Annotated in this window: 96 protein-coding genes, 3 pseudogenes and 1 riboswitch (1 of these 100 only partly in view); of the genes and pseudogenes, 42 read left to right on the forward strand and 57 right to left on the reverse strand. The window is 72.8% G+C overall.

The window, feature by feature from the left end:
• Together ACH4E8_RS27840 and ACH4E8_RS27845 are read right to left on the reverse strand one after the other, a co-directional pair.
• Positions 1-164 carry the 5' portion of a hypothetical protein gene (locus tag ACH4E8_RS27840; protein WP_398453130.1) on the reverse strand. 121 nt of this gene lie to the left of the window's left edge, so 164 of the gene's 285 nt are visible here — the first part of the coding sequence; the start codon lies at positions 162-164; the stop codon falls past the left edge of the window.
• A gap of 59 nt (positions 165-223) precedes the next feature.
• A complete protein-coding gene (locus ACH4E8_RS27845) occupies positions 224-1273 on the reverse strand; it encodes a LacI family DNA-binding transcriptional regulator (RefSeq protein ID WP_398453132.1) in 1050 nt (349 codons plus the stop codon).
• 479 nt (positions 1274-1752) lie between these two features.
• Here ACH4E8_RS27845 and egtA point away from each other — a divergent pair, with 479 nt between their 5' ends.
• Genes egtA through egtD form a run of 4 tightly spaced genes read left to right on the forward strand, consistent with a single transcriptional unit; the run spans position 1753 to position 6117 of the window.
• Positions 1753-3057: an ergothioneine biosynthesis glutamate--cysteine ligase EgtA gene (gene egtA, locus ACH4E8_RS27850; RefSeq protein WP_398453135.1), complete on the forward strand. Its 1305-nt coding sequence runs from the start codon at positions 1753-1755 to the stop codon at positions 3055-3057.
• The gene (egtB, locus tag ACH4E8_RS27855; protein WP_398453138.1) at positions 3054-4400 is read left to right on the forward strand and encodes an ergothioneine biosynthesis protein EgtB; all 1347 of its coding nucleotides are present in this window, start codon (positions 3054-3056) and stop codon (positions 4398-4400) included. Before egtA ends, egtB begins: the two co-directional genes overlap by 4 nt.
• Positions 4400-5155 (forward strand): ergothioneine biosynthesis protein EgtC, encoded by a 756-nt coding sequence (gene egtC / locus ACH4E8_RS27860; protein ID WP_398453140.1) that lies wholly within the window; start codon positions 4400-4402, stop codon positions 5153-5155. Before egtB ends, egtC begins: the two co-directional genes overlap by 1 nt.
• A complete protein-coding gene (gene egtD / locus ACH4E8_RS27865) occupies positions 5152-6117 on the forward strand; it encodes an L-histidine N(alpha)-methyltransferase (protein WP_398453142.1) in 966 nt (321 codons plus the stop codon). The genes egtC and egtD overlap by 4 nt, the downstream gene beginning before the upstream one ends.
• A 147-nt stretch (positions 6118-6264) precedes the next feature.
• Here egtD and ACH4E8_RS27870 read toward each other — a convergent pair whose 3' ends face one another.
• A complete protein-coding gene (locus ACH4E8_RS27870) occupies positions 6265-7524 on the reverse strand; it encodes an extracellular solute-binding protein (protein ID WP_398453145.1) in 1260 nt (419 codons plus the stop codon).
• Between the two features lie 194 nt (positions 7525-7718).
• On the opposite strand from ACH4E8_RS27870, the gene ACH4E8_RS27875 reads away from it, so the two are divergent.
• The gene (locus ACH4E8_RS27875) at positions 7719-7934 is read left to right on the forward strand and encodes a dodecin (RefSeq protein WP_398453148.1); all 216 of its coding nucleotides are present in this window, start codon (positions 7719-7721) and stop codon (positions 7932-7934) included.
• Between the two features lie 181 nt (positions 7935-8115).
• Positions 8116-10461 (forward strand): ATP-binding cassette domain-containing protein, encoded by a 2346-nt coding sequence (locus tag ACH4E8_RS27880; protein ID WP_398453151.1) that lies wholly within the window; start codon positions 8116-8118, stop codon positions 10459-10461.
• A gap of 268 nt (positions 10462-10729) precedes the next feature.
• Here ACH4E8_RS27880 and ACH4E8_RS27885 read toward each other — a convergent pair whose 3' ends face one another.
• Genes ACH4E8_RS27885 through ACH4E8_RS27895 form a run of 3 tightly spaced genes read right to left on the reverse strand, consistent with a single transcriptional unit; the run spans position 10730 to position 14128 of the window.
• Positions 10730-11470: a succinate dehydrogenase/fumarate reductase iron-sulfur subunit gene (locus ACH4E8_RS27885; RefSeq protein WP_398453153.1), complete on the reverse strand. Its 741-nt coding sequence runs from the start codon at positions 11468-11470 to the stop codon at positions 10730-10732.
• Positions 11467-13413, reverse strand: coding sequence for a fumarate reductase/succinate dehydrogenase flavoprotein subunit (locus tag ACH4E8_RS27890; protein ID WP_398453155.1), 1947 nt, complete (start codon positions 13411-13413; stop codon positions 11467-11469). Before ACH4E8_RS27890 ends, ACH4E8_RS27885 begins: the two co-directional genes overlap by 4 nt.
• A 1-nt stretch (position 13414) precedes the next feature.
• Entirely contained in the window at positions 13415-14128 is a 714-nt protein-coding gene (locus ACH4E8_RS27895; RefSeq protein ID WP_398453158.1) for a succinate dehydrogenase cytochrome b subunit, read from the reverse strand.
• A 96-nt stretch (positions 14129-14224) separates the two neighbouring features.
• On the opposite strand from ACH4E8_RS27895, the gene ACH4E8_RS27900 reads away from it, so the two are divergent.
• Positions 14225-15127 carry a LysR family transcriptional regulator gene (locus ACH4E8_RS27900; protein ID WP_398453161.1) on the forward strand — a complete coding sequence of 301 codons (903 nt, stop codon included), beginning with the start codon at positions 14225-14227 and terminating at the stop codon, positions 15125-15127.
• A gap of 69 nt (positions 15128-15196) precedes the next feature.
• On the opposite strand, the gene ACH4E8_RS27905 is transcribed toward ACH4E8_RS27900, so the two are convergent.
• The 3 genes from ACH4E8_RS27905 to ACH4E8_RS27915 form a co-directional block, all read right to left on the reverse strand.
• Positions 15197-17365 (reverse strand): putative bifunctional diguanylate cyclase/phosphodiesterase, encoded by a 2169-nt coding sequence (locus ACH4E8_RS27905; RefSeq protein WP_398453163.1) that lies wholly within the window; start codon positions 17363-17365, stop codon positions 15197-15199.
• Positions 17365-18177 (reverse strand): SAM-dependent methyltransferase, encoded by an 813-nt coding sequence (locus ACH4E8_RS27910; protein ID WP_398453165.1) that lies wholly within the window; start codon positions 18175-18177, stop codon positions 17365-17367. Before ACH4E8_RS27910 ends, ACH4E8_RS27905 begins: the two co-directional genes overlap by 1 nt.
• 204 nt (positions 18178-18381) lie before the next feature.
• Complete coding sequence (locus ACH4E8_RS27915) at positions 18382-19335, reverse strand: SCO0930 family lipoprotein (RefSeq protein WP_398453168.1); 954 nt, start codon at positions 19333-19335, stop codon at positions 18382-18384.
• A 334-nt stretch (positions 19336-19669) separates the two neighbouring features.
• Between ACH4E8_RS27915 and ACH4E8_RS27920 the strand changes: the two genes are divergently transcribed.
• Positions 19670-20230: a hypothetical protein gene (locus ACH4E8_RS27920; protein WP_398453170.1), complete on the forward strand. Its 561-nt coding sequence runs from the start codon at positions 19670-19672 to the stop codon at positions 20228-20230.
• Between the two features lie 94 nt (positions 20231-20324).
• On the opposite strand, the gene ACH4E8_RS27925 is transcribed toward ACH4E8_RS27920, so the two are convergent.
• Positions 20325-20975, reverse strand: coding sequence for a hypothetical protein (locus ACH4E8_RS27925; RefSeq protein WP_398453172.1), 651 nt, complete (start codon positions 20973-20975; stop codon positions 20325-20327).
• Between the two features lie 369 nt (positions 20976-21344).
• Here ACH4E8_RS27925 and ACH4E8_RS27930 point away from each other — a divergent pair, with 369 nt between their 5' ends.
• Entirely contained in the window at positions 21345-22001 is a 657-nt protein-coding gene (locus ACH4E8_RS27930; RefSeq protein ID WP_398453175.1) for a class F sortase, read from the forward strand.
• A 369-nt stretch (positions 22002-22370) separates the two neighbouring features.
• Here ACH4E8_RS27930 and ACH4E8_RS27935 read toward each other — a convergent pair whose 3' ends face one another.
• Positions 22371-23222: a polysaccharide deacetylase family protein gene (locus ACH4E8_RS27935; RefSeq protein ID WP_398453178.1), complete on the reverse strand. Its 852-nt coding sequence runs from the start codon at positions 23220-23222 to the stop codon at positions 22371-22373.
• Positions 23223-23415: 193 nt separating this feature from the next.
• Here ACH4E8_RS27935 and ACH4E8_RS27940 point away from each other — a divergent pair, with 193 nt between their 5' ends.
• Positions 23416-23913, forward strand: coding sequence for a universal stress protein (locus ACH4E8_RS27940; RefSeq protein WP_398453181.1), 498 nt, complete (start codon positions 23416-23418; stop codon positions 23911-23913).
• Positions 23914-23939: 26 nt separating this feature from the next.
• Here ACH4E8_RS27940 and ACH4E8_RS27945 read toward each other — a convergent pair whose 3' ends face one another.
• Positions 23940-25172, reverse strand: coding sequence for a CapA family protein (locus ACH4E8_RS27945; RefSeq protein WP_398453183.1), 1233 nt, complete (start codon positions 25170-25172; stop codon positions 23940-23942).
• Positions 25173-25590: 418 nt separating this feature from the next.
• Between ACH4E8_RS27945 and ACH4E8_RS27950 the strand changes: the two genes are divergently transcribed.
• Together ACH4E8_RS27950 and ACH4E8_RS27955 are read left to right on the forward strand one after the other, a co-directional pair.
• Positions 25591-26142, forward strand: a complete 552-nt coding sequence (locus ACH4E8_RS27950; protein WP_398453186.1) for a sigma-70 family RNA polymerase sigma factor — start codon at positions 25591-25593, stop codon at positions 26140-26142.
• Between the two features lie 246 nt (positions 26143-26388).
• Positions 26389-26910: a hypothetical protein gene (locus ACH4E8_RS27955; protein WP_398453189.1), complete on the forward strand. Its 522-nt coding sequence runs from the start codon at positions 26389-26391 to the stop codon at positions 26908-26910.
• A gap of 90 nt (positions 26911-27000) precedes the next feature.
• On the opposite strand, the gene ACH4E8_RS27960 is transcribed toward ACH4E8_RS27955, so the two are convergent.
• The 5 genes from ACH4E8_RS27960 to ACH4E8_RS27980 all read right to left on the reverse strand — a co-directional run bounded on the left by ACH4E8_RS27960 (position 27001) and on the right by ACH4E8_RS27980 (position 31826).
• Positions 27001-28218: a sensor histidine kinase gene (locus tag ACH4E8_RS27960; RefSeq protein WP_398453192.1), complete on the reverse strand. Its 1218-nt coding sequence runs from the start codon at positions 28216-28218 to the stop codon at positions 27001-27003.
• The gene (locus tag ACH4E8_RS27965) at positions 28215-29993 is read right to left on the reverse strand and encodes a cation acetate symporter (protein WP_398453195.1); all 1779 of its coding nucleotides are present in this window, start codon (positions 29991-29993) and stop codon (positions 28215-28217) included. Before ACH4E8_RS27965 ends, ACH4E8_RS27960 begins: the two co-directional genes overlap by 4 nt.
• A gap of 88 nt (positions 29994-30081) precedes the next feature.
• Positions 30082-30462, reverse strand: a complete 381-nt coding sequence (locus tag ACH4E8_RS27970; protein WP_398453197.1) for a hypothetical protein — start codon at positions 30460-30462, stop codon at positions 30082-30084.
• Positions 30463-30586: 124 nt separating this feature from the next.
• Positions 30587-30865 (reverse strand): hypothetical protein, encoded by a 279-nt coding sequence (locus ACH4E8_RS27975; protein ID WP_398453200.1) that lies wholly within the window; start codon positions 30863-30865, stop codon positions 30587-30589.
• Between the two features lie 160 nt (positions 30866-31025).
• Positions 31026-31826 (reverse strand): LytR/AlgR family response regulator transcription factor, encoded by an 801-nt coding sequence (locus tag ACH4E8_RS27980; protein ID WP_398453202.1) that lies wholly within the window; start codon positions 31824-31826, stop codon positions 31026-31028.
• A 412-nt stretch (positions 31827-32238) separates the two neighbouring features.
• On the opposite strand from ACH4E8_RS27980, the gene ACH4E8_RS27985 reads away from it, so the two are divergent.
• The gene (locus tag ACH4E8_RS27985) at positions 32239-32946 is read left to right on the forward strand and encodes a zf-HC2 domain-containing protein (RefSeq protein WP_398453204.1); all 708 of its coding nucleotides are present in this window, start codon (positions 32239-32241) and stop codon (positions 32944-32946) included.
• A gap of 32 nt (positions 32947-32978) precedes the next feature.
• Here ACH4E8_RS27985 and ACH4E8_RS27990 read toward each other — a convergent pair whose 3' ends face one another.
• The 4 genes from ACH4E8_RS27990 to ACH4E8_RS28005 all read right to left on the reverse strand — a co-directional run bounded on the left by ACH4E8_RS27990 (position 32979) and on the right by ACH4E8_RS28005 (position 38972).
• Positions 32979-33839, reverse strand: a complete 861-nt coding sequence (locus tag ACH4E8_RS27990) for an Fpg/Nei family DNA glycosylase (RefSeq protein ID WP_398453206.1) — start codon at positions 33837-33839, stop codon at positions 32979-32981.
• 240 nt (positions 33840-34079) lie between these two features.
• Positions 34080-35459, reverse strand: a complete 1380-nt coding sequence (locus ACH4E8_RS27995; protein ID WP_398453208.1) for a wax ester/triacylglycerol synthase family O-acyltransferase — start codon at positions 35457-35459, stop codon at positions 34080-34082.
• A 180-nt stretch (positions 35460-35639) separates the two neighbouring features.
• Positions 35640-37706, reverse strand: coding sequence for a SpoIIE family protein phosphatase (locus ACH4E8_RS28000; RefSeq protein WP_398453210.1), 2067 nt, complete (start codon positions 37704-37706; stop codon positions 35640-35642).
• 69 nt (positions 37707-37775) lie between these two features.
• Positions 37776-38972, reverse strand: coding sequence for a DUF6777 domain-containing protein (locus ACH4E8_RS28005; protein ID WP_398453212.1), 1197 nt, complete (start codon positions 38970-38972; stop codon positions 37776-37778).
• A 250-nt stretch (positions 38973-39222) separates the two neighbouring features.
• Between ACH4E8_RS28005 and ACH4E8_RS28010 the strand changes: the two genes are divergently transcribed.
• Together ACH4E8_RS28010 and ACH4E8_RS28015 are read left to right on the forward strand one after the other, a co-directional pair.
• Positions 39223-39771, forward strand: a complete 549-nt coding sequence (locus ACH4E8_RS28010; protein ID WP_398453467.1) for a DUF1990 family protein — start codon at positions 39223-39225, stop codon at positions 39769-39771.
• Positions 39755-41164, forward strand: coding sequence for a lipase maturation factor family protein (locus ACH4E8_RS28015; protein ID WP_398453214.1), 1410 nt, complete (start codon positions 39755-39757; stop codon positions 41162-41164). The genes ACH4E8_RS28010 and ACH4E8_RS28015 overlap by 17 nt, the downstream gene beginning before the upstream one ends.
• A gap of 45 nt (positions 41165-41209) precedes the next feature.
• Here the strand turns inward: ACH4E8_RS28015 and ACH4E8_RS28020 are convergent, their stop codons facing one another.
• Together ACH4E8_RS28020 and ACH4E8_RS28025 are read right to left on the reverse strand one after the other, a co-directional pair.
• Entirely contained in the window at positions 41210-41383 is a 174-nt protein-coding gene (locus ACH4E8_RS28020) for a hypothetical protein (RefSeq protein ID WP_398453217.1), read from the reverse strand.
• A 342-nt stretch (positions 41384-41725) separates the two neighbouring features.
• Positions 41726-42421 (reverse strand): IucA/IucC family C-terminal-domain containing protein, encoded by a 696-nt coding sequence (locus tag ACH4E8_RS28025; protein WP_398453219.1) that lies wholly within the window; start codon positions 42419-42421, stop codon positions 41726-41728.
• Between the two features lie 232 nt (positions 42422-42653).
• On the opposite strand from ACH4E8_RS28025, the gene ACH4E8_RS28030 reads away from it, so the two are divergent.
• The gene (locus ACH4E8_RS28030; protein ID WP_398453222.1) at positions 42654-43955 is read left to right on the forward strand and encodes a DMT family transporter; all 1302 of its coding nucleotides are present in this window, start codon (positions 42654-42656) and stop codon (positions 43953-43955) included.
• Here ACH4E8_RS28030 and ACH4E8_RS28035 read toward each other — a convergent pair.
• Positions 43857-45233 (reverse strand): transglycosylase family protein, encoded by a 1377-nt coding sequence (locus ACH4E8_RS28035; RefSeq protein WP_398453225.1) that lies wholly within the window; start codon positions 45231-45233, stop codon positions 43857-43859. The two genes, ACH4E8_RS28030 and ACH4E8_RS28035, sit on opposite strands and share 99 nt — an antisense overlap.
• A gap of 327 nt (positions 45234-45560) precedes the next feature.
• Here ACH4E8_RS28035 and gndA point away from each other — a divergent pair, with 327 nt between their 5' ends.
• Complete coding sequence (gndA, locus tag ACH4E8_RS28040; protein ID WP_398453227.1) at positions 45561-47009, forward strand: NADP-dependent phosphogluconate dehydrogenase; 1449 nt, start codon at positions 45561-45563, stop codon at positions 47007-47009.
• 311 nt (positions 47010-47320) lie between these two features.
• On the opposite strand, the pseudogene ACH4E8_RS28045 reads toward gndA, so the two are convergent.
• The 3 genes and pseudogenes from ACH4E8_RS28045 to ACH4E8_RS28055 all read right to left on the reverse strand — a co-directional run.
• Positions 47321-47677: pseudogene (locus ACH4E8_RS28045) on the reverse strand (GNAT family N-acetyltransferase); the annotation flags it as partial.
• A gap of 58 nt (positions 47678-47735) precedes the next feature.
• On the reverse strand, positions 47736-48155 hold the full coding sequence (gene panD, locus ACH4E8_RS28050; RefSeq protein WP_398453230.1) for an aspartate 1-decarboxylase: 420 nt from the start codon (positions 48153-48155) through the stop codon (positions 47736-47738).
• Positions 48156-48375: 220 nt separating this feature from the next.
• Complete coding sequence (locus ACH4E8_RS28055; RefSeq protein WP_398453232.1) at positions 48376-49014, reverse strand: HD domain-containing protein; 639 nt, start codon at positions 49012-49014, stop codon at positions 48376-48378.
• A gap of 196 nt (positions 49015-49210) precedes the next feature.
• Here ACH4E8_RS28055 and ACH4E8_RS28060 point away from each other — a divergent pair, with 196 nt between their 5' ends.
• Positions 49211-49582: a recombinase family protein gene (locus ACH4E8_RS28060; protein WP_398453235.1), complete on the forward strand. Its 372-nt coding sequence runs from the start codon at positions 49211-49213 to the stop codon at positions 49580-49582.
• Here the strand turns inward: ACH4E8_RS28060 and ACH4E8_RS28065 are convergent.
• From ACH4E8_RS28065 to ACH4E8_RS28100, 8 genes and pseudogenes are all read right to left on the reverse strand, one after another.
• Positions 49507-50520, reverse strand: coding sequence for a hypothetical protein (locus ACH4E8_RS28065; protein ID WP_398453238.1), 1014 nt, complete (start codon positions 50518-50520; stop codon positions 49507-49509). The genes ACH4E8_RS28060 and ACH4E8_RS28065 overlap by 76 nt on opposite strands.
• Positions 50521-50651: 131 nt before the next feature.
• Positions 50652-51044: a DUF4262 domain-containing protein gene (locus ACH4E8_RS28070; RefSeq protein ID WP_398453470.1), complete on the reverse strand. Its 393-nt coding sequence runs from the start codon at positions 51042-51044 to the stop codon at positions 50652-50654.
• Between the two features lie 12 nt (positions 51045-51056).
• On the reverse strand, positions 51057-51326 hold the full coding sequence (locus ACH4E8_RS28075) for a hypothetical protein (protein ID WP_398453240.1): 270 nt from the start codon (positions 51324-51326) through the stop codon (positions 51057-51059).
• A 556-nt stretch (positions 51327-51882) separates the two neighbouring features.
• Positions 51883-52194 (reverse strand): hypothetical protein, encoded by a 312-nt coding sequence (locus ACH4E8_RS28080; RefSeq protein WP_398453243.1) that lies wholly within the window; start codon positions 52192-52194, stop codon positions 51883-51885.
• 435 nt (positions 52195-52629) lie between these two features.
• On the reverse strand, positions 52630-53094 hold the full coding sequence (locus tag ACH4E8_RS28085) for a hypothetical protein (protein ID WP_398453246.1): 465 nt from the start codon (positions 53092-53094) through the stop codon (positions 52630-52632).
• A gap of 84 nt (positions 53095-53178) precedes the next feature.
• Positions 53179-53355 (reverse strand): annotated as a pseudogene (locus ACH4E8_RS28090) (hypothetical protein); the annotation flags it as partial.
• Between the two features lie 24 nt (positions 53356-53379).
• Positions 53380-54120: a response regulator gene (locus ACH4E8_RS28095; RefSeq protein WP_398453248.1), complete on the reverse strand. Its 741-nt coding sequence runs from the start codon at positions 54118-54120 to the stop codon at positions 53380-53382.
• Entirely contained in the window at positions 54117-55307 is a 1191-nt protein-coding gene (locus ACH4E8_RS28100) for a sensor histidine kinase (RefSeq protein WP_398453251.1), read from the reverse strand. Before ACH4E8_RS28100 ends, ACH4E8_RS28095 begins: the two co-directional genes overlap by 4 nt.
• Positions 55308-55568: 261 nt before the next feature.
• Between ACH4E8_RS28100 and ACH4E8_RS28105 the strand changes: the two genes are divergently transcribed.
• Positions 55569-57824: an MMPL family transporter gene (locus ACH4E8_RS28105; protein WP_398453254.1), complete on the forward strand. Its 2256-nt coding sequence runs from the start codon at positions 55569-55571 to the stop codon at positions 57822-57824.
• A 92-nt stretch (positions 57825-57916) separates the two neighbouring features.
• Here ACH4E8_RS28105 and ACH4E8_RS28110 read toward each other — a convergent pair whose 3' ends face one another.
• Positions 57917-60433, reverse strand: a complete 2517-nt coding sequence (locus ACH4E8_RS28110; RefSeq protein WP_398453257.1) for an SdrD B-like domain-containing protein — start codon at positions 60431-60433, stop codon at positions 57917-57919.
• Positions 60434-60680: 247 nt separating this feature from the next.
• On the opposite strand from ACH4E8_RS28110, the gene ACH4E8_RS28115 reads away from it, so the two are divergent.
• The gene (locus ACH4E8_RS28115; RefSeq protein ID WP_398453473.1) at positions 60681-61376 is read left to right on the forward strand and encodes a hypothetical protein; all 696 of its coding nucleotides are present in this window, start codon (positions 60681-60683) and stop codon (positions 61374-61376) included.
• Between the two features lie 131 nt (positions 61377-61507).
• Here the strand turns inward: ACH4E8_RS28115 and ACH4E8_RS28120 are convergent, their stop codons facing one another.
• A complete protein-coding gene (locus ACH4E8_RS28120) occupies positions 61508-62362 on the reverse strand; it encodes a hypothetical protein (protein WP_398453260.1) in 855 nt (284 codons plus the stop codon).
• A gap of 13 nt (positions 62363-62375) precedes the next feature.
• On the reverse strand, positions 62376-63149 hold the full coding sequence (locus tag ACH4E8_RS28125; RefSeq protein WP_398453262.1) for a hypothetical protein: 774 nt from the start codon (positions 63147-63149) through the stop codon (positions 62376-62378).
• Between the two features lie 218 nt (positions 63150-63367).
• On the opposite strand from ACH4E8_RS28125, the pseudogene ACH4E8_RS28130 reads away from it, so the two are divergent.
• Positions 63368-63709 (forward strand): annotated as a pseudogene (locus ACH4E8_RS28130) (IS5/IS1182 family transposase); the annotation flags it as partial.
• Between the two features lie 40 nt (positions 63710-63749).
• On the opposite strand, the gene ACH4E8_RS28135 reads toward ACH4E8_RS28130, so the two are convergent.
• Positions 63750-65108 carry a right-handed parallel beta-helix repeat-containing protein gene (locus ACH4E8_RS28135; RefSeq protein ID WP_398453265.1) on the reverse strand — a complete coding sequence of 453 codons (1359 nt, stop codon included), beginning with the start codon at positions 65106-65108 and terminating at the stop codon, positions 63750-63752.
• A gap of 88 nt (positions 65109-65196) precedes the next feature.
• Between ACH4E8_RS28135 and ACH4E8_RS28140 the strand changes: the two genes are divergently transcribed.
• The 10 genes from ACH4E8_RS28140 (at position 65197) to ACH4E8_RS28185 (ending at position 77481) form a co-directional block, all read left to right on the forward strand.
• On the forward strand, positions 65197-66351 hold the full coding sequence (locus ACH4E8_RS28140) for a Dyp-type peroxidase (protein ID WP_398453268.1): 1155 nt from the start codon (positions 65197-65199) through the stop codon (positions 66349-66351).
• 289 nt (positions 66352-66640) lie between these two features.
• Positions 66641-67330 (forward strand): type 1 glutamine amidotransferase domain-containing protein, encoded by a 690-nt coding sequence (locus ACH4E8_RS28145; protein WP_398453271.1) that lies wholly within the window; start codon positions 66641-66643, stop codon positions 67328-67330.
• A gap of 613 nt (positions 67331-67943) precedes the next feature.
• Positions 67944-70223, forward strand: coding sequence for an MMPL family transporter (locus tag ACH4E8_RS28150; RefSeq protein ID WP_398453273.1), 2280 nt, complete (start codon positions 67944-67946; stop codon positions 70221-70223).
• A gap of 326 nt (positions 70224-70549) precedes the next feature.
• A complete protein-coding gene (locus tag ACH4E8_RS28155; protein WP_398453276.1) occupies positions 70550-71677 on the forward strand; it encodes an acyl-CoA dehydrogenase in 1128 nt (375 codons plus the stop codon).
• Positions 71678-71718: 41 nt separating this feature from the next.
• Positions 71719-72768, forward strand: coding sequence for an SDR family oxidoreductase (locus ACH4E8_RS28160; RefSeq protein ID WP_398453279.1), 1050 nt, complete (start codon positions 71719-71721; stop codon positions 72766-72768).
• Positions 72765-74054, forward strand: a complete 1290-nt coding sequence (locus ACH4E8_RS28165; protein WP_398453282.1) for an aspartate aminotransferase family protein — start codon at positions 72765-72767, stop codon at positions 74052-74054. Before ACH4E8_RS28160 ends, ACH4E8_RS28165 begins: the two co-directional genes overlap by 4 nt.
• Position 74055: 1 nt before the next feature.
• Complete coding sequence (locus ACH4E8_RS28170; RefSeq protein WP_398453284.1) at positions 74056-74538, forward strand: type II toxin-antitoxin system RatA family toxin; 483 nt, start codon at positions 74056-74058, stop codon at positions 74536-74538.
• Between the two features lie 117 nt (positions 74539-74655).
• Entirely contained in the window at positions 74656-75498 is an 843-nt protein-coding gene (locus ACH4E8_RS28175) for an SDR family NAD(P)-dependent oxidoreductase (protein WP_398453287.1), read from the forward strand.
• Positions 75495-76190 (forward strand): sterol desaturase family protein, encoded by a 696-nt coding sequence (locus ACH4E8_RS28180; RefSeq protein WP_398453289.1) that lies wholly within the window; start codon positions 75495-75497, stop codon positions 76188-76190. Before ACH4E8_RS28175 ends, ACH4E8_RS28180 begins: the two co-directional genes overlap by 4 nt.
• Positions 76191-76257: 67 nt before the next feature.
• Positions 76258-77481, forward strand: coding sequence for a nitric oxide synthase oxygenase (locus ACH4E8_RS28185; protein ID WP_398453292.1), 1224 nt, complete (start codon positions 76258-76260; stop codon positions 77479-77481).
• Between the two features lie 8 nt (positions 77482-77489).
• Here ACH4E8_RS28185 and ACH4E8_RS28190 read toward each other — a convergent pair whose 3' ends face one another.
• Positions 77490-77933, reverse strand: coding sequence for an SRPBCC family protein (locus ACH4E8_RS28190; protein ID WP_398453295.1), 444 nt, complete (start codon positions 77931-77933; stop codon positions 77490-77492).
• A 195-nt stretch (positions 77934-78128) separates the two neighbouring features.
• Between ACH4E8_RS28190 and ACH4E8_RS28195 the strand changes: the two genes are divergently transcribed.
• On the forward strand, positions 78129-78833 hold the full coding sequence (locus ACH4E8_RS28195; RefSeq protein ID WP_398453298.1) for a response regulator transcription factor: 705 nt from the start codon (positions 78129-78131) through the stop codon (positions 78831-78833).
• Between the two features lie 9 nt (positions 78834-78842).
• Positions 78843-80243, forward strand: coding sequence for a sensor histidine kinase (locus ACH4E8_RS28200; protein ID WP_398453301.1), 1401 nt, complete (start codon positions 78843-78845; stop codon positions 80241-80243).
• Here the strand turns inward: ACH4E8_RS28200 and ACH4E8_RS28205 are convergent.
• The 9 genes from ACH4E8_RS28205 to ACH4E8_RS28245 form a co-directional block, all read right to left on the reverse strand.
• Positions 80240-81937 (reverse strand): hydrogenase maturation protein, encoded by a 1698-nt coding sequence (locus ACH4E8_RS28205; RefSeq protein WP_398453303.1) that lies wholly within the window; start codon positions 81935-81937, stop codon positions 80240-80242. The two genes, ACH4E8_RS28200 and ACH4E8_RS28205, sit on opposite strands and share 4 nt — an antisense overlap.
• Positions 81938-82470: 533 nt before the next feature.
• The gene (locus ACH4E8_RS28210; RefSeq protein ID WP_398453306.1) at positions 82471-82680 is read right to left on the reverse strand and encodes an MbtH family protein; all 210 of its coding nucleotides are present in this window, start codon (positions 82678-82680) and stop codon (positions 82471-82473) included.
• Between the two features lie 223 nt (positions 82681-82903).
• Positions 82904-83488, reverse strand: a complete 585-nt coding sequence (locus ACH4E8_RS28215; protein WP_398453309.1) for a tellurite resistance TerB family protein — start codon at positions 83486-83488, stop codon at positions 82904-82906.
• Positions 83489-83600: 112 nt separating this feature from the next.
• Positions 83601-86492: a hypothetical protein gene (locus tag ACH4E8_RS28220; RefSeq protein ID WP_398453312.1), complete on the reverse strand. Its 2892-nt coding sequence runs from the start codon at positions 86490-86492 to the stop codon at positions 83601-83603.
• Positions 86489-87610, reverse strand: coding sequence for an AAA family ATPase (locus tag ACH4E8_RS28225; protein ID WP_398453315.1), 1122 nt, complete (start codon positions 87608-87610; stop codon positions 86489-86491). Before ACH4E8_RS28225 ends, ACH4E8_RS28220 begins: the two co-directional genes overlap by 4 nt.
• 103 nt (positions 87611-87713) lie before the next feature.
• Positions 87714-89225 carry a VWA domain-containing protein gene (locus tag ACH4E8_RS28230; RefSeq protein ID WP_398453318.1) on the reverse strand — a complete coding sequence of 504 codons (1512 nt, stop codon included), beginning with the start codon at positions 89223-89225 and terminating at the stop codon, positions 87714-87716.
• Positions 89222-90661 carry a hypothetical protein gene (locus tag ACH4E8_RS28235; RefSeq protein WP_398453321.1) on the reverse strand — a complete coding sequence of 480 codons (1440 nt, stop codon included), beginning with the start codon at positions 90659-90661 and terminating at the stop codon, positions 89222-89224. Before ACH4E8_RS28235 ends, ACH4E8_RS28230 begins: the two co-directional genes overlap by 4 nt.
• Positions 90631-91131 carry a hypothetical protein gene (locus ACH4E8_RS28240; protein ID WP_398453324.1) on the reverse strand — a complete coding sequence of 167 codons (501 nt, stop codon included), beginning with the start codon at positions 91129-91131 and terminating at the stop codon, positions 90631-90633. The genes ACH4E8_RS28235 and ACH4E8_RS28240 overlap by 31 nt, the downstream gene beginning before the upstream one ends.
• Before the next feature lie 463 nt (positions 91132-91594).
• A complete protein-coding gene (locus tag ACH4E8_RS28245; RefSeq protein WP_398453327.1) occupies positions 91595-92230 on the reverse strand; it encodes an HAD family hydrolase in 636 nt (211 codons plus the stop codon).
• A 327-nt stretch (positions 92231-92557) separates the two neighbouring features.
• Between ACH4E8_RS28245 and ACH4E8_RS28250 the strand changes: the two genes are divergently transcribed.
• Positions 92558-93826, forward strand: a complete 1269-nt coding sequence (locus tag ACH4E8_RS28250; RefSeq protein WP_398453330.1) for a ricin-type beta-trefoil lectin domain protein — start codon at positions 92558-92560, stop codon at positions 93824-93826.
• Positions 93827-93880: 54 nt separating this feature from the next.
• On the opposite strand, the gene ACH4E8_RS28255 is transcribed toward ACH4E8_RS28250, so the two are convergent.
• Positions 93881-94666: a crotonase/enoyl-CoA hydratase family protein gene (locus tag ACH4E8_RS28255; RefSeq protein WP_398453333.1), complete on the reverse strand. Its 786-nt coding sequence runs from the start codon at positions 94664-94666 to the stop codon at positions 93881-93883.
• Positions 94663-96195, reverse strand: coding sequence for an AMP-binding protein (locus tag ACH4E8_RS28260; RefSeq protein WP_398453336.1), 1533 nt, complete (start codon positions 96193-96195; stop codon positions 94663-94665). Before ACH4E8_RS28260 ends, ACH4E8_RS28255 begins: the two co-directional genes overlap by 4 nt.
• An 86-nt stretch (positions 96196-96281) precedes the next feature.
• Between ACH4E8_RS28260 and ACH4E8_RS28265 the strand changes: the two genes are divergently transcribed.
• On the forward strand, positions 96282-96899 hold the full coding sequence (locus tag ACH4E8_RS28265) for a TetR/AcrR family transcriptional regulator (protein ID WP_398453339.1): 618 nt from the start codon (positions 96282-96284) through the stop codon (positions 96897-96899).
• A 36-nt stretch (positions 96900-96935) separates the two neighbouring features.
• On the opposite strand, the gene ACH4E8_RS28270 is transcribed toward ACH4E8_RS28265, so the two are convergent.
• Positions 96936-97121, reverse strand: a complete 186-nt coding sequence (locus ACH4E8_RS28270; protein ID WP_398453342.1) for a hypothetical protein — start codon at positions 97119-97121, stop codon at positions 96936-96938.
• Positions 97122-97306: 185 nt separating this feature from the next.
• Positions 97307-98806 (reverse strand): bifunctional transcriptional activator/DNA repair enzyme AdaA, encoded by a 1500-nt coding sequence (locus ACH4E8_RS28275; RefSeq protein WP_398453344.1) that lies wholly within the window; start codon positions 98804-98806, stop codon positions 97307-97309.
• A 630-nt stretch (positions 98807-99436) separates the two neighbouring features.
• On the opposite strand from ACH4E8_RS28275, the gene ACH4E8_RS28280 reads away from it, so the two are divergent.
• The 4 genes from ACH4E8_RS28280 to ACH4E8_RS28295 all read left to right on the forward strand — a co-directional run bounded on the left by ACH4E8_RS28280 (position 99437) and on the right by ACH4E8_RS28295 (position 103863).
• Positions 99437-100432, forward strand: a complete 996-nt coding sequence (locus tag ACH4E8_RS28280) for a hypothetical protein (RefSeq protein WP_398453347.1) — start codon at positions 99437-99439, stop codon at positions 100430-100432.
• 159 nt (positions 100433-100591) lie between these two features.
• Positions 100592-102016, forward strand: coding sequence for an amino acid permease (locus ACH4E8_RS28285; protein ID WP_398453475.1), 1425 nt, complete (start codon positions 100592-100594; stop codon positions 102014-102016).
• A 165-nt stretch (positions 102017-102181) separates the two neighbouring features.
• A complete protein-coding gene (locus ACH4E8_RS28290) occupies positions 102182-102412 on the forward strand; it encodes a hypothetical protein (protein WP_398453350.1) in 231 nt (76 codons plus the stop codon).
• Between the two features lie 203 nt (positions 102413-102615).
• Positions 102616-103863, forward strand: coding sequence for a hypothetical protein (locus tag ACH4E8_RS28295; protein ID WP_398453353.1), 1248 nt, complete (start codon positions 102616-102618; stop codon positions 103861-103863).
• Between the two features lie 76 nt (positions 103864-103939).
• Here ACH4E8_RS28295 and ACH4E8_RS28300 read toward each other — a convergent pair whose 3' ends face one another.
• The 3 genes from ACH4E8_RS28300 to ACH4E8_RS28310 form a co-directional block, all read right to left on the reverse strand.
• Positions 103940-104281 carry a hypothetical protein gene (locus ACH4E8_RS28300; RefSeq protein ID WP_398453356.1) on the reverse strand — a complete coding sequence of 114 codons (342 nt, stop codon included), beginning with the start codon at positions 104279-104281 and terminating at the stop codon, positions 103940-103942.
• Positions 104282-104382: 101 nt separating this feature from the next.
• Positions 104383-105408, reverse strand: coding sequence for a zinc-binding alcohol dehydrogenase family protein (locus ACH4E8_RS28305; RefSeq protein WP_398453359.1), 1026 nt, complete (start codon positions 105406-105408; stop codon positions 104383-104385).
• 176 nt (positions 105409-105584) lie between these two features.
• Positions 105585-106178: a TetR/AcrR family transcriptional regulator gene (locus ACH4E8_RS28310; protein WP_398453362.1), complete on the reverse strand. Its 594-nt coding sequence runs from the start codon at positions 106176-106178 to the stop codon at positions 105585-105587.
• 78 nt (positions 106179-106256) lie between these two features.
• Between ACH4E8_RS28310 and ACH4E8_RS28315 the strand changes: the two genes are divergently transcribed.
• Positions 106257-107093, forward strand: coding sequence for a class I SAM-dependent methyltransferase (locus ACH4E8_RS28315; RefSeq protein ID WP_398453364.1), 837 nt, complete (start codon positions 106257-106259; stop codon positions 107091-107093).
• A 180-nt stretch (positions 107094-107273) separates the two neighbouring features.
• Positions 107274-108509 carry a cytochrome P450 gene (locus tag ACH4E8_RS28320; RefSeq protein WP_398453367.1) on the forward strand — a complete coding sequence of 412 codons (1236 nt, stop codon included), beginning with the start codon at positions 107274-107276 and terminating at the stop codon, positions 108507-108509.
• A 55-nt stretch (positions 108510-108564) separates the two neighbouring features.
• On the opposite strand, the gene ACH4E8_RS28325 is transcribed toward ACH4E8_RS28320, so the two are convergent.
• Complete coding sequence (locus tag ACH4E8_RS28325; RefSeq protein ID WP_398453370.1) at positions 108565-110019, reverse strand: glyceraldehyde-3-phosphate dehydrogenase; 1455 nt, start codon at positions 110017-110019, stop codon at positions 108565-108567.
• A 228-nt stretch (positions 110020-110247) separates the two neighbouring features.
• Here ACH4E8_RS28325 and ACH4E8_RS28330 point away from each other — a divergent pair, with 228 nt between their 5' ends.
• The gene (locus ACH4E8_RS28330; RefSeq protein WP_398453373.1) at positions 110248-112584 is read left to right on the forward strand and encodes an ATP-binding cassette domain-containing protein; all 2337 of its coding nucleotides are present in this window, start codon (positions 110248-110250) and stop codon (positions 112582-112584) included.
• 457 nt (positions 112585-113041) lie between these two features.
• Positions 113042-113193, forward strand: a riboswitch (cobalamin riboswitch).
• Positions 113194-113330: the final 137 nt, after the last annotated feature.

Consider the following 113330-nt stretch of genomic DNA (forward strand, 5'->3'; position numbering starts at 1 on the left):
TCGTAGCGGGGGTAGCCGGAGGCGCCCCACTCGCCCGTCGCCTCGACGACGGCGGAGCGGATCACGTCCTGTGTCGTCGGTGCGTCCTCGTGGCCCACCACGTGCTCGGGCAGGACCAGGATCTCAAAGCGCTGCGGATGTGCCCTCCGCGATTGTGTGCTCATATGAGCGACGCTAGAGGTGGTCGGGCCGCTCCGCACGCCCACCCGCCCCGGCCCGTGGTTCAGCTCGACTCCCGGTGCACCGCCCGCACCCCCATCAGGTCGTACGCCTCCGTCACGTCGGCCACCTCCGCCAGGTCGACCACGTCGTGCGGCGCCCGCACCACGCGGTCGACGAGTTCGGCCAGCCGGCGCCCGGTGACCAGGTCGATGTGGACGGTGCTCAGCCGGGGCCGCTGGAGCCGTCCGAGCAGCAGGTCGTCGGCGCCGATGACCGCCGTTTCGGTCGGTATGGCGATGCCCTCGTCCTTCAGTGCCCGCATCAGCAGCACCGCGTAGTCGTCGTTGTAGGTGAAGACGGCGTCGAGGCCGAGTCCGCGCCAGCGCGCGGCGAGTTCGGCCGCGGGCTCCTCCGCGTACGTCAGCGGCAGCGCTTCGATGCGCGCGCCGGCGGTCGCGGCGGCCCGGCGCGCCCCTTCCATCCGCAGTTCGGCGCTGGGCCCGAGGCCGGGCTCCTGCGGCACGACGACCCCGATGGCCCGTCGGCCCCGCTCCACCAGGTGCGCGACGGCGCGCACCCCCACCTCGGTCTGGTCCATGACGAGGCAGTGGGCGCCCAGCACGGGGCGCGACCCCAGCGTGATCACTGCCTTGGCCCCGGAGCGTTTGAGCACGTCGACGCCGTGCGGGGTCAGACCGGCCTCGCCGAGCGAGACGACCGCGACGGGCCGCAGCTCCGCCCAGGCCCGCGCCGCCTCGTCGCCGTCGAGGCCGAGGCTGCCGTACTGCACCACGGTGTAGTCGAGTCGGCGCAGCGCCCACTGGAGTTCGGCGAGGAACTGTTCGTAGAGGGGTCCGGCCGGGAAGGACGCCGTGGGCAGCAGCACCATGCGGGTGTGGCCGGCCCGCAGGCTGCGGGCCGCCGCATGGGGGACGTACCCCAACTCCTCCGCGGCCTCCCGCACGCGTCGGCGGGTCGGTTCGCTGATGCGGACCGAGGCCGTGTTGTTGAGGACGTACGAGACGGTGGCCCGGGAAACCCCCGCTAACCGGGCGACGTCGGCACTGGTGGGAACGGAACGCTCCGCGGATTGTTTGGGTGTCTGACTCATCGCCCCAGGCATCTTTCCAGACCGGTCCCGGGTGCCGACGCCCGGATGGCCAGATTCGACGCTCCACCAACTGCCTTGCGGGCAGCGGTCGTTCCCGCTTCGAGACGCTACGTGGACGCTGCGCCAGAGGTGGCGTGCGCAAGGCCCGACGGCGATCTTGCGGGTGGGCCCAGGTGCGCGGGCGGAGCGGGCCCCAGTGCCGGGGGCCGCCGGCCGTCCGGGGTGAGTTGGTCGTGGGTTTCAACGACTTTCCGGGACTGCCCGTCGCTCCCCCGGCGCCGTGCTCGCCCCCGGATCCGCCAACGCTGACCTGCGGCGACACGGCCCCGGGCGGTGGGGCGCGCATCGGGGGCCCGGGGCGGGCGGAGCCGCAACCTCTGCCGGCGGCTGCTCCGGCGCCCTTGTGCGCCGGCGCGAACGTGGCCTTAGGTTGGCAGGGTGCCTGCGAAAGCGGGGCGCCTTCGAACGAGGAGTCGAGCATGCGACCTCCCGACACCGGCGACCTGAGCCGGCCACTGGCGGAAGCGGAAGCGCGGGACCTCCTCCGCGGCATCTGCTTCAAGACCGGCCCGCCCAAGGCCGTGGGCGTGGAACTGGAATGGCTCGTCCAAGAACAGCACGACCCCCGCCGCCGCGTTCCCGTCGAGCGGCTGACGGCGGCCCACGACCGGGTCCGCGCCCTGCCGCTGGCCTCGGCCCTCACCTTCGAACCCGGCGGGCAACTGGAGCTCAGCTCGGCGCCCGCCGCCTCCCTGACGGAGTGCATCGACTCCGTCGCGGCCGATCTGGCCGCTGTACGCGCCGCACTGGGCCCGGACGGACTCGTCCTCGCCGGCATCGGCATCGACCCCTGGCACCCGCCGCGCAGGCTGCTGCGAGAACCCCGCTATGACGCCATGGAGGCGTACCTCGACCGCACCGGGGCCTCGGGGCGTTCCATGATGTGCTCCTCCGCCTCGATCCAGGTGTGCTTGGACGCGGGCGAGGAGGAGCCCGGGCCGCTCGGCCACGGCCGGCGCTGGCAGCTTGCGCACCTGCTGGGCGCCGTCCTGACGGCCGCGTTCGCCAATTCGCCCCTGCGGGAGGGCCGGAACACCGGCTGGTGCTCCACCCGGCAGGCGATCTGGGCGGAGTTGGACGCCGTGCGCCCCCTCGCACCGCCCCTGCACCGGGAGCCCCGGGCCGCCTGGAGCGATCACGTGCTGGACGCCCCGGTGATGGTGGTGCGCACCCCGAACGGCCCCTGGGAGCTGCCGCAGCACCTGTCGTTCCGCCAGTGGATACGCACCGGCGCACCGCACCCGCCGACCCGGCAGGACCTCGACTACCACCTGACCACCCTGTTCCCACCCGTACGGCCGCGCGGCCACCTCGAACTGCGGATGATCGACGCCCAACCGGGTGAGGACGGCTGGATCGTGCCGCTCGCGGTCACCGCGGCCCTCTTCGACGACCCGGAGGCGGCGGAGACGGTCTACCGGGCGGTGAAGCCGCTGGCGGAGCGGGCGGGGCCGGGGCCGGCGCCGCGCAATCCGCTGTGGCTGGAGGCAGCGCGCAGCGGACTTGCGGACCCGGAGCTCCGCGCGGTGGCGTCGGTCTGCTTCCGGGCGGCGCTGGAGGCGCTGCCGAGGAGGGGTGCGTCGGCCGCGGTGTGCGAGTTGGTCGCCGCCTTCGCCGAGCGGCACGTCCACCGCGGTCGATGTCCCGCCGACGACCTGCGGTTGCCCGCCCCGCAGACCCTCACGGCCCGTGCCACGCCCCATCGGAAGGAGTCCGGCTCATGACGACCGACCGCACGACGCACCGAAGCGCCGACCCCGCTCCGGGGGCCGAGCCCGACGAGCTGCGCCGAAGGGCCCTGGACGCCCTGGTGCGGGCCCGCAGCCGCACGGCGCTGCTCACCGACGCCGTGGACGACGACGACCTCGTCGCCCAGCACTCCCCTCTGATGTCACCGCTGGTCTGGGACCTGGCGCACATCGGCAACCAGGAAGAGCAGTGGCTGTTGCGCACCGTCGGCAAGCGCGAGGCGCTGCGGCCGGACATCGACTCCGTGTACGACGCCTTCGAGCATCCGCGGGCCGCCCGGCCCTCGCTGCCGCTGCTGCCGCCCGCCGAGGCCCGCGGATACGCCGCCGACGTGCGCGACCGGGTGTTGGACGTCCTGGCCGCGACCCCGCTGGAGGGCGCGGGTCGACTCGCCGAAGCGTCCTTCGCCTTCGGGATGATCGCCCAGCACGAGCAGCAGCACGACGAGACCATGCTCATCACCCACCAGTTGCGCACGGGCCCGGCGGCGCTGACCGCGCCCGCGCCGCCCGCGCGCGACGCCGACGCCCTGCCGTCACAGGTCCTGGTCCCCGGCGGGCCGTTCACCATGGGCACCTCCACCGAGCCGTGGGCGCTGGACAACGAGCGGCCCGCACACCAGCGCGTCGTCGCCCCCTTCCACCTGGACGTGACCCCGGTGACCTGCGGCGCCTACCTCGCCTTCGTCGAGGACGGCGGCTACCGCTCCCCCCGCTGGTGGGCGCCCGAGGGCTACGAGCAGATCCAGCGCCACCACATCGCGGCGCCGCTGTTCTGGCGGCGCGAGGGCGGGCAGTGGCTGCGCCGCAGGTTCGGCGTGCTGGAGCCGGTGCCGCTGGACGAGCCGGTGCTGCACGTCAGCTGGTACGAGGCGGACGCGTACGCCCGCTGGGCCGGGCGGCGGCTGCCGACCGAGGCCGAGTGGGAGAAGGCGGCGCGGCACGACCCGGCGACGGGCCGCTCGCGCCGCTTCCCCTGGGGCGACGCCGACCCGACGCCCGACCGCGCCAACCTGGGGCAGCGGCACCTGCGGCCGGCCCCCGCCGGCGCGTACCCCGCCGGTGCGTCACCGCTGGGCGTGCGGCAGCTCGTCGGTGACGTGTGGGAGTGGACGGCGAGCGACTTCCTGCCGCACCCCGGGTTCGCCGCGTTCCCCTACCGGGAGTACTCGGAGGTGTTCTTCGGGCCGGCGCACAAGGTGCTGCGCGGCGGGTCCTTCGCGGTGGACGCGGTGGCCTGCCGGGGCACCTTCCGCAACTGGGACCTGCCGGTGCGCCGGCAGATCTTCGCCGGCTTCCGCACCGCCCGGGACGCCTGATGTGCCGCCACGTCGCCCACCTCGGGCCGCCGCTGGCGCTGCGCGACGTGCTGACCGTGCCGCCGCACTCGCTGCTGCGCCAGTCGTGGGCGCCGCGCCACCAGCGGCACGGCACGGTGAACGCCGACGGGTTCGGCGTCGGCTGGTACGCCGACGGGGACCCGACGCCCGCGCGCTACCGGCGCCCGGGCCCCGTCTGGGCCGACCTCTCCTTCGCCGACCTGGTGCGGGTGGTGCGCAGCGGGACGTTCCTGGCCGCGGTCCGGGACGCCACCGAGCCGGGCGCGGACGGTGAGGCGGCCGCGGCGCCCTTCACCGCGGGTCCGTGGCTGTTCAGCCACAACGGCGCGGTGCCGGGCTGGCCGCGGTCGCTGGCCCCGCTGGCGGCGACGCTGCCCGCCGTGGAACTGCTCGACCTCCAGGCGCGCTGCGACGCGGCCCTGCTGTGGGCGCTGGTGCTGCGGCGGCTGCGCGACGGCGACCCGCCCGGCGAGGCGCTGGCGGAGACCGTACGGGCCGTCGCGGAGGCGGCGCCCGGCTCCCGGCTGAACTTCCTGCTGACCGACGGCCGGTCGATCGCCGCGACGGCCTGGGGCGACACGCTGTGGTACCTGACCGGACCGGACGGGCGCACCACCGTGGCCTCGGAGCCGTACGACGACGATCCGCGCTGGCGCGAGGCGCCCGACCGCACCCTGCTGACGGCGACCCGCACCGACGTCCTCCTGACCCCCCTCAAGGAGCCCTGCACGTGAGTCCGTTCGAGCTGACCCGCACCCTTCCCGAGGACGCCACCGGTGCCGCCCTGCGCGCCGACGTGCTCCACGGTCTGACCGCCACGCCCAAGACGCTGCCGCCGAAGTGGTTCTACGACGCACGCGGCAGCGAGCTGTTCGAGGAGATCACCCGGCTGCCGGAGTACTACCCGACCCGCGCCGAGCGGGAGATCCTGCGCGACCGGGCGGCCGACGTCGCCGCGGCCACCGGGGCGCGCACCCTGGTGGAGCTGGGCTCCGGCTCGTCGGACAAGACGCGCCACCTGCTGGACGCCCTCACCGGGCTGCACAGCTACGTGCCCGTCGACGTGAGCGAGAGCGCCCTGCGGGGCGCGGCCGACGCGCTTCTCGCGGAGCGGCCCCGTCTCCACGTGCACGCGCTGGTGGCCGACTTCACCGCACGGTTGGCGCTGCCGAAGACGCCCGGGCCGAGGGTGGTGGCGTTCCTCGGCGGCACGATCGGCAATCTGCTGCCGGCGGAGCGCGCCGTCTTCCTGCGCGCTGTGCGGGCCATGCTCGACCCAGGTGACGCGTTCGTGCTCGGGACGGACCTGGTCAAGGACGAGTCCGTGTTGGTGCGGGCGTACGACGACGCGGCGGGGGTGACGGCCGAGTTCAACAAGAACGTGCTGGCGGTGCTCGCCCGTGAGCTGGGGGCGGACGTCGACCCGGCCGACTTCGACCACGTGGCGCTGTGGGACCGGCGCGCGGAGTGGATCGAAATGCGGCTGCGGGCCCGCTCCGCGCTCACGGTGAAGATCCCCGAGCTGGGTCTCGCGGTGCCGTTCGAGGAGGGCGAGGAGTTGCGTACGGAGGTGTCGGCGAAGTTCCGTCGGGAGGGGGTGCGGGCGGAGTTGGCGGCAGCCGGGTTGACGTTGGCGCACTGGTGGACCGATGCGGAGGGCCGGTTCGCGCTCTCCCTGGCGACGGTCGCCGGCTGACGGCGCGACGACGGCGCGCCGCGCGCCCATCGCGGTGTGATGGGTCGGTGCCCCGGGGCCGGGGCGAGGAAGTGCCGCAGACGGCCGTGGAGGAGAGCCGGCAGCTCGCCCCGGCCGCCGCGGGCGCGCGGGGCGTGCCGCCGGAGGTCACTGCCTCCTGAGCGCGGTGGTGATGGCCTCGGACGCCTTCTGGGCGCTGTCCTTGATGTCGTCGCCCCCCTGGAGGGCGGCGGTCATGTACGGCTTGATCGGGTTGTCCAGTTCGACGTTGGCCCAGCGCGGCGAGTTCGGGGTGGCCTTGCTGCCCATCGCGGAGGCGCCCTTGGCCATGGCCTCGTTGCTCTCTCCGCTGACGACGCTGGACAGCGTCTTCTTGTTGGGCACGTAGTTCATCGTGCGGGCGAGGTCGATCTGCCACTTCTCGCTGGCGAGCGCCTTGACGATGTCCACGGCGGCGCCGCGGGACGCGGCCTTGCGCGGGATGATCAGCTCGGAGCCACCGGTGAAGACCGCGCCGGGCTTGTCGGCGGACTTGCCCGGGATCGGGAAGTAGCCGAGCTTGTCCTTCATCGCGGGGTTGGCCTTGAGGATCCGGGAGGTGGCTCCGGGGGTGTCGATGAACTGGGCGACGTTCCCCTTGGCGAAGACCTCGGCCTGAGGCGGGGTGCGCTCGTCCGCGTCCTTGGGGCCCTGGCCGTGGGCCTGGAGGTCCTTGTAGAACTTCATTCCGCGCATGGCGGGCTCGCTCGCGAGGGCCCCCTCCCAGGCGCCGGAGCGCTCGACGGCGAGTTCGCCGCCCTCCTCCCATATGAAGCCGGCGAGGACGTACCAGTCCTGGCCGGGGAGGTAGATGCCCTGGTTGCCGCGGCCGTTCAGCTTCTCGGTGGTCTTCAGCCAGTCCTTCTGCGTCGTCGGCAGCTTGGTGATGCCGGCGGCCTTGAAGTGGTCCTTGTTGTAGATGACCACGCGGTTGGCCGCGTACCAGGGGATGCCGTACTGGGCGCCGTTGATGTTGCCGGGGTCGGCGAGGCCGGGCAGCCAGTCCTCACGGCCGAGGTCGCGGGTGGCCTCGACGGTGAGGTCGGTGAGGGCTTCCGACTCCGCGTACTGGGCGACGTGGGTGTTGCCGACCTCGATGACGTCGGGGGTGTCCTGCCCGTCGAGCGCCGTCTTGATCTTCTTCCCGATGCCGCTCCACTCCTGGAAGGTGAACTTCAGGTCCACGGAGGGGTGGTCCTTCTCGAACTGCTTCGTGAAGCGCTCCAGGAACTCGTCGGAGGCGCTGTCCTTCATCAGCCAGATCTTCACCGTCGTCTTGTCGGACTCGGTGCCGGGGAGTATCCCGCAGCCGGCGAGCGCGAAGAGGCACACCAGTGCGATGGAGGTGGGGACAGGACGGCTTCTCACAACGTTCACCTTATGGCATGAATATGTGAACCCGATGGGGGGTATCGCGCTCCAGGGGCACGCGGGCTTGGCTGGATTTTGGTATGGACCAAGGAGGGGGTCAACCCTCTGATTGACCCTCATACCCGGACACCTCACTCATGGCCGGTTCCTGGTGCGCGGTGGGGTGAGCCTAGCGAGAGGAGCCCGCCCCCATGTCGAATCACACGTATCGGGTCACGGAAATCGTCGGAACCTCGCCCGAGGGCGTCGATCAGGCCATCCGTAACGGCATCAACCGCGCGAATCAGACAGTGCGCGGCCTGGATTGGTTCGAGGTGACCCAGGTGCGCGGCCACCTCACCGACGGACGGATCGACCACTACCAGGTGGGGTTGAAGGTGGGTTTCCGTTTGGAAGACGGCAGTTGAACCCTTCCTCCGCCCGGTCCGGACGGCAGGCGGCTGAGCAGCGGAAATCAGCCGCCGTACCATCCGGATGATCACTCCGGTTGTGAAAACTTCCACGTCAGGGAGGTCGTGACGCCGGTCCACCGCCAGGTGCGACCGGCGCCCCGCCCTGCATGACGCTCCCGACTTAGAATCAGCCACCGTGCACAGCTCTCATGACCCCTTCGTCCGCGTTCGTGGCGCCCGTGAGCACAATCTGCGCAGCGTCGACGTGGACGTGCCCCGTGACGCCCTCGTCGTCTTCAGCGGGGTGTCGGGGTCCGGCAAGTCCTCGCTCGCCTTCGGGACGCTCTACGCGGAGGCGCAGCGCCGCTACTTCGAGTCCGTCGCCCCCTACGCCCGGCGGCTGATCCACCAGGTCGGCGCGCCCCGGGTCGCCGAGATCACGGGGCTGCCGCCGGCGGTCTCGCTGGAGCAGCGCCGCTCCTCCCCCTCGTCGCGCTCCTCCGTCGGCACGGTGACGACGCTGTCGAACTCGCTGCGGATGCTGTACTCGCGGGCCGGCGACTACCCGCCCGGAGCACCGCGCCTGGACTCGGACGCCTTCTCGCCGAACACGGCCGCCGGTGCCTGCCCGCAGTGCCAGGGCCTCGGCCTGGTCCACGAGACCGACGAGGAACTGCTGGTGCCCGACCCCTCGCTCTCCATCCGCGAGGGCGCCATCGCCGCCTGGCCTGGCGCCTGGCAGGGCAAGAACCTGCGGGACGTCCTGGACGCGCTCGGGTACGACGTGGACCGGCCGTGGCACGAACTGCCGCGGGCCGAGCGCGAGTGGATCCTGTTCACCGACGAACGGCCGGTCGTCACGGTGCACCCGGTGCGTGATGCGGGCCGCATCCAGCGCCCGTACCAGGGCACGTACCAAAGCGCCCGCCGGTACGTGCTGCACACCTTCGCCGACACCCGGAGCCAGGCCCTGCGCGCCAAGGCGGAGCGGTTCCTGCGGGCCGCGCCGTGCGCGGCGTGCGGGGGTGCCCGGCTGCGGCCCGAGTCGCTGGCGGTCACCTTCGCCGGCCGGACGATCGCCGAGTCGGCGGCCCTGCCGCTGACGGCGCTGGCGCAGGTGCTGTCGCGCAGCGACGGCGAAGGCGCCGCGCGGGCGCTCACCGAGGACCTGCTGGCGCGGATCGTCCCGATCGCCGAACTCGGCCTGGGCTACCTCAGCCTGGACCGCACCGCGCCCTCGCTCTCAAACGGCGAGTTGCAGCGGCTGCGGCTCGCCACCCAGCTCCGCTCGGGCCTGTTCGGGGTGGTGTACGTGCTGGACGAGCCGTCCGCCGGACTCCACCCGGCCGACACCGAGGCCCTGCTGACCGTTCTGGACCGGCTGAAGACGGCGGGGAACTCGGTGTTCGTGGTGGAACACCACCTGGACGTGGTGCGCAGTGCGGACTGGTTGGTGGACGTGGGGCCGGCCGCCGGTGAGCACGGCGGGCGGGTGCTGCACAGCGGTCCGGTGGCGGGGCTCGCGCAGGTCGCCGAGTCCGTCACCCGGCGCTTCCTCTTCGACCGCCCGGCCCCGGCCCCGCGGACGGTGCGCGAGCCGTCGGGGTGGCTGGAGGTCGGCCCGGTGACCCGCCACAACCTCCGTCACGTGCGGGTGCGGATCCCCCGCGGGGCCCTGACGGCGGTCACCGGGGTGTCCGGGTCGGGCAAGTCCACCTTGGTGGGGGCGATCGCCGACGGGACGAGGGACGCGGGGCGGCTGGTGACCGTCGACCAGAAGCCGATCGGCCGCACGCCGCGGTCCAACCTCGCCACCTACACGGGCCTGTTCGACGTCGTCCGCAAGCTCTTCGCGGCCACCGACGCGGCACGCGCCCGCGGCTACCGGGCGGGCCGGTTCTCCTTCAACGTGGCGGGCGGCCGGTGCGAGCGCTGCCAGGGCGAAGGGCTCGTCTCCGTGGAACTGCTGTTCCTGCCCACCACGTACGCGCCGTGCCCGGAGTGCGGCGGCGCCCGCTACGAGCCGCGGACTCTGGAGGTCCGCTACCGGGGCGCGCACATCGCCGCCGTGCTGGACCTGACGGTCGAGGCGGCGGCGGAGTTCTTCGCCGACGTGCCGGCCGCCGCGCGCAGCCTCGGCGCACTGCTGGACGTGGGCCTCGGCTATCTGCGGCTGGGGCAGCCGGCGACGGAGCTGTCCGGCGGCGAGGCGCAGCGCATCAAGCTGGCGAACGAGTTGCAGCGGACGCGCCGCGAGCACACCCTCTACGTGCTGGACGAGCCGACGACCGGGCTGCACCCCGCCGATGTGGAGGTGCTGATGCGCCAGGTGAACGGGCTGGTCGACGCGGGCCACTCCGTGGTGGTCGTCGAACACGACATGGACGTGGTGGCGGACGCGGACTGGGTGGTGGACCTGGGGCCGGGGGGCGGAGAGGAGGGCGGCCGGGTGGTCGCCGAAGGAACGCCGACCCAAGTGGCCTCGACGCCCCTGAGCCGTACCGCGCCCTACTTGACCCGAGCCCTCGCCCCACGCGCCTAGGCCGTGTCCGCGACGTCCCTGTGCCTTTGGACGTAGCCGCCGTTCCCCTGCGGGAGCGTTGGTCTCCACCGGCCGGTGGTGGGCTCGTCGCGCAGTTCCCCGCGCCCCTGAACACCTCGTCCTCAGCCTTCAGACAAAGCGACGGGGCAGCGACAGAGGGGCGCGGGGAACTGCGCGACAAGCCACAGACGGGCCGCAGACGCGACACCACCGCCCGCCGCACGGCGAACCCGCGGTGCCGCCGGAAGGGCCGGACGGGACGGAACGCCTAGGCCCGTCGGGTGGCCCTCAGCCACTCCTTGTTCATCGCGGCGATCGACGGCAGCGGGATGCCCTTGGGGCAGGCGGTGGCGCACTCCCCGGTGAGGGTGCAGCCGCCGAAGCCCTCGTCGTCCATCGCGGCCACCATGTCCAGCACCCGGCTCTCCCGCTCGGGTGCGCCCTGCGGCAGCACGTTGAGGTGGTTGACCTTCGCGGAGGTGAAGAGCATCGCCGAACCGTTGGGGCAGGCGGCGACGCAGGCGCCGCAGCCGATGCACTCGGCGTGCTCGAAGGCGAAGTCGGCGTCCGCCTTGGGGACCGGGGTGGCGTGCGCCTCGGGCGCGGAGCCGGTGGGGGCGGAGACGTAGCCGCCGGCCTGGATGATCCGGTCGAAGGCGGTGCGGTCCACCACCAGGTCCTTGACCACCGGGAAGGCGGCGGCCCGCCAGGGCTCGACGTCGATGGTGTCGCCGTCCGCGAAGGACCGCATGTGCAACTGGCAGGTGGTGGTGCGTTCGGGTCCGTGCGCGTCGCCGTTGATGACCAGGCTGCACGCGCCGCAGATGCCCTCGCGGCAGTCGTGGTCGAAGGCCACGGGGTCCTCGCCGCGCAGGATCAGGTCCTCGTTGAGGGTGTCCAGCATCTCCAGGAACGACATGTCCGGGGAGACGCCGTCCACCTCGTAGGTGGCCATGGCGCCGGGTGCGTCGGCGCGGGACTGGCGCCAGACGCGGAGGGTGAGCCTCATGTGTAGCTCCGCTGGGTGGGGTGGACGTACTCGAAGGCCAGGGGTTCCTTGTGCAGCACCGGAGCGCGCCGGTCCGCGGGGAACTCCCAGGCGGCGGCGTAGCTGAACTCCTCGTCCCTGCGGGCCGCCTCGCCGTCGGGCGTCTGGGACTCCTCGCGGAAGTGGCCGCCGCAGGACTCGGCGCGGTGCAGTGCGTCGAGGCACATCAACTCGGCGAGTTCGAGGTAGTCGACGACGCGGTTCGCCTTCTCCAGGGACTGGTTGAACTCGTCGCCGCTGCCGGGGACCTTGATGCGCCGCCAGAACTCCTCGCGGATCTGCGGAATGCGCTCCAGCGCCTTGCGCAGCCCCTCCTCCGTGCGGGACATCCCGCAGAACTCCCACATCAACTCGCCGACCTCGCGGTGGAAGGAGTCGGGGGTGCGGTCGCCGTCCACGGAGAGCAGCAGGTTGATCCGGTCCTCGGTCTCCGCGAGGACGTCCGCGACGTCGGGGTGCGTATCGCCGGGCCGGTCGTCGAGCGGGGTGCGGGCCAGGTAGTCGTTGATGGTGGACGGCAGGACGAAGTAGCCGTCGGCGAGGCCCTGCATCAGGGCGGAGGCGCCGAGGCGGTTGGCGCCGTGGTCGGAGAAGTTGGCCTCGCCGATGGCGAAGAGGCCGGGGACGGTGGTCTGGAGGTCGTAGTCGACCCACAGTCCGCCCATCGTGTAGTGCACGGCGGGGTAGATCCGCATCGGCACCTCGTACGGGTTCTCCGCGGTGATCCGCTCGTACATGTCGAAGAGGTTGCCGTACTTCTCCTCGACCTCGGCGCGGCCCATGCGGCGGATCGCGTCCGCGAAGTCCAGGTACACGCCCTGGCCGCCCGGGCCGACTCCCCTGCCCTCGTCGCAGACGTTCTTGGCGGCGCGGGAGGCGATGTCCCTGGGCACCAGGTTGCCGAAGGAGGGGTAGATGCGCTCCAGGTAGTAGTCCCGCTCGTGCTCGGGGATCTCGTTCGCCGGCCGGGTGTCGCCCTTGGCCTTGGGGACCCAGATCCGGCCGTCGTTGCGCAGGGACTCGCTCATCAGCGTCAGCTTCGACTGGTGGTCGCCGGTGCGCGGGATGCAGGTGGGGTGGATCTGGGTGAAGCAGGGGTTCGCGAAGTACGCGCCCCGGCGGTGCGCCCGCCAGATCGCGGTCGCGTTGGAGTTCATGGCGTTCGTCGACAGGTAGAAGACGTTGCCGTAGCCGCCGGTCGCCAGCACCACCGCGTCGGCGAAGTGGGTGGAGATCTCGCCGGTGACCAGGGACCGGGCCACGATGCCGCGGGCGCGGCCGTCGACGACGAGGAGGTCCAGCATCTCGGTGCGGGCGTGCAGGTTGACGGTGCCCGCGGCGATCTGCCGGGACAGCGCCTGGTAGGCGCCGAGGAGGAGTTGCTGCCCCGTCTGGCCGCGCGCGTAGAAGGTGCGGGAGACCTGGACGCCGCCGAAGGAGCGGGTGTCGAGGAGACCGCCGTACTCGCGGGCGAAGGGGACGCCCTGGGCGACGCACTGGTCGATGATCTCCACGGAGATCTGGGCCAGCCGGTGCACGTTCGACTCCCGGGCGCGGAAGTCGCCGCCCTTGACGGTGTCGTAGAAGAGTCGGTGGATGGAGTCGCCGTCGTTGCGGTAGTTCTTGGCGGCGTTGATGCCGCCCTGGGCGGCGATGGAGTGGGCCCGGCGCGGGGAGTCCTGGTAGCAGAACTGCTCGACGTGGTAGCCCTGTTCGCCGAGGGTGGCGCCGGCCGCGCCGCCGGCGAGCCCGGTGCCCACCACGATGACGGTGTGCTTGCGTCGGTTGGCCGGGTTGACCAGCTTCGCTTCGAAGCGGCGGCGGTCCCAGCGCTCGGCCACCGGGCCGTCGGGCGCCTTGGTGTCGTTGATCGGCGCGCCGACCTCATACTCGGGGTAACTCATGTCAGCTCACCAATCCGGTCATGACGGCGACGGGTACGGCGAGGAAGCCCGCGGTCAGCACCAGCGCGAGGCCGTTGGCGACGGCCTTCAGCGCGCGGTCGCGCCGGGCGTTGCCCGCGCCGAGGGTCTGGGCGGCGCTCCAGAAGCCGTGCCTGATGTGCAGGCCGACCGCGAGCATCGCGGTGACGTAGATGACGTTGCCGTACCAGGTGGAGAAGGTGGCCACCACGTTCTCGTAGGGGCGCCCGTGCTGCGCGTTCTCGTTCACCGTCAGCGTGGTCAGGTCCAGGATGTGCCAGACGATGAACAGCGCGATGATGATCCCGCCCCAGCGCATGGTGCGGGTGGCGTAGCTGGCGCGCCGCCGCCTGTGCACGTAGGCGGTGGGGCGCGCCTTGATGTCGCGGCGGCTGAGTTGGTACGCGCAGACGGCGTGCGCCACCACGGCGGCGAGCAGCAGGATCCGCACGCCCCACAGGGCCCACCCCTCGTGCAGGACGGGGGCGCCCATGACCCGCAGCCAGCGGCCGTACGCATTGAACTCGTCCGGGCCGAAGAAGACCTTGAGGTTGCCCACCACGTGCGCGACGAGGTAGCCCAGCATGATCAGGCCGCTGACGGCCATGACGATCTTCTTGCCGAGCGTCGATCCCCAGAAGGTGCGCGGGGGGCGGGTGGGCGACGGTTTCGCTGCCGTACGCGTTGCCAGAGCCATGTCAGGAACCGTAGGCCCGCGCCCCACTAGTGGTCCAAGACATGATCCGGCTGCTGTCGATAGCCAATGCCTATGTGGCGGCCGTAGGCTGGTGCCATGCAGTTGCAGCAGCTCCGCTACTTCGTCGCCGTCGCCGAGGCCCGGCACTTCACCCACGCCGCCGAGCTGGTGCACGTCTCCCAGCCCTCGCTCTCCCAGCAGATCCGGGCGCTGGAGAAGGAGCTGGGGGCGGAGCTGTTCAGCCGGGCGCGGGGGAACATCGCGCTGACCGAGGCGGGCGAGGCCCTGTTGCCGCTGGCCCGGCGGATCCTCGCCGACGCGGACACCGCGCGCCACGAGGTCCAGGAGCTGGTGCAGCTCCGGCGCGGGCGGGTGCGGCTGGGGGCCACTCCGAGTCTGTGCACCGGGCTGCTCCCCGACGTGCTGCGGGCCTTCCACGACCGGCACCCGGGCATTCAGCTATTGATCGACGAGGGCGGCTCGCACGACCTGGTGCGCCGGCTGGCCCGGGGGGCGCTGGACCTGGCGTTGGTCGTGCTGCCGCTGCCGCCGGCGTCTCCGGCCCTGACCACGGTGGAGCTGCTGCGGGAGGACCTGGTCGTCGTCTCGTCGGCGGTGTCCCCGGCGCCGCGGGACCCGGTGCGGATCTCCGATCTGCGCGATCAGCCGCTGGTGATGTTCCGGCACGGGTACGACCTGCGGGAGCTGACCGTCGCGGCGTGCCGGGCGGAGGGGTTCGAGCCGGCGTTCACGGTCGAGGGCGGGGAGATGGACGCGGTCCTCGGGTTCGTCCGGGCGGGGCTCGGTCTCGCGGTGGTGCCCCGGATGGTCGCCGATCGCTCGGGCCCGGACCTGCGGGTCACCCCGATCGCCCGGCCGGGGCTGCGGCGGACGATCGCGCTCGCGCACCGCAGCGACGTGGCGCCGCCGCGGGCCGCCCGCGAGTTGCAGAAGGTGCTGCTGACGATGACCGCGTCGGACGGCGGCACGGAAGACTGACGCCTGCGCCCGGTGGCGCAGAGCGCGATGCGGCCCGCGGACCCGTCGGGCGGGTCCGCGGGCCGGCGGTCACACCGCGTCCGCCAGGGACAGCGCGTGCAGTTGGTCGGGCGGGCCGGGGCGGGCGTAGTACCAGCCCTGCGCGGTGTCGCAGCCCAGCTCCCGCAGTTGGTCCGCCTGGACGCCCGTCTCCACGCCCTCGACGGTGACCGCCAGCTCCAGGCTGTGTGCCAGCGAGACGATCCCCCCGACGATCTTGAGGTCCACGGGGTCGACCGGCGCGTGTTGCATGCCCTTGGTGAAGGAGCGGTCCAGCTTGAGGATGCTCACCGGCAGCCGTCTGAGGTTCGCCAGGTTGGAGTAGCCGGTGCCGAAGTCGTCGAGGGCGATGTCCACCCCCAACTCGGCGAGTTGCCGCAGCGGCCGCAACAGCCCCTCGTCGGCTCCTATCAACGCGGACTCGGTGACCTCCAGGCACAGCGCGCCGGGTGCGAGTCCGGCGCCCTCCAGCACTGCGACGGTGTCCTTGACCAGGCCGGGGTGTTGGAGCTGGGTGGGCGAGAGGTTCACGTTGATCCGCACCGGACCGCCGTCGACCTGGTGCTCCTGCCAGTAGCAGGCTTGGCGCACCGCCTCCTGGAGCACCCACCGCCCCAGCGGCACGATCAGCCCGGTGTGTTCGGCGAGCGGGATGAACTGGTCGGGGCCGAGGACCCCGTGCTGGGGGTGGGACCAGCGCACCAGGGCCTCCGCGCCGTGCACCCGGCCGTCGCCCATGTGCACCAGCGGCTGGTACTCGATGAAGAACTCCCCGCGCTCCAGGGCGGCGGGCAGCGCGGTCGTCAGCCCGTGCCGGGTGATCGCGCTCGCCTCCAACTCGGGGTCGGCGAACTCGTAGCGGTTGCCGCCCTGCGCCTTGGCCCGGTACATCGTGATGTCGGCGCTGCGCAGCACCTCCGCCGTGGTGCGCTCGCCGGAGCAGCCCTCGACGATGCCGATGGAGCCGCGCACGGTGAACTCGCGCCCGTCGACGAGGATCGGCGCACCGAGGGCGCCGAGGATCCGGGAGGCGAGCTCCCGCGCCTCGCACTCGGACTCCGCTCCGGTGGTCAGCGCCACGAACTCGTCGCCGCCGAGGCGGGCCACCATCTCGCCCGGTGCGGTGGCACAGCTCTGGAGCCGGTCGGCGACTTCGACCAGGAGGCGGTCGCCGGTGGCGTGGCCGAGGCTGTCGTTGATCGCCTTGAAGCCGTCGAGGTCGAGGTAGCACAGGCCGAAGCGGGTGGCGCTGCTGCCGGCGAGCGCCTTCTCCAGGCGTTCGAAGAAGAGCGTGCGGTTCGGCAGCCCGGTGAGGGCGTCGTGCGTGGCCTCGTACCGCAGGCGCAGGTTGAGCAGCCGGCGTTCGGTGGTGTCCTCCAGCAGCGCGAGCAGGTACTGGGGGCGCCCTTCCGGGTCCCGGAGGAGGGACATCGTCAAGTTGGTCCACAGCACGGTGCCGTCGGTGCGGAAGAAGGGCTTCTCGACCCGGAAGTGCTCGCGTTCGCCGCGCTTGAGCTCCCGGTAGAGCTGACCGACGTGCGGCCGGTCCTCGGGGTGCGTCCACTCAGTGATCTTCTTGGCCCGCACGTGGTGCTCCAGGCCGCCGAACATCCGCGTCAGCGTCTCGTTCACCTCGACGAGGGTGCCGTCGAGGTCGGCGATCCCGATGCCGATGGCGGCGCCTTCGAAGACGGCCCGCAACCGGGTCTCGGTGGCGTGCAGCGCGTGCAGGGCGTCGGTGCGGGCCGCCAGGGAGGAGCTGGCGACGGCCTCCTGCTCGGCGAGTGTGCGATCGCGCAGCCCTTGGGAGAAGCCGGCGGCGACCGCGTGTTGCAGCCGGGTGCAGCGGGTGCGGCCGTCCTCGACGGGCAGCTCCTCGGCGCCCGCGTCGCCGCAGTACAGCACCAGGTAGGCGTCGATCACGCCGAGCGTTCGGGTGAGCGCCTCGGGGTCGGTGCAGTGGGCCTCGATCAGCGCCGCTCCCACGTCCTGGGCCGGGCCCGGGTCGAAGGGCCGGGCGTGCAACAGCGTGCACAGCCGCCTGGCCAGCGGCAGCAGGTGTTCTTCGACCTCGGCTCGGGTCAGCGAGGTCGCCGTCACGGGAAAGACGGCACGGCTCCAAATGGTCGCGAAACGGCGAAGTCTGTCTTCAAGACCGTCCGGGTCCGCCGTGGGACCCGTCGCCTGCGACGGCGCCATCACGCCTTGCGTCCCACCCCTGCGAAGCCTGAGTAGGCAAATGGGTCCTCCTGCTCGGCAGGGGCGTCCGGCCGCCAGTGCGGCTTGGCCACCAGTCCGGGCTCGACCATCTCGTACCCCTCGAAGAACCGAGCAATTTGCTCTTGTGAACGCATCGTCATTGGATTGCGGATGTCACGGTAGACGCTGACGGCACGTGCCGTCTGCTCCTGCGGCACCGGCACTCCGTCGTACGCGGCATGGGTGATCACGATCAAACTCCCCGGCGCGAGCGCGTTCTTCAGTTCCGCCACCGCCCCGTACGGATCGTCCTGATCCTCGACGAAGTGGAGTACGGAGACCAGCACGAGCGCCACCGGGCTGGCCAGGTCCAGCACTTCGGCGAGTTCCGGGCTCTCCAGGATCTGTCGCGGCTTGCGCAGGTCAGCAAAGAGGGCCGCGGCGCGGGGGTCCTCCGCGAGGCGGGTGCGCGTCTGGGCGACGACGACCGGATCGTGGTCGACGCAGACCACCCGGCACTCGGGGGCAGCCGCCCGGGCGACCTCGTGGACGCTGCCGAAGCCGGGCATTCCGCAGCCCACGTCGAGCAGTTGCGTGACGCCCTCGCCGACCGCCCAGGTGACCGCGCGGCGCATGAAGGCCCGGTTGGCCTGGACGATCTTCGGCACCCCGGGCAGGTGGCGCAGCACCCTGCGGGCCGCCCTGCGGTCGGCGTCGAAGTTGTGCGAACCGCCCAGGTAGAAGTCTTGCATCCGGGACACGCTCGGCACCGAGATGTCGATGCCGGGCGGGGCCCAGGCGGGACGCTCCATCGATGACTCCAACGACGTCAACCACGCCCCCCACAGGCGCGGTCCGACCATGTGCATGGCCAGTGTTCGAGCCGAGGCTACTGATCGGCCGCCAATTGAGCGAGTCCAAACGGGAATTCGCGGGCCGTTCTTCATCACACTGCAAGGGGCGGCGGCCGGCCCGCGGCCGGGCGGAGCGCGCGCGGCGGGCCGGCCGCACGGCCGCTACCGGGGCGTCTTGGCCAGCTTTCCCTGCGGCGTCACGGCGAACCAGGCCCCGCCCACGCCCTGTCCGTAGACGTCCCCCGGCTTGGCGTCGCCGGCGAATGTGTAAAGCGGCCAGCAGTCGATGGTCTGCTGCTTGACGCCGTCGGGGCGGTCGAAGGTGACGTACCCCTTCCGGGTGATCCCCCGGATGTCGCGCTCGTCGACGGGGGCGACGACCGGCCATCTCTGAAGGCACTCGCCGGTGCAGGCCGACTTCATGGGCCAGGCCGAGTCCTTGGTGAAGCGGTAGACCGTCATGCCGTCCTGGTCGACGACGACGTCGCCGAGCTCGGGGTCCTTGCGGGTGGACAGCCCCGGTACGCCGGCGGGGCGGGCGCCGCCCTCGTCGTCGCTGCTGACGGGCAGGGCTGCGGCCTTCCTGCCGTCCGGGGCCGCGGCGAACCAGGTGCCGCCCGCCCCCTGTCCCTTGGTCTCCCCCGCCTTGGCGTCCTCGGCGTGGCGGTACATCGGCCAGCCGCCGATGGTGAGCTGCTCGGTCCCGTCGGGGCGGGTGACCGCGCCGAGGAGCGAGGCGTCGGTCCCCGGCGCCGCCGTCGCCCCGCCCGCGGGCACCGGGGGCCACGCCTTCGCGCAGTCGGCGTCGCATTTCGAGGCGGGCGGGGCAGCGCTGTCCTCGTCGAACCGGTACAGCGTGAACCCGGCGCCGTCGGTGACGAACCGGCCGAGTTGCGGGCTGATTCGGACGGCGAGCCGGCCGGCCGGCTCGGCGGCGTCCCGAGCCTTCGCGCCGCCCGACCCGTGGTCGTCGTTGCCGCCGCTGCCGGGTGGCGCAGCGCTCGCCGCACCGACCGGCCGACCGTCGTCCTCGCCGCCCGCCCCGCCGCAGGCCGTCGTCAGCACCAACACGGCCGCCGCGGTCAGCGCGAGCGAGGCGTTCCGCCAGGTGTTCATGTCCACTCCCGAAGTCCGTCAGGTTCCGGACGGCGCCCGGCCGCGCCGTTCGTGGCCCTAGGTACGGCCCCGGCACGGGCGTCCGTTCAAAACGACCTTCCGAGGGGCCCGGAGACACGACCGGGAGCACGGCCGGTGCGAGCGGACGCCCCCGGGCGCGGGCGGCGCCACGCCGGTGCCGTCGCCCGCCCGGCCCACACCGATGACCCGTTCGCACGGCAGCGATCGCGACCGGTGGGGCCGGCTCCTAGCGTTTCGGACATCGAGGGGCATCACCCGCCTTCTGTGGACAAGAGGTTCCGCGCCTGCTCCTCGGGGACCCGGAGGAATGACCATGCGCGTGATACCCGTCGCAGCCGCCGCCCTCGTGGGGGCGGCGGCGCTCGCCCTGCCCGTTCCCGCCGCTGTCGCCGGCGGGGGCGACCCGGCAGTGCGGTTCACCGTCGCGCCGTCGACCGCCGCCCCCGGCGGTCGCGTCGCGCTGTCCGCGAGCGGGTGCGCGTCCGCCGCCACGGCCACGTCCGGGCTCTTCGACACCGTGACGATCCAGCCCGGCACGTCGGCCACGGCCACCGTGGACCCGGACGCCCGTCGGGGCGCCCAGTACGCGGTGCAGTTCACTTGCGGCACCCAGCGCGGAACGGTCAACCTGACGATCGCCGGGGCCACCGCGACCCCCACCACCAGCTCCACCTCCCTGCCCGTCGCCCCGGCCACCCCCGCGGCGACGCCGAGCGCCACCGCGACGACGCCCCAGGGCGTGCGCGGGGGTCTGGGCGGCAGCATCGGCGGCGCGGGGCCGAAGGAGGTCGCGATCGGCGCCGGAATGGTGCTGGTCGCGGCGGCGGGCACCGGTTGGGCCGTACGCCGACGGGCCCGCCCGCACGGACACTGACCGCGCGACGGCCGGCCCCGGACGTCACTCGCCCCGAGCGCCGTACGGGCGCTCGGGGCGATGGCGGTTGCGTCGACCGGGAGGTTCGATGCGGTCAGGCCCGTCCGCCGGCGGCGCCGCGGCGACGGGTCAGGGCGAAGGCGCCGCCGCCCAGCGCGACGGCCACGAGCCCGCCGCCGACGGTCATTTCGGCGGTGGTGGGAGCCACCGTGCCGCCGAGGCCGCCGTGTGCTCCGCGCCCGCGGAGCACGGTGAACTCGGCCGTCTCGACGCGGTTGCTGCCGTGGCAGCGGACCGCGAGGTTGTAGTCCCCGGGGGCCGTGTTGTCGCGGACCCGGGCGAAGGCGACCAGCTCGCCGCGTTCCCGACCGTCCCGGTTGTCCCGGGCCTCGCGGTTGTCCCCGCCCTTGTTGTCCCCGCCGTCCCGGTTCTCCCCGCCGCGGTTGTCGCGGTTGTCCCTGGCCTCCCTGTTGTCGCGACCGTCCCGGCCGTCGCGGCTCTCCCGACCGTCGCGGTTCTCCAGGCGGGCCGTGGGAAAGGCGTTCGACGTCACCGTCCCGCCGCGGTTGCAGCCGTTGACGGAGATCGTCAGGGTGCCGCCCTCGTGGACGGCGCGCGGGTGGACGGAGATGTTGAACGGCCCCAGATCCTGGTTGTCGCCGCCGCCGGCCGCGGCCATCGGGGCCGCGACCCCGATGGTCGCGCACGCGACCGCGGCCACGGCGAGAGCGCGTGAAGCACGCATCGTGAACCTCCATCGGAAGACGCCCGGAGCGGCGCTCCGGGTAAGTCGACGAGTACGCCTTCCATGACGAACCCTCACCAGGCTCGCCATCCGCCGCATGTCGGCGCTCGGCCGGCCCGGTGAGCCGACACGCCCACGTCACGCCCAATGGAATCCACGGAGCCGCAGGTCACGAACCGTCACGGCGATCCGGAAGTTTTATCGGACCGATGGCACGGATGGGTCACCCCGAGTGGCGGCCGCCACCCGTTCGCCCCTTCCTCCTCGCCAAGATCGCCGCCCTCCCCTAACGTGCCGTTGAAAATCAATAAAAGTGACATGTCATAAGAAAAGCCCGAAGTGCGGCGAAGGACATGAAGGGGAGTGCCCATGGGCGCGGAGTACCACGACCCGGAGTCGAGACGGCGACGCTCGCCCTGGGGAGTGTTGGCGCTGGTGATGCTCACCGGCATCGCGCTGATGAAGAACGGCGTCGACATGGCCCTCGGCCCACCGCAGCCCGCGGCCGCCGCAGCCCTCGGCCGTTCGCAGGGGGAGACCTTCACCCCCGTGACCGCGGTCGAGACGCTGGAGCACGCGCCCGCGGACCGGATCCGGATCCCTTCGCTGGACATCGACGCCCCGCTCATGAACGTCGGCCTCGACCCCGACGGCTGGATCGAGGCCCCGCCCGCCGAGGACCCCGACATCGCCGGCTGGTACCAGAACGGGATCGCCCCCGGCCAGCGCGGCACCGCCGTGATCGTCGGCCACGTCGACAACGCCACCGGCCCCGCTGTCTTCTACGGCCTCGGCTCGGTGAAGACCGGCCGGCGCATCGAGGTGCCCCGGCTCGACGGCAGCACGGCGGTGTTCGAGGTGTACGGCGTGGAGGTGTACGACAAGGAGGAGTTCCCCGGCTCGCAGGTGTACGGGGACACCGGCTACCCCGAACTGCGCGTGATCACCTGCGGCGGCGCGTACTCGCGCGAGCGCGGCTACGACGCGAACGTGGTGGTCTTCGCCCGCCTGGTCTCCTCCCGCTGACGCGGCCGCAAGCCGCGCCCCCTACGCCTCCGGACGGAGCCGCCGTTGCCCTGCGGGAGCATCGGTCTCCGCGGCCGGTGGTGGGTTGTTCGCGCAGTTCCTCGCTCCCTTTTTCGCTACCCCCGTCATTTGCCCGCTGGCTGAGGGCAGGGTCTTTAGGGGCGCGGGGAACTGCGCGATCAACCCACCACCGGGCCGCGGTCGCCATCACCGCGCACCACGACGGCGCCAAGGCGCACCCGCCCCGCACCCGCACCCGCACCCGCACCCGCACCCGCCGAGGCAACCGCACCCGCCCCGCACCCGCCGAGGCAACCGCACCGCAAGGCCGCGCCGGGGCACGCCGGGCACGCCCGGGCACACGGAGGGTCAGCGCTGGGGGACCGTGATGCGGTACCCGGCGTCCAGGAGCTTGGGCAAGTAGTTCCGCAGCGCCGACACGCTCTGCGAGCGGTCGCCGCCCGCGTCGTGCGAGAGCACCACGACGCCCGGCCCCGCCCCGTCCAGCACCCGGCTCACGATCGTGCCCGCGCCCGGCTCGGTCCAGTCGAGGGTGTCCACCGTCCACCCCAGGGGCTCCATGCCCAACTCCGCGCCGACCTGGAACGAGAGCCGGTTCCAGGCGCCGAAGGGCGCCCGGTACCACAGCGGCGGATGCCCCAGCACGCCCTCGACGGCATCGCTGGTGCGCCCCATCTCGCTCCGGATCCGCGCCGCCGACAGCGAGGGCATCAAGGGGTGCGACCAGGTGTGGTTGCCGATGACGTGCCCGTCTTCGGACATCTGCCGCAGCAGGTCCCGCTGTTGGGCGACCATCTCGCCGCAGACGAAGAACATCGCGGGCACGCCGTACCGGCGCAGCGTGGTCAAGATGTCCGGGGTGTAGTTCGGATCGGGCCCGTCGTCGAAGGTCAGGAACATGCTGCGGCCCTCGGCGGGCAGGCTGAGGAACGGGTGCTCACGCACCGGCGGCCGCGTCCGGCGCGCCCGCTGCGGCACGGTGGTCATCGGCTGGAGCCGGTAGGCGGAGGCCCGGACCCGGTGCACCGACGTGCCCGGGGCCCCCGCGGCGGGCGCCCCGGCCCCGACCGGGCCCGCCTTGGGCGCCGCGGCCTGCTCCCCGGTCCCTTCGGTGACGAGGAGGCCGGCCGTGGCGAGCGCGCCGAGGCCCGCGGCGATGCGGAGCACGGAGCGGCGCTCCGGCGTCTGATCCTTCTTCATGACCAACTGCTCGCACGAGTGCGCGGTCGGTTCGCACACCAACACGCCACCGCACGGGATTGCACCCGATGAGAGCAGTCGAACAAAGCTCGGTGGAACGCCTCATCGACCGCTCGGGTCCCGCTCCGAACGCGCCCGCGCCACGGCCGGGCCACCGGGCCGTCCTCCCGTACGACGGCATAGCCTCGGCGGTGTGACTGAGCCCGAGCCTCCGCAGCCCTCGCGCTCCCCCGCCCCGGGGAGCCCCTCCCGCTTCGAGCGCGGCACCGACGGTCCGAAGGTGATCCTCGCCGGCGTCGACGGCTCCGACGCGTCCTTGCGCGCGGCGGCCTACGCCAGCGGTCTGGCCCGTCGGCAGAACGCGCTGCTCGCCATCGTGTACGTGCAGCCGGTGGCGGCGGCCGGCGCGGCGCTCGGGGCACCGGTCGTGGACGTCACCGAGGAGATCGCGGAGGGCCTGGTCGCCGAGATCCGGGCGGCCACGGAACGCCTCCGGGGCATCTGGGACGTGCGCTGGGAGTTCCACACCTTCCGCGGGGATCCCTACGGCGGGCTGACGCGGGCCGCGGAGGAGTTGACCGCGGACGCCGTGGTCGTCGGCCTCTCCGAGTCAGCGGGACACCGGTTCATCGGTTCGGTGGCGGTACGCCTGGTGAAGGCGGGCCGTTGGCCGGTGACGGTGGTGCCCTGATCCGCCGTCCGGCACGAAGCCGTCGGTCAGCGGGCGATGACGAGGCCGTCCCGGTCCGCGCCCCTGCTGAGGACGGCTTCGCTGATCGCGTCCTGGATCGACCGGTGGTCCTCGCGCTCCGGATCCTCGGCGAGGGCGGCCGGGAGGTTGACGACCCGGCCGGCCGAGGTGTCGTACCACTGGGGGACGTACTCGGCCTTGGTGACGGCCCACCGCTCCCCCGGCCGGGCGGGCGGGGCGAAGGTGAAGCGGCCGATGGAGCCCTGGTTGCCGCGGTGGTCGCGGGCGCCGGTGTAGTCGAACATGGGGCCGGCGATCTGGTCCCCCATGCCGTAGATCACCCAGGTGCCGTTCACCTTCTCGTACGCCTGGGGGACGTGGGCGTGGGTGCCGAGGATCAGGTCGACGTCGGGACGGCCCTCGGTGGTGGACGCGGTCAGGCTGCGGGCCAGGGCGATTTGCTGCTCGTCCGGTTCCGTCTGCCACTCGGTGCCCCAGTGCAGGCTGAGGACGACCACGTCCGCGCCGGCGCGCCGCGCCGCGCGGGCATCGGCGACGATCTTCGCCTCGTCGATCAGCTGCACGGCCCAGGGCTGCCCTTCGGGGGACTCGTTGCCGTTGGTGCCGTACGTGTAGGCGAGGTGGGCGACCTTGGCTCCGCCGGCCTTCAGCCACCCGGGGGTGGCCGCCTCCTGCGCGGTGCGGGCCGATCCGTGGTGGGCGAGCCCGGCGGTGTCCATGGCGTCCAGGGTGCGCCGGATGCCGTCGGCTCCGTCGTCGAGGGAGTGGTTGGAGGCGGTGGAGCAGGCGTCGTAGCCGGTGGCGGCGAGGCCGCGGGCGACTTCGGGCGGCGAGGTGAAGGCGGGGTAGCCGCGGTAGTCGCCGTCCGCGCCGTACACGGTCTCCATGTGGCAGATCGCCAGGTCCGCGGTGGACACCACCGGACGCACGGCGGCGAGCATCGGTCTGAAGTCGTGGTCGCCGCTCGATGCGTCCGTGGAGTCGTCGGCGGCCCGGGCGATGACGGAGTCGTGCGGCAGCACGTCGCCGCTGGCGGCGAGTGTGAAGCTGCGCGTGCGCTCGGCGCCGTCGTTCCCGGTGGATGACCGGGCGGCGCCCGGGGCGGCCCCGCGGCCCCGCTCCTCGCCGGGCGCACCGCAGGCCGCGGCGGTGGCCGCGGTCAGGAGGAGGGCGGCGATGGCGACCGTGCGACGTCGTGTGCGCGGTGTGGTGCGCTCTCCCGTTGGACCGACTCTCATGGGACCGACTCCCGGTGCGACGAGCGAAGGAAACAGACAAAAGCCAATCAATATGACTATATGACTGCACAGGGCGCCCGAACGGGAGTCAAGCGTCACGGCCCGACCGGTCACTCAATCGGAGTTGCGCAATCCGGTTTTCGGCCGTTCATCGATCCGCTTCCCCGGCCGTCCGGATCCGGCCGCCCGTTCACCGCACCACTCGCCGCGGCAAGCGACCGCTCACCGACGGCGGCGCATGGCCTCCTGTCCCTCGCCGTGCGGATGGGTTCGGATACGCCACAACCCCGAAAGCACGACCTCGGGGACCCCCGAACCGCACCCCCGCGCCACGACCCGGTGCGCCCCCGGCGGCCGACCGCGAACCGGACGCCCCACCGACCTCGACCGACAGCGAGCACGCGAAAGGGTGTTGGCCATGACGACGGCGACCGTGACCGCTTCCTCGACCGCCGACGAGGGGACCATCGTCGATCTGCACCGCCAGCACGGACCGGCGTTGCTCAGCTTCCTCCAGGGCCTGACCTACGGCGACCAGCAGCGGGCCGAGGACCTGCTCCAGGAGACGCTGGTACGGGCCTGGCAGCACCCCGAGGCGTTCGACGGCCCCTACGAGTCCATGCGCCCGTGGCTGTTCACCGTGGGGCGCCGGCTGGCGATCGACGCCCGCCGCTCCCGGCTCGCCCGCCCCACCGAGATCGGCGACGGCGTGCTCGCCACCACCCCGGACCCCAGCGACGCCACCGAGACCGCCGTGGCGCAACTCGACGTGCGCGCCGCCGTCGGCACCCTCAGCGACGACCACCGCGCGGTCCTCGACCGGCTCTACTTCCAGGGACTCAGCGTCAGCGAAGCCGCCGAGTCCCTGGGGATCCCCCCGGGCACGGTCAAGTCGCGTACGCACTATGCGCTGCGCGCACTCGGCCGCTGTCTACCCGGCTATGCGCGCTCCGGACGCGCTGCGGCCTGACCCTGGCGGCCGGCACCGCGCCACCGGTTCCGGCCGTGCGCTCGCGCCCCGCCCCTCCCCACCTCCCGCTCCGGCCCGCGGGCACCCTGCGCACCGCTGGCACCGCCTCTCCCCGGGGCCACGGGCCGGGAGCCCAAAGTGCGGAACGTCACGGTGAAGTTGAGTAAAGACCCGCCCCCAGCCGTGCTACTCGGAGGAGGCTCGTCTCCGAGTCAAGAGAAGGACGCCCGGAAGAAGGTGGGAAGGGTGCAGCCCGAACGTACGAACGGCACCAGCGGAGAAGCGCTGGCGATCCCGATGGCGTGGCTATGCGCCGAGTACATCGCGGACGAGGTGTTGCGCACCGGCGACCTCGTCGACGCCGGCACGCTGGAGTACCGCGCCGGTCGCCAGACGCTGGCGCTGACGGTGTACCTCTGCGACGGCGCCGACGAGGTGGCCGGGGTGCAGGCGGTGGCGCGGATCGAGGAGTGGCTGAACCTCACCTCGTACGACCACCCCTGGGCCGCCTGGGTCGACGAGCAGTTGGCGGCCCGCGAGGAACGCGCGCGCGAGGCAGGCCGGCCGGCGGGGCCCGACCTCGCCCTGGCCCGGGAGTCCTGGCGCTGGCTGCGGCAGACCGAACTGTTCGCCACCGACCTCGGCGAGGAGCCGCCCCGGCCCGCCACGGACGCGCCACGGCGGACCGTGGACGAGGACGCCCGGTCGTGGACCCCGGCCTGGCAGCTCGGGCTGCCGCTCAGCCATCTGGCGATCCACCTGTTCTGACCGACCGCTCCCCCACGCTCCGCACGCGCTTCCCGCGCTCCCGCGCGCACGGGTGGTCCGCCTGCCGGACCCGGTGCCGCCGGCGTGCGGTCACACCGCCCTGCGGCCGGGCGACGAGTGCACCCCGGCCCGGTACTTGGGCACCCGGACCGTGATCTTCATCCCGGCGCCGACCCCGGTCTCGATGACCAGCCCGTGGTCGTCCCCGTACACCTGGCGCAGCCGCTCGTCCACGTTGGACAGCCCGATGCCGGACGACCCGGTGCGCTCCCCCGCCAGGATGCGGCGCAGTTCGTCCGGGTCCATGCCGACGCCGTCGTCCTCGATGGTCACCACCGCCTCCGCGCCGGCGTCCTGCGCCGCGATCGTGATCCGCCGCTCGCCCGTGGAGTCCTCCAGGCCGTGCTTGACCGCGTTCTCCACCAGCGGCTGGAGGCAGAGGAAGGGCAGCGCCACCGGCAGCACCTCCGGTGCGACTTGGAGGGTGACCTTCAACCGGCGGCCGAAGCGCGCCCCGGCCAGGGCGAGGTACTGCTCGATGGAGCGCAGTTCGTCGGCGAGGGTAGTGAACTCGCCGTGCCGTCGGAAGGAGTAGCGGGTGAAGTCCGCGAACTCCAGCAGCAGTTCCCGGGCCCGCTCGGGGTCGGTCCGGACGAACGAGGCGATCGCCGCGAGCGAGTTGAAAATGAAGTGCGGTGAGATCTGGGCGCGCAGGGCCCGGATCTCGGCCTCGATCAATCGGGTGCGGGAGCGGTCCAGCTCCGCCAGTTCCAGCTGTACGGACACCCAGCGCGCCACCTCGGTCGCCGCCCGCACCAGGACGGCCGACTCCCGGGAGCCGTACGCCACCAGCGCACCGAGCACCCCCTGGTCGCCGGTGAGCGGGGCGATCACGGCCCACCGCAGCGGGCACTCCAGGTCCTCGCAGCGGGTCTCGATGCTCTGGCTTCGGCCCGAGTCCAGCACCGCGCCGACGCGGGCCATCACCCGCTGTTCGTGGTGGTCGCCGCCCGGTCCGTCCCAGGCGAGCACCTTCTCCCGGTCGGTCAGGCACAGCGCCTCCGTGCCGAGCAGGGAGCGCAGTCGGCGGGCGGCCTTGCGCGCGGTGTCCTCGGTGAGTCCGGCCCGCAGCGGGGGCGCGGCGAGGGAGGCGGTGTGCAGGGTGTGGAAGGTGGCACGTTCCACGGGGGTGCCGAGGTCGAGGTCGGCGGTGGGGCGCCGGCGGGCGGTCAGCCGGCCCAGTGCGACGCCCGCGACCAGGAGGACGGCCCCGGCGGCGGCCAGCGCCGCCAATCCCGTACCGGTCATCGCTCGTCTCCCTTTGCTCCGGCGGGGCCGTCGGGTCGGTACGGCGCTTCGGGGTGCGGCTGGGACCGGCCGTCGGCCAGGTCCTCCGGCAGGTGCAGCCGGGCGAGGATCGCGGTCGTGTTCGCGGGCACGTGGCGGGCGGTGGCCAGCGACACCAGCACCATGGTGAGGAAGCCCAACGGCACGGACCAGACGGCGGGCCACGCCATCAGGGTGTGGGCCCAGCCTTCGGGCGGGAGCCCGGCGCGGGTGGCCATCACGGCGGTGAGCGCCGAGCCGCCGCCGACCACCAGGCCGGCCGCGGCGCCCGGCGGGGTGAGCCGACGCCACCAGATGCCGAGGACGAGCAGCGGGCAGAACGAGGACGCAGAGACGGCGAAGGCCAGCCCGACGGCGTCGGCGACGGGCACGTTGGTGGCCACCACGCTCACCGCCAGCGGCACGGCCATCGCGAGCACGGTGGCGAGCCGGAAGTAGCGCACGCCCCGGGAGGGCAGCACGTCCTGCGAGATCACCCCGGCGACGGACATCGTCAGCCCGGAGGCGGTGGACAGGAAGGCGGCGAAGGCCCCGCCGGCGAGCAGCGCGCCGAGCAGGTCCCCGGCGACCCCGCCGACGACCCGTTCCGGCAGGACGAGCACGGCGGCGTCCGCCTGCCCGGTGAGGGCGAGTTCGGGCGCGTAGATCCGGCCGAGCGCGCCGTACACGGGCGGCAGGAGGTAGAAGGCGCCGATGAGTCCGAGGACGACGAGGGTGGTGCGGCGGGCGGCGCGCCCGTCGGGGCTGGTGTAGAAGCGGACGGCGACGTGCGGCAGGCCCATGGTGCCCAGGAAGGTGGCGAGGATCAGTCCGTAGGTGGCGTACAGGTGGTAGCCGTCCCGGCCGCCGGACAGGGGTTGGGACCAACTCGCCGGGTCGGACCCGGTGGTGGTCCGCTCGGGGACCTCCGCGCCGGCGGGCAGGGTCAGGCTCGTCCCCGCGGCGACCTTGTGCGCGCCCTCGTCCAGGGTGACGCTCCGATCGGCGTACGCGGTGCCGTCGACGGTGCCGTCGACCGTGAGGAGCAGGGGCTCGTCCAGTTCGATCCGTACGGTGTCGGCGACCTTGACGGTGGTGTGCTCGCGCAGCACGGCGGGGGCGTCGAAGCGGGCACGGGGCGCGTCCGCCGATGCCCACGCCCCGATCAGGAACAGCGCGGGCACGAGCAGCGCGGTCAGTTTCAGCCAGTACTGGAACGCCTGGACGAAGGTGATGCTCCGCATGCCGCCGGCCGCGACGGCGCCGGTGACGACGACGGCGACCACCACCCCGCCGACCCAGCCGGGGGCGCCGGTGAGGATCTCCAGCGTGAGTCCGGCGCCCTGGAGTTGCGGCAGCAGGTAGAGCCAGCCGATGCCGACGACGAAGAGCGTGGCCAGCCGGCGCACCGCGGTGGACTCCAGCCGGGCTTCGGCGAAGTCGGAGAGGGTGTACGCGCCGGAGCGCCGCAGCGGGGCGGCGACCAGGACCAGCAGCACCAGGTAACCCGCGGTGTAGCCGACCGGGTACCAGAGCATGTCCGGGCCCTGGAGGAGGACGAGGCCCGCGATGCCGAGGAAGGACGCGGCGGAGAGGTACTCGCCGCTGATGGCGGCGGCGTTCAGGCGCGGGCCGACGGTGCGGGAGGCGACGTAGAAGTCCGAGGTGGTGCGGGAGATGCGCAGCCCCAGCCCGCCGATGAGGAGGGTGGCGAGGACGACGACGGTCACGGCCGTCACCGCGTACGTCTGGTTCACCGGGCCCCGTCCGGCCGGTGGGTCAGGGGCCCGTGGAGCGCGCGGGGTATGGCGGGGTCGGCGGGGGCCGGCGGGCGCGCGGTCACGGTCAGCGGCCCTCCACGAGCCGGGTGAAGTCCTGTTCGTTGCGCTCGGCCCGGCGCACGTACCAGCGGGCGGTCAGCCACATCACCGGGTGCACGGCGACGCCGAGCGCGGCCCACACGAAGGGCTGCGGGGACAGCGCGTGGCCGTCGAAGGCGGCCGGCAGCGCGAAGAGCAGCGGCAGGGTGCCGACGAGCAGGACGAGGGTGCCCAGGGCGTAGAGCGCGGAGCGCAGTTGGCTGCGCACCAGGGAGCGGACGTACGTGGCGCCGAGGGTGGTCTGTTCGGTGATCTCGGACCAGGCGGGCGCGTGCCCGGGCGGGCGGCGGGTGCCCCGGGGCACTCCGGTGACCACCTCGCGGCGGGGCCGCTGCTCTGCAGACATCGTCGTCCGCTCTCTCGCGTCGTCGGTGAGCCGCCACGGGCTCGGTCGGTCGTGGGGCCACGGAGTCTACGCAGCAGGGATTACCGACGGTAGACGTCGATGCGGGCGGTGGGCCGGGCGGGCTTCACCGGCGCTGGCACGGGCCCGTTTCGTTCAGGTCCCGCAGCGCGATCTCCAACTCGACGTAGGACTCCTCGGCCCTGCGGAAGGCGACTTCGAGCGCGGCCTCGGCGCGCGGACCGACGTATCCGCGGGCCGATTCCTGGACCCCGTACAGCACGTCGGCCCAGCGCCCGGCCGCGCTCTTGACGGCGGTGAGCAGGGCGTGGACCTCTTGGGCGCTGACGGCCGGGGCGTCCGGCAGGCCCCGCAACTCCTTCAGCAGTGCTTCGATGTCGGACATCAGACCCCTTCGCTCTGCGATCAAGGCTAGGCGGGGTCGGGGCGCGCGGCGGTTCTCCGGGCGCCTTCGCTCGGTGGGAGGGGGCGGCGGATCGCCGGGCGGGTGTTCCGGACGACGAACGGTCGACGGCGGCCGGCGAACGGTTGCCCCTGGTGGCGGGTCAGCCGTGGGCCCTGCGCACCAGCAACTCCCTGAGTTGGCGGGCGTGGCGGCGGCTGACGGCCAACTCGGCCGAGCCGACCCGCACGGTGGTCGCGCCGCCGTCCAGGCGCAGTTCGTCGATCCGGTCCAGCGCGACGAGGTGGCTGCGGTGGATGCGGACGAAGCCGCGCGAGGCCCAGCGCTCCTCCAGGGTGGACAGCGGGATGCGGACCAAGTGGCTGCCTTCGGCGGTGTGCAGCCGGGCGTAGTCGCCCTGGGCTTCGACGTGGGCGATGGAGTCGATGGGGATGAAGCGGGTGACGCCGCCGAGTTCGACGGGGATCTGGCCGGCGCTGCTCTGGACGGGGCCGGGTGCGGGTGCCGCGGCGGGGCCCTGCGGCAGGTCGGCCGTGCGCGGTTCGCGGGCGGTGACGGCCTGGTCCCGCACCCGTCGGACGGCTTCCGCCAACCGCTCCCGGCGCACCGGCTTGAGGACGTAGTCCACCGCCTTCAGGTCGAACGCCTGGACGGCGAAGCCCTCGTGGGCGGTGACGAACACGATCAGCGGCGGGCGGGCGAAGCGGGCGAGCAGCTTGGCCACGTCCAGCCCGGTGAGCCCGGCCATGTGGATGTCGAGGAAGACGACGTCGATGCCGTCGTCGCCGTCGGGTCCGGCGTCCAGGGCGCGGGTGATGCGGCGCAGGGCGTCGGTGGCGTCGGTGGCTCCTTCGGCACGGGTGATCCGCGGATCGGAGCGCAGCAGGTAGAGCAGTTCCGCCAGGGCGGGTTCCTCGTCGTCGACGGCCAGTGCGCGCAGCATGGTGCGGAGTGTAGGCGGGGCGGCACCGCCCGGCCACGGCGCGGAAGCGTCTGTCGTGCGTTGCGTCGGGACATGACCGCCGTCATTCTGCGGGAGCGTCGGGTCGCCACCGGCCGTCCGCGCCACGCCACGGACGGCCCGCAGACGCAACGACGACAGCCCGTCGCACGGCGGAACCGCGCGCTGCCGAGGCAGGAGGGCCCCACGGGACTCCGCGGCCCCGGTCGCCCGGGAGCGGGGCGGTGCGGGCGGCGCCGGGTGAAGGAATCGCGGAAGTAGGGGGGCTTCCGTGTCGACTTGAGCGCTTTCGGTTTCCCGTGCGTATACATCCATGCCACGCGGGGCGGGACGCGGTGGCGCACCCGGCGATGTGCGACGCCGGAGTTTCCGTGTGCACCCTGCCCTGAGAGGAATGGAAGACGTCGTGATCACCCCGCAGCGGCACGAGGACGTGGCGGCCTACGCGCTGGGCGTCCTGGAACCCGCGGACGCCCACCGTTTCGAGGACCATCTCGCGAGGTGCGGGCGCTGTCGGGTCCAGCTGTCCGGGTTCGCCGCGACGGCCGGGGCGCTGCGCGAGCTCGCGGCGCTCGGCCCGGCCGGCGTCGACACCGCCCTGCCGCCGCCGTTGCCGCGCCCACTGGTCGAGGAGGTCAGGCGGGCGCGGCGGCGGGCCCGCCTGCGCCGGCGCAAGGTCGTGGTGGCGGTGCTCGCGTTGGCGTTCGCGGTGCTCGTGGGGACGTACTCGGCCCGCCCGCCGGGGAAGCCGGCCGCGGCTCCGCGCAGCGCGGCCGGGGAGCGGCTCACGGCCGTCGACGCCGGCACCGGCGTCATGGCGTGGGCGGCGGTGAGCGACCGCGACTGGGGTACGGAGGTGGAGTTACGGCTCGCCGGACTGCGCGGGCCGGTGGCGTGCCGGCTGGTCGCGGTGGGCCGCGACGGCGTCGTGCACCCCGTGCTGAGCTGGCGGGTGCCGCCGCAGGGGTTCGGCACGGGGTCGCCGGGCGGCGGCCCCGCGCTGGAGGTCCAGGGCGGTACGAACGTCCCGTCCTGGGAGATCGACCGCTGGGAGGTCCGGGACGACGGCACGGGACGTCTGCTGGTGACCTTGCACCACTGACGGCGGACGTACGGGACGGGCGCGGGCACCGGCTACTTCAGCAGGCGGGACATCCGGCGGTCGGCGAGGGGCTTGCCGCCGGTCTGGCAGGTCGGGCAGTACTGGAGCGACGAGTCGCTGAAGGACACCTCGCGGATGGTGTCCCCGCACACCGGGCACGGCTGCCCGGTCCGTCCGTGCACCCGCAGCCCGCTCTTCTTCTCGGCCTTCAGCCGCCCGGCCGCCACTCCGCGCGAGCGCTCCAGCGCCTCGCCGAGGGTGGTGCGCAGGGCCTCGTACAGCGCGGTGACCTCTTCCTCGTCGAGGTTCTGCACCGGTTTGAACGGTGACATCTTCGCCGCGTGCAGGATCTCGTCGCTGTACGCGTTGCCGATGCCGGCGATCAGCCCCTGGTCGCGCAGGGCGCCCTTGATCTGGCGGCGCTCGTCGGCGAGCAGCGCCGCGAAGGCGTCCCGGTCGAAGTCCGCGGCCAGCGGGTCGGGGCCGAGCCGGGCGACCCCGGGGACCTGCGCCACGTCCCGTACGAGGTGGACGGCGAGCCTCTTCGTGGTGCCCGCCTCGGTGAGGTCGAAGCCGGCGCCGGAGGCGAGGACGGTGCGCAGGGCGAGCGGCCCCTTGCCCGGGCGCGGCGGCGCGGCCGGGAACTCGTCGCTCCAGCGCAGCCATCCCGCGCGGGCCAGGTGGATCACCAGGTGCAGTCCGCCCGCGGTGATGTCCAGCCACTTGCCGTGCCGCTGCACTGCGGTGACGGTGGCGCCCTCGACGGCGCTCAGCGGTGGGTCGTAGGTCTTGAGGACGCTGATGTTCAGCGGCAGGACGCGGGCGATCTCCTGTCCCGTCAGATGGGTGTCGAGGAACTCTCTCAGGGATTCCACTTCGGGCAGCTCCGGCATGCGTCCAGGGTGCCGCAGCGGGCGGGAAGCCGCAGTTTCACGGGGTGTGCAGCCGGTACACGCGCTGCGCGGCCTGGGCGAAGATCTCGTTCCGTTCCGCTGTGCTGAGGTGTTCGTTCGGGGTGCGGGCGGCGGCCGGCACACCGGCCGGTCCGAGCCGGACACCAGCCGCCCGGGCCCGAGGGCGTCGAGCGCGGTGTCGGCGAAGGGGGGCGGCCGGAATCCTGGGCTTCTCGGCCATCACCCCGATGTCTCATGGCCTCCGTCGATCGTGGCCAACTCCGCCAACTCGGTCCGTACGCCCACCGCGATCCGGTCCACGTCGGGCACGGCCTTGCCGTCGACCACCAGCCCCACGTGGACCTGTCCGCCGTACTGGGTGAGCGCCACCGCCAGCGACTGGCCGCGCGCCAGGGGCGCCATCGGGTAGAGCGAGTGCAGCGGGCAGCCGCCGAGGGAGAGTTCCGTACGGGGCAGCGGCACGCTGGTCACCAGCAGGTCGAAGAGCATCCGCGCGGCGCCGCCCGCCAGCGGCGCGCCGACGCGGTGTGCCACCGGGGGCAGTTGGTCGGCGATGACCGCGAGCGCCCCGGCGCCGCGCAGCGGCCCGGCCTCCTTGTTGCGATCCATCGCGGTGCGCACGGCGGCGAGCCGACGACCGGGGTCGGGTTCCCCGACGGGCAGGTCGAGGAGGTACCCCGAGAGCTTGTTGCCGGGGCCGAGCGGGGCGCCCGGCCGTCGCCGGGAGACGGGGACCAGGGCGCGCGGCCCGTCCGCGGGCGGGCTCTCGCCGCGCTCGACGAGCCAGCGGCGCAGTCCACCGGCGACCGCGGCGAGCAGTACGTCGTTGGTGGTGCCGCCGACCGCCTTGCGCACCAGTCGCACCTCCTCCAGGTCGAGGGCGGCCGTGCCGAGCCGTCGGGTGCCGCTGGCGGCGGCCGACAGCCAGGGCAGCCCCCGCGGGTCGAGCCGGCTGGCGCGGACCAGGGAGGCCCCGACGCCGACGGCGAGGTGCAGGTCGTCGATGCGGTCGCGGGCGGTGCCGACCAGCCGGCCGGGGTCGCGCAGCCACGACCGTTCGGGCGGCTGCACCGGGCTCCGCAGCCGCGCCCGGGCCCGCGCCCGCACTCCCCGCGGGTCCGCGACCTCGTCGAAGATGCCGGAGCCGATGGCCACCGCGCGCATCCCGTCCGCGAGCGCGTGGTGCAGCTTGACGAGGACGGCGAAGGCGCCGCCGGCGGCGCCGGTGATCAGATACATCTCCCAGGGCGGCAGGCCGCGCTCCAAGGGGCGTTCCATCAGCCCGCCGGCGAGCGCGGTGGCACCGGCCGTGAAGTCCTCGGCGGGCAGCCGGATCCGGTGCAGGTGCCGGGTGACGTCGAAGTCCTTGTCGACGGACCAGGCCGCCCCGCCCAGCGGCAGCAGGACGTCGTGCACCCTTCTGCGCAGCCGTCGCATCGCGCTGGTGCGGCGCGCGAGCAGTTCGAGGAGGTCGTCGTCGGTGGGCGGTGCGTCGTCGGCGGGGGCGAAGAGGGCGAGGGCGCCGAGGTGCATCGGGTGGCCGACGGACTCCATGCGCCAGAACGCCAGGTCGAGGGGGGCGAGGGGCTCGCTGTTCACGGTGTCCTCACGTCTGTGCCTCCGGTCCTCTGGTTCCTCTCACTACAGCCAAATCTCCCGAGCAGTGACGTTCAAGTGCGATCGTTTCACCGAGAGTTAACACAGTTGCCGGACACGCCTCGCTGTCACGGACCCGTTACGTCCGGCCGTCGACACCGCACGCGTCCGCGGCTGGACGGGTCAACGGTCCGGTACGGCGAACTCGCACCAGACGCTCTTGCCGCTGCCGCGCGGGTCCACGCCCCAGGCGTCCGTCAGCCGGTCCACCAGCAGCAGGCCCCGGCCCGACACGCCGGACTCCCCCGCGTCCCGGCGCCGCGGCAGCGCGCTGGAGAGGTCCTCCACCTCCACCCGCAGCCGGCGCTGCGGCCCGGACAGGACCCGCACGGTGACGCTGGCTCCGCCGTCGGTGTGCAGCAGGGCGTTGGTGGTCAGCTCGTCCGCGACCAGCTCGATCTCGTCGGCGCGCGCCCGGCCGCCCCACGCCTCGACCGCCGAGCGCACCATCCGACGGGCCGAGCGCAGCGCGTCGGGGTCGTTCTGGCCGACGTACTGCTGGAGCCGGCCGCCGGACTGCGGGGTCAACGCGCCGCGTCGGCGCAGCAACAGGAGGGCGACGTCGTCGTCACCGCCGCGTTCGTCGACGACCTCGCACAGGTGGTCGGCGAGTTCCTGGATGTCGCGGGGTCCGTTGCGCACCAGTGCGGTCAGCTGCTGCATGCCGTCGTCGAGGTCGGTGCCGGGGAGCTCCACCAGCCCGTCGGTGTACAGCAGCAGGGCCTGCCCCGGGTCCAGTTCGACGGTCGTGACGGGGTACTCCAGACGGCCGAACTCCGCCGACAGCCCGAGCGGCATCCCGCCGTCCACCGGGATGCGACGGCAACTGCCGTCGGTGTCCCGCAGCAACGGGTCCACGTGCCCGGCGCGGACCACCTGGACCACTCCGCTGGACAGGTCAGCCTCCGCGTACAGGCAGGTGGCGAAGCGGTCGGTGTCCAGTTCGTGCAGGAAGGCCGACGCGCGGGCCATCACGGTCGCGGGCGAGTGGCCCTCGGCGGCGTAGGCGCGCAGCACGATGCGGAGCTGTCCCATCACCGCGGCCGCGTCGGTGTCGTGGCCCTGCACGTCCCCGATGACGGCGCCGACGCGGCCGCCCGGCAGCGGGATGACGTCGTACCAGTCGCCGCCGATGTCCCGGCCGATGCGCGCCGACCGGTAGCGGACGGCGATCTGCGCACCGGGCACGTCCGGGATGCGGCGCGGCAGCATCGCCTGTTGGAGCCCTTCGGCGAGGTCGTGCTCCTGGTCGTAGAGCACGGCCCGCTGCACGCTCTGCGCGATGGTGCTGCCGAGCGCGATGAGCACGTTGCGCTCGGCGGAGGTGAAGCCGCTGCGGTCGTTGTAGAGCAGGCCGAAGGCGCCGATGGGGCGGCCCTGGGCGATCAGCGGCAGATAGGCGGCGGCTTCGATGCCCAGGTCCTCGATGTGCGGCCACAGGACGGGGTAGGAGCCGGAGAAGTCCCGCGGCCCCTCGATGAAGCGGGGCGCCAGGGTGCGGATGACCTCGCTCATGGGGTACTGCTCGTCCACCCTGGTGAAGCGGGTGCCGGGCACGAAGGCTTCCTCGGGCCCCTCGGCGACCAGGTGGATCCGGCCGCCGGGCTCCAGCAGGCCCATGACCAGGCTGGTCGCGCCGAAGATCTCCAGGCCGTGGACGTCCTTGAGGACGTCGATGACGTCCTGGACGGTACGGGCGTGGGCCAGCGCCGCCGTGGTGGCCTCGACCACGCTGGTCTGCCAGCGTCGCTCGTTGTCGGCCGCGAAGCGCGCCGTGGCGTCCGCGAGTTCGACCGTGGCGTCCCGGACGATGCCGATGACGCGCACCGGGCGGCCCTCGGCGTCGCGGCGCACGCAGCCCTGGGAGTGGGTCCAGCGCAGGCTGCCGTCCCGACGGCGGATGCGGAAGTAGGCGCCGTAGTTCTCGCTGCCGTTCTTCAGCGCCTGGGTCACCAGCGCGTCGAGCCGCGCCGCGTCTTCGGACGGCATCCGGGCCATCAGGCTGGTGCGCCGGCCGTCGTACTCCTCCGGCGGCAGGTCGAGCACGTGGTGCGCGGGCCCGTCCAGGTGCATCAGACCGCTCGCCAGGTCCCAGTCGAAGCTGCCCATCCGGTTCAGGGTGAGGCTCGTGTCCGGGCTGGCCGGCCAGTCGTCGGGTAGCGTCGGCGCCCCCGCTGCCCGATCAACCATGCGGCCACTCTGCCATCATTTGTCGGATTCTTCGACTGGTTGTGGGAGCGCCGGGGGCCTTCCGGGGTCTCAGGCCGCGACGACCCCGTCCGCGCCGGTCGACCCGCCGGGGCCGCCCCGACCGGGGCCCTGGAAGAGGACGCCCTCGTCAGATGGGATGTCCAGACCGTCGATCGCAGAGTCGATCAGGTCGAGGCCGAAGGGGTCCAGGGCGTCCGTGGAGCTGCCCGAGCCGACGGAGTCCGGGGCGTCGAAGGGGTCGAGCGGGTCCACCGCGTCGCCGAGGGCGTCGGCGTCATCGGGCCGCGCCCCGGTGGCGTCCGGGGCGGGCGGCACCAGCGCACCGCCCGGATCCGACTCCTCGGCCTGCGGCTCCGGGTTCGGCTCGGAGGGGTACGCGTAGATGTCGTCGGGCGCGACGGGCGGCACCACGTCGGGGCGACGGTCGTCCTCGCCGTCCGTGCCGGTGCGCCGGTCGATCCAGGTGTCCTGGGAGACGTCGACGATCACCAGGCTGTCCAGGTCCTGGGTGGTGGGCTTGACGACCACGACCCGGTCCAGTCGGTAGCCGTGCCAGGGGGTGCCCTTCTGGATCACCCCGCCCTTGACCGCCACCGGCGGGGCGAGCGGGGTGCCGGATGCGCAGCGCACCCGTGGTGCACCGCGCCGGTCCACCAGCACGGCGGTGCCGGCCTGGAGCACCGTCTGCCGGGCGGCCGTCGCCTTGCCGTCCCTGAAGCCGCGGCTGGTGACCCGGGTGTCGGCGCGCAGCACCACGGGGGTCAGGTCCCGCAGGAAGCGGGGGACGTCCCGCTGTGCGACGTCGGCGCCGTCCGCGAAGGCACGGGCCTTCTTGCCGTCCGCCCGCAGCAGCGTGATCTGCTGCTGCACGTCGCAACTGCCGACCGCTTCGGTGCCGCCGTACAGGCCCGGAGTGGCGCCGGACAGGACGCGCAGGGTCTGGCCGCGGGTGGGCCTCTCGCTGCCGATGGCCGCCGGCACGACGGGCTCGGGCACCGGTGCGGCCAGCGCGCGGGCCGTCGTCGCCGTGTACGGATCGGGACCGGGCTCCGTCGCGGGCTGGAGGAAGACCTCCTCGTCCTTCTCCGGCGTCGACCCGCCGTCCCCGCCGCAGCCGGACACGAGGAGCCCGAGGGACCCGACGGCGAGGAGCGCGGCGGCCGACGACCACCGGCGGCCGGCGGCCCGCTGCTCGCGGCCCGTCGGGTGGCGACGGGCGGTCCACCGACGACGAATGGGACCCACGAACATCTCCCGCCTCTTCACGCGCTGTAGCCCACCTGGCTTCGACCTGCTCCCCACGGTGTGCCGGACACCGCACCACCCGCGACTTGAACGCGTTCAAGTCGCCGCTTAGGCTCGGCCGTCAGAGGGAGGACCTCGAACGCACCCGGGGGTGGCAGTGGACTCGTCCGCGCTGGTCAACCTGGTCGTACGGCTGCGCGCCCGAGTGTCGCGCGGCCGTCGGCGCACACCGTCCGTCAGGCCCGCGCCCATTCGGCGCACGCTGAGCTACCCCCAGGTCGGGGCCACCCGGCTGGGGCCGCTGCCGGACGGCTACCACCATCTGCACCACACCACCCGCATCGGCCGGGGCCGGACGACGTACGACAGCGCCGCCGACGCCGTCATGACCTGGCGGATGCACCGCAACTCCGGCGTCCGGCTGCACGCTCCGGCCCCGCGCGCCGAGCCGGGCGTACGGGTCGCGGTGACGATCGGCCTCGGACCGGTCCGGCTCACCGCGCCCTGCGAGGTCGTCTGGACCGTGCACGACCGTCGACGCACCGGCTTCGGTTACGGCACGCTCACCGGCCACCCCGAGTGCGGCGAGGAGTCCTTCGTCGTCGACATCCGCGACGACGGATCGGTCTGGTTCACCGTGCTGGCCTTCAGCCGACCGGCCCGCTGGTACACCCGGCTCGCCGGCCCCCTGGTGCCGCCCTTCCAACGTGCGTACGCCCGCCGGCTCGGTCGCACGGTGCGGCGGCTGACGACTGCGCCCGCCGCGTTCGATACTGGACGTGATGGAGTGGTTCGGTGAGGACGCCTACTGGCTGAGCCGGCTGGTCTTCCAGCGGGCCCTGGCCGCCGTCTACGTGGTGGCGTTCCTCAGCGCCGCCCTCCAGTTCCGGGCGCTGATCGGCGAGAAGGGCATGCTGCCCGTCCCCGCCCTGCTGCGCCGGGTCCCCTTCCGGCACGCGCCGAGCGTCTTCCACCTGCACTACTCCGACCGGTTCTTCGCCGGCTGCGCCTGGGCGGGCGCCGCGGGGGCGGCGGCCCTGGTGGCCGGCGCCGCGGACGGTCTTCCGCTCGCGGTCGCCATGGCCTGGTGGGCGGCGCTGTGGGTGCTGTACCTGTCGATCGTCAACGTGGGACAGACCTGGTACGGCTTCGGCTGGGAGTCCCTGCTCCTGGAGACCGGGTTCCTCGCGGTCTTCCTCGGCAACGACCGGACCGCTCCCCCGGTCCTCGTGCTCGTCCTGTTGCGCTGGGTGCTGTTCCGGGTGGAGTTCGGGGCCGGGCTGATCAAGCTGCGCGGCGACCGTTGTTGGCGCGATCTGACCTGTCTGTACTACCACCACGAGACCCAGCCGATGCCGAATCCGCTGAGTTGGTTCTTCCACCGACTGCCGCGGCCGCTGCACCGGGTGGAGGTGGCCGCCAACCACGTGGCCCAACTCGTGGTGCCGTTCGCGCTCTTCGCGCCGCAGCCGATCGCCACCGTCGCGGCGGCCCTGATCATCTGCACCCAACTGTGGCTGGTGCTGTCGGGCAACTTCGCCTGGCTGAACTGGTTGACGATCGTCCTCGCGCTCTCCGCCGTCGACGGCTCCCTCCTCGCCGCGCCGCCCGAACTGCCCGCGCCGCCGCTGTGGTACGCCGCCCTGGTCGTCGCCGTCACCGCCCTGGTACTGGTCCGCAGCTACCGCCCGGCCCGCAACCTGCTCTCCCGGGAGCAGCGCATGAACACCTCGTACGACCCCTGCCACCTGGTCAACTCCTACGGCGCGTTCGGCACGGTGGGCCGGGTGCGGCGGGAGGTCGTGGTGGAGGGCACGGACGAGCCAGTGGTCCACCCTGGCACGGTGTGGAAGGAGTACGGGTTCAAGGGCAAGCCGACCGATCCGCGCCGGATGCCGCGCCAGTTCGCCCCGTACCACCTGCGGTTGGACTGGCTGATGTGGTTCGCCGCGCTCTCCCCCGGGTACGCCGGTTCCTGGTTCGGCGCGTTCGTCGAGCGGCTGCTCGACGGCGACCGGGACACCCTGCGGCTGCTGCGGCACAACCCCTTCCCCGACGCACCCCCCACCTACGTGCGGGCCAGGATCTGGCGCTACCGCTACACGACGTGGCGGGAGTTGCGGACCACGGGGGCCTGGTGGCACCGGGACCAGGAGCGGGAGTACTTCCCGCCGACCCGGCTACGGCGCTGACAAGGCCGTGCCCCCTGCCGCGGGGGCGGGGGGCACGGCCTTCGCTCAGTCGATGCCGGGCAGGATGTGCGGCTCGGCGAGGTCGTCCTCGTAGCCGGCGAGCCGGATGGGCGCCGAGCGGGCCCACACCTCCAGGCTGCCGAGTTCCTTGGAGCCCGCACTCCGCTCCCGGGTCCGTTCCGGAGGGGGCTGCTCCTGCTGCTTCAGATCTGGTGTCACCGCGCACTCCTCTGTGTCGCGTAACTGGGACAGGGCGATTCGGTCGCGGTGGCGCCGGCTTTCGGGCGGGACCGCGGCCTGGTTGCAGACCTGTCCCAGGACGGCCAAGAGGCTTTCGTGGATCCTCTTGGTGGCGCCCGTACGTCTCAGCGTAACCACATGAGCGCGCGTCTGCTCGATGGGGCCGGTAAACATATGATTTCAGGCCGCATGCATCAGAGCGGACGTTCATGAGCCCGTGACCCCACTGTCACACGAGGACGCACCGGCCCACCACTTGGCGGGCGCGCCCGCCGACCCCGACCGCGCCGGCCGTGCCGCGGGGTCAGCCGCGCCGCGGGGTCAGCTGCGGGCCGCCGCCGTCGGGGGCGCGTCGAAGGTGCAGTCGCCGCAGAGCCCGCCGCCGGCGCGGTAGTAGAGACAGCAACTGGTGCGCCGCATCGCGGGCCCGCGGACGGTGGTGGCGAGGTCGGGGTGGTCGAAGAGGCCGGCCGCCAACGTCCGGGCCCTCTCCACGACCTCCGGACGCCGCTGAGCACGCGCCCAGGCGTCGAGTTCGCGCACGGCACCGGCGAGCGCCGAGCCCGCGTTGCCCCACAGCAGCCGGGGGGAGATCCGAGTGTCCCGGCGCAGCGCCGTCGACAGCGGTAGGAGATGACCGACCTGCACGACGTCGCGGATCGCGGCGACGGAGGCGGGCCGGCTGTGCACCTCCGTGAGCACGAGGTCGTCGGGGGACGAGCGGTCCGGGGTCCAGTACAGCCGCTCGGGGTCCAGCACGGGGACCAGGCCGTGCAGGGCGGCCGACCCGAGGGCGAGGGACCACAGCCGGGCGGCGAGCCCGAGGTGGGCGATGGAGGCGGCGACGCGCCGCTCCCGCGCGCCGAGCCGGGTGGCCACGAGGTCCACACGCAGGGTGAGCGGGGCCACGTTGCCGCCGTAGACGCCGGCGAGTGCGGTCCCGTCGTTCGGCTCGCCGGTGCGGAGCGCGAAGAAGCCGCCCACCGTCGCCACTTCGTGCAGCTGCTCCGGACGCATTCCGCAGCTCACCCCCCTGGTCATTATCAGATCCATTCACAGGTCTCATTGATCGTCAAGGCCGCCCGGAGCGTCCCGTTCCGCGTCGCCGCGGTTCTTTCTCCACCCGGGCTGACCTGCGACGGAGGCCGGTGTACCTCCTGAGTCCCATGGCCGTACTCCGTCGGCAGTACGACCAAGTGCCTGCTCAAGGACGACGACGGGAGGACATTTTGGAGAGATCGTAGAGAGTATGAGTCCCCTTGCGCTGGCGGTGCTGCTCTCCCTGGTCTCCGCGGTCGCCTATGCGGCCGGGGCGATCGTGCAGGAGCAGGTCGCCGCATCCACCGCCGCCCGGCCCTACGCTCCGCTGCATCACGCCGGGTGGTGGGGGGCCGTCGCCTTGAACGGCACCGGTGCGCTGTTGCACGTCGTCGCCCTGGCGTACGGGCCGCTGAGCGTGGTGCAGCCGCTGGGCGCGCTGACGATCGTGTTCGCACTGCCGATGGCCGCGATGCTCGTGGGGCGGCGGGCCGGGGCGACCGCGTGGCGCGGTGCGCTGCTCGCCACGATCGGCCTCGCCGGTCTGATGTCGCTCAGCGGCAACGCGGCCTCCGGGTCGCTGGGGTCGGGTGAGCGGGGGGTGCTCGCGGCGGTGACCTTCGGCGTCGTCGCGCTGGTCTTCCTGGTGGCGCAGACCATCCACCGGCCGGTGCTGCGCAGCGTGCTGTTGGCGACCTGTGCGGGCGTGGCGTTCGGCATCGCCTCGGTGTTCACCAAGACGGTGGCGGTGGACTGGGAGTGGTCGGCGCCGCTCGCCCAGTGGGCCAGCCTGCTCGTCGTGGCGGTGCTGGCGATCGGCGGGCTGTTGCTCTCGCAGGCGTCGTACCGGGGCGCTGGGCTCGCCGCGCCGCTGGCGACGGTGACGGTGGTGAATCCGGTGGTCGCGGCGGCCGTCGGCGTGACGATGTTCGGGGAGACGTTCCGCTACGGGTACGCCGGCACGCTGCTGGCCCTGGTCTTCGGCGCGATGGCGGCGGGCGGTCTGGTCCTGCTGACCGTCGAGCGGATGAGCGCTGCGGGCAAGGACGTCGAAGCGGTCCGCCCCGAGGCGGAGGCAGGGGCCGCGGAGGTTGCGGACGCGCCGACGGCGCCGGCGCAGCGGGACGCGGCAGGGGACGGCGGCGAGGCCGTGGACGGCGCGAGCACCGCTCAGGACGCGCACCGCCCGGACCGTGCCGACGCTGCCGACCGGCAGGTGAGCGGCGCGGCGCTCGTCGAGGGCCGGGCCCCGTCCGGCGCCCGCGCGGTGACCCCCGCCGGCCTGAGGATCGCGGAGCAGCGGAGGTCCGGATTTCGCACGTGCCGCAGCGGGCGGCCGAAGAACCGCAGCTCTGTGGAGCGCCGCCCGGCACCCGCGCCGGCCCCGGACCTCGCCGCGTCCGCGGCGCAGCGCTCAGAGCGAGACGCCGCCCGACCTGAGGTAGGCCACGGGGTCGACGTCGGCCCCGTATCCCGGTCCCGTGCGGACTTCGAAGTGAAGATGGGGCCCTGAGCTGTTGCCGGTGGAGCCCGAGCGGCCGATGCGCTGACCGCTGGCCACCTGCTGGCCCGAGCGCACGGTCAGCGCCGACAGGTGCGCGTACTGGCTGTACTTGCCGTCGGTGTGCCGGATGACGACCTGGTAGCCGTAGGACCCGGCCCACCCGGCCGAGATGACGCGGCCGGGCGCGACGGACTTCACCGAGGTGCCGGTGGGGACGGGGAAGTCGACGCCCGTGTGGTAGCCGCTGGACCAGGCGGTGCCGGCCTTGCGGTAGGGGGTGCCGGTGGCGGCGTCCACGGGAGCGCTCATGCCCGCCCGCTGGGTGGGGCGATCGGCGGATCTGTTGGTGGACGCGGCGGGCTCGGTACGGGGCTCGGCAGCGCGCACCGGCGCGGTCTTCGGCTTCTCCGCCTTCTTCTCGGCCTTCTCCGGCTTCGGCGCGGCCTTCGGCTTCTCGGTCTTCTTCTCGACCTTCTTCTGCGGCTTGCTCTCCGGCTTGGTCGCCGGGGCGACCTTGGGCTTGGGGTCCTGCTGCCCGGGCGCCGTCGCCTTCCCCTGGGTCTTCGGGGCCGCCATCCGGATGACCAACCGCTGACCGGGGATGATCAGGTCCGGGTCGGATCCGACGGTGGCCCGGTTCATCTCGTACAGCCGCGGCCAACCGCCCTGTATGTCCTTCTGCACCGCGATCCGGGACAGCGAGTCCCCCCGGGCCACCGTGTAGCCCTCGCGCTGGGTGGGCACGGTCGTCGGGGTCGCCTTCGGTGGCGTCGTCGGCTTCCGCAGCTGGCTCCCCTGCTGGGAGGCCGTCCGCTGGCCGCCGCCGGACGCCGTCGCCTTGCGCTCGCCCTGCGCCGCGGCCCCCTGCGTCGACGGCCGGCCGTCGGGCGCGATGTCCGGCGCGTCGCCCCCGCGCGTCAGCCCGGAGCGCACCGAGCAGGACGGCCAGGCCCCTGGGCCCTGCCCCTTGAGGACCCGCTCGGCTATCGCGATCTGCTGGTCCTTGCTGGCCAGGTCGGCGCGCGGCGCGTACTCCCGGCCGCCGTAGGCGTCCCAGGTGGACTGGGTGAACTGGAGTCCGCCGTAGTAGCCGTTACCGGTGTTGATCTTCCAGTTGTTCGTGGACTCGCAGGCGGCGACCTTCTCCCAGACGTCGACCGAGGCCGCTTGGGCGGTGCCCGCGCCGATCAGCGGCAGCGCCATTCCCGCTCCACCGGCGGTCAGGGTGAGCGAGGCACGGTTGATGCGGCTCGGCTGTTGCCGGCGGTGCCGACCGGTTGCGGCCATGGAGGTCTCCCCCTACGTACAGGCAGAACGACAAATAACAGGAAGGTCACATACCAAGCGGTCAACTTAAGTGCTGTGCACTGACGATGACAAGGGCTCACCCCCCGCGCAGGGGGCGCAGCGGGGGCGGAAGGCCCCCGGGGCACCGTCGCCGCGGATCGCGCCATCGGGACGAAAATCGCCGGGGCCGGGGAAATTTTCCCTGCCAGCCCGGGATTGATGATCGGTGAACGGCCGGGGCGCCGAGGCGGCGGACGCGCGTGCGGTCCGGACCCGACGCAGACGCACCGTACGACGACGCATACGACGGACACATCAGGAGCAGTGATGGACGCAGATGCCACGGCACAGATCGGTGTCACCGGACTCGCGGTGATGGGCCGCAACCTCGCCCGCAACTTCGCCCGCAACGGCCTCACGGTCGCGGTGCACAACCGGACGGCGGCCAGGACGCGGGCGCTGGTGGACGAGTTCGGCGACGAGGGCGCCTTCGTCCCCGCCGAGTCGGCGCAGGACTTCGTCGCCGCGCTGGAGCGTCCGCGGCGGCTGGTCATCATGGTGAAGGCGGGCGAGGCGACCGACGCGGTCATCGAGGAGTTCGCGCCGCTGCTGGAGGAGGGCGACGTCATCATCGACGGCGGCAACGCGCACTTCGCCGACACCCGCCGCCGGGAGAAGGAGCTGCGCGAGCGCGGCATCCACTTCGTCGGGGTGGGGATCTCCGGCGGCGAGGAGGGGGCCTTGCACGGCCCGAGCATCATGCCGGGCGGCTCGGCCGAGTCGTACGCCTCCCTGGGGCCGTTGCTGGAGAGGATCGCGGCGAAGGCGCCCGACGGCACGCCGACCGTCGCGCACATCGGCCCCGACGGCGCCGGCCACTTCGTGAAGATGGTGCACAACGGCATCGAGTACGCGGACATGCAGCTCATCGCCGAGGCGTACGACCTGCTGCGCACCGTCGCCGGCTACTCCCCCGCGAAGATCGCGGAGACGTTCCGCTCGTGGAACACCGGCCGGCTGGACTCGTATCTGATCGAGATCACCGCGGAGGTGCTGGCGCACGTGGACGCCGCGACGGGCGCGCCGTTCGTCGACGTCGTCGCGGACCGGGCGGAGCAGAAGGGCACCGGCCGCTGGACCGTGCAGATCGCGCTGGACCTCGGCGTGCCGGTGTCCGGCATCGCGGAGGCCGTCTTCGCCCGCTCGCTGTCGGGCCACACGGAGCTGCGCGACGCCTCGCGGGCGCTGCCGGGCCCCGAGCCGAAGCCGTTGGACGAGGCCGGGGCCGCCCGGTTCGCCGAGCGGGTGGAGCAGGCGCTGTACGCGTCGAAGATCGTCTCGTACACGCAGGGCTTCCACCAGATCCAGGCGGGCAGCGAGGCGTACGGCTGGGACGTCGACCCCGGCTCGGTGGCCTCGATCTGGCGGGCCGGCTGCATCATCCGCGCGGCCTTCCTCGACCGCATCCGCGCGGCCTACGACGCCCGCCCCGACCTGCCGAGCCTGCTGTCGGACGAGCAGTTCGCGCGGGAGATCGGGCAGGCCCAGGACGACTGGCGCGAGGTGGTGGCGACGGCGGCCCGCCAGGGCGTGCCGACGCCGGGCTTCGCGGCGGCGCTGGCGTACTACGACGCGCTGCGGGCGCCGCGGCTGCCGGCCGCGCTCACCCAGGGCCAGCGCGACTTCTTCGGTGCGCACACCTACCGACGCACGGACCGCGAGGGCTCGTTCCACACCCTGTGGGGCGGGGACCGCTCCGAGGTGTCCACCGGCTGACGGCGGGGTCCGTCAGGCCGGTCCCGGCGCCGGCTGGGGCTCCGGCTGCGGCTCGGGCGAGGGGTTCGGGTCGGGGCCCGGCTGGGGAATCGGGTCCGGGGGCACCGGCGGCGGCTGCGGCGTCGGTACGGGCCCGGGCAGCGGTCCGGGCGGCCCCGGGGCCGGGATCGGTGAGGGCGGTACGGGCGGCTGGGTCATGCCGGTCCTCCACGGTCGCCGTCGAATGTGTGGCGCATACCCCCGTACCGGAAGCGTACCCACCGGTCCGGGGGCGCGGCACGGCCGGGAACGCCGATCGTGCCGACCGCGGGTCACCACCGCTCGGGGCGCTCCCGCAGTTGCGCTTCGGCCGTGGCCACCAGTTCCGCCGGGGCGACCGGGGCCTGCTCGGGGTGGCGCTTGGCCCATGCGGCGGCGTACGGGCACAGCGGCACCACCGGCACGCCCTCGCGGGCCGCCATCGCGTAGAACTCGCCGACCAGCGCCCCGGCGATGCCACGGCCCTCGTACTGCGGTTCGACGACGGTGTGCACGGCGACGAGCGCCGCCGGCTCCCCGTCCAGCACGAAGTACGCGATGCGGCCGGCGACGGTCCCGGCGTCGTACGCCTCCAGCAGCCCTCGGCCCCGGTCGTCCCGCAGGTCGCGCTTCCGCTCGTCGGCCATGGCCGCCTCCTCTTGGTGCCGCTGTGGTGCTGCGCCCCGCGGTGCGGGGCGGACGGAACGATCAGACCACGACGGCGTGCGGGCTGCGCTCGGTGCGGCTTCCCGGCACGGGAGCCGAGGCGTCCGTGCCCGTCGCCACGATGCGGTTGTCGGCGTCGACGTGCACCACCGCCGGCACCAGCGAGCGGGCCTCGGCGTCGGCCACCTGGGCGTAGCTGATCAGAATGACGAGGTCACCGGGGTGGACGAGGTGGGCGGCGGCGCCGTTGATGCCGATGACACCGGAGCCGCGCTCACCCTCGATGACGTAGGTCTCCAGCCGCGCCCCATTGGTGATGTCCACGATGTGGACGAGCTCACCGGGCAACAGGTCGGCCGCTTCCATCAGATCGGCGTCGACGGTGACCGACCCCACGTAGTGCAGGTCGGCCTGGGTCACCGTGGCGCGGTGGATCTTGGACTTGAACATGGTGCGCAGCATGGAAATGCTCCTGAATAGAGGCTCCCTGCCTGCGTCTTTGCAGGTCAAGTGCGTTCCCTACCATACAACGACCCTCCTGGAGCGGGCAGCTACCCCCAGGCCCTTCAGGACTCACGCTGACCACGTGCTGGCCGAGATCGGCTGTGCCAGCAACTGCCGGCCCACAGTTATGGGGCGAGCGGGCGATGACCCGCCCCCCGCCCCGGTAGCGGCACGGGCCTCACTCGGGCCAGTCGGAGCCCTGGATGACCTCCACGAAGTCACCGCGTTCGAAGCCGGGGACGAAGTGCGCGAGGACGTCCGCCTTGACGTTGCCGAAGGTGGTCTGCGGGCGGTCCTTGATGCCGTCGGTGAAGGCCGCGAGGATCTGCTTCTTGAAGTCCGGGCGCGGATGCGCCGCGACGACGGCCGCGCGCTGCGCGTCGGAGACGGCGTCGTAGCCGATGCCCAGGACGTCCAGTTCGACCCCGCGGGTGACGAGGGCGACCTCGGGCGCCATGTGGAGGGGGATCTCCGGGGTGGTGTGCAGGGCGATCGCCGTCCAGACCCGGTCGGCCCGCTCCCCCGTGATGCCGTGCCGTTCGAGGAAGCGGCGGGCCTCGTCGGCACCGTCGATCTCGAAGCGTTGGTCCGTGCGGCGGAAGCGCTCGGTCAGCCCGAGGTCGTGGAACATCGCGCCCACGTACAGCAACTCGGGTTCGAACGACAGCCCCTGCTCCCGACCCCGGAGCGCCCCGAAGAGGAACACCCGCCGGGAGTGGTCGTACAACAGCGGCGGGGCGGCGTCCCGCACCAGCTCGGTCGCTTCCCGCGCCAGAGCACTGTCCGGGATCCGTACGCCCGCGATGGTCTCGCCCATGGTCAGTACACCCTTCCGTGACGTCCGTTGCTCAACACGCCGGCGCCCTGCGCGCCTCCTCGCGTGTTCGCTGACGACCACCACCTTCGCGCGCGCCTCGGCCTGCCGCCATGCCCATGAGGTCAGTCGGCCCACCGACTCCCCGCCGAGGCGGTGTTCGTCCGACGCCGGACGAGGCGGCGGCTCGTACGCCCGGGTGAGCGTCGACGTCCCTGCGCAGCCCTGCGTCCTCGGCCGCGAAGCCGCCGAACTCACCGCGCTCGCCGACCACCTCACCGCCCACGGCCTCATCCTGGAGGTGCTCGCCGGCCCCCTGCCCGGCACCTACGACCCCACCGGCCCGGGGAAGCTGCTGCTCGCGTTCTTCGCCACGATGGCTGAGACCGAGCGCGAGAACATCCGCGAGTCCACGCTCGAAGGGCTCGACACCGCGGCCCGCAAGGGCAGGCACGGCGGTCGGCCGCGCCGGGGCCGGAGGTCCGGAGGGCATCGTCACGGAGTGCGTCGCTTGAGGAAGGAGGCGACACCGTGGGCGAGCAGGAATCCGGCGATCATGGACACGGCGTAGGTCAGGGTCATCAGCGCGGGGGGCTGCTTGGCGGGGTCGTCCTGGGGGATCAGTCCGGCGAACGACATCCAGGCGCCCCAGCAGCCGACGGCTCCCGAGCCCGCCCAGGCGGCGGCGAGCGGCACCTTCACCGGAAGTCGGGCGAATGTCGCGGCGCGGGGCGCGAAGACGAGGAGCAGCAGCCCTGCGGCGGCGATGGTCGCGGTGGCGGCGCTGAGGGACTCAAGCGCGGCGAAGGAGCCAGTGCGTTCGTCGATCCGCTGCTGCGGCAGTCCGGTCGTGGAGCCCGCGGCCCACATCAGGTGCACCGTGATGGGCACCAGCGCCAGCAGGGCGCCCGCGACGGAGGCCGTGCGCGCCGCACGGCCGCAGGTGTCGCGCGGCAGGTCGCCCATGCGTCCCTGCCAGACATGGCCCCAGCGCTCCCGCGCGTACCGCACGAAGAGGATGCCCAGGGTGAGGCCCTGGACGATGAAGCCGCCGTAGACGATGCCGTAGACCCAGTCGTCGAGGAAGGGGTCGCCGTTCGACGTCGACTTCTCCTCCGGCCCCGTGAAGAGGCCGACCGTCAGTTGGAGCGGGAAGCCCGCCATGATCGGTGTCAGCAGCCCGGTCGCCACCCACATGGGAAACACGAGCAGCGGGGCGGGCACGCGGTGGCCCCTGGTCCGGGTGAGCACCAGGGCGAGCACGATGACGGCCGCGTCCATCAGCACGGTGACCGCGTTGACGCCGATCAGCAGTGCCCGTTTGTCCTCGTCGAGGAGCGAACTGCCGCTCGGGATCCCGATACGACTGCCCGCGATCCAGGCGACCTTGAGCGCGAGATACGGGAAGCAGGAAGCGATGGCGACGGCCCGCAGCACCCGCGACGCCCGGCCGGGACCAGGGAGCCGAGCGGGGACGGGAGGGGAGACGGAGCGGGAGATCTGGGTCATGTCCTCAGACTGGCGACCACGCACTCTCGACACATCCTGCGCTGTTCCTACTTGTCTCCGCCGTGCGGCGGAGACGACTCATCCCTCGGTCGTCAGCTCGACTGCCCCATCGTGGACGATCTGGAGCCCCGCTAGGAGGGGTTGCTGTTTCCATCGATCACGGGTGTTGCGGTGTGCTGTCGGTCGACGTGGACATCGAGTCGGTGAACGTGAGGGTCCAGTCTTCGGCGGCGGGGCACAGTTGCCGGGGTTTCGGGGGGTGGTCGCCCCGGGTGCACAGCTCCTGCCTGAGGTTTCCCGTCGATGGGCCGGTCGATCGCCCGCCCGAAGAACGTCCGATACCAGCGGAGAGCGGCATCCCTCAGCGCAACCGGGTAGCCCTCGATGATGCCGTGGTGCTCCTGGTCGGCGGCAGGCAGTGTTCCTGCCGGGGCCTTGTCACCGAGTGAGTTGAGCAGCGTGTGCATCGTGCGGATGCCCGGGCCGAGCATGGCCGGCTCGGGCGACCCATGCGTGTGCCACAGCCCGACGGTGCTTCACTGGGCGCGCCGTCCAACACGGAGGGCGCTCAGGCAACGGCGTCGTGCTCGATCGCCCCTTCGCGTGCGGATCCGCTCGGCGACGGCGTCGAGCAAGGACTCACGGACGTCGCGCCCGAGTCTGCGGTACGGCGACAACGAGCGAAGGTGAGCGGCAAAGCCGTCCCCGGTGAACCACTGAACGGTTGGATCCCAGCGCACGTTCGTCGGGCCGAACAATTCTCCGGGATCGTCGGCCAGGCCCCATCCCTCGTCGGTGGTGCGCACGTCGTCCTCCAGGGGTGGATGACCCCGGTCGGGGTTCCCGGGGCGGATTAGCTCATGGAGTTCGGCGGTCTCGGCGTACACCTCCGGTTCTCCCGGTCGCCGGACAACGACGTTGCCGAGCAGCGCCGTCCAGCCGGGTGTTACGGCGCTCGGTCAGGGTGCGTACCGCCTCGGTGTCGAACGCGTCCGGGGTGAGCCGTTCGGCGATGAGGTCGAGGAGCTGGTCGACGGTCGCCGTGGCCTTGGCCGCCGGGTCGGTCGAGCGCCACTTGACCGGTCGCCGCGACTCGCACTCGGCAGCATGGACGGGGTAGTCGGCGCAGGAGGTGTGGATGAGGCCGAGCGCCCGGTGGGATGGAATCGTTGCGGCCGGCTGGCACAGTGCGCTGTCCAGGGCAGGCGAGGGCGGTGGTGGCGCTTTCGAACCCCGGCGCGACGCCCACGTGTTCGCTGCGTCCCCCGGTGAACTGTCCCGTCGGCGGGCCGGGGCGCTTGGGTGCGTTCAACGCCCGCTCGGGTAGAGCCTGTTGGGAAGTCAGCCGTGGTCGTGAAATGGTCACGCGTTTTCGATGTCCCGGAGGGAGGACGCCTCGCCGCACGCGGTGCAGTAGTGGGTGGCTACGGTGCCGGTCGCGGCAGCACGGTCCACGGCGGCCCGCGCCCTCCGCGCGTTTCGGTTCTCGCTTCGGACGATGGCGATCGTGCCGACGAAGAGGAGCACCGCGGCGACGGCCCCGACCGGCGCGAGCCAGGGCCAGCCCCGTTCTTCGGAGTAGTGCAGGCCCGCAGCCCCGGCAATGAACGCGATCAGGGTTCCCTCCGCGAAGTGCGCGCACCCATTGGTCTCGGTCGCGCCGGCGACCGCCACGATGCCTTCCGCTCCGCACCGGGGACACACCACTGGCCCGTTCGCTGTCCCGCCGCCCCTATTCGTCATGGCCCCCATCATGACGCCCCCCTGCGTGTCCACGCCAACCGGCTCGAGGACCGGGCCAGGTCCGGATCGAGCCGTCAGGAGTCCCCTCGGAAGTGAGTTCCGATGAACCTGGACGAAGGAGTGGGAACCGCTCGCCGCGTATCCCTGCCAGGCGCGGATGCCGCTCACCCGCCGCGCGTAGCACCGCATGGTCGAGGACGACGCCGATGCCACGGTGCCGGACGCTCCCGAGGGCAAGTGCCGTTCGGATGTGACTCCGCCTGGTAGCGACCTCTGGCTCATCCACTCCGGGGTCACCGTCCGTGACCTGGCCGACCGGTCGGAGACACCGAGAGCCGACTGGGACTGGCCCAGTCGGTCATGCGGCTACCTCCCCAAGGTGACGAGGGCGTAGTCGAAGTAGATCGGGTCGCCTTCCTCGTCCGACGGGTAGTCGAAGCTGCTCTCGTTGGAGAGGATCACCTTCAGATCCGGCAGGGTGTCGACGCCGTCGTCGTTCTGCTCCACCCGGTGGCCGCGCTCTTCCAGCCCTTCCAGCAGTCGTTCGCTCGGGGTGCGGAAGATGTCGAGTCCGTCGAGGGTGACGCGCACGTCCGCGGCCTCGTTCCGGAAACGGTAGACGTGGATGTCGGTCAGCGCGCCCTTGGTGAAGCCGAGGGTGATGTCCGAATCGGAAGCGGCGTGTTCGCAGACGACCTGGCCCGGGGCGTCGCCGTGGTCCGCGTCCGACGGGACGAAGCCCAGCTCCCGCGCGGCCCCGACCGCATCGTCGGCCGTCATGCCGAGCCGGATGGTGGCGACTCCTACCTCCGGCAGGAGCGTCAGTTCCATCACCGTTCCCTCCGAGTCTTTGTTGCTTGTCGTCGCCTACTCTGCCGCATTCCGCATGCATTCGTCGCAGCGGCCGGACGCCCCTCAGGGCTGATCGTCGCCGGGGCACGCGAGAGCACCGTCACCGCAGCAAAGGTCGTTGTACCGGGTCACGGTCACCGCACCGGTGGAGTCCGTGAAACGGGTGACACGAGCCTGTGCGTCGTACGAGAACCGCGAGGACAGTGCCCCGTCAGGGCCGGTCGTCTCCACGACCCGGCCCGCGCCGTCGTGGACGTACCCGCGTCACTCGCGCTCGCCCGCTCTGACCAGTCCCGCCTCGTACGCGGCGATCACCGCCTGCGCCCGGTCGCGGACCTGGAGCTTCGCGAAGAGCGCGGTGATGTGGTTCTTCACCGTCGACGGGCTGATGAACATCGCCTCCGCGATCGCGGCGTTGTCCAGGCCGGTGGCGATCAGGCGCCAGGTCTCCCGCTCGCGGGGCGTCAGCTCGACCAGGATGCCCGCCGGGCCGACCGTGGTGGCGGGCCGCTCCGGGCGCTGCGGGGCCGTCACGTAGGAGGAGATGAGGCGGGTCAGCAGGCGTGGGGCGACCACTGCCTCGCCGGTGTGCACCACGCGCAGCGCCGTGACGAGTTCCTCGGGCGAGATGTCCTTGGGCAGGAAGCCGCAGGCGCCGGCGCGCAGGGCGGCGACCACGTGCTCGTCCATGTCGAAGGTGCTCAGCGCGAGCACCCGGCAGTCGGGCACCTCCTGGGTGAGCCGTGCCGTGGCGGCGATGCCGTCCAGGACCGGCATGCGGATGTCCATGACGACGACGTCGGGCCGTAGCCGCCGGGCGAGTTCCACCGCCTGTGCGCCGTCTGCGGCCTCGCCGACGACCTCGACGGAGGGTTCGGGCCCGAGCATGAGCACCAGCCCGCGGCGTACGAGGAGTTGGTCGTCGGCGATCAGCACCCGGATGGTGGCGGGGTCCGCCGGGTCCGTCGCTGTCGCCCCGCTCGCTCCGTCCGTCGTCCCGCTCACCACAGTGCTCCCTCTTCCTCCGGCAGCGGCAGGCGTGCCGTGACCTGATAGCCCGGTCCGTCGCGGCGGCCCGCCTCCACGGTGCCGCCGTGCAGTGCGACGCGTTCGCGCATGCCGATCAGCCCGTATCCGGAGCTGGGCACGGACACGAAACCGTCGGCCGTCCCTTCCCCGTCGTCCAGGACGTCCACCCTCGTCTCCTGGTCACCGTACGTGAGGACCACACGCGCGTGAGCGCCGCTTCCCGCGTACTTGCGGGTGTTCGTCAGCGCCTCCTGCACCACCCGGAACACCGTCAGACCGGTGCTGGTCGGCAGCGGCCGGGGCTCTCCCCGTACCTCGAACTCCGTGGGCAGGCCGGCCGCGCACGACTCGGCGACGATCCGCTCCAGGTCCGCGATGCCCGGCTGCGGCGCGGTCGTCTCCTCCGGTGCCTCGTCGTCGGCCCGCAGGACGTCGAGCAGCTGCCGCATCTCGTGCAGTGCCGTGCGCCCCAGACCCTCCAGGGTGACGAGGGCGTCCCGCGCCACCTCCGGGCTCCGGTCGAGGTTGGCGCGGGCGCCGCCCGCCATCAGCAGCATCGTCGTGACGTGGTGGGCGACGATGTCGTGCATCTCGCGGGCGATGCGACGGCGCTCGTCGGCCACGGCCCGCTCGGCGAGCAGCCTGCGGTGGGCTTCGACCTCCTGCTGCCAGCGGTTCATCACGAGTCCGGCGGCGACCACGAACAGCACGGCCGCGCAGTTCCCCACCAGTTTCAGGACCAAGGACTGGGACCAGGGAGCCCCCGCCACCAGCGGCATCGCCACACACACCAGGGCCGCCGGGACGAAGACGGCGACGCGGCGGGCGCGCACGACGGAGTAGAGGGCGACGACCACGGCCGCGTTCAGGCCCTGGCCCACCGGCCAGCTCAGCAGGACGGTGAGGGTGACGGTCAGGACGGCGGCGAGCGTGAGCAGCGGGGCCCGCCGCCGGGCGAGGAGCGCCAGGGCCGACACCGTCGTCAGCAGACAGCCGGCCACGGGGACGAAGCCCTGGACGTCCTGGCTGGTGAGGGTGAAGCCGATCAGGTCGAGGGCCGCAGCGCCGACCGCGACGAGAGCGTCGTTGCGGGTCCAGGGCATGGCCTCGCCGAGGGCCGGTCTGGCGCGCTTCCCGGTGGGCGCGGCCTGGGTCGTGGGCATCGTGTTCCTTCCTCGGTCACCGGGGCTCTCCCGCCTCGGTCACCTCACCGCCCATTCTCTCCGGGTTCCGACCCGGGTCGTGGGGCCTGAGGACGATCCCGGACCAGGAGCAGGGTCCCAGCCGGGGGTCCGGCGGCCCCGCGCTCCCAGCCTCCATCTCGTTCCCGGCTCGGACGATCCGGCGCGTTCCCGCTGGTGTGCTGGCAGCAGCAGGCCGGAAGCCCCGGCGAAGCATCCACTCCACTTTGCCGGAGGCAGTCCGTGATCCGTGCCCTGACCGGGTTCTCCACCCGCCATCCCTGGAAGGTCATCGCCCTGTGGTCGGTGATCGGCATCTTCCTCGCCGTGCTCGCCGGAGCGCTGATGCCCCGCGCGAGTCAGGCGCAGAGCGGCGACTTCCTGCCGAAGAGCTACGACTCGGCCGCCGCGCTGCGGATCGCCGAGGAGGAGTTCGGCGTGGCGTCCGACGCCAGCACGGTCACCATCCTGGTCGCACGGCCCGACGGCAAGCCCCTGACCGGCGCCGACCAGAAGCGCATCGCGTCCGTCGCCGAGGAGCTCGGCAGCCGCCGCGTGGCGATGCCGTCCCCGCAGGACACGTCGACGAAGTCGGACGACCAGATCCCGTTCCTCGCCGAGGACTACTCGCAGACCCCCGAGGTCAGCGTGGGCATGACCGCCCCGGACCGCACCTTCGAGCTGCTGTCCGCACGCCTTGAGGGCAACGCCGTCGACCCCGGCATGCACAGCCTGTTCCGGGCCTTCCGCGAGCAGGTCGTGGACGCCTTCGCCGACGTGGACCTGCGGACCGGGTTCACCGGCGGCCTCGCCGACCAAGTCGACACCCGCGACGCCGAGGAGCCCACCCAGCGCATCGTCGGCCTGCTGATGCTGGGCCTGATCGTGCTGATCAACGTGTTGGTGTTCCGCAGCGTGGCCGCCGCGTTCATCCCGCTGCTCGCGGTCGTCATCGTGGGCGGCGCGGCGACCGGCGTCGTCGTCGGCGGCGCCCTGCTCACCGGCATCATGCTGGACGCCTCGACGCCCAGCATGATCAACGTCGTCCTGATCGGCATCGGGATCGACTACTTCCTGTTCCTGCTGTTCCGCTTCCGCGAGCTGCTGCAGGAACGGCCCGACGCGTCCCCGCGCGCCGTCGCGGCCGAGGTCGGCGCCCGCGTCGGCACCGCCGTCACCTCCGCCGCCCTCACCATCGTGGCGGCCTTCGCCACCCTGGGCGTCGCGACCTTCGGGCAGTTCCGGGTGCTCGGGCCCGCCGTGGCCGTCTCCGTACTCGTCATGCTCCTGGCCAGCCTCACGCTGATGCCCGCCCTGCTCGCGGCCACCGGCCGTGGCATGTTCTGGCCGTCCCGGGCCCTGAAGCGCGCGCCTCGCCCCGGACTCGCCGGGAAGACCGGTGACCTCGTGGCCCGCAGGCCGCTGATCTCCCTCCTCGCCGGTACCGTCCTGCTCGGCGCGCTCGCCGTGGGCATGACCGGCATCCGCATGGACTTCGCGCAGGGAGGCACCCACCACGAGACCCAGGCGGCCGCCACCGCCGCGGAGATCGCCCGTGCCCTCCCGGCCGGCGTCTCCGACCCCGCCACGGTCTACGTCACGGCCCCCGGTGGGCAGCGCCTCAGCGCCGGTGACCTGGGCGCGCTACCCGGCGAGCTGGCCCGTGTCGAGGGCGTCGGCCAGGTGGGCGAACCCGTCTTCAACGAGCAGCGCGACGCTGTGCGCGTCGATCTGTACCTGACGCACGACTCCCAGACGCAAGCCGCTCGCGACCTGGTCTCGGGGCCGGTGCGGGACACCGTCGCGGCCCACACCCCGAAGGACCTCGAAGCCCATGTCGGCGGTACGGCGGCGATCTTCGCCGACATCTCCACCGCCGTCGACAAGGACCTGAAGACCGTCTTCCCGGTGGCCGCCGCCCTGATCGCCCTGATCCTGCTGGTGCTGCTGCGCAGCGTGCTCGCGCCGGTCGTCCTGCTGCTGTCGGTGGGCCTGTGCTTCGCCGCGACGCTCGGCTCCGCCGCCCTCGTCTTCCAGCACGCGCTCGGCGAGCCCGGCGTCAACTTCGTCCTGCCGCTCGTGCTGTTCCTCTTCGTCATCGCCATCGGCACCGACTACAACATCCTGATCAGCGACCGCATCCGTGAGGAGATGGAGGGCCGGCGCCCGGCCCGTGCCGCAGTCGCCCGCGCCGTGCGCCACACCGCACCGGCCATCGCCACCGCGGGCATCGTCCTCGCCGCGTCCTTCGGCAGCCTCGCGGTCGGCTCGAACGCCGCCACCCAGCAGATCGGCTTCGCCACGGGGCTCGGGATCCTGCTGTCCGCGTTCGTCCTCTCGATCGTGCTCGTCCCGGCTGCGGCGGCGCTGCTCGGCCGCCTCATCTGGTGGCCGGTGCGCCCCGGTGGGCGCCGCGGCCGCGGCAAGCACGCGGAGCCGGCCTCGCCCGTGCGCCCCGCAGCCGACCACCGGCCGGATTCCTTCACGCACACCGGTTGACCACCACCCGAATCGGGCCGGCGAGGTCGCTGCCGGTCCCGGTCGTGCCGATGGGCCGGTGCATCGCACCGGCCCATCGGGGTCTTCGGACGTCAGCGGTGCCTGGCGCGCCGCTTACGACTGATCAGGACGGCTGCCGCGCCCGCACCGAGCAGCACGGCGACGAGGGCGATCGCCTGGCCCAGGCCGGACGTGCCGGTGTTGGCCAGTCCGCCCGGCTTCCGGCCGCCGTCCGGTCCCGGAGCGTTGGGGGCCGGGGTCGTCGGCGGCATCGACGTCGGAGCGGACGTCGGAGTCGGAGCGGGCGACGGGGACGCCGTCGGCGTGGGCCTCGGCGACGGCTCCTTCGGGACGTACACGCCGGCGTCGATCGTGTGGTCGACCCCTCCCGGCTTGGCCGGTGCGGTGACCGGTGCGTACCCGTTGCACAGCCGGCCGCTGGTCGGTGGGGTCACGTTGGAGTCGTGCACCCGGTCGTCACCGGTCCGCGGCAGGGTGAACCGCAGGTCGGTGGCGGCCGGCTGGCCCGGGACCTTGCTGGTGTCCGCCGTGCACACGTCGAACTGCACGGTGTACTTCGCGCCCGGCGTCAACTCGTACTCCGCGCCGACCCCGCCGAAGTAGTACTCGCCCGCCGCATCGGTCGTGGTCGTGGCGACCTTCTTGCCCGCGGCGTCCAGGAGGTTGATGGTCGCGTCCGGCAGCAGTACGTGCCCCGGGTCCTGGACGCCGTTGCGGTCGCCGTCGAACCACACCACGTTGCCGATCTGGATCGGTGCGTTCGCCGCGGCGTACGCGATGTCGCCGAGGCCACCGGCCTTGCCGAAGCCGTTCTGGTTGGGGCCGACGAACTCGTACGCGTTCTTGACCGGGTCGTTGCCGGGGCCGAGGCCGGTGGCGACGTCGTAATAGCCGGTCCCGCTGGTGATGACGCGGCCGGTCGGGTCCATCTGCGTGCTGACGACCCACTGCTGCTGCGGGATGTAGGCGACGGACCCCAGGGCGGACTCCTGGTGCGGCCCGGGCTGGGTCGCGGAGCCGCCGTTCGGGAAGAAGTCGCCCGGGAAGTACTCGACGACGCCCGGGGGTTGGACCCCGTCGACGGTCGGATCCGTGGCGTGGTCGGGGCAGCTTCCGGTGCCCTCCCACTCGTAGCCGCCGGTGGGCTTGGCGCAGGCCATGTTGATGTCGCCGCCGGACATGCCGTGCTGCGGGGTGTCCTTGCCCGGCCGCGGGTCCAGTCCGCCCCAGCTCACCACGTCCATGAAGCGGTCGCGGAAGCCGAGGACCAGCGAGCCGTCGCGGGTGAAGGCCATGCTGGCGAGCGCCGGCTGCGGGTTGATCATCGCGGTGCCCACCTGGAGGGTGTCCCAGTCGGCCAGGTCGGTGTTCCACGGGTTCCAGTGGTTGACCTGGTCGCGGCCGGAGTTGCCGGTGAGCACGCTCCCGCGTTCGGCGGTCAGCGGCTGGGACAGCACGGTGGTGAACTGCCCGCGGTCGTAGGTGGCGACGACGGCCTTCAAGTCCGCGCGCTTTTGCGTGCTCTCCGCGCTGCACACCCCGCCGACGTAGAGGCTGTCGTCGTGGGCGGCCACGCTGAACGGACGCCAGTCCCCGGCCGACGCGCAGCCCGGGTCGGGGATCGACACGGTCGCCTTGGGCGCCGAGGCGGTGGGTCCGGTCGCGTCGAAGCTGACCAGGCTCCGGGTGCGCAGGTTCACGGCGTACAGCGTCGAGCCGTCCTCCGACAGGGCCAGGCCGCCGATGCTCTCCTTGCCCGGTGCGTCGGTGAACCCGGCGTCCTTGATCAGGTTGGCGGTGTCGTGCGGGGTCTCGGCGGCGCCCGGCACCTTCGCGAACAGCTTCGTTGCGCCTCCGTCGGCCGGCACGGTGTAGATCGCGTCGCCGCCGGACGGCCCGTACTCGGTGTAGCGGCGGGCGAACGCCGACTGGAAGAGCTGCTTGCGGTGCCTGTCGTAGGCCAGTCCGAAGGTGGTGCCCACCTGGTCCTGGGTGTTGAGCACCTCCGGACACGCCTGCGGGGTGGGGCAGTTCCCGCGGGCGCCCGTCCCGAACGCCACCAGCGCCCGGGTGTCCGTCCCGCCGGCACCGCTCTGGATCGGTACGAAGTAGCGGGAGTCGGGCAGGGCGTAGTCGGCCGGGTTCCAGACCCCGGTGGTCACCGAGGCGTCCTTGCCGTCCGAGACGTCGACGAACGTCGTGAAGCTGTCGAAGTGGTTCGGCGCGGTCGAGGCGGGTGCCGCCCGTAGGTAGTCGCTGTAGGGCGCCGGGACGGTGACGTCGACCCGGTACCGGCCGCCGGCCAGCTCGCTCGACGGCGACACGACGACCTTGCCGGTGACGTCGGTGACCCGGGTGACGCGATGGCCGGCCGGGTCGCTGACGGTGACCTTCATGCCCCGTTGCGGCACGTCCATGGTCGAGTTGATCACGCCGGTGCCGAAGAAGTCCCGCAGCACCTCGACGGTCAGGGTGCCGTCGGAGGCCGTGGCGCCGGCCTGCCCGGCCCCGGTGACCACCGCACCTATGCCGCTCCCCACCAGTAACAGGCCGGACAGTCCCACCCGCACCAGTCCACGTAATGGCATGGCACTCCCTTGCATCGCCCTGCGCCAGCGCCGATCTCGGCAAATTCCAGCGGGAGCCTACTAGCTGACGGCACATCATGTCCGCGATGTGCGGACTTTGCCGGCACCTCGGGGAGACCTGTTACAGTCGCGCCGCGTGCGGAGCATCAGAACACGCAGCATCGACGTCAAGCGGGGCGCGCCGGGACGCGGAGCGGGTCGTCGCCGGTGGCCGAAGGTCCGGTGGCTGGCGGCCGCCGCCATCGGCATCGCCGCCGCCGCGGCCGCCGCCTTCGCCCTCCTCGGCGACGGCGACGGCCCCGCCACCCCGCGAGCGTTGACCTCGGACGAGGTGAATCGACTGGCCGTCTCCCGGTTCCTCAACTACCAGGCGGGCGGCCGGGCGGTGACGATCACCGTGCCGAGCGCCGACGGCGGGCTGGTCATCACCGGCTCCGTCGACTACCGCACCCACAACGGTTACGGAGTGGTGCGCGGGACCGGCCGCGACGCCTCCAGCTCCGGGCTGATCCAGTGGACGGGCACCACCGTCCTCGTGCGCCCCATGGCGCAACCTCCGACGGTCGCACCGAAGTCGCCGCCCGCGTCCGGTTGGCACCGTCGCCCGTTGCAAGCGTCCGGAATGTCGCTGGACAGCTCGCTGGCCATCGCGCTCCACCTCGGCAACGACCGGCCGGACAACGCGGCACTGCTGCCGCAGAACGGCGCGGCGTGGGTCGGGCGGGACCGGGTGCGGGGCCGTCAGACGGACGTCATGAACGGGCCGGACGCCGGCACCGTAGCCAGTGCGTCACCGACGGTGCGCTACTGGATCGGCGCGGACGGCACCATGTACCGGGTCCAGGCCGGGATCGCCTCCGCGCCGCAGCCGGTGGTCGTCGACTTCGACACCCATGCGTACGTCCCGGTCCAACCGGCAAGCGCGGGCACACCGGCACCGTAGGGCGGGCCGTCTTCCCCGTCGTCCTCGACGTCCTCGACGTCCGCGAGCGCATCGGCCCCCTGCGGCGGACGGTACTGCGCCACGGACCGCCCAGGAGGACGTGCGGGAAGGGCGTGCGCGGGATACGGCTCCTATTCGTTGAAGAAGTGGTCTGCCGCGGTGATGGCGGCGGCGGGGCCGCCGACCTGGGTCCAGGACATGGGCGTCCCGTCGTAACGGTAGACGGCGCCCCTGTCAGGGGTGAGGCCGTACACGGTGTCAGCGGCGACAGCGAAGGCATCACCGGGGCCACCGATGAGCTCCCAATCGAACGGGGTCCCAAGGTAGTGATACAGATCGCCGTTGGGCGAGTTGGCGACGAGACCCCAGGGCCCCGCGCAGAGACGAATCGCAGGGCCGCCGACCTGAGTCCACGACATGGGCGTCCCGTCATAACGGTAAACACGAGCTTCGTCGGGGGTCAGCCCATAAACACTCTCGGCAGTGACGGCGAAAGCCGCGCCGGGGAGACCGATGGCTTCCCAGTTGAACGGACTTCCAAGGTAATGGAACAGGTCACCCGTGTTGGGGTCAGTGGCGACAAGACCCCAACTTCCGCCGAAGATCTGCCCTGCAGCAGTTCCGACCTGAGTCCACGACATGGGCGTCCCGTCATAACGGTAAACGCGCGCGCCGTCCGGCGTGAGTCCATAAACACTCTCGGCCGTCACCGTGAACGACGCACCCGGATTACCGATGTGGAACCATCGCTGCGCGAGGTCCAGGTTGTAGTTCCTGAAGGGCCAGTCCCACTTCCACAGCTCTCCGTTGGACACCGTGCAGACGACGCCGTACTCCCCGCCGTAGAGATTGACGAACGGGGTGTTGTTCGGGCCGCCTCCGTTCCCGCTGGTGTCCTGCCACGTGTCGTCCGGGCCGTCGTGCCAATATGCCCGACCTCGGTCGGGGGTCAAGGCGCAGATGCCGGTGACGGTTTCCCCTGTCATGGCTCTCCTCCTTTCAGATGGTCCCGAGATCACCGGCGTTGAAGACGCGTCCTGCCGCGGTGATGGCGGCGGCGGGGCCGCCGACCTGGGTCCAGGACATGGGCGTCCCGTCGTAACGGTAGACGGCGCCCCTGTCAGGGGTGAGGCCGTACACGGTGTCAGCGGCGACAGCGAAGGCATCACCGGGGCCACCGATGAGCTCCCAATCGAACGGGGTCCCGAGATAGTGATACAGATCGCCATTGGGCGAGTTGGCGACGAGACCCCAGGGCCCCGCGCAGAGACGAATCGCAGGGCCGCCGACCTGAGTCCACGACATGGGCGTCCCGTCATAACGGTAAACACGAGCTTCGTCGGGGGTCAGCCCATAAACACTCTCGGCAGTGACGGCGAAAGCCGCGCCGGGGAGACCGATGGCTTCCCAGTTGAACGGACTTCCAAGGTAATGGAACAGGTCACCCGTGTTGGGGTCAGTGGCGACAAGACCCCAAGTTCCGCCGAAGATCTGCCCTGCAGCAGTGCCGACCTGAGTCCACGACATGGGCGTCCCGTCATAACGGTAAACACGCGCGCCGTCCGGCGTGAGTCCATAAACACTCTCGGCGGTCACCGTGAACGACGCACCCGGATTACCGATGTGGTCCCACGAGGGAAGTACGCCCAGAGGCGTGTGCGCCACACTCCGTAGGAAATACAGCTGACCGTCGGGTGGCACGGTGGCCACCAGGCCGAAGACGCCGCCGAACAGGTCGAACAAGGGGTCGTTGCCGATTCTGCTCCAGGACATGGGTGGTCCGTCGTACCGGTAGGCGGCACCTCTGTCCGGTGTCAACGCACAGGCGGTCATGGGGTCGGCTAGCGGTAGGCCCATCGCTCACCACTCCTTACAGGGCGTTCCTTTCCTGGAAGGGAGGCGAACCGGCCTGGCCGCCTCCTGGGGACACGGCACTCGCAACGCGGGGCTCATCCGTTGTTTCCACGCTACTCGCGTGGGGCTCCTCACGCATGGTCGAACGCTCGGACGACGCCCGGGCCGTCCGGGGGTCAGGTCGTGACGAGCGCGCCGACCGCAGCGTCCAGCAGGCCGAGGGCTCCAGCGCCGACGGCCATTGCTGCCCGCTGGCCTTCGTCGCCACACCTGGCCGGTCCGGTGACGCACCCGCGTCCACTCACGTCAGGGCCGCCGTCCGGGCCGCCGGGCCCCGCGGCAGACCCAGGAACCGACCCGCCGTCGCGCTGGCCGACAAGCCCTACTCGTCCCGTGCGCTCCGCGAGCACCTGTGCAAGCACGAGATCCAGGCGGTGATCCCGCAACCAGCGGACCAGACCCACCGCAAACGCCTCGGCAGAAATGCGGCCGAGGCCCGTCACCCGCGAGGTGCATCGCCTACGAGATCTGGACCCGGGCACCGGTGGCGAGCAGGGACGGCGGCGGCAGCACGACGTCCGCGAGGTCCGGGAGGGCCGGAGCGTCCGGCACTGCGGTGGGCCCGACGTTGGCGGCCTGCGGGAACTCCGGCTGGGGGCCGGGCGCGGCCACGTCGGTGAACGGAATGCCCGCCGGCGCCGTCTGGCTCCGCCAACTGCCGGAGGGCGTGGGCGACGTGGCGGGAGCCGTACACGACGCGGTGTCCGCGATGCCTGCCGGTACGGTCGTCCGGAGCACGTTCCCCCGTAGGCAATTGCCCTGTCCACGGGTGGCGGTGGGGAAGGTCCAGCCGACGTCGACGCCGTTGGCGGTGAAGGTGTTCCCCTCGATCCGGTTGCGGTCCGCCGTCAGGTCGGCGGTCGCGGTGATCATGAGCCCGACGTTGGCGTTGCCGGTGATCCGGTTGCGGACGAACCGGTTCTCGCTGCCGCCGTCGACGCCGACGCCGATGCCCCAGCCGCCGTCGGCCTGGACGGGGGTCAGCTTCTGCTGGTTGTCCGCGATCAGGTTGCCGGCGATGACGGTGTCGCGCTGCGGGAGCAGCTTCTCCTGGTGGTCGGAGTTGGTGGTCAGCCCGACGCGGTTGCCGACGAAGCGGTTGCCGACCACGTACAGCTCGCCGCTGGCGTTGGTGTTCTCGTAACCGACCGCGTTGAGTTCGGAGACGTTGTTGCGCACCACGATCCGGCACGGCTTGCACTGGCCGACGTAGATCCCCGAGTCCGCCCCGCCCGATGCGTAGGAGTGCTCGATGACGCCGTTCTGGGCGGAGAACGCGTAGATGCCGTAGAGGCCGTTGCGGGTCGCGGTGACGTGCGAGACGCGGAACGACTTCAGGAGGCGGACGGGTTCGTCGCCGGTGTCGTACCCGCCGCTCCCCGGCAGCCCGGCGACCGCCGCCGCGGAGCCGGTGACCAGGACCCCGTTCTGGGTGTTCTTCTGCACGGTCAGGTTCTCCACGGCCACCCCGGGCGCCGTGACGACGACTCCGTTCGGCCGCTGCAACTGCCCGTCGACGACGACCTCGCCCCGGGACTCGCCCCGCAGCGTGATCCGAGCCGTGTCGATCTTCACCGACTCGCGGTACACGCCGGGCGCGACCAGCACCAGATCACCGGGGCGGGCCAGGGACACCGCGTCCGAGATCGTCGGGGCGTCGCCGGGCACCCGGATCGTCACCTGGGCGCCGGCCGGCCGGCGGCCCCGGTCCGAGCCCCCGTCGTCACCGCCACCGCCGCAACCGACCACCAGCGTCAGCGCGCCCAGGGCCGCCGCCGTCACCTTCGCCGTCGTCGCGCGACGAGCTAATCGAGACATGATCCCAGTCTGGCACGCCGGACAATTCAACGCGGCATTAAGGCAGTTGGGCAGAGAACGGCGGAGCGGGCATGGCACCCTACAGATCATGCACCGCGCCGATCGCCATCCGTCCCGCCGCGCGTTCCTCGACGTCACCGGTGCGACGGTGGCGGCCGGGCTCGTCGCCGGGTGCTCGCCGGACTCCGGTCGGGCGGACCGGCCCGCCCCTTCCGCCGCGGCGACGCCCGCCACGGTGGCGGCGACGGGCCGACACCAGGCGGGCGTCACGCTTCCCCGGACCGCCCAGCGCAACCTGCTGGCGGTGGTGGCCGACGTCGACTCCGCGGTGGCGCCCGGCCCCCTGCTGGCGGACCTCGGCGAGGCCGTACGCTCCCTCACTTCCGGGGCCGACCCGCGGCTGTCGGGCCTGCCCCCGGGCGATCTGACGGTGACCGTCGGCGTGGGTCCGCGGCTGGTGCGCACGGCCGGTTCCGCGCTGCCCGGCGCGGCCGACCTCCCGCGGTTCTCCCGCGAGCGGATCGCCCGCCGGGCACTCGGCGGCGATCTGCTGATGCAGATCTGCGCCAGCGACGCACTGCTCGTGCCCGTCGTCGTCGCCGCGCTCCTGGACCGGGCCGGCGACCGCATCCGCGAACGGTGGCGGCAGGCCGGACGCCGCGGTGCGGAAGTGCCCGTCGCCGAGGGGCTCACCGCACCGCGCAACCTCCTCGGGTTCATCGACGGCATCGTGGGCCCGCACACCACCGCCGAACAAGAACGCGACCTGTGGCTGGCCGGGCCCGCTGCGGTCGCCGGCGGAACCCTCGCCGTACTGCGCCGGATGGAACTCGACGTGACGCGGTTCGCCGCCCTGTCCGTCGCCGAGCAGGAGGCGGTCTTCGGCCGACGCCGGGGCAGCGGCGTGCCCCTCTCCGGCGGCACCGTCGCCTCGGGCCCGCAACTCGGCGCCAAGACTCCCGACGGGCGCTACCTCGTCCCCGTGGACGCCCATGTGCGCCGGGCGAACCCCACCGCGGTCGGCGTCGGGCACATGCTCCGTCGCTCCTACAGCACCGACGAGCCCCCCGGGCTGCTCTTCATCAGCTTCCAGAACGACCTGCGGACCTTCACGGCGACGCTCTCCCGCATGGACGCCTCCGACGCACTGCTGCCCTTCACCACCACGACCGCCAGTGCGACCTTCCTGGTCCTCCCCGGCTTCGACCGACGACGCCCGCTCGGTTCCCCGCTGTTCGGCTGAGCCCGCCGCGGTTGCGGTGCGGGCCGTGGGCCGCTGCACCGCAGCGGGCGGGCGGCTCCTCCTGACGTGCGTCCGCCCTGACTGACGTACGCCTCGGTCGGCGCGCCCGGGGCGTGCGGGGCGCACGGGGAGGTGCCGTGCAGCAGGCAGTGATGGGCTATCACGCGATTGCCGCGGCCTGGGTGCACGTGCTCGCCGTCTCGACAGGGAAGTCTTTGAGCCGTTGGAGACCGTGCGGCCCGTCGGCGGCCGCACGGACGGCGTCGGTCCACTCGCGCAGGAGCGTGTCATGAAGGTTCTGATCGTTCTCACCTCGCACGACGAGTTGGGGGACACCGGTCGCAAGACCGGTTTTTGGCTGGAGGAGTTGGCGGCGCCGTACTACCGCTTCAAGGAGGCCGGTGCGCAGCTCGTGCTCGCCTCGCCCGAGGGCGGGCAGCCGCCGCTGGATCCCAAGAGCAACGAGCCGCAGTTCCAGACGGACTTGACCCGGCGCTTCGAGGCCGACGCGGAGGCGACCGGGGCGCTGGCGCGGACCGTACGGCTCGACTCGGTCCCGGCCGGCGACTTCGACGCCGTCTTCTACCCCGGCGGTCACGGGCCGCTGTGGGACCTGGCCGAGGACGCGGTCTCCGCGCGGCTGATCGAGACGACCCTGCGCTCGGGCCGTCCGGTGGCGCTGGTGTGCCACGCCCCGGGGGTGCTGCGGCACGTCGTCCAGGAGGACGGCACGCCGCTGGTCGCGGGCCGGCGGGTCACCGGATTCGCCAATTCGGAGGAGGAGGCCGTCCAACTCACCGACGTCGTCCCCTTCCTGGTCGAGGACGAGCTGACCGCGCTCGGCGGGGCGTACTCCAAGGCCGACGACTGGCAGCCGTACGTTCTACGGGACGGCCTGCTGATCACCGGGCAGAACCCGGCCTCTTCGGATCCCGCGGCGGAGGCCCTGGTGTCGTTGGTCCGGGAGGGCGGGGCGTGAGGTCCGTGAGCTGACGCGGCGCGCGGTGGTGCGTCGGTAGGGAACCGGGCCGGGCCCGGACGCCTGAGGAAGGGCGTCCGGGCCCGGCCCGGTCGGGGGAACACGGTGGTGCTGGGCTACGTCCCGCCCTTGCCCCTTCCGCCTTCGCCGCGCGCGTCTCGGCGCCGGCGGTCCGGAGGCCAACCACGCCGCTGGTCTCCTCCCACACCTCGAAGACGGCGCCGGGGTACTTGGTGCCGCTCTGGTCGTCGACCTCGACGACGCCGACGTCACCGGTGACCGGGGGCGGGCGGGACGTTGGTGTCCTGCCCGGTGACGGTCACGCCCTGGGCAGCGTTGTCCGCGGTCAGGGTGAGCGCTTCCGGTGCCCCGGGCCTGAACCACGGAACGCCAAAAGCCCTCCCGCTGGGGCTATTTGCACTGCCGTTGACGCTGTGCTGCAAGTCCCCTGAAGCCGGCCTTCCTACGCTGACGCGGGGCCGACGTCGCACGTACGAGGCAGAGCAGCGCAGGTCGTCGTAGGAGACCCGCGCCGGGGCCGCCGCCAGCGCACCCGGCCCCGTACTGCCCCCCTGCGTCCGCTGTCGGGACGCGTCAACCCGCAGGAGGAGTCGTGGGCTCCCATCCCACTCCCGATTCAGTCGCCGCACCGCCCCCGGGGCCGGAAGGCGGCTCGTCCGCGCCGCCCGGTCGTGGCGGGCCGTTGGTCCGGTTCGGCGGCTGGCTGGCGCGCCGCCGACGGCTGGTGCTGGTCTCCGCGCTGATCGCGGTGATCGTCGCGGTGCCCTTCGGCGCCGACGTGGAGAGCCGGCTGTCGGAAGGGGGGATCACCTCCCCCGGCTCGGAGGCGGCGCGCGCCGACGCGCTGCTGAACACCGAGTTCTCCGCCGGCTCGCCGCACCTCGTCTTCGTCGTCAAGGCGCCCGGTTCCGTCGACGGGCCCGAGGTGCGGCGGCAGGGCGAGCGGCTGACCGCGGAGCTGGCGGCCGAACGGGGCGTGGTCCAGGCCGCGTCGTACTGGTCCCTGGGGCGCGCCGAGCCGTTGCGCGCCGAGGACGGTCGCTCGGCGCTGGTGCTGGTGCGGCTCGCAGGGGACGAGGACACGGTTCGCAAGAGCGCCAAGCGGCTCGTGCCGCAGACGGTTGGCGAACGCGGCGGCCTTGACGTGACGGCCACCGGTGTCACGGCCGTGCGCATGGAGATCGAGGAGCGCAGCAGCGAGGACCTGGTGAAGGCGGAACTGCTGGCCGCGCCCGTGGTGCTGCTCATCCTGCTGCTGGTGTTCCGCAGCGTGGTGGCCGCCCTGCTGCCGCTGCTCGTGGGCGCGATCGCGGTGATCGGGTCGTTCGTGATCCTGCGGCTGCTGGACATGCTCGTACCGGTGTCGGTGTTCAGCGTGAACATCACCACGGCGCTGGGGTTGGGGCTGGCGATCGACTACAGCCTCTTCGTCGTCACGCGCTACCGGGAGGAGTTGGCGGGCGGGCGCGAGGTGTGGCCGGCGATAGCCGAGACGGTGCGCACCGCAGGTCGCACCGTGGTGTTCTCCGCGCTGACGGTGGCGCTGTCGCTGTCGGCGATGCTCGTCTTCCCCATGTACCACCTGCGGTCCTTCGCCTACTCCGGGATCGCGGTGGTGCTGCTGGCGGCCGTGGGGTCGGTGGTGGTGCTGCCGGCGATGCTGGCGGTGCTGGGGCGGCGGGTGGACGCGCTGAGCGTGCCGCGGCTGCGGCGCCGCAGGAAGGCGGCGCCGGAGCGGGACCCGAGCGGCGGCTTCTGGCACCGGATCGCCACCTCGGTGATGAAGCGGCCGGTGCCGTTCTCCGTCGCCGTCGTCGCGCTGCTGCTGGCGCTCGGGGTGCCGTTCCTGCGGGTGGAGTTCGCCGACAGCGACGACCGGGTGCTGCCGCCGTCGTCCCCCGCCTACCAGGCCGCGCAGGTGCTGCGGGAGGACTTCGACAGCCGGGAGGGCTCCCCGATCTCGGTGGTGCTGCCGGAGGTGGACGCGTCGGCGCGCTCCGGCGACGTGGCCGCGTACGCCGAGGAATTGTCGCGGCTGCCGGGGGTCACCCGGGTCGACGCGGCCACCGGCTTCTACGCGCAGGGCCGTCAGGTCGAGCCGCCGAACGCGGCGTCCGCCCGCTTCGGCTCCGACGCCGGCACCTGGCTGGCGGTGGTCTCGGACACCGAGCCGTACTCCCAGCAGGGCATGGACCTGGTCGGTGCGGTGCGCGGAGTGCCGGCGCCGGCGGACGCACTCGTCGGCGGGCAGGCCGCACTGCTGGTGGACTCCAAGGCGACGCTGGGCGAGAAGCTGCCCTGGGCGCTGGGCATCATCGCCGCCTCCACGCTCGTCCTGCTGTTCCTGTTCACCGGGAGCCTGCTGATCCCCGTCAAGGCGGTGGTGCTCAACATGCTCAGTCTCACCGCCACCTTCGGGGCGATGGTGTTCGTGTTCCAGGACGGCAATCTGCGCTGGCTGGTGGGGGACTTCGTGGTCACCGGGATGATCGACATCGACACTCCGGTGCTGCTGTTCTGCGTGGCGTTCGGACTGTCCATGGACTACGAGGTGTTCATGCTCTCCCGCATCAAGGAGGAGTACGCCCGCAGCGGCGACAACACGGCCTCCGTCGCCCGGGGGTTGGAGCGCACCGGGCGTCTGATCACCGCTGCCGCGGCGCTGGTGGCGGCGGTCCTGTTGGCGTTCGCGACGTCCGGGCTGACGCCGTTGAAGCTGCTGGGGGTGGGGCTGGCGCTGGCCGTGATCGTGGATGCGACCTTGGTGCGGGGCGTGCTGGTGCCGGCGTTCATGCGGCTGGCGGGCCGGGCGAACTGGTGGGCGCCTGCTCCGCTGGCCCGGCTGCACCAACGGATCGGCCTTTCCGACTGACGTCGGACCCGGCCCCGCTCCGGCGGAGCCCGCGCCCCACCGACGCCCCTGCCCCGGCCCGCGTTCCGCGGCCGCCGCAGGGGCGTCGGTCGTGCTGGTACGGGGCGGGCGGGTCCGGGGGCGGGGATCGGCAGCGCAGGTGCAGACGTGCTCAAGGTGCGGCCCGGAGAACCTGGAGAACGCCTTACCTTCCATTGACACGGATCTGCCGGGCCGCTGCATGTGCGGTTCCTAGCGTGGTGGTCGTTGGTCAATCCCGCGCAAGGGGGCGCGGGGCGGTCGAACCCGATCGTTTGACGCACTACCGCACGGGGGTGCCCGCGGGCATGCAGTACCTGCAACGTGAACGTGAACTTCTCGAAGAACTCCTGCCGGGTCTGGACGCGGCCCTCGCCGCCGTCCCGCTGAGCGAGCTCGAACAGCCCGCGGGCCCGGGCGTCGCGGCCTTCCGTACTGCCGGGGGCTCCGGGCTCCTCGTCCCCGTCGAGCACGGCGGCAAGGGCGCCGACCTGCTGACCGCGGTACGGATCCAACGGGCCGTCGCCACCCGCTCGCCTTCGCTCGCGGTCGCCACGACCATGCACCACTTCTCCGTCGCCTCCCTGGTGGAGGCGGCCGCGGCCGGCGACGGCATGGAGTGGCTGTTGCTGACGGCCATCGCGAACGACGGCCTGCTGCTGGCGTCGGGCTTCGCCGAGGGCCGCACCGGTCAGGGGATCTTGAGCCCGACGCTCACCGCCCGCGTGGAAGGCGACAAGATCCGGCTGAGCGGGTCGAAGAAGCCGTGCAGCCTGTCCCGTTCGATGGACCTGCTGACCGCCTCCGTCGCCCTGCCGGAGCCGGCCGGCGGCACCCGGCTCGCAGTGGCTCTGGTGCCGAAGGACGCGATCGGGGTGTCGGTGCGGCCGTTCTGGCACAGCCCGGTCCTCGCCGGCGCCGAGAGCGACGAAGTCGTGCTGGACGACGTCGAGGTGCCGGCCGACCTCGTCGTCCGCACCGACGTCACCGACGACGGGCGCCTGGACCGGTTGCAGACCGTCGGGTTCGTCTGGTTCGAGTCCCTGATGACCGCGAGCTATCTGGGCGCCGCCTCCGCGCTGGTGGAACGCGTACTGGCGGCTCCGAAGCTCCCGCCTGCCGTGAAGGCCGACGTCACCACGGAGCTGCACGCCTGTTGGCTGGCGCTGGAGGGGCTGGCCCGCACGGCGGGCGCGGACCCCGGCGAGCACGCGCTGGCCGATGCGCTGGTGTGCCGGTACGCCGCCCAGGACGCCATCGACCGGATCGCCGGCCGGTGCCTGGAGGCCCTGGGCGGGATGAGCTTCATCTCCTGCGGCGACGCCGCCTACCTCAACTCCGCCTGCCGCGCCCTGGCGTTCCACCCGCCGTCCCGGGCCCGGATGGCCACCCCGCTCACCGACCACTTCGCCGGTCGTCCGCTGCGCGTCGGCTGACCTGCCGCTGCCCCTGCCCGCCTGACCGCGAGGTGACACCCGTGCCCGTTTCCCCGACCGTGCTGCTCACCGGAGCCTCCGGTGTCGTCGGCACCGCACTCCTTGCCGAACTGACGCACTGCCACGTCATCGCCCTGGTCCACCGCACCCCCTGCCCCGGCGCCGACGAGAGCGTCGTCGGCGATCTGACCGGTGCCCGGTTCGGCCTGGACCCCGCCGCGTACGCCCGGCTCGCCGCCCGCGTCGACGTCGTCGTGCACTGCGCGGCGATCACCAGCTTCGCCGCGGGGCCCGCCGCCACGCACCGGATGAACGAGGCCGGCACCCGCGAGGTCCTGCGCTTCACCGAGGACGCCGGCGCGGTCCTCCACCACGTGTCCACGGCCTTCGTGGCCCGCCGCGAGCTGACTCGTACCCGCGCCGCGACCGGCGACGCGACCGCCCGGCCCGAGGACTACCTGGACTCCAAGCGCGCCGGCGAGGAGGCCGTACGCGCCAGTGGCGTACCGGCGGTGATCGTCCGTCCGTCGGTGGTCATCGGCGACTCGTCCACCGGCCGGATCGCGGCCTTCCAGGGCATGCACGGCATCGTGCAAGCCCTGCTGCGCGAACTCCTGCCGCTGGTGCCGGTGCCCGCGGACTCCCGCGTCGACTTCGTCCCCCAGGACGTGGTCGCCCGCTCCATCGCCGCGCTGATCGCCGAAGGGCGCCGCGACGGCGAGGCGTGGATCACCGCCGGGGCCGCCGCGCCGAGCGCCCGTCGGGTGCTGGAGCTGACCGAGGAGGTCGCCGCCGACCTGGGCCGGCCGATGAGGATCCCGCGGACCGTCGGACCCGACATGGTCGACCGGCTGATCCGCCCCGTGTTCATCTCCGCGCTCCATCCGCGGGCCCGCCGCAGGTTCGACGACCTGCTCGCGATGACGGCGCTGTTCGCCGGCGCCGACGCGTTCCCGAGCACCCTGGGCCGCACGCCCGCCGCGGTGGCCGCGCTGACGCCCGACGCCGTCGAGTCCGCGTACCGGGCGTCCGTACGGCACATCGCCCGTGCACGGGGCCTGGTGCGGGCGGCGGAGGTGGCGCCCCGATGACGGCGACGGCGCCGACGAACGCACCGGGGACCGCGCAGGGCCGCGGCGCGGTACTGGACCGCTACCGGCGCCACGTCAGCCGCGGGCGGGCCAGGCTCGCCGCGCTGACCGGCGGGGCGGCGGAGGTGGCGTCCGCCGGGTCCCGGGTGTGGGACGCGGACGGCCGGGAGTACGTCGACTGCGGCGGGTACGGAGTGTTCCTGCTGGGCCACTGCCACCCGAAGGTGGTGGACGCGGTCGTCGACCAGGTGCGCCGCCACCCGATGGCGACCCGGATCCTGCTGGAGCCGGTCGTGGCGCGGGCCGCCGAGGCGCTGGCGCGGGTGGCCCCGGCCGGGCTGGACTACGTGCACTTCGTGACGTCCGGCGCGGAGGCGACGGAGACCGCGATCAAGCTGGCCCGCGCGCACGGCAAGCGGCGGCTGGTGTCGGCCGTGGGCGGCTACCACGGCAAGACCACCGGTGCCCTGGCCCTGACGGCGAAGCCGTTCTACCAGGATCCGTTCCGACCGCTGCTCGCCGCCGAGCACGTCCCGTACGGGGACGCCGACGCCCTCGAACGGGCGCTGGTCGACGGCGCACCCGCGTGCGTGGTCGTGGAGCCCGTCCAGGGCGAGGCCGGAGTCGTACTGCCGCCGGCCGGATATCTGCGGCGGGTGCAGCGGGCGTGCCGCGAGCACGGCGCGTTCTTCGTGCTCGACGAGATCCAGACCGGGCTGGGCCGGCTCGGTGCCTGGTGGGGCGCGGACGCCGAAGAGATCACCCCCGACGTCCTGTTGGTCGGCAAGAACCTCTCCGGCGGGGTCGTCCCGGTCGCCGCCGCCGTGGCCACCGCGGACGCCTACGCGCCCTTCGACCGCGACCCCTTCCTGCACACGTCGACCTTCGCCGGGGCGCCCGTGGCCATGGCCGCCGCCGCTGCGGCCGTGGCGGCGATCGACGAAGAGGACCTCGTCGACCGCGCCCGTGCCCTGGGCGGGCAGCTACTGCACCTGCTCGACGAGGCGTTCGCCCCCGTCATGGGGGACGCCGTGGTCGAGATCCGCGGCCGGGGCCTGCTGATCGGCGTCGAACTCGCCGACGAGGGCCTCGCCGGTGAACTGGTGCTGCACCTGCTGCGGGCCGGTGTGCTGGTCAACCACTCGCTCAACGCCCACAAGGTGGTGCGGCTGACGCCGCCCGCGGTCCTCACCGACGCCGACGTGGAACTGCTGGCGGACGCCTTCGCCTCCGCCCGCACCGCCCTGATCAACACCCTCTCGTCGACCCGAAGGACGGTGCACTGAGATGCCCGAGGTCACTTTGGACGCCCGCGTCCCCGGCACCGCCCCCCGTACGGCCTTCGACCGGCTCGCGGACTTCGCCGCGTACCCCCGCTACACCGACGCGGTGCGCGAGGTCACCATCACCGACGTCGCCCACGGGGTCGTCGCCTCGCACTGGTCGGTGAACTTCCGCAACGGGGTGCTGTGCTGGTCCGAGCACGACCGGATCGACCCACAAGCGCTCACCATTGAATTCGCCCAGGTCGAAGGGGACTTCGACACCTTCACCGGCGCCTGGCTGGTCGCCGCGGACGGCACGGACGTCCTGGTGCGCTTCACGGCCGCCTTCGACCTCGGGATGCCGAGCCTGGCCGCGATCATCGACCCGGTGGCGTGCCGGGCCCTCGCGGAGGCCATCACCCGGATCCTGCACGGGCTGTTCGGGGAGCACGTCCCGGTCACCGAACCCGCGCCGGCCGGCGCGAGCGTCCCGCTGGGCACCTGAGTCGGCACCGCACCGCCGCTCCCCCTTCATCCCGCCTTCCGACCGGCCCCGTGCGGGCCGACGTGACCCACCGTCCCGGCAGCCGCGCCGTCGGCTGCTTCCCCTAGGAGGACCCCCGTGCCCATCGATCTGCGCAACAAGGTCGTGGCCGTCACCGGCGGCAGCCGCGGCATCGGCCTGGCCACCGCCGAGGCGTTCGTCGCCGCCGGCGCCAAGGTCGCCGTCGGCGCCCGCGACCTCGAACGCGCCCGGGCCGCCGCGGGCCGCGTCGGCGCCACCGCCCACGCCCTCGACGTCACCGACGCGCAGAGCGTCGCCGCGTTCTACCGGGACGTCGAGTCCGAACTCGGCGCCGTCGACGTCTTCGTCAACAACGCCGGCGAGATGATCGTGGGCAGCTTCGAGCACGAGAGCACCGAGGACTCCGCCCATCAGCTCGGGGTCAATCTGCTCGGCACCCTCAACGGCATGAAGACGGCGATCGGCCCGATGCGGGCCCGCGGCAGCGGCCACATCATCAACATGGTCTCCGCCGTCGGCATGATCGGCCTGCCCGGCTGCGCGACCTACTCGGCCGCCAAGCACGGCGTGGTCGGCCTGTCCGAGGGCGTACGGGCCGAGCTGCGCGGATCCGGCGTGCAACTCTCCATCGTGCTGCCGATCCCCGCACAGACGGAGCTGACGTCGGGCGTCGGCAAGGGCCGCTTCGTACCGCTGCTCACCCCGGACGACATCGCGAAGGCCGTGCTGCGCACCGCGCGCCGCCCCGTCTACAACCGGTACGTCCCGGGCTGGACCAACCCCGTCACCCGCTCGCTGTTCCTGCTGCCGCAGCCCTGGCGGGACGCGATGGGCCGCTTCCTCAAGGCCGACCAACTCCTGCGCACCACCGACTTCCAGGCCCGCACCGGGTACGAGGCGCGGCTCAAGACGCCCGCCGTGGACGGCGGCGGTCGATGAGCGCCCCGCTCACCGGCAAGGGCGCGGCCCGGCGGGGCAACAGCCCGGCCGCGTTCCGCTCCCGGGTGCTGGACCACCTCGTCCACGTCCACCCGGTCACCGCCGTGGTCCTGTTCGCCCCCGTCGTCGTCGCCGGCACCTGGCTCTCGCTGGGCGACGCGGGAGGTTGGGCGCTGGGCGGCTGGGCGCTCGCCGGCTACCTGGCCTGGACGCTGTCGGAGTACTGGGGCCACCGCATCGTGTTGCACTTCGAGCCCGAGCGGGGGTTCGGCGCCCGGCTGCACTGGATCCTGCACGGCGTCCACCACGACTATCCGCAGGACTCCCGCAGGTCCATCCTGAGCCCGGTGCTGTCCGTGCCGATGGTCGCCGGCGCCACGTACCTGGCGTCCGGGCCCGGCGGTCTGCCGCTGACGTTCGGCGCCGGCTACGCGTTCGGCTACCTCAGCTACGACCTGTTCCACCTCTACCTCCACCAGGGGCGGCCGCAAAACCGCCTGCTGCGGCGGCTGCGCGAACTCCACATGCGCCACCACTTCCGTGACGACACCCGGGGGTTCGGCATCTCGGCCCCCTACTGGGACGAGGTCTTCGGCACCTCGATCGCCCGCCCGACCCGCCCGAGCCGACCCGGCGACGTCCGATCGGACAACCGATCCGACGACGTCCGATCCGACGCCCGGGCGACCTGACGACCGACCGCGCCGCCCCTGACGCGCCGACCGCCCAGGGCGAGAAGAACCATCCGCGAGGACACCGATGAACTCCGAAGCCCTCCTGGCGCGTGCCCCCACCGCCGACGCCATCGAACAGTCCCCCGCCGCCCCGCCCTGCGGCCCCGACTCCGCCGAAGTCGGAGCCGAAGTCGGAGCCGAAGTCGGGGTCGGAGTCGACGTCGCCGAGGCCGAGGACTTCCTCGGCCTGCTGCACGCCGAGCACCCCGACCAGCCGCTGACCGTGCGCCAACGCATGCGCCAAGTGCGGGCCGAGGTCGCCGACACCGGCAGCTACACCCACACCGCCGACGAACTCGCCTTCGGCGCCCGCGTCGCCTGGCGCAACTCCAGCCGCTGCATCGGCCGGCTGTACTGGCAGAGCCTGCGCGTGCTGGACCGCCGGGACGCCACGACGCCCCGGGAGATCCACCGGCACCTGTGCGAGCACCTGCGCCAGGCCACCAACGGCGGCCGCATCCGGCCCACCATCTCCGTCTTCGCGCCGGACCGCCCCGGCCGGCCGGCGCCCCGGCTGTGGAACGACCAGCTCATCCGCTACGCGGGCTACCGCGGCGACGACGGGCGCACCGTCGGCGACCCGGCGCACCTCGACCTGACGGACGCGGTGCGCCGCCTCGGTTGGCAGGCCCCGGGCGGCCCCTTCGACGTCCTGCCGCTGGTCGTCGACGCCCCCGGACACGAACCGCAACTCTTCGACGTGCCAGGGGACCTGGTCCTGGAGGTGGCACTCTCCCACCCCGAGCGGCCGGAGTTCGCCGCGTTGGGCCTGCGCTGGCACGCGGTGCCGGCGATCTCCAACATGCGGCTGCGCATCGGTGGCGTCGACTATCCGCTGGCGCCGTTCAACGGCTGGTACATGGGCACCGAGATCGGTGCCCGCAACCTCGTCGACTCCGACCGGTACGACCTGCTGCCCGCGATCGCCCGCCACCTCGGCCTCGACACCGGCTCGGAGGCCACCCTGTGGCGCGACCGCGCCCTCGTCGAGGTCAACGTCGCCGTGCTGCACTCCTTCCGGCGCGCCGGTGTACGGGTCAGCGACCACCACACCGAGTCCCGGCGCTTCCTGGCCCACCTCGCCAAGGAGGAGCGGCAGGGTCGGCTGGTGCCCGCCGACTGGTCGTGGATCGTCCCGCCGGTGTCCGGCAGCCTCACCCCCGTCTTCCACCGCTACTACGACGAGGCCGACCAGCGCCCCAACTTCTACCCCGACGAAGCCCGCTCCCGCTGCCCGTACGGCCACTGAGCCCGTCCCTACTCGCGCCCCGCGGAGCTCCGCTCGACCTCCTCGGCCGCCGCCTTCAGGGCTGTCAGGGCCCACTCGACGTCGCGGTGGCCACGGGCGGCGCGGTCCAGGGCGCCGGCGCCGAGCCCCACCAGTGCGCGCAGCAGCGGGCCGCGCCAGTCGCGGGTGCTCCCGGTGACCCGACATCCGTGGGCCGTGGGCACGATGTCGTACCGCCAGGTGGCGACGGGGCGGCCCAGCGCGCTGACGCGGTAGGCGAAGCAGCGGTCCGCCACGGCCCGGGTGACCGTGGCCGTCCTGCGCCGGACGTACGGTCCGGTCCGGCGCACGGCGCGAAACCGCTCCCCCACGGCCAGCGGCCGGCCGCGGCCGGCCGGGTCGCTGATCAGCCCGTACACGGTCCGGGGGCGGGCGGACACCTGGATGCTCCCCACCGCGGTCGGCTCGGTCATGGCGGCGCCTCCCGGCCTCCCGGTGCGTGCGTTCGCCTTCGACGGTAGGGCGGCGATGGGCAGCCGATGCACAGGTCCGGTTCAACGGAAAGGCAAATGTCCACCCTTCCCAAAGCTAAGGAGCTTAGTAGATGATGGGGGCGGTGACGGCGAGGGGACGCCGTCGCCGTGGGCGGCGCTCTGCACGGGGGAACGATGATCATCCTGGTGGTCGAGGACGACGAGTGCGTGGCCGACGCCCTGCGCAGCGCCCTGGGGATGCACGGCCACCGGGTCGTCACCGCCGGCACCGGGCAGGACGCGCTGCAGCAGCTCGACGGCTGCGACTTCGTCCTCCTCGACCTCGGTCTGCCCGACCTCGACGGCATCGAGGTGTGCAAGCGCATCCGGGACCTGTCGACCGTGCCCGTCATCGCGCTCACCGCGCGCTCCGAGGAGATCGACCGGGTCATGGGGCTGCACGCCGGCGCGGACGACTACGTCGTCAAGCCGTACAGCCTCCACGAACTCAACGCCCGCATCGAAGCGGTGTCGCGGCGGTCCTGCCGCTGCGGCGTCGCAGGCGACGGCCACGACCCGAAGTGCCACGGCCGGGCGCGCGAGGTGCTCACCGCCGACGGCCTCGAACTGGACCTGCGCAGCCGCTCCGCCACCTTGCAGGGCCGCCGCTTATCCCTCACCCGCAAGGAGTTCGACCTGCTGGCGATGCTCGTGGAGGACCCCGAGTCCCTGCACACCCGGGAGGACATCATCGCCCGGGTGTGGGACGAGAACTGGTACGGCTCCACCCGCACCCTCGACGTCCACGTGGGCAGCCTCCGCAGCAAGCTCGGCTCGTACGACTGGATCGAGACCCAGCGCGGCGTGGGCTTCCGCCTGGGCTCAGCGGGCCGGCCCTGAGAACCGCCCGTGCGCCGTCGCCTCCTGATCACCTATCTGTCGCTGACGACCATGCTGCTGCTGGGCCTCGGAGTGCCGCTCGCCTTCAGCCTGGCCATGAACGACTACCACCATCTGGCGAACGCCCAGGTCAACGAGACCGGCAGGCTCGCCACCGCCGCCGCCCGCACCGGTGACCCGGCCGCCGACCCGATCTGGATGGAGCAGGCGGCGGCGTACGCCCGCGGGCACGACGCCGCGGTGCTCCTGGTCGACGGCCGGGGCGAGGTCGTCTTCACCACCCGACCCGGGGCGGACGTGGACCGCCGCGCCTGGCAGCGCACCCTGCGCCGCGCCCTGGACGGGGAGGTGAACCTCCCGCTGGACTACCCCGTCAACACGTCCGCCGAGCCCCTGTTCGTCGCCGCGCCCGTGCTGGAACACGGGGAGGCCGTCGCGGCCGTCGCCACCGTCTCCCCCACCACCTCGCTGCGCTCGCAGGCGCTCGGGCAAGGGGCGCTGCTGCTGGGAGTCGCCGCACTGGGGCTGTTCGCCACCGCGCTGGTCGCGGTCCCGCTCTCCCGGTGGAGCCTGCGGCCCGTACGGCAACTGCACCGCGCGGTCGGCGCCATCGCGCAGGGCCGGTACGGCACCCGGGCGCCCGTGGACCGGGGCCCGGCCGAGGTGCGCGAACTGGCCGTCGCCGTGAACGCCATGACGGACCGGCTGGTCGCCCTCCTTGAGGCGCAGCGCCGCTTCGTCGCCGACGCCTCCCACCAGCTCCGCAATCCGCTCACGGCGCTGCGGCTGCGGATCGACGTGCTGGAGGCGGCGGTGCGCGACGACGGCTCCGGGGCCGTGGCGGGCGTGGTCGCGGAGGCGGACCGGCTGGGCCGCATCCTCGACGAGTTGTTGGCGCTCGCCCGGGCCGCCGAACCCGACCACGGTGCGGTGCCCGTGGAGGTCCGGTCCGTGGCGCGGGCGCGCGCCCAGGCGTGGGGCGCGCAGGCCGCGGCCGACGACATCGCCCTGGTCGTCGCCGGGGAGCAGGCCGTCGCCTCTTGTCAGCCCGGGGTGTTGGACCAGGTCCTCGACGTCCTCCTCGACAACGCCCTCGGCTTCTCGCCGCCGGGCGGCACCGTCACGGTGCACATCCGGGCGGACGGCGAACGGATCCGGGTGTCCGTACGGGACGAGGGGCCCGGGATGAGCCGGGAGGACATGCGCCGGTCCACGGACCGCTTCTGGCGCGGCGAACAGCCCGCCGGGCGCACCGGGTCCGGGCTCGGGTTGGCCATCGCCCGGGCGCTGCTGGAAGGCGGCGGCGGGGAGCTGCGACTGTCGGCGGCGCAGCCGCACGGGCTGGTCGCGGAGGTGACCGTACCGGCCGGCATGCCGTACGTCCCGCCCCGCTCGGCCCGGGCGTCTTAGGGGCGGTCGTCCGCGAGGTGGGCGAGCGCGTCGGGGGCGGGCTCCTTGTGGACGAAGGCCGACCGCAGCCGGTGGTAGGGCTCCGCGGGGTCGAAGAAGTTCCGGTGCATCACGGCCAGCTCTTCGGCGCGGTGGACGTGGAGCGGCTTGTGCGCCTCGTCCCGGTCGCGGGCTTCCTTCTTGCGCGCGATGCGCTCCCGCAGCCCCGGCGAACGGGCGAGGCGCTGCGCCAACTCCGCGACGCCGGCACCGAACTCGCCGGGGGCGGCGTCGACCACCCGGTCCACCAGGCCGATCCGCTGGGCGGCCGACGCGCTGACCGGGAGCGCGCGCCGCGTGAGGTGTTCCGCGGCGACGGGCCCGACCCGACGTGGCAGGCTGTACGTCCAGTACTCGGAGCCGTACAGGCCCATCAGCCGGTAGTGGGGGTTGAGCACCGCGCCCCGGCGACACCACACCTCGTCCGCCGCGAGGGCCAGCATCACCCCGCCAGCGGCCGCGTTGCCGGCGAGCGCGGACACCACCAGGCGGTCCGTCGTGGTCAGCACCTCCGCCACGAGGTCGTCCATGGCGTGGATGTTCGCCCAGGACTCGGCGGCCGGGTCGGGCGCCGCTTCGATGACGTTCAGATGGATGCCGTTGGAGAAGAAGTCCCGTTCGCCGCCGATGACGACGACGTCGGTGGGGCGTTGCAGCGCGTGGCGGTAGGCGGCCAGCAGGCGCCGGCAGTGCTCGGTGCTCAGCGCGCCGCCGGGGAAGGAGAAGCGCAGATGGCCGACGGGACCGTGCTCGCGGTAGCCGACCTGTGCGTAGGTGCGCCGGTCCGCGGGCGGGCTGAGCGGTGCCGGGACCTCGGGCAGCGCCGGCAGGTCGGCGCCGAGCGCGAGGGTGGCGGGCAGTTTGACGGCGCGTCGGCCGTCGTGGCTGCGGCGGCGCAGTTCGGGGATCCAGACCGCGCCGTCGACGGTGGCCCGGCAGATCGCGCCGGCGCGGGTGGCGAGCAGTTCTCCCGGCTCCCCGCGCAGGGTGTCCTCCGGGTGGCCGCCGTGCAGGTACCACTGCGCGCCGAGGAGTTCGTCGCGGACGCCCGGCTGGGAGTCCGCGGCGCGCAGCGTCCGCAGGATCCGATCGCTGGGATCGCGCGACCAGTCGATGCGCCGTGCGTCCTGCCGCAGGTAGGGGCGGGTGTGCTCGGGGGCCTTCCACTCCGGGCCGTGCTGGGGCTGGGGCACGTAGCGGCCGGACGCGAAGCGGCGCACGGCGAGGTGCACGGCGTCCAGGGCGGCGTCGGCGACTTCGTTGCGGTAGAGGTCGCTCTTGCCGACGGGCGGCAGCGAACACGGCGCGGTCGCCCACACGGCGCCGGCGTCCATCACGGCGTCGGCCTGGAGGACGGTGACGCCCCAGTCGACGGCGCCCTCGTGGATCGCCCAGTCCAGGGACGAGGGGCCGCGGTCGCCGGCGGGCCCGGGGTGGACGATCAGACAGGTGTGCGCGGACCACACGTCCTCGGGCAGCGCGGCCTTGAGCATGGGCGCGAGGATCAGATCGGGGCGGTGGCGAAGTACCGCCTCGCGCAGGGGGTCGTCGCCGGCGGCGACGTGCAGGCGGACTCCGTGGCCGCGGTCCTTCAGCTCCGCGTAGACCCGTTGGGTCAGACTGTTGAACGCGCTCGCCACCAGCAAGATCCGCATCACGACCACCAGAACGTCGCCCGTACCGTCATCGACCAGGCGATGGTGCCCGGCGCGGCGCTCCGAGGGCGCTCTACGCCACACCGGCGGCCGACCTTCAACGGCCGATCCACCCGATCGCCGCCCGAACGGTGGGTGCCCGTACCTCCACCGGTCGATCGCCCGGACGCGGGCGCACCGCCCTTGGCTCCGGCGTGAGCGTAGGACGTGCCCTCCTGTGGCTCTGGACGGACCCGCCGTTGCCCTGCGGGAGCGTTGGTCCCTGCGGCCGGTGGTGGGCTGTAGGCGCAGTTCCAAGCCCTGTTACCTGCGGGTGTGGGGGACCTCCAGCACCACCCGTCTCGCTGCCGAGTCACTTGTTCGCGGGCTGAGAGCGGAGCTTCTCGGGGCGCGGGGATACTGCACGGACAACCACGATGCACCCGCAGAGGCCAACGCTCCCGCAGGGCAACGGCGGCTCCGTCCACAGGCACAAGGGAGCCCGGCGGCAGGCGCGGTGCGGTGTTCGCCGCGCCGCGCCTGCCGTCAAGGACCTAGCCGCCCATGGCGTCTATCAGGCTCTTGGGCCGCATGTCGGTCCAGTTCGCCTCGACGTAGTCCAGGCAGGACTGGCGGTCCGCCTCGCCGTGCTTGACGGTCCAGCCGGCGGGCACGTCCGCGAACGACGGCCAGAGGGAGTGCTGACCCTCGTCGTTCACCAGGACGTAGAAGGTCCCGTTCGGGTCGTCGAAGGGATTGGTCATCGGCAAGCTCCTTCTCGTACGGGCGCAACCTGCACCCTCGTCGAACACATGGACACGGGTGTTGCCAACGGGTCGGCTGGTGCGCGGCACGTCCCGCACCTTCGGTGCCGACGCTACCGGTCTCAGCCGGGCCCACCGGACCGTACCCCTGAACATCTGGTGATATGCCGAGTGGAGCGCTGCCGGGCGGGCCCGCGTGTGATCGGCGGGCCCGCCCCGGGGGTCAGAAGCCGAACTCCGTCGGGGAGAGCCCGAGCGCGGCGCAGACCTCGCGCAGGACCTGGTCCTCGGCGGGCGCGATGTAGCCGTCGGCGCCGGCCACCACGATGCCGGTCTGGACCACGGCGCGGGCCTCGGCGGGCTTCTTGGCCGCCTTGGCGACTTCCTGCATCGCCTCCGCCTTGCCGCGGGCGAAGTCGGCCGCGAGCAGGTCCACGTGCTTGTTGAACCGGGTGCGGAGCTGGTCCGGCGGGAAGTTCTGCAGGACGTCGTTGGAGAGGATCAGCGATTCGAGCTGCTGCCGCTCGCTCGGGTCCACATAACCGTCGGCCGCGGCCACCAGGGCGCACACGGCCATGCTGGCGTCCCGGAAGGCACCGCTCTTCAGCTCCGTCTTGAGCGAGCTGAGCTGGCTCTTCAGCACGCCCACGAGCTGGGCCTTCGAGCCGCCGCTACTCCGCGACGCACCGGGCGCACCGGTCGCTCCGGGCGCGCCATGGGCACCGGGAGCAGCGGAAGAAGAGCGGGCTCCCTGGGCCTGCTGCAAGGACGCCTTGGCCTGGTCCTTGATCCGATCAAACATGCCCACGCGTGCCACCTCGGCTTTGTCCGTCGTTCGTCATCGGGCGCGCTTCGGTCGCCCGCTCCCTGGGTCAACGTGCGGGCGGGCCGCAAAAGTTCCGCCCCCCATCTCTCGGCCGTCATCCGGTCAGCAGCGCCTCCAGTGCCTCGGCGGTCGCCGGGTGCCGGTCGAGCAGCAGTGCGCCCCGGCCCGGTACCGTCGCCGCGGCCCCGTCGGCCGCGGTCCGCCACGTGCCGTCCCAGCCGAGCAGGTCCGCCACCGCGTCGCAGGTGGCGGGGTGCGCGGCGAGCAGTGCGGCGCCTGCGCCGCCCGCGTCACCGGCGCCCTTCGCCGCCGCGCCGGCCGTCGGTCCCGCTGCGGGCTGCACCTGCTGCCGCCAGGGCGGCACCCAGGCGTCCAGCGCCGCGAGTCGGCCCGGGAAGACCCGGCCGGCCTCGCGGATCAGCAGCGGCGCCAGCTCCGCACCGTCCGCCCGCAGGGAGGTGATCAGGGTCGGCAGCCACGGGAGCAGCACCGGGTCGGGGAGCCGTCCGAAGGCGTTCGACACCGCTTCCACGACGAAGTCGGCGAGCGCGGGCACGGGCTCCAGGGCGTGCACGAAACCGCTGAGGTAGCGGGGGTAGGCCGGCACCGTCAGGGGGTTGCCGAGCAGTTCGTCGCAGCGCTCGCGCAGCTCCGCGCGGGTCATCCCGCCGAGGTGGCACCGGGCGGCCCACAGCAGGGCCGTCTTCGACGGGTCCCGGGGGTGCGACTGGGCCACCGCCAGCTCCAGTTGGGTCCGGTCGCAGCCGAGGGAGAGCGCCAGGCCCTCCATGCTGAACAGGAATCCGAGCATGGCGGCCACGTGCCGGGCGCCGGCGTCCTCGTCGGTGAACGCGGTCGGCAGCAGGGTGCAGTAGTGGGCGTAGCCGGTGGTGGCGAAGGACTCGATCCACGGCGGCAGCGTCGGTTCGCTGGTGCGGTAGTGCGCCAGCAGCCGGCGCACCCTGCGCAGCACCTCGGGCGCGCCGTCCACGGTGCGCTCGGCGGAGAGCACGTCGAGCGCGCGGTTGCCGAGTTCGTCGGCGAGGCGGCGGCTGCGCAGGTAGCGCGTGGCGTCCTCGACGGTGGCGAGCACGGTGGCCGCGGTGGCCTTCGCGTCGTACGCCGTGCGGCGCAACCGCTGCTCCAGCACCTGTTCGATGCTGACGCCCTCGTACCCCAGCTCGATCAGGGCCCGCTGGTGCGTGCCGAGGGCGAGGTCCCAGGACTCCTGGATGGAGCGCTCGCCCAGGGTGCGCTCGCCCATGATCGGGCGGGCGGCGCCCGTGGGCATCAGTTGCCGCAGCATCCACAGCACGTCGGAGCAGCGTTCCAGCTCGGGCCGGCCTGCGATGTCCAGCAGGGCGCGCTTGACCCCGCGCTGTTCGAGCTTGAGGCCGAGCGGTGCGAGCCGGTCGTGGACGTCGCGGGCGAGGGGCGGCAGGGCGTCGTAGCCGACCCGGCCGACCCGGTCGCCGCCCATCATGATCTCGACGAGCCGACGCACGTCGCGCCGGCCGGGCACGGTGTCCTTCTCGATGCAGGTGACCGCCGCGTCCTGGAAGTCGTACGGCGTGGGCTTGGCCCGGTCGCGCATCCCGGCGAGCAGGATCGAGGTCTCGAAGACGGCGATGGCGTCGGCGGTGGAGGCGAGGTAGCCGTTGCGCCGGGCGGCGCGCACGATCTCCACGGACCAGCCGAGCAGTTCGGCTTCGTCCAGTCGGTCGAGGGCGGGCGGGCGTTGGAGGAAGCCGGTGAGCTTGTCCGCGGGCGGCGGCTCGACGGCGGGTGCGGCCGGGGCGGCGGTGGCCTTGGTGGTGCCGGTCTTCTTGGTGCCGGCTTGCCCCGTCAGCCGGTAGGGCTGCACCCGGGTGCGCTTGACGTTCTTCGTGAAGACCGTCGCGGCGATCGAGACGGAGCCGGCGGCCAGGCCGAACTGCGCCTCGATGGCGGCGTGGCTGGAGGGGATGAGTCCGTGCTGCCAGCGGGTGGCGGTGCGGGGGGCGATCTCGAAGGTGTCGCTGCCGTGCACGCCGAACTCGGCGACGCGGCTGGCCGCGTGGAAGGCGCCGCACACGTAGAGGCAGTCCTCGGGGTCCGTCCCGGTGGCCGCCAGGTGCTGGCGCATCCTGGTCCACATGTACCGCTCGCGGTCCTCGTCGATCCGCACCCGCCGCGGGTCGCCGGGGGCCAGCCGGCGGAAGAGGCTGCCGATCAGCAGCATCACCTGGCGGTAGGTGTCGTGGTCGCTGTCGCCGAGCGGCAGTTCGACGTACTGGTGCCACCACTCGGACCAGTGCCGCACCCTGCCGTGGCGCAGCAGGTGTTCTTCCAGTTCGGCGAAGCGGGGGCGCAGGTCGCCGATCTCGACGCCGACGGCGTCGCCGTGCAGCGCCGCGTCCTGGTCGGCGGGCGGCGCTTCGGGGTCGCCGCCGTCCCGGGCGTGGCGCTCGTCCCACTGGAACACGTGGTCGGACGAGCGGTCGACGAGGACCAGTTCCACGCCGGGGGTGTCCAGGGCGTAGGCGATGGCCTGGTACTCGGCGGACGCCTCCGTGAGGGGGGCGACCACCGACAGGGGGGACCAGTCGGCGGGGAAGCCGTCGATCTCGGTCGCGAACGCCTGGACGGCCACCGGCAGCTTGCAGTTGCGCAGTTCGGTCAGGAGCGGTGCCATGTCCTCGCACAGCTCCAGATAGACCACCTTGGGCTGCTTCTCGCGCAGCCGGCGCGCCATGGCGATGGCGGAGGCGGGCGAGTGGTGGCAGACGGGGAAGACCTCCAGGGGTTCGCGCACCGCTCGGTCCACGTCGTCGACGATGCCGAGCAGGATGCCTTCCAGGGCGTCGGGGCCATCGGCGAAGGTGTCGGCGGCGTCCTGGAGTTGGGCGCGCAGCGCCTCGAAGGTCCCTTCGGAGGCTGCTGCGGAGGCGCCTTCGAGTCGCCGGCCCGCGGTGCCGGGCGCACCGCCCGTGACGGCGGCGCTCATGACAGGGTGGCGATCGCGTCGCGGCCGCCGTCCAGGAACTCCGTCCAGGACCCGCCCTCCTGCTTGCTGCGCGGCTCGACCACGCCGTGCAGGTACTTGTTGAGGATCGCCAGGCCCTCGGGCTCGCGCCGGGCCAGCGATCCGACGAGCGAGGAGGCCAGGGTCCGGGCCGACAGGGCTCGCTCGCCGAAGAAGTTGCTGTGCAGTACGGCGTCCTCCAGGACGCCGATCTGTTCGGCCGTGGACAGGGCGGACTCCAGCTTCTCGTCCTCGCTGCCGGCCGCGGCGGCGGATGCGCGCAAGTCGGCGAAGCTCTGGAGCAGGACGTCGAGCAGCGTCGGCGGCACCTCCAGTTCGATCTGGTGACGGCGCAGAAGTTCCTCGGTGCGGAAGCGGACGATCTCCGCCTCGCTCTTCTTGTTCGTCACGACGGGTATGCGGACGAAGTTGAAGCGGCGCTTGAGCGCGGACGACAGGTCGTTGACGCCGCGGTCGCGGCTGTTGGCGGTGGCGATGATGGAGAAGCCGGGCTTGGCGAAGACGATGTTGTCGCTGTCGTCGCTGTCCAGTTCGGGGACGGAGACGTACTTCTCGGAGAGGATCGAGATCAGGGCGTCCTGGACGTCGCTGGTGGAGCGGGTCAGCTCCTCGAAGCGGCCGATGGCGCCGGTCTCCATCGCGGTCATGATCGGCGAGGGGATCATGGACTCCCGCGACTGGCCCTTGGCGATGACCATGGAGACGTTCCACGAGTACTTGATGTGGTCCTCGGTGGTGCCCGCGGTGCCCTGGACGACCATGGTGGAGTTGCGGCAGATGGCCGCGGACAGCAGCTCGGCCAGCCAGCTCTTGCCGGTTCCGGGGTCGCCGATGAGCAGCAGGCCGCGGTCGGAGGCGAGGGTGACGATGGAGCGTTCGACGAAGCTGGGGTCGCCGAACCACTTCTGGGCGACCTGCCGGTCCAGGCCGTCGGAGCGGGCGGAGCCCAGCACGAACAGCCGGACCATCTTCGGGGACAGGCGCCAGGAGAAGGGCTTGGGGCCGTCGTCGATGGACTCCAGCCAGTCGAGTTCCTCGGCGTACTTGAGCTCGGCGGGGGCGCGCAGCAGGTCGGTCATGGCGAATGCCTTTCATGGAGGGAGGAAGTCGAAGGAGGGCAACAGGAACCGGTGGGAGGACGTCGATGCGTCGCCGGGGCCCGGCTGACGGGAGCGGGGCGGCTCAGGTCAGGAACGTCTTCAGCTCGTGGACGAGCTTGCGTATGTGACCGGAGAGCACGGGTGCGCCGAGGTCTTTGAACCGTTCGCGGAACCAGGGGTTCACACTCCCGCGGCCGGAGCTGGTCACGGACCCGACGGGGATGAACTTGGCGCCCGAGCGGTGGATCGCGGCCATGCTCTCGAAGAGGGGTTCGCTGCGCCACTCGTAGAAGTCGGAGATCCACACCACGACCGTGTTGCGCGGTTCGGCGATCTTCGGCTGGGCCAGGGCCATGGCGACGGTGCCGTCCGTGCCGCCGCCGAGGTTGGTGCGCAGCAGGGTCTCGAAGGGGTCGTGCACCCAGGGGGTGAGGTCCAGGGCCTGGGTGTCGTAGGCGATCAGATGGACGTCGACCTTCGGCAGTCCGGCGAAGATGGACGCGAGGATCGTGCAGTTCACCATGGAGTCGACCATGGAACCGGACTGGTCGACGACGACGATGAGGCGTTGTGGAGTGGTCTTGCGGGCGGTGTGCCGGTAGTAGAGGCGGTCGACGTAGAGCCGCTCCTCCTCCGGGCTCCAGTTGGTGAGGTTCTTCCAGATGGTGCGGTCGAGGTCGAGGTTGCGGAAGACGCGCTTGGGCGGGACGGACCGGTCGATGGCGCCCACCGTGGCCTTCTCGACCTGGCTGCGCAGGACTTCCGCGACCTCGTCGACGAAGCGGCGGATGAGGGCCTTGGCGTTGGCGAGCGCCACGCCGGAGAGGTTGTTCTTGTCCCGCAGCAGTTGCTCGATCAGGGACATGCTCGGCGTCAGCCGGGCCGAGAGCTGGGGGTCGGCGAGCACTTCGCGCAGGTGCATGCGCCGGACGAGGTCGGCTTCGATGGCGCCGAGTTCCGGGCCGATCTCCGGGATCAGCCGGCTGAGGTCGGGGGTGGTACCGCCGAGGCCGCTGCCGGTCGGGGCGGCGTCCCGGCCCGCGGCGCGGGCGCCGCGCAGTCCGCCGCGCGGGCAGCCGAGGGCGACTTCGAGCCAGCCCGCGTCGGCCTGCCAGCGGGCGAGCTGTCCGGCGGAGACCGTGCCGGCGTCGTGGGCGAAGACGTTCAGCAGGACCTTGGAGACCAGGGCCGCGCGCCGTACCTCCGCGGCCCGGTCGCGCTGTCCCTCGCCGTCCGGCTCCGGGGTCATCAGCCCGTTGAACTCGGTGGCCAGCTCGGGGTGGCGCTGCACGATCGAGTCGATCGACGCCTGCGGGTCCAGCAGTGCGGGCGGCAGTTCGTTGTCCTCGACGACGGCGAGGCTGGCCGACTCCAGTGCGGCCTGCTCCTCCGGGTCGAAGAGGCGGGCCAGCAGCCGCCAGTAGAGGACCTGGCGACGGTTGTCGTGGAAGTCGTGTGCGTCCTCGGGGACTTGCGGCGCGGTCACGGCGCCGGGCGACCCCGGTTCCTGTTCGGTGCCGGCCGCGTCGGTGGGCGAGCCCGTCTGTCGCTCCGCCCGGTGCTCGATCTGGTGCTCGGTCTGGTGCTCCGTCATTTCCGCAGCAGCCTTCCCGCGCGTTCGCGCAGCACCGCCACGGCGTCGGTCGCGGCCTTCTCGGCCTTGGCGCCGACCTTGTCCGTCGTGCCGCCGGCCCATCCACCGGCGTGCAGCGCGACGGCCTTCTTCCGTACGGTCGCCTCCACGGCGAGGGGTTGGACGCGGAACCGACCGGCGTCCCAGCGCAGCAGCCCGATGCAGGCGCTGGAGGTCGCGACGGCCTCCGGGGTGAGCGGGCCGGCCGTCGGAATGCGGTCGGTGTCGACGGCGAGGCCGTGCCCTGCGGTCTCGAACTCCACGGCGCCTTCGTCCGTGCGGACCGCGTACCCCTCCAGGAAGACGGGGACGGCGATGCGCGCGGGGTGCCGCTCCAGCGGTGCGCAGTCGGTGTCGGTGGCGGTCGCGAGGGCGACCCGGGCGGTGGCGAAGGGGTCCGCGGGACCGCCGCTCCGGGCGCGCCCGTCGTCCCACACGAAGTCCCCGTCGGCGGTCAGCTCCATGTCGACGACCTCCATGGAGCGGCCTTCGCCCACGGCCGTCAGGAGCGAGAAGTGCGGACGCAGCAGCTGCCACAGACCTGCGCCGACGACGGTGTCGGGCTTGGGCGCCGAAGCGCCGGCGCGCACCAGCCGGGACGGGGTGCCGTCGGCGGGCTCGAAGACGGCGTGCACCTGGACCTGCACGGCGGTCGCGTGCTCCTGTACGTCGACGCCGAGCGGCAGCAGTCGTCCGCTGACCGGGGTGGTCTCGGGGGTCCCCGCGGCGCCGGGCACCGTCAGCAGCACGCCGCGCGCCCACAGGTCGCCCCAACGGCGGGCCGGGATCCGGTCCAGGGCGGCGCCGGGGCAGGACGCGGCGAGTTCGGCGGCGAAGCCGTCGAGGAGCGTCGCCAGCCGACGCGGGCCGGGCGCCGGGTCGGGCAGCAGCGCGGAGACGATCTGCGCCGCGCCGGACACCAGGTCGTGGTCGATGCCCTGCCAGCCGACGCGGGCCAGGTCGGTGAGCCAGGACCGGGCGGCGGCCAGCAGATTGGGCGCTGTCGAACCCCCGGGCTGGCGGTCGGCGCTGGTGGCGAAGGGGCGGCCGGTGGCTTCCGCGATGCGCGCCGCGACGGCGTCGTGCACGGCGCCGAGGAGGGCGGTGCGCGCGGCGGCGAGCGCCACGACGTGGTCCTCGCCCGCGCTGCCCGCCGCGGCCTTCTCGGCCGCTTCGGCGACCTTGGCGGCCAACGGCGACCCCGCGACGGCACCGGCGAGTTCGGCCAGGCCGGCGGCCTGGGCCGGCTGCGGGCGGAGGAGCCCGGCGACGAGGACGGCGTCGAAGGCGTCGACCGCCGCGAGGGCTTCGTCGAGCCCTTCGATCCCCGTCGGTTCTCCGGGCGCGCCCAGGACGTCCGTGCGCATCACGCCACCGCCCTCGTCGACGGGAACCACTGCATCTCCGGCAGCGGCGCGGTGGTCGGGGCGAGTTCCAGATATGCGAGGTGGCGCAGGAACCGGCTGAAGACGGGCGCCGCGGCGGCGGTGTCCCCCGACTGGTGCCGGCCGTCCATCGTCGCGGCGAGCGCGATGGCGGTCACGGCTTCGTCGCCGACGTCGACCTTCAGGTAGCGGGCGACGCGCTCGGCGCCGTACTGCACCACCGCCTCGTTGATCAGGGCCCGGACGTGGTTGCAGAACGAGTACCTGGCGCCGCCGCAGGGGCGGTTGTTGTTCGTACTGCACGCGAAGGCGTGCGTACCGGCGGCGACGGACGACACGTAGACGCGCCCGATGTCCGATCCGCTGGACACCACGCCCTGGAGCCTTCCGTCGGCCAGTTCGACGAAGGGGACCTTGGCGAGCTTGCGGGGTCGCGCGGGCGGCAGGACCCGCGCCGTGCTCGACCTCTCCCAGGCAGACAACGCACCATCTCCTTTGCAGCAGCACGAAAAAGGGGGGTCCGCGCCAGAGCGGCGGGGACGGGTACGAACTTAGCGGCGCCCACTGACAATGCGGCCGCCACCGGCCCCTGCCTGGGTCGTGGGCCGCGACGCGGGGGCGCGGGGCGGGGCACGCCCGTGCCCTGACCCGTCGCTCCGGGGCGCGGGGCAGCCGACCGTCTAGCTCCGGGCGAGGGCGGCCCGCATCGGCCGGGGCGTGTCCGCGGAGTCCCGTCTGCGAGTCGTGCGCTAGACGGCGCCGCCGTTGCCCCGCGGGAGGGTTGGTCCCTGCGGGTACGTCGTGGTTGTTCGCGCAGTTCCCCGCCCCTGTTTCGCTTCCCCCGTCGTCTAACTGCGGGGGAACTGCGCACAAAGCCCACCACCACCGCGTCCGCCGAGGCCGTGGCTCTACTGCAAGGGCCACTCGGGGCGTTGCAGACACGTCCTACACCGGGCGGGGTAGGTCCGTGAGGAGGGCGAGGGCGTGGCGCGGGTCGGTGAGGGTGAGGTCCGCGGGCTCCGTCGCGTCGTACATGTGGCCCCACGCCGCCGCGACGCCACGGCTACCGGCCGCCGTCGCGGCCCGTAGGTCGAGTGGCGAGTCCCCGACGTACGCCACGTCCCCGGCCGCCGCGCCGATCTCGTGCGCGGCGAGGAGGACTCCGTCGGGCGCGGGCTTGGGCGCGCCGACCCGGTCGCCGCCGACGAGCACGTCCGCCACCAGGCCGGCGGCGGTCAGCAGCAGGCGTGCGGCGCGGGTGCTGGCGCCGGTGAACACGGCCCGGGGTCGACCGCGGGCGGCCAGTTCGGCGAAGACTTCGGCCACGCCGGGGTAAGGGGTGACCTCGATGCCGTCGAGTTCGCGGTAGTACGCCTCGTGCTCGTCGGCCGTCAGCGGCCGCCCGACCAGGTGCTCCAGGATGACTTCCGGGGTGCCCCGCCAGTACGCGGCGACGACGTCCGCGGCTCCGGCCGCGGGCCCCCGGAGCGTGCGCACCGCGCGGACGAACGCCGCTGGCACCACCTCCGTGGTGTTCAGCAGGGTGCCGTCCATGTCCCACACCAGTTCATAGGTCGTCATCCCGGGATCCTCCGTCGGGGCGACCGCCCGTTCAAGGCGGGCCGGGCCGCCATGCGGGGGCGGTGCGGCGCGTCGGTTGCTTCGCCCGGGTCGGCCGGTGATCATCCGCAAGGGGGCTCGGCGCAAGGGGGGCGCGGTGCAAGGAGGTCCCGGGTGGAGCCACGTCCCCAGCGTTCCCCGTACGCTCGCTGCCGACCCGGCTCGCTCGCTCGGTGGGTCGCATCCGTCCTGTCGCTCTGCGCCCTGCTCGCCACGGCCTGTTCCAGCGGGAGTCCGTCCTCGCCTGCGGCACGGTCCGAGCCGCCGTGTCGCCGCACGCTGGTGGGCGTGGCGCACCCCGACGACGACGTCTTCTTCCTGACGCCGGAGATCCGGGAGACCGTCCGGGCCGGGTGCGGTGTCTACACCGTCTACCTCACGGCGGGGGACGGCGGCATCGAGAACCGCGAGCACGCGGTGGAGTACGCGGACCGCCGGGAGTACGGGGTGCGGGCGGCGTACGCCGAGATGGCCGAGACCGGGAACGACTGGGAGCGGGCCGACGTGCAGGCGGACGGGGTGCGGGTGCGCTCGTACCGGCTGGTGGACCGGGACCGGGACCGAGACGCCGATGTCCGGCTGACCTTCCTCGGCCTGCACGACGGCATGCCGGGCGGCGGGCACGCGAACAGCCTGCGCCGGCTCTTCGAGGGGCAGTCCCCCGTCGCGGCCTTCCGGGGCGGTGCGCGCTACACCGAGGACGCGCTGGTGGCCGCGGTGTCCGCGCTGATCCGGGCGAGCGGCGCGGAGCGGGTCCTGACGATGGACCACGACAACGCCTCGTTCGCCTTCGGCCTCGGCGGCGGCGTCGACCACAGCGACCACGGCATCACGGCCCGCTACGTGCGCCGGGCGGGCTACGCCGTCGGCGTGCCCGTCACCGCCTACCTCGGCTACACGATGTCGCCGCTGCGGACCAATCTGTCCCCCGGGCAGGTGGCGGAGAAGGAGGAGGTGGTGCGCTGGTACCTCGCCCACCGCAGCTGCCGCCCCAGCGGCGCCTGCTCCAACGTGCCGCCGTTCCAAGGCACGTTGAAGGAGGATTGGCGGCTATGGGCGCACCGGCAGTACGAGCAGGTGCACCGGGCACCGCGACCCGGGGAGGTCGTGGCGGACGTCGGGCGCACCACGCACGCCGCCGGCCGGGACCCGGCACAGTGCCTGCACGGCGACGGCGGGTCCGCGACGACGGCCGCAGTCCGGCTGCACGGCTGCGACGGGTCGGCGGCCCAGCAGTGGGAGGTGCGGAGCGACGGCACCGTCAGGCCCCGGCACCGGTCCCGCGCCTGTCTGACCGTCAGCGGACCGGGCGCGGTCCGGTTGGAGCACTGTCGGGAGGGCAGCCCGGGACAGCGGTGGGCGCGGGATCCGTGGCGCAGCGCGACGTGGACGCGCACCGCCTGGCGGCTGGTGGGCATGGGAGGGCGCTGTCTCGCCCAGGACGACCGGAAGCTGCCCGCGCGGTGGGACTCTCGCGATCGGACCAGCCCTGAGTTGGTGCTCGCCCAGTGCGGCACGACGCCGCGGCCCGAGGACTACTGGAGTTGGAAGGGCTGACGCGCCTGGGCCGCGGGGCGCTCGGGTCGTCGTGGTCCTGGGTCCGTCCCGTGCTCATCCGTCGGTGAAGGAGCCGTGGCGGCCAGCGCCGGCGGCGAAGCGGGCCGCGCCCGCCTGCGTCTCGCCGGCTTCCAGCGGGACCCGCCCGTGCCGGAACTCCAGCGCCAGCGCCTGGGCCTCGGGCAGCCCGTGCTGTTCGAGCACCGACCGGCGGTCGCTGCGTAGGCACAGTTGGGGGAAGGCGGCGATCTCGCGGGCCAGGTGTTCGGCTGCGGCCCGGGACTCCCCGACAGGGACGAGCCGGTTGGCGAGTCCCATCGCGTACGCCTCCGGCGCCGGCACCGGACGGCCCGTCAGGATCAGGTCCATGGCCCGGCTCTCCCCGATCAGCCGCGGCAGCCGGACCGTGCCGCCGTCGATCAGCGGCACGCCCCAGCGGCGGCAGTGCACGCCGAAGACGGCGTCCTCCTCGACGACCCGTAGGTCGCACCAGAGCGCGAGTTCCAGTCCCCCGGCCACGGCGTGCCCGGCGACCGCCGCGACGACCGGTTTCGTCAGGCTCATCCGGGTGGGGCCCATCGGTCCGTCGCCCGCCTCTTGGACCCGGTTGCCGCGGTCGGTGCCGATCGCGGTGAGGTCGGCACCGGAGCAGAAGGTGCCGCCTTCGCCCCACAGCACGGCGACGGCGGCGTCCGGGTCGGCGTCGAAGGCCCGGAAGGCGGCGGCGAGCGCGGCCGCGGTGGGGCCGTCGACCGCGTTGCGGACCGCGGGCCGGGCGAGGACGACGGTGTGCACGGGCCCGTCGCGCTCCACGCGCACCGCCGCGTCGCTCCCGCTCATCGCGCGCCCTCCCACAGCGGGTCGCGCAGGGCTCGGCGCAGCACCTTGCCGACCGGGGAGAGCGGGATGGCGTCGACGAAGTGGACGGCCTTGGGCACCTTGTAGCCGGCGAGCCGGGCTCGGACGTGGTCGCGCAGGGCCTCCTCCGCCGTCGTGGCGCCGGGCCTGAGGGTGACGAAAGCGGTGACGGCCTCCACCCAGGTGGGGTCGGGCGCGCCGACGACGGCGCACTGGGCGACGGCGGGGTGGGCGGCGAGCACGTCCTCCACCTCCCGCGGGTAGACGTTGTACCCGCCGGTGACGATCATGTCGCTGCTGCGGTCCACGAGGTGGAGGTAGCCGCGGTCGTCGAAGCGGCCGAGGTCGCGGGTGCGGATCCAGCCGTCGGGGGTGAGCGTCTGCGCGGTCAGCTCCGGCGCCTGGTGGTATCCGGCCATGGTGAAGGCGCTCTTGACCCGGACCTCGCCGATCTCGCCGGTGCCGACCGGGACGCCCTCGTCGTCGGTGAGCGCCACCCGTGCGTCGACCGCGGGGTGTCCGGCCGCTCCCAGCAGGTCCCCGCCCTCGACGTGGTCGGCCTTGTCCAGGGCGGTGATGCACAGCGGCGCCTCGGTCTGTCCGTAGTACTGCACGAACTTGGGTCCCCAGGCGTCGAGGGCGCGTTCGATCAGGGGGCGGGGCATGGGGCTGGCGCCGTAGATGACGGTGTGGAGCCGGCCGAGGTCGGCGCCTTCGGCCCGCCCGCCGGCGAAGACCATGCTCAGCATGGTGGGCACGAGGTTGACGGCGGTGATGCCTTGACGTGCGATGGCGGTCAGGTAGGAGTCGGGGTCGAAGCCGGGCAGCACCGCGGAGACGCCGCCGCGCAGCCAGATCGGCAGGACGAAGGTGCCGCTGGCGTGGATGAGGGAGGCGGCGTGCAGCATCACGTCGTCGCGGCCCGGTGAGAACGCGTTGGTGAGGACGTTCGCGACCATCGCGGCGTAGCTGCGCTGGGTGTGCCGGGCGGCCTTGAGGGTGCCGGTGGTGCCCGAGGTGTACAGGACGAGGACGACGTCGTCCGGTTCGGCGCGGACCCGGGGGTCGGCCGGGCTGGCTTCCCGCATGGCGGCCAGCAGGTCGAGGTCGTCGCCGGCGGCGGACGGGCCGATGCTCACCGGGGTGAGTCCGGGCAGCGCTGCCGCCACCTCATGGGCGTGTTCGGCAAGTTCTGGTGCGTACACCAGCACGTCGACCCGGGTCTCGCGGACCATGCGGGCGTGTTCGGCGGCGGCGAGGCGGGTGTTGAGCGGCACCCGGGCCGCGCCCGCCTTGAGGCAGGCGAAGTCGATGGGGACGGACCACAGTCCGTTGTCGAACAGGAGGCCCACTCTGCCGCCGCGGCCGGCGCCGAGCCCGGCGAGCACGTGGGCCATCCGGTTGGCCGCCTCGTCGACCTCCGCATAGCTGAGGGATCGATCACCGAAGGTCAGTGCGGTACGTCCGGCGAAGCGCGCAGCGCCCAGGCGGACCAGGTCTACGGCAAGCATGGCCGGACGATAGCCCCGCACCTTACAGTCCGTCCAGACTGTTTGTATGATCGATCGATGGTCGGTTGATGCCGTACCGTCGGCCCATGCCCGCCACTGCGCCCCGAACTGCACGCCGTACCCAGCGTCAACGCCGCGAGGAGACGCGTCAGCGCCTTCTCGACGCCACGGTCGAGTGTCTCGTCGAATACGGGTTCGCGGGCACCACGACGCAGCGGGTGCAGGAGCGTGCGGGGATCTCGCGCGGTGCGCTGCTGCACCACTACGCCTCGAAGGCCGATCTGCTGGCTGCGGCGACGCACCACGTGGCCGAGGCCCGGCTCGCCGCACTGCGGGCGCACCTGGAGCCCGCGGAGACGGACGACCGCGGGCGGGGCCTCGCCCTGCTGCGTGGCGCGATGTCCGGTCCGCACTTCCTGGCCGGCCTGGAGCTGTGGCTCGCGGCCCGCACCGACCCGCTGTTGAGGGGCGCGCTGCTGCCGGCGGAGCGCGAGGTGGGCGCGGCGCAGCGCGAGGTGCTGGCGCAGGTCTTCGGGCCGGACGTCACCGCGCGAGCGGACTTCCCGCTGCTGTGCGAGTCCTTGTTGGTGCTGCACCGAGGGCTGGCGCTGACCAGCGTGCTCAGGGACGAGCCGGGCTTCGACGAGGAGTTGCTGCGACTCTGGGTGGAGCGCTTCCTCGGGGCACCCGAGGCCGGCCCGTGAGCGGCGCAGACACACGCGAGACGGGGTCTGCTCGGGTCACGGGAAGAGCATGATGCCGAAGACGACCACCACGACGATGGCGAGGACCACGATCGCGATCTTCCACGCCGTGCTGTGCTGAAGCGGCAAGCCGGGCGGGCCGCTGCCGCGACCGCGCGGCCGGTCCTCCGGCAGTTCCGGGTTGGGCGGTCTGTCGTGCTTGTAGAACTCTTCGTCAGCCATGGTCATCACCTGCCGGAACCACACCTGCGAAATCGGTGCCGGCCCGAACGAGGTCGGGCCCCGAGGGAACTTCCTACCGAAAATCCTACTCTTGGGTCGCGCATCGGGCCCGGCCGCCGGGACCGCCGCGGAGCGGCCCCGGGCGTGCCCTCAAAGCCCCGTTCGCCGGGCGCGGCCCCGGGCGGTCACGGTGCGTTCCACAGGTGGTGCACGGCGTACGTGCGCCAGGGGCGCCAGTGCTCCCGGTCCGTCGCCCCGGCGCCGGCGCGGCGGACGCCGGCCGCCAGCGCCGCGTCGTCAGCCGGCAGTACGTCCGGGTCGCCGAGGGCGTGCATCCGGATGGAGCCGGCGTGCCAGGCGTCGAGGCCGGGCAGGGCGAGGAGCCGTCGCTCCGCTTCGTCCCGGTCCACGCCGGCGTCGAGGCCGAGGGTCCCGTCGGCGAGGGCTGCGGCCAGCGCCCGCAGCGCACCACGCCGCCCGTCGAACGCATCGCCCTCGCTGAACCCGTCGAACTCATCGACCTCGTCGAGGGACGCCCCGGCGAGGTCGTCCGCCGTCGGGAACAGGTGCGTCAGCCCTCCGCTGGGTACGGCCAGCGGCCGGCCGTGGGCCGCGACGAGCCGGGCACCCAGCGCCCGCCCGCGCGCCAGCGGGTCCTGCCCGCCGAGGACGACGCGCACGGCCGCCTCCTGCGGGTCGGCGGCGCCGGGTGCGCGCAGTCCGGGCCGGGCCGCGACCAGCGGGGCGAGCGCCGGGTCGGCGGCCAACCGTTCGGCGACGGCACACGGATCGGCGTCCAGGTCGAAGAGCTGCCGTACCCGCTGGGTGGCGGTGGTCAGGTCCCGCAGGTCGGTGAGGTGGAGACGGCACTCCAGCCACCCCGAGGCGGGCCCCGGCCGCTCGTTGACCTCCGCGATCGCCGGCCCTCCGGGCAGTCGCAGCGTCCGCCGGTACACCCGGCCGCCCGGTGCTCCGACGACCTCCTCGACGCCGGTGACGGCCCGGGCCGCGAGGTGGTCGAAGACCTGCCCTGCGGCGTACGGGCCGCGGTGCGCGAGCCGCAGCGACACCCCGGCCCGGCCGCCGCCCTCGGGGGCGAGCTGCCCGGCGCGCGAGGGGCGGCCTGGGCGCGCGGACCGCAGTTCGCTCGGGGTGGCCGCGTAGATGGCGCGCATGGTGTCGTTGAACTGGCGGATGCTCTTGAAGCCGGCCGCGAAGGCGATCTCCGCGGCCTGGAGCGTGGTGGTCTGGAGCAGCACGCGCGCGGTGTGCCCGCGCTGGGCGCGGGCGAGGGCGATGGGGCCGGCGCCGAGCTCCGCGGTGAGCTGGCGCTGCACCTGGCGGGCGCTGTAGCCGAGGCGGTCGGCGAGGCCCGCGACTCCTTCGCGGTCGACGACCCCGTCCCCGATCAGCCGCATCGCGCGGCCGACGAGGTCGGCGCGGACGTTCCACTCGGGGGATCCGGGGACGGCGTCGGGGCGACAGCGCCGGCAGGCCCGGTAGCCGGCGCCCTGAGCTGCGGCGGCCGTGCGGTAGAAGGTCACGTTCTGCCGCTTGGGGGTGACCGCGGGGCAGCTCGGGCGGCAGTAGATCCCGGTGGTGGAGACCGCGAAGAAGAACACCCCGTCGAAGCGGGCGTCCCTGCTAGTCACCGCCGTGTACCTGCTGTCCTCTACCGTCGTCATGCGGCCAGTATGAGCGGCTTCCGGCCGCTGGTGCTGGCGGAAATCGGACGGGACGTCGCGGTGGCCGGCAGAGGCGGCCCGGGGCGGCTTCCGGCCGTCGGAGCCGCCCCGTAGCCTGAGCCCCGCACCGCCCGGCCGACCTTCGCACACCCGTACGCACGCCACGAAGGCTCCACCGGGAAGGTCGAGGGTCGGGCCGCAGCCCGCTCGACCGCCAGGTCAAAGGGTTCAGCGCTTGGGCGTTTTCCGGCCAGACCCACTCAATGGATAACGCTTTCCCCTTGCGGGGCTCGCGACCGACGGCCGGCCCGAGCCTGCCCGTTCGACCCGTGGCCTTGACGCCTTCGACGGCTCGTCAGCGCCCGCACGAGTCCGTCAATCCCCTTGACCTACGTCCAAACCTCCCTGCATATGGGGCTGTTGTCTCGACAGATGGCCGAATGGCCTCAACTTCTTGTCGTAATCGCTTGGTTGAGTAAGATCGGCGCGCAAACGGGAGTGGAGCAGGGTCTCCACCCACCGCAACCACCCCCCACCCTCCCCAAGGGGACCCATGACGACCACTTTCAGACAATTGTGTCGCCGCACTCCATCTCGCGGGTGTGCCCCTGCGGGCACGGCGAGGAGCTGATGGCCCCCGACCAGTTCCGCCCCGTCTACCACCCGGCCGGCCACGACAACGAGTTGCGCGCCGCGCTCCAGGACTTACGGACCGGTCGCTGGTTGTCGATGCGGAACCTCCTGAACAACACCCCCGTCTGGGGGTTGTGGACCCAGCGGACCCAAGTCCTCGCCGCCGTCGCCGCCGGCTCCGACGCCGTACAGGCGTGGCGCGCCGAAGAGCCCGAGTCGCTCGCGGCCATCGTCATGCAGTGCCGGGTCGCGGTCGAGCGCGCCCTGCGGGCCCACCGGGAGAACCACCCCCGCACCCAGGAGCTGTGGCACGAGGCGTGGGAGGCGTGCCGGGTCGCGGCACAGCACGGACCGAACGACCCGGTGCCGTGGGTGTGCCTGCTCGCGCTGGCCCAACTCGACGAGAAGCAGCGCCTGGAGGAGCACCGGCAGGTGCCGCCGGGCCCCATGCTGTTCCCCGGGCCGTGGGGCCTGCTCGCCGAGGCGCACCGCCGCGACCCGTACAACCGCGAGGCGTACCACCGCATGCTCCAGTTCGTGTACGGGCGCAGGTCCGGCGGGCACCTGTCGGAGGCGGTCAACTTCGTCCAGTGGGCGGCCTCTTCGGCGCCTGCGGGCTCCGCGCTGCTGGTGCTGCCGCTGTTCGTCCGGGTCGAGCGGTACCGACGTGACCGGGGCCACGAGCGCGCCCTGGACCTGCACTGGGTCACGGAGGACGCCATCCGGGAGGCGATGCTCGCCCTGGAGGGCTGGTTCGCCCGCACCGACCCGGTCTCGTCGTCGCTGCTCGACCTGAACCACCTGGCCCACGCCCTGTGGGGCGCGGGGCGCTTCGTCGAAGCCGCCCGCGTCTTCGACGCGCTGGGGCCGTACTACACCGCTCCGCCCTGGCAGTACCGCTCCCAGAACCCCGGCGACCCGACCCTGGCGGAGGAGATCTTCCTCAGGGCGCGCAGCCGGTGCTTCACCGCCGCACGTGACGCGGGCTACTGACCCGCGCCACCGACCGTTCAGTGCGACCACCTTTCCCCCGGAGGTTCCACCGTGTCCATATCCCCACCCAGATGGTCGGCCGGCGCCGGCCAGAAGCCCGTGCTCGACGAGGAGGAACGGCTCAGGGAGCTCGGCTACCAGCCGGTGCTGGCGCGCCGGATGGGGGGCTTCGGCAACTTCGCCATCAGCTTCTCCGTCATCTCCATCCTCTCCGGGTGCATGACGCTGTACGGCTTCGGCATGAACACCGGCGGCCCTGCGGTCATGCTCTGGGGCTGGGCCGGCGTCGGCCTGTTCGTGCTCTGCGTCGGCATGGCGCTGGCCGAGGTCACCAGCGCGTACCCCACCTCCGGCGCGCTGTACTACATGGCCGACCGACTCGGCGGGCGCAAGTGGGGCTGGTACACCGGCTGGCTGAACCTGCTGGGGCTGCTGGGCGCCATCGCGGGCATCGACTACGGCGCGGCGCTCTTCCTCGGCGCCTTCCTCAACCTCCAGTTCGGCTTCGATCCGACGCCCGAGTCCACCTTCCTGATCTTCCTCGGGATCCTGCTGCTGCACGCCACGCTCAACCTCTTCGGGGTGAAGCTGGTGAGCGTGCTGAACTCGATCAGCGTGTGGTGGCACATCGGCGGTGTCGCCCTGATCGTCGGCGCCATCGTGATCATTCCGGACAGCCACCAGTCGCCGGAGTTCGTGTTCACCGAGTTCGTGAACAACACCGGGTGGGAGAACCCCTTCTACGTCGCGGCGATCGGCCTGCTGCTCGCCCAGTACACCTTCTCCGGGTACGACGCCTCCGCGCACCTGTCGGAGGAGACGTCGAACGCCTCGGTGACCGCGGCCCGCGGCATCGTCCGCGCGATCTGGGCCTCCTGGATCGCCGGCTTCGTGCTGCTGATGGCGCTCACCTTCGCCATCCAGGACTACGACGGGGCGCTGAACAGCGAGACGGGCGTGCCACCGGCACAGATCCTGCTGGACGCGCTGGGGTCGAACGGGGCCGCGGCGCTGCTGCTGGTGGTGATCGTGGCGCAGCTCTTCTGCGGCAACGCCGAGGTCGCCGCGGCCAGCCGCATGGTGTTCGCGTTCAGCCGGGACAACGCGCTGCCGGGCTCCACGCTGTGGCGGAAGGTGAGCCGCCGGACGCAGACGCCGGTGCCGGCCGTGTGGCTGGCGGTGGGCTTCGCGGCCGTGCTCGCCCTGCCGTCGCTGTGGTCGACGACGGCGTACGGCGCGGTGACCGCGATCAACGTCATCGGCATCACGCCGGCGTACATCATCCCGGTCTATCTGAAGCTGCGGGCGGGCGACCGGTTCGAGCCGGGGCCCTGGACGCTGGGCAAGTGGAGCAAGCCCATCGGATGGGTCGCCGTGGCGTGGGTGGTCTGCGTGACCGTGCTGTTCCTGCTGCCCCAGACCAACCCGGTGACCGTCGACACGATGAACTACGCATCGGTCGCGCTGGTCTCCGTGCTCACCCTGGCCACGATCTGGTGGTTCGTGGCGCGCCGCTCGTACAGCACGCCGCAGTCGTACGGTTCGGCCCGTGAGCAGGCCGAGATCTCCGACCAGATCGTCTGAGTCGTCGCACCGTCCCCCCGGGGCCCGGTTCCGCGCGTGGAACCGGGCCCTTTCGGCGTCTTCGCCCCCGTGGAGCAGCGTCCCGGGCGAGCCGTCAGGCCCGATTGTCAGTGGTGCGCGACAGACTTGACGGCCCAGCACCTTTTCGAGGGGGAAGGCCAGGACATGACCGATCTTGAACTCGCCGCGGCACAGGCGTACGTACGGCTGCTCAGCGCCACCCGGGCGGTGCTCGACGACGGGCAGCGACCCGTGCCGGCGCTGCCCTTGCTGACCGCGCCCATGGCCGAGGCGGACGAGGCGTTGGACGCCCTCGGCATGGCGGGCAACGAGGCCGCGTTCTTCTCGCTGGTGACCCGGCTCCAACCGGTGCCGTACGACGAGCGGTCGCTGTGACGGGCGCTGGCGTCGGGTCCCGTCGAAGGGCGTCGCGGTGCGCCCCCATGACCTCATCTGTCCGGAGGATCACGTTCCGTCGGGGCTCTCACCTGTTGCCGGGAACGACCGTAAATCGCCCTAGGCGACCCTGATGGAGCTGATTACCCTCCCGGGCGACCACAGAGGGGACCTCGCTGCGGCGGGGTCGGTGAGGGGGACGAATGAAGAGCGCACTGCGGCGCCACATCGCCGTGGCGGGGGCCCTGGCCCTGCTCCCGCTGATGACCGTGGCCGCGCACGCCGAGGACGACCGACCGCCGTCCGAGGACCGACCGCTGTCCGCTGACGCGCTCGCGGCGATGAGCCCGGAGCAGCAGGGGAAGGTGCTGGCGCCGCTGCGGGCGGCGGCGGACGCCGCGGCCCAGGTGGGTCAGGGCGCCGGGGCGGACGTCTACACGCAGGTCGAGTTGGCGCCCGACTACCGCTCCGTCCGGGTCTATCTGACCAACGTGAGCAAGGGGGGCCGGTTCCTGTCCGCGGTGCGCAAGAGCGCCCCCGCAGTGGACACCGGTCTCATCGAGATCCGCCGCGGCAAGAAGACGCGGACCGCGCTGATGGCCGAGATGACCGCGCTGACCAGCCGCAAGGACCTGCCGTTCGCCATCACCCTGGCGGGCGCCTCGGTCGACGGCGGGACGATCCGGCTCGCCGTGGACGACCCCGCTGCGGCCCGGCGCCACTTCGCCTCGCCGGCGGTGGCCGCGCAGCGCGAGTCAACGGCGGCCACCCCCGTCGCGGTGAGCGCCGGCACGCCATCCGCGGCGCTGAGCCGGGAGAACGACTACGCGCCGTTCTACGCGGGCGCAGCGCTCGGCCCCGGCTTCGGCGGCCGCTCCCAGTGCACCAGCGGCATCCCGGCGATCAGCACCTGGGACGGCCGGCAGTGGCTGGTGACCGCCGGCCACTGCTACAACGTCAACGACCACGTCAACACCCTCGGCGGCAACTACGTCGGCCAGGTCAAGTACAAGCGCCCCGAGATCGACTCGGCCTTCATCGAGACCCGGACCAACCGCTACACCTGGGACGGCGTCGACGCCCAGGGCTACACCCGCTACCTCAACGGGGTGCGCAACGTCGCCGTGAACGACTTCACCTGTCAGCTCGGCTACAACTCCAAGGTCGTGTGCAACATCCGCACCGTGTACGCGGGGAACGCGAACTGGCCCGTCAACGGAACGACGGTGTGGGGCAGTTACGGCGTGCCGCACGCCGGCGGCGTCGTCGGCCGCGGCGGCGACAGCGGCGGACCGGTCATCACCATCAACGACCCGAACTCCCGCCAGCTCAACGGCATCATCAGCTACGGCACCGGGTGCAACGCCGCCAAGGAGTGCAGCGGCGGGGTGGCCTGGGTCGACGTCTGGGCCATCTTCAACGGGTTCGCGATCAAGCTGAACCCGTCCTGACGCCGGCGCACGGGACGGGACGGGCGGTGCTGCACGTCCGCTCCGCCCGTCCCGTCCACCCATGAGTGCGGGGGGCTCAGACGTAGGGCTTCCGTTTGTCGTCGGAGCCCAGGTGCGTGGTGGCCCAGCGGTACGCGACGCGCAGCACCACGCCCCACGTCACCAGCCAGCAGAGGGCGAAGGCCCAGATGACCCCGGCGTTGCCGGTCGCGATCCCGGTGAATAGCAGGACCAGCGAGACCACGGCGGCCACGGCGAGGGCCCAGCGGCCCGGGAGCGCAGCGGCCTGCAGATGCCGCGCTCGACATGCGCCGCCCAGCAGCCGCAGCCGCCACCGCAGGCTCCGGTCCCCGGTCAGGTGCCGTTCCGTCTCCTCCAACAGCCGCTGCTCCCGAGCGTTCAGGTGGTGGGCCTTCACCGCCCTCACCTCCGTACCTCAGGATGCCGGTGCATCCGCTGCCCCCACTCCACGCTACGACGATCCGGGCGCCTCGGCCCGTCCACCGCACGGGCCCGGCCTCACTCCGGATGCAGGACGGCGGCGCCGGTGAAGCGGCCCGCCGCCAGGTCGGCGAGCGCCTGGTCGGCCCGGCCCATCGGGTAGCGCTGGACGTGCACCCGGGGCCGGTGCCGGGCCGCCTCCGCGAGGTAGGCGCGGCCGTCCTCCCGGGTGTTCGCGGTGACGCTGCGCAACGTCCGCTCCTGGAACAGGTGCCGCTGGTAGGAGAGCACGGGCACGTCGGTGAGGTGGATGCCGGCGACGGACAGGGTGCCGCCGCGGTCCAACGCGGCGAGCGCGACCGGGACCAGGTCGCCGACCGGGGCGAAGAGGATCGCCGCGTCGAGCGGTTCCGGCGGGGCGTCCCGGGGGCCGCGCGCGGAGGCGGCGCCGAGGTCGAGTGCGAGGTCCCGGGCGGCTCCGCCGCGGGTGAGGACGTGGACGGTGGCGCCCCGCGCGATGGCGAGTTGGGCCGTCAGATGGGCGGACGCCCCGAATCCGTAGATCCCGAGCCGCCCCCCGTCGGGCAACTCGGCGCGGTTGAGCGCCCGGTATCCGATGATGCCGGCGCACAGCCAGGGCGCGATCTCCTCGTCGGGCACGCCGTCGGGCAGGTGGTAGGCGTAGCGCGCGTCGGCAACGGTGTACCGCGCGTATCCGCCGTGCAGGTCCCAGCCGGTGTAGCGGGACCGGGGGCACAGGTTCTCCCGTCCGGTGCGACAGTACGGGCAGGTGCCGCAGGTGCCGGCGAGCCACGCCACGCCGACCCGGTCGCCCGGCGCGAAGCCGGCCGCGTCGTCACCGGCCGCGATCACCCGTCCCACGACCTCGTGCCCCGGGGTGCACTGTTCGACGTGCGGGGCGAGGTCGCCCTCCGCGAGGTGGAGGTCGGTCCGGCAGACCCCGCAGGCGCTGACTTCGATCAGCAGGTCGTGCGGGCCCGGGCCGGCGAGCGGGCGGCGCACGCGGCGCAGCGGGTGCTCGGCGGCCGGTGCGGGCCGCTCGACGACCCAGGCCACGGTGGAGTCGGGCAGGAGCGCGGCCATCGCTTCACCTCCGCCTTCCCCCCGGCGGTCCCCTTTCCCAGTCGATCACACGTGGCCGGCGCCGGCCACGTACGGGCCCGAGCTCGGGCCCGTAACGCCCCGTGCGCGTTCCCCCAGGGCACGGCTGCTGCGTCCAGAGGCACCAAGGGAAGCGCACAGGACTTCGCGGACACGAGCTAAGGCTCCCGCACTGTCGTGGCGATCACCCCGACCACCACCTTGCGGACCTCCGCGGGCTGCGGCGCGGCCCCGGTCCGGTCGGCGAAGAGGAGGTGTCCGGCGCCGATCAGGGTGGGAGCGAGGACGTCGACGTCGGCGGTGGGCTCGATCCGGCCGTGGTCGCGCTCGGCTTCGAGGTACCCGGCGAGCCCGGCGGCGGCCTCGGTGAGCAGCGGGACGCCCGTCGGCGCGTCCTCGCGCAGCCGGGCGCGCAGGCCGTCACGGGAGGTGACCAGGGCGACCAGGGCCACGGCGACGGGCCCGAAGACCTCGGTCAGCGCCGTCGTGAGGCGGTCGACGACCGTCCCGGTCCCGGCCGCCGCACGCAGGGCGGCGGACCGCTCCCGGACGCGGGCGGTCTGGTCCCGCACGAGTTCGGCGAGGAAGGCGTCGAAGTCGGCGAAGTGCCGGTGCAGCACGCCCTTGGCGCAGCCGGCCTCCTCGGTGACGGCCCGGCTGGTCAGTGCGTTCGGGCCGGCGCGCAGCAGCACGCGCTCGGCGGCGTCGAAGAGCTGTTGGCGCGGGTCGTGCAGCGCCACTCCGGTCGGCACCCGCGGCCTCCTTCCGTCCCGGCTCGATTCCGCCCTCGACGATTGACCAGTGGGCGAACGCCCACTCATAGTGGGCAGATGCCCACTATACCTTCGGGGCCCGAGCGCGCCGGGGCCGGCGAGCCTCATCGGCAGCACCCGGTGGCCCGCTCCTTCGGCGCGGACGCCACCCGCTACGACCGCGCCCGCCCCCGCTACCCCGACGCCCTGGTGCGCCGGATCCTCGATCTGGCGCACTCCCCCGGCCCTCCGCACGTCGTCGACGTCGGCTGCGGCACCGGCATCGTCGCCCGACAGCTCCTGGGCGCCGGCTGCCAGGTGCTCGGCGTCGAGCCCGACCCCCGCATGGCCGACCTGGCACGGCGGTCGAAGGTCGTGGTGGAGGAGGCGACGTTCGAGGACTGGGACCCGGCCGGGCTGACGTACGACGCGGTCGTCGCCGGCCAGGCGTGGCACTGGGTCGACCCGGTCGCGGGCGCCGTCAAGGCCGCGCGCACCCTGCGTCCTGGCGGTCTGCTGGCGCCGTTCTGGAACTCCTTCGAACTCCCGCCGGACCTGGCGGACGCGGTCACCGAAGCCTGCCGCACGCTGCCGGACGCCCCCTTCGGCGTACGGGCCCTCGGGCGGGGCACGGCCGACGGGTACGGGACCCTGGTCGGCAGTGCCGTGGCGGGGATCCGGGCGACGGGCGCCTTCACGGAGCCGGCGCAGTGGCGGCACGACTGGGAGCGGACGTACACCAAGGACGCCTGGCTCGACCAACTGCCCACCCAGGGCGCCTTCACCCGGCTCCCCGCGTCCGCGCTGGCCGCGGTGCTGGACGCGGTCGGCGCCGCGGTCGACGCGCGGGGCGGCAGCTTCACGATGCGCTACGCCACGGTGGCGGTGACGGCGCTGGCCCGGGACGGCGGCTGACGCCCCGGCCGCATCGGTCACCGGTCGCCGCACCGGTCGCGCCGTACGGATCGGCGCGGGGGTACGCCGTGCCCTCTGGGGGAAGTACTTCCGGTGGTCGGGCCCGTCCACCGGGCCCGCCGGTACCGCGGCGGCACCGTCCCACCGCCGTGTACCGATTCACCGCGAAGGAGCCGGTGCATGGACCGTCAAAGACCCTTAGTGCTCGATCCGACCGCTGCCGACCGGCGCGGCGAGGACGCCGCCCTGCGCGAGCGCGGCCCGCTGACCCGCGTCGACGTCCTCGGCGAAAAGGTGTGGGCGGTCAGCGACCGCACGTTGTTGAAGCAGTTGCTGATGGACGGCCGCATCTCCAAGGACGCCGTGCAGCACTGGCCGCGCTACCCCGACGAGACCCGGGACTGGCCCCTGAACCTCTGGGTCGGGGTGCGGAACATGTTCACCGCGTACGGCGCCGACCACCGGCGCCTGCGGCGGCTGATCTCCCCGGCCTTCGCGGGCCGCCGGATCGCCGCCCTCGCCCCTCGGATCGAGGCGATCGCCGGCGACCTCCTCGACGAACTCGCCGCCGAGCCTCCCGGGACGGTCGTGGACCTGCGCGAGCGCTTCGCCGCCCCGCTGCCGATCCGGGTGATCAGCCACCTCCTCGGACTGCCGGACGAACGGGCCAACGGCTTCCGCAGCATGGTCGACGGCGTCTTCGACAGCACCCTCACCGGAGCGGAGGCCGAGGCCAACACCCTGGCCTTCCGTAAGACGCTGACGGAGCTGATCGACGAGAAGCGGAGCAGCCCCGGCGACGACCTCACCACCCGCCTGATCGACGCCAGGGACACCGAGGGCGACGGCACCGGGCTGAGCGACGGCGAACTGGTGGACAGCCTCATGCTGATGGTCAGCGCCGGCTACGAGACCACGATCAATCTGATCGACCACGCGTTCGTCGCACTGCTCACCCACCCCGAGCAGCGGTCCGCGCTCCTCGCGGGCGCGGTGTCGTACGAGGACGTGGTGGAGGAGACCCTGCGTTGGCAGGCCCCCGTCCCCTTCCTGCCGATGCGGTTCGCCACGGTGGACATCGACCTGCCCGACGGCGTCACGATCCGGACGGGCGAGGCGATCCTCGCCGCCTACAGCGCGGCGAACACCCACCCGGACGCGTACGGGCCGGACGCGGACCGCTTCGACCCGGCCCGGGTCGACCGGTCCCATCTGACGTTCGGCCACGGGGTCCACGTCTGCCTCGGCGCGGCCCTGGCCCGGTTGGAGGGCGCCATCGCCCTGCGGACGGCCCTGGACCGCTTTCCGCGGTTGGCGCTCGCGGTCCCGGCGGCCGAACTCCGTCCGGTGCCGTCCTTCCTCTCCAACGGTCACCGCAGCGTGCCGGCCGTGCTGGCGCCAGGGGCGCCAGCATGACGAAGGGGCGCGGCGGGCCGTTCGGCCTGCCGCGCCCCCACCGGGACCCGCTCGATCAGACGACGGGCGCCGGGTACGTCGGGTACTCCACCCCGGAGACGTGCTGGACGACCCGGATGACCTGGCACGAGTAGCCGAACTCGTTGTCGTACCAGAGGTAGAGGATCGCGTCGTCGCCCTCGACCTTGGTGGCGCCGGCGTCCACGATCGAGGCGTGCCGGGAGCCGATGAAGTCGCTCGACACGGCGTCCGGCGCGCTGGTGTAGTCGATCTGCCGCTTCAGCGGGGAGGTCAGCGAGACGTTGCGGAGGTGGTCCAGCACCTCTTCGCGGGTGGTCTCGCGGCCCAGCCGCAGGCTGAGGATGGCGATGGACACGTCCGGGACGGGGACCCGGATGGAGCTGCCGGTGATCCGCGCGTTGAGGTCGGGCAGCGCCTTGGCGACGGCGGAGGCGGCACCGGTCTCGGTGATCACCATGTTCAGCGGCGCGGAGCGACCGCGGCGCTCGGACTTGTGGAAGTTGTCCAGCAGGTTCTGGTCGTTGGTGAACGAGTGGACGGTCTCCACGTGGCCGCGCAGCACGCCGAACTCGTCCGCCATCGCCTTCAGCGGCGGGACGATCGCGTTGGTGGTGCAGGAGGCGCAGGACAGGATCTGCTCGTCCGGCTTGATCGTGTCGTGGTTGACGCCGTGCACGATGTTCGGGACGTCGCCCTTGCCCGGGGCGGTCAGCACGACCTTGTCGATGCCGGGGCGCAGGTGCTTCGACAGCCCCGCGCGGTCGCGCCACTTGCCGGTGTTGTCGATCAGGATGGCGTTCTTGATGCCGTACGCCGTGTAGTCGACCTCGGTCGGGTCGCCGGCGTAGATCACCTTGATCTCGTTGCCGTTGGCGGTGATGGTGCTGGTCGCCTCGTCCACGGTGATGGTGCCCTGGAACTGGCCGTGGATGGAGTCGCGACGCAGCAGCGAAGCGCGCTTGACCAGGTCGTCGCCGGGCTCGCCGGAGCCGCGGCGCACCACGATGGCGCGCAGCCGCAGTCCGTTGCCGGAGCCCGCCTTCTCGATCAGGAGGCGGGCGACGAGGCGGCCGATGCGGCCGAAGCCGTAGAGCACGACGTCGCGCGGCTCGCGGCACTCGATCTTGTTCGCCCCGGTGGCGCCGGCGACGGCGTCCGCGGTGAACTCCTCGACCGACAGGCCGCGCCCGTCGGTGCGGTAGAGCGCGGCGAGCATGCCGAGGTCGATCTGGGACGGGCCGAGGTCCAGCCCGGTGAGGGCCTGGAGGAACGGCATCGTCTCGGTGACCGACAGCTCCTCGCCGGCGATCTGCCGGGCGAAGCGGTGGGCCTTGAGGATGCTGATCACCGACTTGTTCACCAGGGAGCGGCTGTGCAGCAGGACGGTGACGTCCCGCTCGCGCTGCAGCTTCCCGATGATCGGGATCATCGCCTCCGCGATCTCCTCGCGGTTCTTCCAGTTGGTGAACGAGTCCTCGTTGACAGTCACGGGCCTATCTTTCGAGCTAGGTGGCGCTCACATGCGGCGCTCACATGTTAACCACACGCTCCTTTGAGCATTCAAACACCCCCCGTCACCCGCGTCCGCGCGCGATCCCCGCACCCGCGCCGAGGAGTTATCTGCGTACGGTGTATCCAGTAACTGTGTACAGTGGGCAGCGCGCATCCAGCGGATTCCCGCGTTTCTCCCCAGAGCGCCAGAGGAGAGAGCTCAGCCATGCCCGCCGCAGGTCCCGAAGGCCCCTACGACCACGACACCGGCGCCCCGGTCCCCAGTGCACCGGACGCCGCCCCCCGCCTCGCCGACAGCCATGACCTCATCGAGGTCCGCGGAGCCCGGGAGAACAACCTCCGCAACGTCTCCGTCGACCTCCCCAAGCGCCGGCTCACCGTCTTCACCGGCGTCTCCGGCTCCGGCAAGTCGTCCCTCGTCTTCGGCACCATCGCCGCCGAGTCGCAGCGCCTGTTCAACGAGACGTACACCAGCTTCGTCCAGTCGTTCATGCCCTCGGTCGGCCGGCCCGACGTGGACGCGCTGCGCAACCTCAGCGCCGCGATCGTGGTCGACCAGGAGCGCATGGGCGCCAACTCCCGCTCCACGGTGGGCACCGCCACCGACGCGTACACCATGCTGCGGATCGTCTTCAGCCGCCTCGGCGAGCCGTACGTGGGCCCCTCGCACCACTTCGGCTTCAACAACGCCGAGGGCATGTGCCCGCGGTGCGAGGGCATCGGTCGAATATCCGACGTCGACCTCGACCAGGTCGTCGACCGGTCCAAGTCGCTGCGCGAGGGCGCGATCACCGTCCCCGGCTTCGCGGTGGACTCCTGGCAGTGGCAGGTGATGGCCGAATCGGGCTTCTACGACCCGGACAAGAAGGTCGCCGACTTCACCGAGGCGGAACTCGCCGACCTGCTGCACAAGCCGACGACCAAGATCAAGGTGGGCTCCAGCAACCTCACGTACGAGGGGCTCGTACCGCGCATCCACCGCAGCTTCCTGGCCAAGGACCGCGAGGCGATGCAGGCCCACATCCGCGCCTTCGTGGACCGGGCCGTCGTCTTCGGCGAGTGCCCGGAGTGCGCCGGCGCCCGCCTCAACCGCACCGCGCTGGACTGTCGCATCGGCGGGTTGAACATCGCCGAGTGCGCCGCCCTCCAGATCAACGACCTGGCCGCCTTCGTGCACAAGCTGGACGCGCCCGCCGTGGCACCGCTCCTGGCCAACCTGGGCCAACTGCTGGACTCCCTGGTGGAGATCGGCCTCGGCTACCTCAGCCTGGACCGCACCTCCTCCACCCTCTCCGGCGGCGAGTCCCAGCGGGTCAAGATGGTCCGGCACCTCGGCTCACCGCTCGCGGACGTCACGTACGTCTTCGACGAGCCGACCACCGGACTGCACCCGCACGACATCCAGCGGATGAACGGGCTGCTGCTGCGGCTGCGCGACAAGGGCAACACGGTCCTGGTGGTCGAGCACAAGCCCGACGTCATCTCGATCGCCGACCACGTGGTGGACCTCGGGCCCGGCGCCGGCACCGAGGGAGGCGTGATCGGCTACGCGGGCGACGTCGCCGGACTGCGCTCCTCCCCCACCCTCACCGGCCGCCACCTCGGCCACCGGGCCGCCCTGCGGGACGCGGTGCGCCGCCCCACCGGGCACGTGTCGATCGAGAACGCCACGCTGCACAACCTGAAGAACGTCTCGGTGGACGTGCCCCTCGGCGTGCTGACCGTGGTCACCGGCGTCGCCGGCTCCGGAAAGAGCTCCCTCGTCCACGGGTACCTCTCCGGCCGCGAGGGGGTGGTGGTGGCCGACCAGTCCCCCATCCGCGGTTCGCGCCGCTCCAACCCGGCGACGTACACCGGCCTGCTCAACTCGGTGCGCACCGCCTTCGCCAAGGCCAACGGAGTCAAGGCGGCCCTGTTCAGCGCCAACTCCGAGGGCGCCTGTCCCGCCTGCAACGGCGCCGGGCTCATCTACACCGACCTGGCGATGATGGCCGGCGTGAGCACGGTCTGCGAGAAGTGCGAGGGCAAGCGCTACACCCCGGAGGTCCTCACCTACCGGCTGCGCGGCAAGAACGTCAGCGAGGTCCTGGACATGCCGGTGAAGGAGGCGTACGAGTTCTTCCCCTCGGGCCAGGCGCACGCCGTCCTCGGCCGGCTCGCCGACGTGGGCCTCGGCTACCTGCGGCTCGGCCAGCCCCTGAACACCCTCTCCGGCGGTGAGCGCCAGCGGCTGAAGCTCGCCATCCACATGGCGGAGAAGGCGTCGACGTACGTCCTCGACGAGCCGACCACCGGACTGCACCTGGCCGACGTCGACAAGTTGCTGGCGCTGCTCGACCGACTGGTGGACGGCGGCAACTCGGTCATCGTGATCGAACACCACCTCGCGGTGATGGCCCACGCCGACTGGATCGTCGACATCGGACCGGGCGGCGGCCACGACGGCGGCGAGGTCGTCTTCACCGGCACCCCGCGTCAACTCGTCAGCGACGGCGACACCCTGACCGCGCGTCATCTTCGGGCGTACGTCAACGGCGGCTAGGGCGCTGCTGATGGATCAGGCTGGATCAGGTGGGGGTCCCCCCACGCCCTTCGGGCGTAGGGGGAGGGGTCTGGTGCCGTGGATCTCCCCCTGTGCCCTGCGGGCACGGGGGGGGACCCCAGCGGAGGAGGGAGTCAATGCGGTGGGGGTACCTCCCGTGCCCTCAGGGCACAGGGTGGGGGCACCTCCCGTGCCCGAACGGCTACGGGGGAGAGGCATGGTGCCAGGCCACACGAGCCCAGCAAGATCCATCAGCAGCGCCCTCACCCCGACTTGACGGTGGTCGTCCGGGGGCGGGAGCGCGGCGCCGCCCCGCCCCCGGGCGCAGGGGCGACCGGGCCGGCGTGTTCCACCTCACCATCCGCATGCCGGACGCGCCCTGCCGCCATCCGCCGACGGCCCGCTAGGGTGACCGGTGCAGCTGGTTCGCCCCCGTCCGCCAGGCGGGAAGCGTCGCAAGAGGGAACCCGGTGGGAATCCGGGACTGCCCCGCAGCGGTGAGCGGGAACGACCGCCGTCATACGCACTGGGTCCGCGAGGACCTGGGAAGCGACGGCCAGTAGGTGTCCGCCGGGAGACCGGCAGGCGTGCCCGCGAGTCCGAAGACCTGCCCGTTGCCCGCACGCGGACGATCCGCGCGCGGAACTCCCGGTGACCTCGTGGGCGGGTCGGCGTGCACTGCGAACGGACGACCGCGCAACCGGCGCGCACCCCCTTCGCACCGTCACCCCTTCGCGCCCCGTCCC

Source organism: Streptomyces sp. NPDC017979, assembly GCF_044328175.1.
GTDB lineage: Bacteria > Actinomycetota > Actinomycetes > Streptomycetales > Streptomycetaceae > Streptomyces.

Bases quoted from the DNA above. Each gene is read 5' to 3' on its own strand.
- ACH4E8_RS28190 (WP_398453295.1), bottom strand. From the start codon at position 77,933: ATGACCGAGCCGACCGCGGTGGGGAGCATCCAGGTGTCCGCCCGCCCC.
- ACH4E8_RS28320 (WP_398453367.1), top strand. From the start codon at position 107,274: ATGGACCGTCAAAGACCCTTAGTGCTCGATCCGACCGCTGCCGACCGG.
- ACH4E8_RS27980 (WP_398453202.1), bottom strand. From the start codon at position 31,826: ATGCTGCGCGCACTGGCCGTCGACGACGAGGAACCCGCCCTGGCGGAA.
- ACH4E8_RS27890 (WP_398453155.1), bottom strand. From the start codon at position 13,413: ATGAGTTACCCCGAGTATGAGGTCGGCGCGCCGATCAACGACACCAAG.
- ACH4E8_RS28030 (WP_398453222.1), top strand. From the start codon at position 42,654: ATGAGTCCCCTTGCGCTGGCGGTGCTGCTCTCCCTGGTCTCCGCGGTC.
- ACH4E8_RS28000 (WP_398453210.1), bottom strand. From the start codon at position 37,706: ATGGTTGATCGGGCAGCGGGGGCGCCGACGCTACCCGACGACTGGCCG.
- ACH4E8_RS28260 (WP_398453336.1), bottom strand. From the start codon at position 96,195: ATGCTTGCCGTAGACCTGGTCCGCCTGGGCGCTGCGCGCTTCGCCGGA.
- ACH4E8_RS27935 (WP_398453178.1), bottom strand. From the start codon at position 23,222: ATGAAGAAGGATCAGACGCCGGAGCGCCGCTCCGTGCTCCGCATCGCC.
- ACH4E8_RS28085 (WP_398453246.1), bottom strand. From the start codon at position 53,094: ATGGAACTGACGCTCCTGCCGGAGGTAGGAGTCGCCACCATCCGGCTC.
- ACH4E8_RS28100 (WP_398453251.1), bottom strand. From the start codon at position 55,307: ATGCCCACGACCCAGGCCGCGCCCACCGGGAAGCGCGCCAGACCGGCC.
- ACH4E8_RS28275 (WP_398453344.1), bottom strand. From the start codon at position 98,806: ATGACGACGGTAGAGGACAGCAGGTACACGGCGGTGACTAGCAGGGAC.
- ACH4E8_RS27975 (WP_398453200.1), bottom strand. From the start codon at position 30,865: ATGTCCGACATCGAAGCACTGCTGAAGGAGTTGCGGGGCCTGCCGGAC.
- ACH4E8_RS28265 (WP_398453339.1), top strand. From the start codon at position 96,282: ATGCCCGCCACTGCGCCCCGAACTGCACGCCGTACCCAGCGTCAACGC.
- ACH4E8_RS27925 (WP_398453172.1), bottom strand. From the start codon at position 20,975: ATGCGTGCTTCACGCGCTCTCGCCGTGGCCGCGGTCGCGTGCGCGACC.
- ACH4E8_RS28035 (WP_398453225.1), bottom strand. From the start codon at position 45,233: ATGGCCGCAACCGGTCGGCACCGCCGGCAACAGCCGAGCCGCATCAAC.
- egtA (WP_398453135.1), top strand. From the start codon at position 1,753: ATGCGACCTCCCGACACCGGCGACCTGAGCCGGCCACTGGCGGAAGCG.
- ACH4E8_RS28025 (WP_398453219.1), bottom strand. From the start codon at position 42,421: ATGCGTCCGGAGCAGCTGCACGAAGTGGCGACGGTGGGCGGCTTCTTC.
- ACH4E8_RS27990 (WP_398453206.1), bottom strand. From the start codon at position 33,839: ATGCCGGAGCTGCCCGAAGTGGAATCCCTGAGAGAGTTCCTCGACACC.
- egtB (WP_398453138.1), top strand. From the start codon at position 3,054: ATGACGACCGACCGCACGACGCACCGAAGCGCCGACCCCGCTCCGGGG.
- ACH4E8_RS28135 (WP_398453265.1), bottom strand. From the start codon at position 65,108: ATGTCTCGATTAGCTCGTCGCGCGACGACGGCGAAGGTGACGGCGGCG.
- ACH4E8_RS28185 (WP_398453292.1), top strand. From the start codon at position 76,258: ATGAACTCCGAAGCCCTCCTGGCGCGTGCCCCCACCGCCGACGCCATC.
- ACH4E8_RS28280 (WP_398453347.1), top strand. From the start codon at position 99,437: ATGGCCCCCGACCAGTTCCGCCCCGTCTACCACCCGGCCGGCCACGAC.
- ACH4E8_RS27885 (WP_398453153.1), bottom strand. From the start codon at position 11,470: ATGAGGCTCACCCTCCGCGTCTGGCGCCAGTCCCGCGCCGACGCACCC.
- ACH4E8_RS27950 (WP_398453186.1), top strand. From the start codon at position 25,591: ATGACGACGGCGACCGTGACCGCTTCCTCGACCGCCGACGAGGGGACC.
- ACH4E8_RS28225 (WP_398453315.1), bottom strand. From the start codon at position 87,610: ATGACCGACCTGCTGCGCGCCCCCGCCGAGCTCAAGTACGCCGAGGAA.
- ACH4E8_RS28330 (WP_398453373.1), top strand. From the start codon at position 110,248: ATGCCCGCCGCAGGTCCCGAAGGCCCCTACGACCACGACACCGGCGCC.
- ACH4E8_RS27915 (WP_398453168.1), bottom strand. From the start codon at position 19,335: ATGAACACCTGGCGGAACGCCTCGCTCGCGCTGACCGCGGCGGCCGTG.
- ACH4E8_RS28120 (WP_398453260.1), bottom strand. From the start codon at position 62,362: ATGACAGGGGAAACCGTCACCGGCATCTGCGCCTTGACCCCCGACCGA.
- ACH4E8_RS28210 (WP_398453306.1), bottom strand. From the start codon at position 82,680: ATGACCAATCCCTTCGACGACCCGAACGGGACCTTCTACGTCCTGGTG.
- ACH4E8_RS28220 (WP_398453312.1), bottom strand. From the start codon at position 86,492: ATGAGCGCCGCCGTCACGGGCGGTGCGCCCGGCACCGCGGGCCGGCGA.
- ACH4E8_RS27895 (WP_398453158.1), bottom strand. From the start codon at position 14,128: ATGGCTCTGGCAACGCGTACGGCAGCGAAACCGTCGCCCACCCGCCCC.
- ACH4E8_RS28315 (WP_398453364.1), top strand. From the start codon at position 106,257: ATGCCCACTATACCTTCGGGGCCCGAGCGCGCCGGGGCCGGCGAGCCT.
- ACH4E8_RS28285 (WP_398453475.1), top strand. From the start codon at position 100,592: ATGGGGGGCTTCGGCAACTTCGCCATCAGCTTCTCCGTCATCTCCATC.
- ACH4E8_RS27920 (WP_398453170.1), top strand. From the start codon at position 19,670: ATGCGCGTGATACCCGTCGCAGCCGCCGCCCTCGTGGGGGCGGCGGCG.
- egtC (WP_398453140.1), top strand. From the start codon at position 4,400: ATGTGCCGCCACGTCGCCCACCTCGGGCCGCCGCTGGCGCTGCGCGAC.
- ACH4E8_RS28055 (WP_398453232.1), bottom strand. From the start codon at position 49,014: ATGGGCGAGACCATCGCGGGCGTACGGATCCCGGACAGTGCTCTGGCG.
- ACH4E8_RS28205 (WP_398453303.1), bottom strand. From the start codon at position 81,937: ATGCGGATCTTGCTGGTGGCGAGCGCGTTCAACAGTCTGACCCAACGG.
- ACH4E8_RS28180 (WP_398453289.1), top strand. From the start codon at position 75,495: ATGAGCGCCCCGCTCACCGGCAAGGGCGCGGCCCGGCGGGGCAACAGC.
- ACH4E8_RS27985 (WP_398453204.1), top strand. From the start codon at position 32,239: ATGGAAGACGTCGTGATCACCCCGCAGCGGCACGAGGACGTGGCGGCC.
- ACH4E8_RS28140 (WP_398453268.1), top strand. From the start codon at position 65,197: ATGCACCGCGCCGATCGCCATCCGTCCCGCCGCGCGTTCCTCGACGTC.
- ACH4E8_RS28110 (WP_398453257.1), bottom strand. From the start codon at position 60,433: ATGCCATTACGTGGACTGGTGCGGGTGGGACTGTCCGGCCTGTTACTG.
- ACH4E8_RS28125 (WP_398453262.1), bottom strand. From the start codon at position 63,149: ATGTCCTGGAGCAGAATCGGCAACGACCCCTTGTTCGACCTGTTCGGC.
- ACH4E8_RS28170 (WP_398453284.1), top strand. From the start codon at position 74,056: ATGCCCGAGGTCACTTTGGACGCCCGCGTCCCCGGCACCGCCCCCCGT.
- ACH4E8_RS27970 (WP_398453197.1), bottom strand. From the start codon at position 30,462: ATGTCTGCAGAGCAGCGGCCCCGCCGCGAGGTGGTCACCGGAGTGCCC.
- ACH4E8_RS27945 (WP_398453183.1), bottom strand. From the start codon at position 25,172: ATGAGAGTCGGTCCAACGGGAGAGCGCACCACACCGCGCACACGACGT.
- ACH4E8_RS28305 (WP_398453359.1), bottom strand. From the start codon at position 105,408: ATGGCCGCGCTCCTGCCCGACTCCACCGTGGCCTGGGTCGTCGAGCGG.
- ACH4E8_RS27905 (WP_398453163.1), bottom strand. From the start codon at position 17,365: ATGGCGCCGTCGCAGGCGACGGGTCCCACGGCGGACCCGGACGGTCTT.
- ACH4E8_RS27960 (WP_398453192.1), bottom strand. From the start codon at position 28,218: ATGACCGGTACGGGATTGGCGGCGCTGGCCGCCGCCGGGGCCGTCCTC.
- gndA (WP_398453227.1), top strand. From the start codon at position 45,561: ATGGACGCAGATGCCACGGCACAGATCGGTGTCACCGGACTCGCGGTG.
- ACH4E8_RS28015 (WP_398453214.1), top strand. From the start codon at position 39,755: ATGGAGTGGTTCGGTGAGGACGCCTACTGGCTGAGCCGGCTGGTCTTC.
- ACH4E8_RS28295 (WP_398453353.1), top strand. From the start codon at position 102,616: ATGAAGAGCGCACTGCGGCGCCACATCGCCGTGGCGGGGGCCCTGGCC.
- ACH4E8_RS27875 (WP_398453148.1), top strand. From the start codon at position 7,719: ATGTCGAATCACACGTATCGGGTCACGGAAATCGTCGGAACCTCGCCC.
- ACH4E8_RS27930 (WP_398453175.1), top strand. From the start codon at position 21,345: ATGGGCGCGGAGTACCACGACCCGGAGTCGAGACGGCGACGCTCGCCC.
- ACH4E8_RS28230 (WP_398453318.1), bottom strand. From the start codon at position 89,225: ATGACGGAGCACCAGACCGAGCACCAGATCGAGCACCGGGCGGAGCGA.
- ACH4E8_RS27845 (WP_398453132.1), bottom strand. From the start codon at position 1,273: ATGAGTCAGACACCCAAACAATCCGCGGAGCGTTCCGTTCCCACCAGT.
- ACH4E8_RS27900 (WP_398453161.1), top strand. From the start codon at position 14,225: ATGCAGTTGCAGCAGCTCCGCTACTTCGTCGCCGTCGCCGAGGCCCGG.
- ACH4E8_RS28245 (WP_398453327.1), bottom strand. From the start codon at position 92,230: ATGACGACCTATGAACTGGTGTGGGACATGGACGGCACCCTGCTGAAC.
- ACH4E8_RS28270 (WP_398453342.1), bottom strand. From the start codon at position 97,121: ATGGCTGACGAAGAGTTCTACAAGCACGACAGACCGCCCAACCCGGAA.
- ACH4E8_RS28145 (WP_398453271.1), top strand. From the start codon at position 66,641: ATGAAGGTTCTGATCGTTCTCACCTCGCACGACGAGTTGGGGGACACC.
- ACH4E8_RS28165 (WP_398453282.1), top strand. From the start codon at position 72,765: ATGACGGCGACGGCGCCGACGAACGCACCGGGGACCGCGCAGGGCCGC.
- ACH4E8_RS28195 (WP_398453298.1), top strand. From the start codon at position 78,129: ATGATCATCCTGGTGGTCGAGGACGACGAGTGCGTGGCCGACGCCCTG.
- ACH4E8_RS28290 (WP_398453350.1), top strand. From the start codon at position 102,182: ATGACCGATCTTGAACTCGCCGCGGCACAGGCGTACGTACGGCTGCTC.
- panD (WP_398453230.1), bottom strand. From the start codon at position 48,155: ATGCTGCGCACCATGTTCAAGTCCAAGATCCACCGCGCCACGGTGACC.
- ACH4E8_RS28155 (WP_398453276.1), top strand. From the start codon at position 70,550: ATGCAGTACCTGCAACGTGAACGTGAACTTCTCGAAGAACTCCTGCCG.
- ACH4E8_RS27910 (WP_398453165.1), bottom strand. From the start codon at position 18,177: ATGGAGCGTCCCGCCTGGGCCCCGCCCGGCATCGACATCTCGGTGCCG.
- ACH4E8_RS28255 (WP_398453333.1), bottom strand. From the start codon at position 94,666: ATGAGCGGGAGCGACGCGGCGGTGCGCGTGGAGCGCGACGGGCCCGTG.
- ACH4E8_RS28065 (WP_398453238.1), bottom strand. From the start codon at position 50,520: ATGACCCAGATCTCCCGCTCCGTCTCCCCTCCCGTCCCCGCTCGGCTC.